Genomic DNA, 112333 nt, shown 5'->3' with positions numbered 1-112333 from the left:
CAATGTCGCCAGCGGCGAGGCGTCATGCTTGATCTGGGGAAGAATCTCGCTTGCCGCAGCGGCGAACACGACGCCGGCCGCCAGATGCTGCATGGCGCTGACGAAGGCGGGGCTCGGGCGGCGCACCACCGCCAGCCACGCCCCGATGACGACGGCGGCCAGCGGGATCAAGGTGTAGAGTATTGCCGACATTCAGGCTGCCTCCTTCGCGAGTCTCCGCTGCGCGTGCCCCGGCGAGAATAGGCGCCGGCTGCCGATGGCGATAGCCGGGCCGGCAGCTGTCGGCGGTCAGCCCTCGAAGCTCTTCTTTTCATAGACCGTGCCGATCGTCTCGCCGTCCCAGACATAGCAGAGATGACGTTCCTGCCGGCAGTTCGCGAGGACACGAGGCCGGAAGGCGGCGGCGCATTCGCCGCCTTGGTGGCGGACGCTGTGGTAGAGGATGCCATCGGACCCCGCCTCGCGCAGCTCGGCCGCGAGGCCCTGCGAATTCACATAGCTGTCGGAGGCGTAGAGATGCGCGTGCGTGTCGATGTGACCGCGGATATCGTGGAGGCCAGCGGTGAGGTCGACGGCATAGACGCGCATGTCGATCTCCTGCGCGGGCTCGTCGGTCGCGGCGAGGAATTTGACGCGGTGATGCTTGGTTTCGGCGATCGCCGTCTCGATCGTGAGCCCGGCGTAGAAGACGCCGAAGCTGCCGTCCGAAAAGCGGCTGCCCTGCGGGTTGAGATGGGTGAAGGCGGCCATGATCGGCGTCGTCCCGGGGCCAGCGATCCGGTCTTCGGGCGGCACCAGCGACAGATCGCCCGCCTCGTCGCGCAGCCGGTCGTTGGTCATTGCCTCGATCAGGAACACGGCCTCGAGATCGGCGGGGTCGGTCACCTTGTCGAACAGGCCGACCGGCGGGAAGCGGCTAGGGATGATGCGATAGCAGGGCGCCCAGGTCGTGGCGGTAACGGGAATGTCCAAGGGATCAGCCGCGCTGGCCGTCGATATATTGGCGCACGACATAGAGATCGGCGACATTGCCCGATGCCATGCGATCGATCGCGGGCCGACCACCGAAGAGGCTCGCCTTGTTGGGTTTACGCACCCACTGGTCAGCGGACTGCGGCACGAGGATCTGGAGACCCTTGTAGATGCCCATCACATAGGAAATTCGCTCAAGCGCATCCTTGCTGAGCGCGGCGACATCGCCGCGCTTCCAGTTATGGAAGGTGGAGCGGCTGTCGAGGCCGAGAAGATTCATCTGCTCGGCTTCGCTGAGATCCCATGCCTCGGCGATATTGAAGAAGGTGCGGAGCGCGGGCCCCGTCAGTTCCTTGCGGTCGATAGCTTTCGCAGCAGTAGCCATATAGCCTCCAATATCGGCTATATGTTTCTTATAGGAACATTTGTCAAGAAATGTTCAATTTATGCACAAGGGGTAGCGTATAGATAAGGCGAGATCGAAACGATCATCATGAGGCTCTCGCAAAGCTCTACGAAGACGATGGAGAGGCCTTCCGGGTTGAACGCACGCGCAGGCTGCGGGGGACCGCGCGCGGACATCTTGCGTCATAGCGGAAGCGCGGCTTGCGCTTGCAGTTGCTCGACGAAGAAGCTGTGCCGCGGGGGCTCCTCAAACAGCACCTCATTGGGGAGCGTGCCGTCGAGCCAGTGCATCACGTCGCGGCGATGGACGATGACACCGTGGCGCGACTGATAGGGAATGACGTCGGCGCCCGCCGGAATTGTCAGGATGCGATAGGAGAGCGGCCAGTCAGCGAGCGGCGGGTCCCAAATCGCCGCGAGATAGAAGAAATTGCCGCTGTCGAGTGTCACCCGGTAGCGATGATCGCCGGTGCCCATCCGGAACTCGGACGCAGGGATCAGGCAGCGGCGCTTCGGAAAGGCGCGGCCTTCCGAGCGAACAAAGCGATAGTTGATGCCGTCGGCGAAACGCGGGTCGCTGCCCCACACCGCCTCGACCATTTCGATCTCGCTTTCATTGTCGGGATTGCGTCTTATGAGCGCGCGGCGGGCATCCGGGGACTCGGGGTCGAAAGGGGTTGGCGCGGTGCCCATGGTTGGAACATAATGGGAACGAAGATGAGTCGCAAGGGTCAGGGAAAGCGCGCGCATGTGCAATGACTATCGGCTGGAAGTCGACATCGCCTCGATCGCCGAGGATTTCGACGACCTCCAGATCAAGATCAAGATGCCCGAGGGCACGCCGAACGTCCCGGCGCGCGAGGATGTCCGCATCACCGATATGGGGCCGATCGTGAAGGGCGCCGACGGCGCCGTCATGGGCGAGCTCGTCAACCGGCGCTGGAGCTGGCCGGGACAGGGCGGCAAGCCGGTCTATAATGTGCGCTCCGAAGGGCGCGACCTCGGAACGCAGCGCTGCCTTGTGATTTGCGACGGCTTCTACGAGTTCACCGACCCCGCCGACAAGGCGCAGAAGCGCCTCGATAAATGGCTCTTCACCCTGAAGGATCATCGCTGGTTCTGCATGGCCGGGATCTGGCGCGACGCCCATGTCGGCGAAGCGTTCAGCCTGCTGACCATGGACGCGGGGCCCGATATCGCACCCTATCATCATCGCCAGATCATCCCCTTGCCGCGCGAGCGCTGGGCCGACTGGCTCGATCCGCGCGTCCCGGCAAGCGAGGTGCTCGGCTGGCTTCCGCAAGGCTCGCTCGAGGTGACCCAGGTCTATGGCAAGCCTCCCGCGCAGGGCGCGCTCGCCCTGTGAGCGGCGAGCAAGGGCTCGGGCGCTTCGTCGCGGCGCAGGAGCAGGTTTATCCGCGCGCGCTCGCCGAGATCCGCCGCGGTGCCAAGCGCACCCACTGGATGTGGTTCATTTTTCCCCAGCTCGCGGGGCTCGGGCGCAGTGCGATGGCACAGCGCTATGCGCTGGCCGGGGCCGAGGAGGCGCGGGCCTATCTCGCGCACCCTTTGCTCGGCGCGCGCTATCTCGAATGCGTCGGCGCGCTCCAGGACCTCGACGACAGCGATCCGGTGGCGGTCTTCGGGGCGGTCGACGCGGTGAAGCTGCGCTCCTCGCTGACGCTCTTCGAGGCCGCCGGGGCGAATTCGCTGGTGTCGGCCGCGCTCGATCGCTGGTTTGGCGGTGATCGCGACGAGCGCACGACCGCGATATTGGAGAATTGATCAATCGAAAGCCGGCGCGATAGCGCGCGGCTGGACGGGAGGGGCTATGGGACTCGAAGTGGCATGGATCGGCTTTGGCGGCGTTGTGATCGGCGGCCTGATATCGAGTCTGACGACCTGGCTCTTGCAGCTCGGTGAGCGGCGCAAATACCGGCGCGAGCGATCCTGGGACCTTCGCCGCGAGGCCTATACGACGATCATCGGCAGCCTCGACCGGGCACGGGCGCTGCTCGCCTATATCGAGACCGGCTTTGCCGAAAATCCCGAGGGGTTCGACGACAGCGAGCATGAGCGGCGCGCGAGCAAGCAGATGATCGAACAGATGCAAGCCTCGCGCTTCGCCTATCATGCCCAGCGCCTTGTCCTGTCGCGGCCCTTCGTCGACCGCTATGACGCCTATCTCGCGGCCATGGACGATGTGGAGGCAGCGGACCTGCAACCGCCCGAAAAGGCCCAGCAGGCCTCTGCGACGATCGCCGGGGCCGTGGCCGCGCTTGAAGCGCTGGCAGCCGACGAACTCGGGTTCGATTTCGACTGAGGCCGTTGGCGTGCCGCGCCTTAGCGGCGGGGATTGCGCAGCAGCGGCAACATCCGGTGCAGCACCTCGTCCTTGTCGAGGAAATGATGCTTGAGGGCGCCGAGCACATGGAGGGCCAGCACCACATAGATGGCCTTTACCATCAGCTTGTGGATGTCGCCGAGTTCCTCGCCGAGATCGTGGCTCTGCGGAAGCGGCAGGTTCGGTGCCGGGATCGCGCCATAGAGCGGCACTTCGGGCGCGCCGCCCGCTGACGCGGCGGCCCAGCCGAGCAAGGGCGCCCCGATCATCAGGACATAGAAGATGATGTGGGTGCCGCGCGCCAGGATACGCTCCCACGCCGGCATGCCGCCCGGGAAGGCGGGCCAGAGATGGCCGACGCGCCAGCCGAGCCGGACGAGGCTGAGGAACAGGATCGTGATGCCGACCGACTTGTGGAGCTGGTAATAGCCGAGCTTCTCGGCGTCCGATGCATCCTCCATCCAGCCGCCGAAGGTCGCGTTCGCGATGATGAGCAGCGCGATCGTCCAGTGCAGGGCGATCGAGACGGTCGAATAGCGGCTATGATGTTCGCGCATGGAAGCTTCCTGGGAGGGGCAAGATATCCTCTGTCTCCAATGCCCGAGCCCCAAGGGCGTTCCGGTCCTCCGCCGCTGGCAGGTGATTCGGCCCTCGCCATCGCCCGTTAGCGCCGAGGGAGCGGCCGAAAGAGGCGGCTTTCCGGCGCTTTGGCGACGACGCTTGACGATCCGGCCGGCAAGATGGAACATAAAGGGAACATCTGAGTCGATGCCCTATGACAGTCCACCTGCCTTCTCCCGCCTCCCGGCCCTCGGCCGGAGAGATTGCCGCGCTTCGCGAAGCGGTCGCGCGCGTCGCCGCCGCGCGCGGACCGGTCCTGCCTTTCGGGATCGGCCCGCTCGACCATGCGCTCGCCGGCGGCGGTCTCGACGGCGCTGCGCTCCATGAAATCGCGGGCGCGAGCCCGAGCTGGAGCGACGATGCCGCCGCCACCCTGTTTGCTGCAGGGATCGCGGCGCGCTTCGCCTGCCAGCCGGGACTCAACATCCTCTGGACGCTGACGCGCTTCGATCTCTACGCCCCGGGCCTCGAACAGGCCGGTCTCACCCCCGACCGCATCTTCTATGCGCAAGGCAGAGACGACAAGGATGTGCTTGCGCTCGCCGAGGACGGCGTGCGCGACGGCGCGCTCGCCTGCGTTGTCGCCGAGGTGAAAACCGCCGACCAGACGGCGACGCGGCGCCTGCAACTCGCGGCCTCCGAGGGCCGGACGCCGCTGCTGCTCTATCGCCGCTATCGGCGGCAGGATCGCTCCCCGCTCGCCGAACCCTCGCTCGCCATGACACGCTGGCAGATTGGCTGCGCACCTTCGACCCCGCTCGCGGCGCCCGGAATCGGCCGCGCCCGCTGGGCGATCGAACTTGTCCGCCAGCGCGGCGGACCGCCCTTTTCCCTCGAACTGGAGGCCTGCGATGACCAGGGTCGCCTCGCTCTTCCTGCCGCAACTCGCAATCGAGCGGCTGCGGCGGGCCGAGCGGACCTATCCGTCGCGATCGGGCACGCCGCCTGAGCGCTCCCGGTCCGGCGCGCCGTCTCCGCTTCCCGTTCCGTTCGATGATAATCCCGGTTCATGCTCGGTCCCGCGTGGCGGCGGCTGGCGACCCGGCGCGCGCTGGGCGCAAGGCGCGGCCGTCGACGCACTGCCCGCGCACCAGCGTCCGACCATGCGCGAAATGGGCCGCCGCTCGGAGGCCGCGCCCGCGCCCTTCCGCCCGGCACCGCGCGAAGAGGTTCGCGCTGCGCCGTCGCCGGTGCTCCCGCCCTTTTGGGGCGTCAAGCCGCGCATCCTCATCGCGCGCGACGGCCAGCGCGATGTCGTCACCGCGGCCTGTCCGCTCGCGCTGGCGGAAGGGCTGGCCCCCGGAATGGCGGCGGCGCACGCCCGCGCACTCGTCCCCGGTCTCGACGTCGGCGACGCCGATCCCGCTGCGGACCTCGCGCTGCTTGAGCGGCTGGCTCTTCATGCCGTCCGCCACTGGACGCCAACGGCGGCGGTCTCGGGAGGGGACGGACTCTGGCTCGACCTTAGCGGAACGACGCATCTCTTCGGCGGCGAAGCGCGCTTCTGCCGCCGCCTGCTCGCCTTTCTGGCGCGTCTTGGCTTCACCGCGCATATCGGACTCGCCGGCACGCCGGGCGCGGCGTATGCGCTGGCGCGCTATGCGGCGGCGCCGGTCACGATCATCGACCCCGGGATGGAGGCGCAGGCGCTCGCCGACCTGCCGCTCGGCGCGCTGCGCCTCGCGCCGCAAGCGCTCATGGCTGCCGCACGATTCGGGATCGAGCGGATCGCCGATCTCTATCCGATGCCGCGCGGCCCGCTCGCGCGCCGGCTCGGCATCGCTGCGGTCGAGCGGCTCGACCAGGCTCGCGGCCTTGCGCCCGAGCCCATCGTCGGGCTCACGCCCTTCGAGGTGCCCGAGGTCGAGCGGCGGTTGCTCGAACCGATCGCGACCGCCGACGCGATCGCGCTGGTGATCTCGGATCTCGTCGATGACCTGATGCAGCTGCTCGAGGTCCGCGGTCTCGGACTTCGCGCCGCCGCGCTCACATGCGTCCGCGTCGATGCCGCCGAGCAGATCGTGCCGCTCGGCACGGCCCGAGCGACGCGCGATGCCAAGCATATCAAGCGCATGTTCGGCTTGCGTCTGGAGAAGATCGAGCCTGGCCTCGGGATCGAGGCGATGTGTCTCGCCGCGCCGGGCGTCGAGGCGCTGGGCGCGCTCGCCTTTGCCACCGACCTGATCGCAAGCGAACGGGCGCCCGACATCGCGCCGCTGGTCGACCAGCTCGCCGGCCGCGCGGGCGATGCATCGCTGTTCCGCCTGACCGCGATCGAGAGCGACGTGCCCGAACGCGCCGTGCGCGCGCTCGCGCCGCTCGCCGCGCCCGCCGGATGGCCGGGCTGGGCGCGGCCCGCGCGCCTTCTCAAGCGGCCCGAAAAGCTCTCCGGGGTCGTCGCGCTGCTGCCCGATCATCCGCCGCGCCGCTTCCGCTGGCGGGGCAAGGATTACCGCGTGATCGCAGGGGACGGCCCCGAGCGCATCCATGGCGAATGGTGGCGCAGCGCGCGGGAAATATGGGCGGTGCGCGACTATTTCAAAGTCGAGGCTGATACGGGCGAACGCTTCTGGCTGTTCCGCCGCGGCGACGCTGTCGTGGCGGAAACCGGCGACCTCAGCTGGTACATGCACGGCGTGTTCGGATGACGCCATGACGCCGACGTCCTATGTCGAACTCCAGGTTACGAGCCATTTTTCCTTCCTTCGCGGCGCCTCGGCACCCGAGGAATTGTTCGCTGCCGCTGCCTTGCAAGGCCATAGCGCGCTGGGCCTCGCCGACCGCGGTAGTGTCGCCGGCATGGTCCGGGGCCTCAGCGGGCAGGAGGCGACCGGAGTCCGGATGATCGCCGGGTCGCGCCTCGACCTGCGCGACGGCCGCTCGCTCCTCCTCTACCCCAGGGATCGTGCCGCCTGGTCGCGGCTCACGCGCCTGCTCAGCCTCGGCAAGGCGCGGGGCGGCAAGGGCAATTGCTGGCTCGACTGGCCCGACGTCGCTGCGCACGCCGAGGGCCAGATCGCCATCCTCCTCCCCGACCTGCCTGACGAAACCGCGCGTCTCCACCTCGCCGCGCTTCGCGAGGTCTTCGGTCCCGACGCGCATATGGCGCTGTCGCTCCGCCGCCGTCCCGGCGATGCGCAGCGCCTCCGCGCGCTCGACGAACTCGCGCGCGCGGCGCGCGTCCGCAGCGTCGCGACCGGAGATATTCTCTATCATGCCCCCGATCGTCGGCCGCTTCAGGACGTCGTCACCGCGATCCGCGAAAAGACGACGATCGATGCGCTCGGTTTCCGCCGCGAGCGCTTCATGGACCGGTGCCTCAAATCTCCCGCCGAAATGGAGCGCCGCTTCACCCTCTTTCCGGACGCCATCGCGGCGACCGCCGATATCGCTGCCGCCTGCCGCTTCGACCTCGCCGAGATCCGCTACCAATATCCCTATGAGCAGGTGATGGAGGGGCGGACCGCGCAGGAAGCCCTGGCCGCGCTGACCGAAGAGGGCGCGGCGCGCATGTTCCCGGACGGCGCGCCGCCGGCCTATCGGAAGCAGATCGATCATGAGCTGCGCCTGATCGGCGAGCTTGGCTATGCGCCCTACTTCCTGACCGTCCATTCGATCGTCGCCGAGAGCCGGCGCCGCGGCATACTGTGTCAGGGACGCGGTTCGGCCGCGAACAGCTGCGTCTGCTTTTTGCTCGGCGTCACTTCGATCGACCCGATCAAGCATGAATTGCTTTTCGAGCGCTTCGTCTCGGGCGAGCGCAAGGAGCCGCCCGATATCGACGTCGACTTCGAGCATGAGCGGCGCGAGGAAATCATCCAGTGGATCTACGAGACCTATGGCCGCCATCGCTCGGCGCTCACCGCCGTCGTCACCCGCTACCGGACCCGCGGGGCGGTCGCCGAGGTCGGCAAGGCGCTCGGCCTGCCGCGCGACCTCACCAAGATGCTCACCGGCCTCGTCTGGGGCTGGTCGGTCGACGGGATCAGCGACGAGGAAATCGAAAAGCTCGGGCTCAACGCCGAGGACCATCGCCTCCGCCTGACCCTCGACCTCGCGCGCGAGCTCATCGGCACGCCGCGGCATCTCTCGCAGCATCCCGGTGGCTTCGTCCTTACCGAGGAGCGGCTCGACGATCTTGTCCCGATCGAGCCCGCGCGGATGGACGACCGGCAGATCATCGAATGGGACAAGGACGATATCGACGTTCTGAAGTTCATGAAGGTCGATGTCCTCGGTCTCGGCATGCTCGGCTGCATGAACCGCGCCTTCAACCTGCTCCGCGAGCATAAGGGTGTCGATGTCGGCATGGCCGACCTTCAGGACGACGATCCGGCCGTCTATGGCATGATCCAGAAGGCCGATACCTTGGGCGTCTTCCAGATCGAGAGCCGCGCGCAGATGTCGATGCTGCCGCGGATCAAGCCCAAATGCTTCTACGACCTCGTGATCGAGGTCGCGATCGTGCGGCCCGGCCCGATCCAGGGCGACATGGTCCATCCCTATCTCCGTCGCCGCGAGGGCAAGGAGAAGCCCGAATATCCCAAGCCCGAGCTGCGCGCCGTGCTCGAAAAGACGCTCGGCGTTCCGCTGTTCCAGGAACAGGCGATGAAGGTCGCGATCGTCGGCGCGGGCTTCACGCCCGCCGAGGCCGACCAGCTCCGCCGCGCCATGGCGACCTTCAAGCTCACCGGCGGCGTCAGTCATTTCTACGACAAGCTGGTGAACGGCATGGTCGAGCGCGGCTATCCCAGGGATTTCGCCGAGCGCACCTTCAAGCAGATCGAGGGCTTCGGCTCCTACGGCTTCCCCGAGAGCCACGCCGCATCCTTCGCGAAGATCGCCTATGCCTCCTGCTGGATGAAGCATCATCATCCCGACGTCTTCTGCGCCGCGCTGCTGAATGCGCAGCCGATGGGCTTCTACGCGCCCGCGCAGATCGTCCGCGATGCGCGGAACCATGGCGTCGAGGTCCGGCCCGTGTCGATCAACCACAGCCATTGGGATTGCACGCTGGAGCCGGACGCCGGCCGCACGCTTGCGGTGCGTCTCGGCTTCCGGCAGGTGCGCTCGCTTGCCAATATCCACGCCGCCGCGATTGTCGCCGCGCGCGGCGGCTGTCCCTATGATTGCGTCGAGGATGTCTGGCGCCGCGCCGGGGTGCCGCGCGCCGCGATCGAGCGGCTGGCCGAGGCCGACGCCTTCCATGCTCTCGGCGAGGATCGCCGGCAGGGCCTCTGGAAAGTGCGGGGGCTCGGCGAAGCACCGCTGCCGCTATTCGCCGCAGCCGACGCGCGCGAGGCGCGCTTCTCGCCCGAGGGGCTCGAACCCGCCACGGCGCTGCGGCCGATGACCGAGGGCCGCAAGGTCGTCGAGGATTACCGCACCTTGCAGCTTTCGCTGCGCGCGCATCCGCTGAGCTTTTTGCGCGAGGCGCTCGATGCGATGGGGGTTATACGCTGCGCCGATCTCGCGTCGATCCGCGACGGGCGCAACATCGAGGTCGCCGGCGTCATTCTCGTCCGCCAGCGCCCCGGATCGGCGAAGGGGGTGCTGTTCGTCACGATCGAGGACGAGACCGGCATCGCCAACGGCATCCTCTGGCCCGATCGCTTCGAAATCTACCGTCGGCCCGTCATGTCGGCCTCGATGATCGCGATGCGCGGCCGCGTGCAGAAGGAGGGCGAGATCATCCACATTATCTGCGACCGGATCACCGATCATGATGCGATGCTGCGGCGGGTCGGGCGCCATGATCTCGCAATTGCGCCGGGACGCGGGGACGGGGCGCGGAGCGGCGGGGGGCCGGACTCGCGGGAGCCTGCGCTGCGCATCCGGAGCCACGACTTTCACTGAAGGTAGCCAAACGCTCCGGTTGCCGGACCTCTCCCTCCTTGGCTGCCTGACTGCGGGCCTCACTCGCCTCATGCCGTCAACCCCCTGCGGGGGTTCGCCCTCGCGTACCGCTCGGTGACGGCGGCTCGCGGGCCCTCCGATTGGCGCCATCGGGGACGGTCCCCGAGCAACCCAAGGAGACTGAACATGGCCACCATCGCAAATCTCACCGTCAAGGCCGACGGCAGCTACGAAGGCACGCTGACCACCCTCACCGTCACCGCGCCGATCGCGATCGTCCCGAACGCCCGCAAGACCAAGGACAACGAGCCCGATTTTCGCGTGATCGCGCGCAAAAACGGCTTCGAGGTCGGTGCCGGCTGGACGCGCACCTCGCAGAGCGGCAGCGACTATGTCTCGGTCACGCTCTCGGCCCCCGAATTCGGCCCGATCTACGCGAATATCGCGAACGCGCCGGGCGACGATCCGATGAAGAAGGTTCTCATCTGGAACCCGCCGAGCTGAACTGGCCGGGCTCCGCCGGCAGGCGGAGCCCGATGGCCTTCAGGCCTCCTCGAGCATCTTGCGCTCTTTCGCCGTCAAATGCTGGCGCATCAATGCGTCCAGCTCTTCCGCGCTGAAATATTGTGCTTGATCGGGATCCATACCGACAAACAGTCGGTACCGGATCATCTGATGCAGCGCGATAGTGTAGGCCGGGAACCGGCGTATCCCCACTCCGATTTCTTCGCCGTTGCGGACTGCGGAACAATTGGCGCCCGTCTCTATCCACTCGATTTTCGGGTCGGGGATGAAGAAAATCTCAGTTTCGTCCGGCTCTCCGGGCGTCACGCAGAAAAGGTCGTCGCCGCTCTCCACCACACTGTGCAGCGTGAAATCAAATCCCTGCACGAGCCATCCCGGGATCGCGCGCGATTCCCCGTTTGGGTCATTGCGCACATACCAGAGGCTGTTCGCGTGGCACTGATTGCGCGACATTTTCATAGCGGTGAGATCAGCCGGGTCCGCTCGAGGAATCGCATAGGCGGGAAGCGCAAGAATCTCCTCGACCAGCGTCTCCTCCCATTCGCTCGCAGGGAAGGTCCACCAGTCGGCATTCATCAGAAGCCGCTGCTTCAACTCTTCCTTCCGTTGCTTCGCCTGTCCCATCCGCCACGTCCGCTCCATCACTGTCGAAGACAGACTGCCTAGCAAAGCCAGACGTCTTGGTCTGCCGAAACTGCCTCTGCCTGCATAACCCGATCATTACGTCGGAAGGTCGCAGGCTCGCTCGCCCAAAGGAGCGGGTCCATCCCGCTCTCGATTGCCGCTGATCCCTGGGCGCGAGGCCAGGCCTCCTTCAATCAACCCGTAAAGGGTCCGCTACGCTTCGCGTGCGGCCGCAGCCTTGCTGCGGTGATTGCGGCCCGCCCCCGGCCGGCGGGGCGACTGTCGAGCGGGAATGGACCCGCTCCCGAACGACAGGAGCCACCCCATGCCACTTTCCACCGCCCAATCGCTCGGCTGGAGCCTCGCCCGCACGATGATGACGATCATCGTCCTGATATCGACCCCGAAAGGCTATGCGGTGATGCCTGCCGACGAGTTCGACGGCGACGCCGAAAATATCGTGTGCGAATATGACCCGTTCAACCGCTGACACCCGGAAACTTGCCCCACGATGGTTCCAGTTCCGGTTCCGTCGTGGGCCCGTCCCTGCTACGATGCCGGGGCAGAATGCGCTGTGGAGGTGGTGGAGAGCGCGTCCGGAAGGAGGACGCTCGTGACTTTCATGCTGCTGCTCGGGGCCGCCGCCGGCCTCTATCTCATCTGGTTGTTGTTTCGCCTCGCCGCGATCGCGCTCCCCTGCGTGGCGGGCGTCGTCGTCGCGCTCCAGCTTCTCGACCGCGGCTTCGGCCATGGCGCCGCAATCGGTGCGGGCTTTGCGGCGGGCCTCATTCTCCTTCTTGCCGGACGCCACCTCTACGCCAGCGGCGGATCGATCGTCACGCGGCTGCTGGTGGCACTTGCGTTCGCCATCCCCGCCGGCATCGCCGGCTATCATGCGATGAAGGGCGTGTCGGATCTGGCGTCGGCAGGCGGTGGCGCCTCGACCTTCCTCTCCCTTGCCGGTGCGTTCGTTGCCGCGGTAGCGGCGATCCGGAGCCTTGGTACAGGACCCGTTGGTCCGGAAAGCGATGGACCGGCACCGACCCAGCCGGCACCGCAAATCTCCCCTCTCTGAACCCGGCGCGATTCAGGCTCCAACGCCACTGATGCCTTTCGCATCCGCCGCAGGCGCGCGGCCTTCTCCTGATGCGCGATCTACCGGGAAGCCGCTTCGCTGATCCCGCTGGCCGCAACGGCGCTTCTCCGACTTTCTTCCCCCGGCGTTCCGCCGTTCCTCGCGAAACAAGAAACCCGGCTCGCTGCCGTCCTCCGCTCGCGCTCCGGGCCTTCGGCTGCGGCGCGGTCTCCTTCCCGGCCGCCGATGCGCATCGAGGCCGCGATCCTGCGGCTCGAAAGCGTAGAAAGGATATCGACGTGGCAAGAATTGGAACCTTCAAAAAGGCTTCGGGAGAGTTTCGGGGTCAGATCGCGACGCTCGCGATGAACGCCGAGGTTCGCATCGTCGCCGAGGACAACCCCAAGTCCAACGCTCCCACGCACCGCCTGTTCGCAGGCGATGCCGAAGTGGGCGCCGCCTGGGAAAAGACGAGCCAGGACGATCGCGCCTATCTCTCGGTCAAGCTCGACGACCCGAGCTTCACCGCGCCGATCTTCGCGCAGCTCTTCGAAGGCAGCGACGGCGAATATGACCTCGTCTGGACCCGGCAGAACCGCCGCGACTGACACCTGTCGCCGCCCGGCACCTGCCGGGCGGCGATACGCTCATTTTGAGGCCTTTCGCGCGCGGATTCCACGCGGCAATGCGATAGGATGATGGTTTGCATGCCGGTCACCATGTTCCAGACGGTGGCGGCATGCTGCTGAGAAGCTTCGCTTTCATCCCATCATTTTGTCGGAGGTGCGAATGAATCAGGCAGTCGATTGGCAGTCGCCATATTTTCCGAAGATATTCGAATTATATGATCGCGCCGATTTCGCGCAGGAATTCCTGCGCCGGAGCCCCACCTATCGGCGGGCGTATCGCTCCGCCCGCGCGGCCCCGACCGCACTACGCGCGGCGCGGCTCACGACGCTCGCACGACGATGGGGGTTGGTCTTTCGCCCTTGATCCCGATCATCCCGCCGCGCACGCGCCTGCGCTTTGGCAGCCCCAGGCCTGCGCCCATGTCGCGATAGCCGAGCCCGCGCCCGATGACTTCGCTGCGCTGCGGCTTGCCGATCTCATCGGCTCGGCCGAGATCGCCGCCGAAATCATCCTGCACCGCGAATGGCACCTCGTCATTCTTGCCGGCGGGCGACGCTACCGCCTCTGGCTTCGCCGCTTCCTCGGCGACGAGCCGCTCGCCTATGTGAACCCGGCCGACCCGCACCATGCCCTCAGGTCCGAGGTGAGCCTCGCGCTCCAGCGCCGGGCATCCGGCCGCCTGCCGGCGCGCCGCCTCGCCCGCGAAGCCGCGGCGGGGCCGTCCGAGCATTGGCGCCTGATCCAATGGCTTCGCCTCCTCGACGCGGCCGCCGAGGGGCGGTCCGCGCGCGACATCGCCGCCGCCCTGATCCTCGAGGACGCGCGCGCCTTCTCGGCGGCCGACTGGGATGGTTCGAGCGAACGCCGCCGCATCGCGCGTTGGCAAAGCGCCGCGCTCGCGATGCGTGACGGCGGCTACAGAAAGCTCCTCGGCGCCGCCTGATCGGGACATTCTGCGCGTCGTCACTTTGTCCGTTCCGAATCACGGGCCCGATTTCCGATTGTCGCCTCCTCGCCGCCGGAGCCCTCCATGGCCCCCGGCCCTTGTGATGGAGGCCCTTTTTGAGCGACACCCATACCGCCGTCGTCCCGCGCTACCTCAGGACCCCCGAGGCTGCGGTGCATCTCGGCCTGTCGAGCCGAACCCTCGAGAAGCATCGCTGCTTTGGCACCGGTCCCGAGTATCGGAAGCTCGGCGGACGGATCGTCTATGCGATCACCGATCTCGACGCCTGGGCCGAGATCGGTCGCAAAAAGTCGACCTCCGATCCGGGCAAGGGCACCGTCCATCCCGCGCGCCCGATCGTCGGCTGATGCGCACCGCTACCGCCTCGCTCCCGGCGTCCATTCCGCAGCCGCTCGGCCATGCGGCGAGCGGCCTCACCGACCTCGAACTCACCTGGATCGAACAGCGCCTCGAACATTGGCTGCGCTTCGGGCGCGTCGCCGCCGAGCGGATCGTCAGTCGCCGAACGCGCGTCGTCTCCTTCCGACCAGGTGCCGTCTTCGGCTTCGTTCGCTGGGGCGCGAACGACTTCGGGACGATCTTTTCCAGCATCTCGGTCATCGCCGCGGTCACACCGGGCAGCCCCTATGCAACGCATCCCTTCGTCCGGCCGGGCGGCGACATCCTCCTCCGCATCGACGGCTGGCCGAAGGTCCAGCAGGTCCTCGCGGCGATCGACGCCATCGAAGCCGCCGGCATCGATCCGTGCGAAACGGCGCCCGATCATTGGCGCCATATCGGCAGCCATCTCGGCGCCGGCCTACCGTTCCGACCCTATTGCGCCGAGCGTCATCGCGCATGGCTCCAGCGCAAGGCGATCGCGCCATGAGCCGCCGTTGGCTCCGCGCCACTGCGGCGAGCGCGACGCTCTTCGCCGGCCTGTTCGTCGCCGCGGCGGCGCTCTCGCCGTCGCCCCGCCTCATCTGGAATGCCAGCCCGAGCGTGCCGATCGGCTTCTACACCGTCGATCCCGGCCGGCGTCCCGATGTCGGCGAGCTCGCGCTCATCGCGCCGCCGCCCGATGTCGCGGCGCTGTTGGCCGCCCGAGGCTATGTTCCGCGCGGCGTGCCGCTACTCAAACGCGTCGCCGCGAAGCCGGGCACGCTCGTTTGTCGCAGCGGCGTCTTCATAACGATCGACGGCGCACCGGCGGCGCGCGCCCGCGATGCCGATCGGCTGGGGCGGCCGCTGCCGCAGTGGCTCGGATGCCGGCGCCTCCAGCCCGGCCAATTGTTCCTCCTGAATGCCGCGCCCGACAGCCTCGACGGGCGCTACTTCGGTCCGATTTCCGACACCGGACTGATCGGCACCGCGCGGCCGCTGGCCACGCGCGATGCCCTTGGCACGCCGCTGCGCTGGCGCCGGGCCCCGCTTCCTGCCTCCCCCTTCCCAACAGCAAAGGACATATCGTCATGATTATCGGAAGCTTCCAGACCGCCGCCGACGGCTACGCCGGCCAGATCCGCACCCTGCTGCTCGATGCGATGATCGCGATCGTTCCGGCGAAGCCGTCTGACGCGGAAAATGCCCCGGCCTGGCGCCTGCTGCTCGTCGAAGCCGACACGGGCGTCGAGATCGGCGCGGGATGGGAGCGGCGCAGCGAGCGCGCCGGCTCCTACATCGCTGTGCAGATCGATGATCCTGCGCTTCCCGTTCCGCTGCGCGCCAACCTCATCCGATCGTCGCAGAATGAGGATGAATATCATCTCCTCTGGTCGCGGCCCGTACCGCGCGAACAGGGCTGAGCGGCATGCGTCCGGCTCGCTCGGCGCGCGTCCGCGCCGCACGCTTCGCCATACTCCTGCTGCTCGCGCCCGGCGCGGCGCCTGCCCACGCAGCTGGCGCCGCGGCGGCCTCCGCGCCCGCCGCAGCGGCCCATCCCTATGCCGCGCATGTGACGGAGGCGTCGCAGCGCTTCGGCATCCCCGAGCTGTGGATCTGGCGCGTTATGCACGCCGAGAGCCGGGGCCGCGCCCGCGCCGTCTCATCGGCGGGTGCGATGGGCCTGATGCAAATCATGCCTGCGACCTGGGCGATGCTGACTGCGCGCCATCGTCTCGGAGCCGACCCGTTCGACGTTCGTGGCAATATCCTCGCCGGTGCGGCCTATTTGCGCGCGATGTGGGACCGCTATGGCGACGTGCGGCTCATGCTTGCTGCCTACAATGCCGGACCCGGGCGTGCCGATGCTTATGCCGCCGGACGACGCGGGCTTCCCGCCGAGACGATCGCCTATGTTGCAGCGATCGCGCCCGAGATCGGAGGGGGACGCGTTCAATCCGCGGCAGTCGATGCGCCGTCCGCCCCGTCATCGTGGCGCAGTGCTTCGCTCTTCGCGGCGCAGGCGAGCGCGACGGACGCGGACGGATCGGCAGCACCGGCACTGCAAACGCAGCGCAGCGCGCCTGCACCGTCCACGCTCCCCGTCGGTGCATCTGCAGTGCTCTTCGTCCGCCTTTCCGGAAGCGCCGAATGATGATGGTCGGAACCAGCCGGGCTACCGTGATGTCACAGGCCGTCAAATGGACAGGGAGCGGAAAGGGAAGGTCTGGGGGATTGCCGCCGTATTTGGCGAGGACTTGGCGTTGCTTCCAACCAGCGCCGCAGCTGCACCCGATGAGAAATCTTGCGTCGTTCCCGCCGGCGGCGCGACCCTCGCTCCGGTCAAACGGAAGCGAAGGAGTCGTGTGATGGAGTACTTTACCGGCCTTGATGTCTCGGTCGATGAAACCGCGATTTGTGTCGTTGGCGATGACGGCAAAGTGGCGTTCGAAACCGCCGTCGAAACCGATCCGGCTGTGATCGCGGAGGCGCTGCGACCGTACGCGGATCGCATGCGCCGCGTCGGCCACGAGGCCGGATCGCTGTCGCCGTGGCTGCACACCGAGCTGCTGGCCGAAGGCGTTCCTGCGGTCTGCCTCGAAACCCGTCATGTGCGCGCGGCGCTGTCGGCGCAGCGCAACAAGACCGACGCCAATGATGCACTCGGCATCGCACATATCATGCGCACCGGCTGGTTCCGCCAAGCGCACATCAAGACGGATGGCTGCTATCGGATCAGGCTGCTGCTCGTTCAGCGCCGCAATCTGAAGCGCAAGTTCCTCGACCTTGAAAATGCGATCCGCCACTCGCTGAAGGTGTTCGGGATCCGGCTCGGCAAAGTCGGCCGCGGCGCCATGGAGAAGTCCGTGCGCGAGGCCGTCGCGGACGACGCGATGACCGCTGGTCTGATGGACTGCATGCTTCGCGCACGCGCCGCGCTGTGGGCTGAGTATCTGACGCTGCACAAGCTCGTCGTGCAGCTCGCCATGCGCGACGAACTCTGCCGGCGCTTCATGGCGATCCCCGGCGTCGGTCCGGTGACGGCGCTGAGCTTCAGCAGTGCGATCGACGACCCGCAGCGCTTCCGTCGATCGCGCAACGTCGCGGCGTACTTCGGGTTGACGGCAAAGCGGTGGCAGTCGGGCACGTCGATCGATGTGCACGGTCGCATCAGCAAGGCGGGCGATCCCGATGTACGCCGCGCGCTCTATGAGGCGGCGTCGGCAATGCTCACCCGGTTCAAGGGTAGCGACATGATCAAGACCTGGGGCCTGAAACTTGCGAAGACGAAGTGTCACGCGAAAGCGCGTGTCGCCGTTGCCCGCAAGCTCGCCGTCGTCATGCACGCGATGTGGCGCGACGGGACCTTCTATGTCGGCGATCCGAACGCGTCGGCGGACGATATCGACAGCCGGTTGACGGCTCACGAGCTCAAGGAGGTCCGCGCAAGCGGCAGAGGAATGATACAGACCAAGGAAACGGGAAGCACGATATCTTGCCTGTGGCCGCGCACAGCGGACCACGCGCGATTGCCTGTGAAGTTGCCCCGTAAATCCGATAGCGACATGTGCCGCGACGGTTCGCGCGCCGCCCAAATGCGGATCGAACACGCCGTCGATGAGCCCGGAGGACTGCACGGCGTATCAAACCTCAACCGCTTCGCAGACGTTCAAGAGCCCACGTCGAATAGTGCCCGATTACTTGCTATGAAGGAGAGATGGAGATGGCGAAATCTTGCAGAAAACGGGAGCCAAATAGGACGGCAAGATAAAAGACCTGCCAGCTGTGCGGCAGATTGTGGTTGGTTTTCAGATAGATATGCGTATGGCACCCCCCTTGGAGTGCCAGCCGCTTCGTTGTTTTTTGTCCTTATTGCAGTAGCTTACGATATGGCAGGCGCGCTGTGAGCGGCGACGAACGCGATTTTCGCGTGCGGCCGGGACGCGGCCGCGATGCTGGCGCGGGATCGGCGCGGCGAGGCAAAAAGCTCGCGGCGCAGGTCAGGAAGGCGGCCGCCAGATCGGGCTACACTCGCTCGCGTTCTGCTCATGCGCGGCGCGGCGGCACCGGGCGGCACGGTCGCGGTCGAAGCGCGCTTGCCGCGATCCGGCGGGGACCCACGCAGCGCCGCGTGACCATGATGGCGCGTATCGTCCGGCACAAGGGCGCACAGTTTCGCGCCGCACCGCTCGCGCGCCACATCGCCTATCTGGAGCGCGAAGGCGTGACCCGTGATGGGCGCGAGGCCATGATGTTCGACGCGTCTGGCGAGGCCGCCGACCGCGATGCGTTCGCCGAGCGCTGCACCGACGACCGCCACCATTTCCGTTTCATCGTCAGCCCCGAGGACGCCGCCGAGATCGGAGACCTCCGCGGCTTCACGCGCGATCTCATGGCGACCATGGAGAAGGACCTCGACACCCGTCTCGACTGGGTCGCGGTCGATCACTGGAACACCGATAATCCCCATATCCATGTCCTGGTCCGCGGCGTCGCCGACGACGGGTCCGACCTCGTCATCGACAGCGACTATATGGCCCAAGGTGTCCGGGGCCGCGCAGCCGGGATCGCGACGCTGGAACTGGGGCCGCGCACCGAGCGCGATATCGATGCTGCCCTCGCGCGCGACGTCGATGCCGAACGCTGGACAGGACTCGATCGGCTCCTTCGCGAGCGGGCCGGCGAGCTTGGCCGCGTCGACCTCCGCCCCGATCCGCAGCAGCCAGGCGCCGATCCCCATCTGCTCGGCCGCGCGTCGAAACTGGAGACGCTGGGACTGGCGACACGTCTCGGCCCCGGCCAATATGAAATCGATCCCCGCTCCGAAGCCGTCCTGCGCGATCTGGGGCAGCGGGGCGACATCATCAAGACGATGCACCGGGCGATGCGGAGCCAGGGACTGACGTTCGATGCAGCGTCGCTCGCGATCCACGAAGAGCAGAGGAGCATGCCGATCGTCGGGCGGCTGGTCGCGCGCGGTCTCGATGACGAGCTTGCCGGCTCGGCCTATGCCGTCGTCGATGCGGTCGACGGCCGCACCCATCATATCAGGTTCGCCGACCTCGAATGGACCGGCGACGCTGCACCGGGGGCAATCGTCGAACTCAGGCATTGGGAAGGGCGCGACGGAGCCGGGCGGAAATCGCTCGCCCTGCGCTCCGACCTCCCTTTGCCCGAACAAGTGGCGGCGCGGGGAGCGACCTGGCTCGATCGCGAGCTGGTCGCCCGCGAGACTGCGACCGCGCCAGCGGGCTTCGGGCTCGACGTACAAAGGGCACTCCAGGCGAGGGCCGATTTTCTGGAGCGCGAGGGACTGGTGGTCCGCGACGGGAACCGCCGCCGCCTCGCGGCCGGGCTTCTCGAAACGCTGAAGCAGCGCGACCTCGATGCGGCCTGCGACGCGATCGCCGCCCGCACCGGGCTGCCGCATCGCCCCGCCGCGACCGGCGAGCCGCTGAGCGGCACCTATCGCGAGCGCGTATCGCTCGCTTCGGGACGCTTCGCGATGATCGACGACGGGCTCGGCTTCCAGCTCGTCCCCTGGCGCCCCGCGCTCGACCGCCATCTCGGCCGCAATGTGTCTGGCACGGTCGGCGCTGGCGGCATCGACTGGACCCTCGGTCGCGGCCGGGGAATCGGAATATGAGAAAGGAAAGTTGATGAGCGACCGCATCCTATGGGGGCAGATCTTCGCCGTGCTCCTGATCATCCTGACGGCGATCTGGACGGCGACGCAGATGACCGCTGCTTCGCTCGGATTTCAGCCTGCGCTCGGCGCACCCTGGTTTCGCCTCGGCGATTATCCCGTCTATCCGCCGCCAGCCTTCTTCTGGTGGTGGTTTGCCTTCGACGCCTATGCGCCGCCGATCTTTTATCGGGGTGCGGCGATCGCGGCGTCCGGCGGGTTCCTATCGGTCATCGTCGCTATCACCATGTCGGTGTGGCGCGCCCGCGAGCGGCGGCGCGCCGAAACCTATGGCTCGGCACGCTGGGCGAATGAGCGCGAGATCCGCAAGGCCGGCATGCTCGGGGCCGATGGCGTCATTCTCGGGCGCCTCGCCGGAACCTATCTCCGCCACGACGGAGCCGAGCATGTCCTGTGCTTCGCACCGACCCGATCGGGCAAGGGGGTGGGGCTTGTCGTTCCGACGCTGCTGACCTGGCCAGGGAGCTGCATCGTCCACGACATCAAGGGCGAGAATTGGCAACTCACCGCCGGCTTTCGTGCGCTGCATGGCCGCGTGCTGCTCTTCGATCCGACCAATCCGGCGTCGGCATCCTACAATCCGCTGCTCGAAGTCCGGCGCGGGACATGGGAAGTGCGTGACGTGCAGAATGTGGCCGACGTGCTGGTCGATCCGGAAGGGAGCCTCGAGAAAAGAAATCACTGGGAAAAAACAAGCCACGCCCTTCTCGTCGGCGCGATCCTCCATGTCCTCTACGCCGAGGAGGAAAAGAGCCTCGCCGGGGTCGCGGCCTTCCTATCGAACCCCGAACGCAAGATCGAGGCGACGCTTCACCGGATGAAAGTGACGCGCCACCTCGGCGACCGGGTCCATCCGGTCGTCGCCGCTGCGGCGCAGGAATTGCTCAACAAGAGCGAGAATGAACGGTCCGGCGTCCTGTCGACGGCGATGTCTTTTCTCGGGCTCTACCGCGATCCCGTCATCGCCAAGGTGACCGGATCGTCGCAATGGCGGATCGCCGATCTCGTCGACGCGGGGCAATCGGTGTCGCTCTATCTCGTCGTGCCGCCCGGCGACATCAGCCGGACGAAGCCGCTGATCCGCTTGATACTCAACCAGATCGGGAGGCGGCTTACCGAGGAACTCAATCCCGCCGAACGGCCCCGCCGTCTCCTGCTGATGCTCGATGAATTTCCAGCGCTCGGGCGGCTCGACTTCTTCGAAAGCGCCCTCGCGTTCATGGCAGGCTACGGGATCAAGGCCTTCCTGATTGCCCAGTCGCTGAACCAGATCGAGAAGGCTTATGGCCAGAGCAATGCGATCCTCGATAATTGCCACGTCCGCGTAAGTTTCGCCACGAATGATGAGCGAACCGCGAAACGTATCTCGGATGCGCTGGGCACCGCGACCGAGCAGCGGGCCATGAAAAATTATGCAGGCCATCGGCTGTCGCCCTGGCTGGGTCATCTCATGGTGTCGCGGACCGAAACCGCGCGGCCGCTGCTCACGCCCGGCGAGGTGATGCAGCTTCCGTCAGACGACGAGCTCGTCATGGCCGCCGGGCTTGCGCCGATCCGGGCGCAGAAGGCGCGCTATTTTCGAGACCGGCAACTTTCGCGGCGGGTGATCCCGCCCCCAAAGCCCGCATCCGCGGTGCCCGACGTGCCGCATGACTGGAACGCGCTGATTGCGCCGCCGACCGCACCTGTCGCTGGCCAAGCGGCGGAAGTCGACGGGGACGAGGCGAATGGCGGGATCAGGCAGGAGCCCGAAATACCGGTCCACGAAGATATCGCGCCGCCGCCTTCGCGCCCAGTGACTGGCGAGTTCGATTTCGGAGACGATGCGGCACAGGCCGATGCTGCGCGTCTCCGCGCCGCAGCCGATCGGCAGATGGCCCGCGGCGCCCGCGCCGCAGCACTCGATCCCGACGACGGCATTTCGCTGTGAGCCGATCGCATATCAAGCAAACCTATCGGCTCGACCTGGAGCTGACACGCAAGATCGCCGATCTTTCTCGGCAGCGCGGACTGTCGCAGACGGAGGTCGTCGAAGCGGCATTGCGCTCCTTTTTCAAGCCCGATCAGGAAGAGCGGATCGAAGCGCTCCTGAGCCGGCGGCTTGATCGGGTCGGGCGGCAGCTCGACCGGCTCGAATGGCACGGCGAGATGCTGGGCGAGGCGCTCGCGCTGTTCGTTCGGCACTGGCTCACCAGCACGCCGCCGCTGCCAGATGAGGCACTGGCGGCGGCGCAGGCGAGCGGCAAGCGGCGCTGGGAAGGCTTTGTCGATGCGCTATCGCGGCGGATGGAAGTTGGGCCTAAGTTGGCTGCGGAGTTGATGCGCGATGTTGGCGATACCGATCGCAGTGGCTGATCAGCCTACCCCCAACCAAGCCTGGCGAGAACGCCGATCGCCTCGGAAGTAACGCCGCACAAGGCCGCCGCGAGCAGTAGCGCGGCTAGCGCTAGATACTTCGCGAATGACGTCCTCGCCAGCTCAAGAAGCAACGCCGATTTGTGGCGGCCCGCTTGCAGTAGCGCCATGAACTGGGCGGTTTCGGCCTCGCGGTCGGTCATTGAGCGTCCGCTGGCGGGCGGAAGAGGGGGCATGTCGTTCATCACGGACCTCACGGATTCATCGCGAAAATGGCGCGCCGTTACAGGTGCGCGTGCGGGTTACCGTGAGGGATAAGCCCTCCGGGCTGGAGTGCCCCCCAGGCGAGTCGCTTGTCAACAGGGTGAATCGCAATTTTATACACAGTCGTGGGTGCGTCTGTTGATATCTCCGTTCATTTCCGGGATATTCGGACGAAGTTCAGCCCTCTTCGGCCAGTTGCGCGCGCTCCCGCAATCTTTCGGCGAAGCGATAACTTGCTTCCATCGAGTGATAGGTGTCCGCGTAGCGTTCGATATCACCGAGCGCGCATTCGATCTCATAGGCTACAGAATGAGGCGAGGAACCCGGACGCTTCCGACCCAGCCAGCGCTCCAGCTTGTCGAAACGGCTCTGCATTCCCTGAACATTGCAGGCGATCCGCAGATCGTCGAGGTTGCTGCTGGTCCGATCGCGGCTCCAGGCGCGGCAGGCAAATTCGAGTTCTTCGCCCCGTGTCGGAGGGCGGTCGCTGAGATCGGCCCCACCATTTTTCACGAGGGTGGGATCGGCTTGCACGCGGGATAGCCCTTCGCTCAGAGCGGCGCACAGTTCGTTATGATATTCTTCCCGGCGCGCGGCGTCCCAATCATAGGGAGCGTTGCCGACGAAAAGGGGCGGCAGGTTGAAATGGACCTGCACCGCCTTCGGCAGCATCTTCTCGATCCGGATCACGCCCCGGATGACATCCAGGAGATGCTCGGCGCCGATTCCGGCCCACGGACGCGCGAGATTCTCGATCGATGCGAGGTTCGAATTGGTGGGGGTGTCCCCCGTGTTCCAGTACCGCATGGTCAGTTTTTCCGTTTCTCTTTGGCCTTTATTCCAAGAATGGCCTTCGCCTCGGCGCTTGCGCCGTTCGCAACCTGATCGAGACGGAGTTTCAAAACCGGGTCGGCGAGGAGTTGGGCCTTCGGACCTTCACCTGCATCACACAGCACCGCGTAGAAGAGCCGGTAGAGGGTCTGTGCCCGCTTGGCTTCCTCGATTGCGGCATCGAAGTCGGCTCGCCGATAGACGAGGATCTCCTTGTCATCGAGCGGCGTGGGCCGGATGACACCGCGGCCATCGGGCAGCACTTCCACGCGCTGTCGATGGCTGACGTTGTACTTCACGATGGTCTTGGGGTGAGTCAGGAGGATCGCTTCGGTGAGTTCGGAGCAATGTCCCCAGATGCGGTGGGCAAAATGATTGCGCATATTGCGCGACGGCTCGACGACCGAGCCGATCGCCTTGAGCAGAAGCTGTTGCCATTCGGGCAGGGATTCCTTCGCGGCGGCATCCAAGGCGCCCCGCTGGGCACCTGATCCCACGAGCGACAGATACATGGCGGTGCCAACCGCGATGTCGGACTTCAACATTCGGCTGAGGATGCTCGCGATATCGCCGTCGATATGTGCCCACAGCGCGATGACATAGGCAACGTCGCCCGCGAACGGTGACTTGTGGAGAACACCGGGCGCGAAGAAGACACGCCCGTCGGGCGATTCTTCAGCCAATGTTTTGGGCATCGTCGGGAGTCTCCAGGGCGTCCGCTATGGCACACCATTATAAACGGACTTCATCTCTCCGCCTAATTTCGGTTTCTCCATCGCAACTATGTTCATTCAGACGACATCAGAGCTTTGCGCTGGATCAGGAAAGCTGCCATCCACGCGGTCGAACGCTACGGATTGCTGGCGCTTTTGGGAGACTATCATGGATGAAGACGCGCTTTTCGCGGTAGGGTCGGTATTGGCGGCGCTCGGCGGTTTACTGGAGCGAAAAGGCGTCTGCACTACCATGGAGTTCGCCGAGACAATGGGCGGCGTGGCGATGATGACGAAGGAATCCGGTGAAGAGTATCACAATCGGGCCGCCTATATCGGCAGCTGGGCGCAAATGGTCCGGGCAGCGGCCGAGCACGCCGGCGGCGCAAAGCAGCACTGACGGCGTCCCGCGAGTTCAATCGAATCCGGTTTCGAAATAGGCCCGGATGCGATGCGCTATGACGGGCTCCAATCGGATAAAGGTCCGTCGCCCGTCGATCGGGTCGGGCACACGGCGGGTGATACCCGCATCGCAAAGCTTCTGGGCAAGCCGTAACGCGCTGCTCATCGGGATGCTCGCTGTCACGCAAAGCGCGCTGACCGAAAGCCTCTTCCGTTCGCACTCGTGAATGAAGAGATCGACGAGCATCTCCCAGGCGGGGTCGCCGAACAATTCTTCGGTCCCGATCAGCTGCCGTCGCAGGATGCGGCGCCGTATCGCCCTCCGGGCGTTCGCGAGCGCGATATCTTCGCGGTCGAACTGTGATGGCCCGCCCGGGCTTCTCAAGGTGAATGCTGAAAGTGGCAACGGCGTTCCGGCCGCCGGCTCCTGCTTGATGATATGGTGGCAGTAGGTCGATGTGACGATGATGTGATCGACGATCGCGATATTGAGTGACCGACCAATCATATCCAGACGCCTTGTGGCCTCGATATCTTCCGAGCTTGGATTGGGATCACCGCTTGGGTGATTGTGCACGAGGATGAGTCCGGCCGCGTTCAGCTCAAGCGCCCTGCGAAAGATTGTCCGCGGGTATACCGCAAGCTGGGCAAGCGAACCACTTTGGAGAACCTCGTCGGCAATGAGGCGGTGGCCGCCATCAAGAAAAAGAATGCGCAGCCGTTCGTCCGACAGCGATCCCATCGACATGATCAGATATTGGCGAAGTTTTCGGTCGAAGGGGTCTATGGGCTTGCCGGTCAGCCCGCACTCCATGCTCGCAAGCGCGACATTTCGGGCTTCCAAAATTAGAGCGATGACGGGGGACTTCGCTCCGAGAGCGCGTTCAAGCGTTTCGGCCGACTGCGCCCAGATCCGGCTCAGCGAATTGAAGGCATCGAGGAGCCTGTTGGCTAGGATTTCACTGTGGGAAGGATCAACGACCGCAATGAGACGTACCAGGACCGATCGCTGCCTTGCGACGCTAGCCTCGCCTGGCGCCGCCAAGTTGCCACGATGAGGAGAGGTGGGAGAAGCCAGGAGGCAGCAACTTGCATCGTCAGATAGGCGATCGGATGGAGATCGACGTCGATCGCTCGCGTCGTGTGCGCGAGTAAGGGCAGGAATTGAAGGGCTGCCGCTACCATCGGCCAGAAACGGTATGCTGTCAGCGCCACCGCCAGCGTCGCGGCCGATGCAAGGAGGTCGATCGCCAGATGCCCGGCATCGACGGTCAGAAATTGCACAGGGATCAGAAGATGAAGTGCTTGGTCCGCCACGACCATCGCCGCCAGAATTGCAGCAACTGCCCGCTCTGGGCCGCCGCCCTTCCGCCACGCGTAGGCGATGGCCACCAGCAACAATGTCACGAAGATGGCGATCCGAAGCATCGCGATCACTGACCATGCTGATGGCCCATCGTCAATAATGCTCAGCGAACAACGGCGAGCTTCGTCGGCCCTGCGGTCGCGACCGCCGGGCATTCATGAAGGTCGAGCCCCGATGTCTCGCGGCCAATTTCAGTCAGATCGCCATGAACGCGAAGAATTTCTCCGCTCACACCGACGAGAGCCAGCTGTGCCTGCGCAAGACGATGGATGGTGGCATGGCCCTTTGCGGCCGGGACCCCGTCCGTGTCGCGGCGAGCCGTAACGACTTCGGCCATGAGGGACGAGAGAGCGATAAGAGCCCCGTCGACTTGAGCTTCGGCTGCCGGAACCGCCTGCTGAAGTCGTGCCGCGGTCGTCGTCAAATGATGAGACATAGCTTCTCCTTTCCGGAAGGACGCTTTCGCGCCTCCGGATTTCTCGATTGGAAGAAAGCGGGATCAGCCCGAAACGAGTCGCGTCAGCGTGTGACCGATCGACAAGCCTGCTATTACCATGAGTAGCGCTGCAATGAGCATTGCCACTATGATTGTCGCCCGGGTCGTTGGCCGATAATCCGGCCGCCACAAATCCCTAAACGGTGAGCTTCCGCTCCGAGGGCCCGACCTTCCTGCGACATAATCATTTATTTCGAAGACTTTGGTCGGGTCTCCGTCCGGGAAGTCGGATGGCACCAATTGCGGCTGCGGCGGTAGTATGACCGGATCACATGGCATCTGATCATAGGTTTGGCGAAGCCGGGCATAGATGATTGCTGTCTCGTCTCGGTTCGATGCGCCCAAAACATCGCGCGCCGTGGTCAGGCGGAGATCGACGGCCTGCTTGGAGATTTCGAGACGTCGCGCGATTTGCTTCGACGTCTGCCTTTCAAGCAGTAGGTCGAGGCAGGCCCGTTGTTTCTCGGTCAGACGACGCCAACGTAGTTCATCGTCGCTAGGGGGTAACCCCGAATCAGTCATGGTCTCACTCTTGTCACAATATCCCTGAGCGCAAGCTCGAACCCGAATCGAAGCGGCTACAATCAATCCGATTTGGCAACGATGCCTACGCTACCTCCTGTCTTTCTTACCCACGGTACGACGCGCGCAAATCCTTGTTGAAAGTGCGCATTTTCTGCGTCTCTTACTCATCCCCGTCGAGCCGGGTGCCGTTGCCCGGACCACCAAACGGGGTTTCCAATGGGCGCAGAACCGATCCGCCTGGCAGCGCAGGGACGTGGTGCCCGCATGCTCCGCACCGCGCTCGGCGGAGCGATCGCCGACTGGCTCGCGGACCCCGCGGTCATCGAAGTCATGCTCAATCCCGACGGACGCCTCTGGGTCGACCGGCTCGGTTCGGGCATTGCCGACAGCGGCGTCGCGCTCTCGGCGGCGGACGGCGAACGGATCATCCGGCTGGTCGCGCACCATGTCGGCGCCGAGGTCCACGCAGGATCGCCGCGCGTCTCGGCCGAGCTTCCCGAAAGCGGCGAGCGCTTCGAAGGCCTTTTGCCGCCCGTCGTCGCCGCCCCGGCCTTCGCCATCCGCAAGCCGGCCGTCGCGGTGTTCACGCTATCCGACTATGTCGAGGCGGGGATCATGCCCGGCGAAGCCGCCGAGACGCTGCGCCGGGGCGTCGCCGATCATCTCAATATCCTCGTCGCGGGCGGGACGGGCACCGGGAAGACGACGCTGACCAACGCGCTCCTCGCCGAGATCGCGGGCACCGGCGAACGCGTCGTCCTGATCGAAGACACGCGCGAGCTGCAATGCTCCGCCCCCAATCTCGTCGCCATGCGCACAAAGGATGGCGTCGCCTCGCTCTCCGACCTTGTCCGCTCCTCCCTCCGTTTGCGTCCCGATCGCATTCCGATCGGCGAGGTGCGCGGAGCCGAAGCGCTCGATCTTCTCAAGGCCTGGGGCACCGGACATCCGGGCGGCGTCGGGACGATCCATGCCGGAAGCGCGCTCGGCGCGCTCCGCCGGATGGAGCAGCTCATTCAGGAAGCCGTGGTCACCGTGCCCCGCGCCCTCCTCGCCGAAACGATCAACCTCGTGGCGGTGCTCGCCCGCGATGGCACCGGCCGCCGCCTCGTCGAGCTCGCGCGCGTCGACGGATTGGATCGCGCGACCGGCGACTATCGCCTCACCCCGCTCTTCATCCCCGAAGGAGACTGCAAATGAACCATGCACACCGGCAGGACGCGCCGCGCTTCCTCCTCGCCTCCACCGCCCTCTATGTCGCGCTCGTGACCGCGATGCCCGCCAGCGCCGGCGGTTCGTCGATGCCTTGGGAAGCGCCGCTCCAATCGATCCTCGAAAGCGTCGAGGGACCTGTCGCCAAGGTGATCTCGCTGATCATCATTATCATCACCGGGCTCACCATCTCGTTCGGCGACACCTCGGGTGGCTTCCGGCGCATGGTGCAGATCGTGTTCGGCCTGTCGATCGCGTTCGCGGCGTCGAGCTTCTTCCTCACCTTCTTCTCCTTCGGCGGCGGGGCCGTCGTCTGATGGAAGCCCCGGTCGATATCCCCGGCTTCTTCGCCCCCGTTCATCGCGCGCTCGCCGAGCCGATCCTGCTCGGTGGCGCCCCGCGCAGTCTCGCGATCGCGAACGGGACGCTCGCCGCCGGGATCGGCCTCGGTCTCCGGCTCTGGATCGCGGGGCTCGCGATTTGGGTCATCGGCCACGCGCTCTCGGTCTGGGCCGCTCGCCGCGACCCGCAGTTTGTCGACGTCGCCCGGCGTCACCTCAAATACCCGGTCTGGATGCGCCCATGATGAACCTTTCCGAATATCGCTCCAAGGCGGCGTGCCTCGCCGACTATCTGCCATGGGTGGCGCTGGTCGGCGAAGGTGTCGTGCTCAACAAGGACGGCGCGTTCCAGCGGACCGCCAGTTTCCGCGGTCCCGATCTAGACAGTGCCACCCCGGCCGAGCTGGTCGCGGTCTCCGCGCGGCTCAACAATGCGGTTCGCCGTCTCGGCTCGGGTTGGGCGCTCTTCGTCGAGGCCCAGCGCGTCCCGTCGCATGACTATCCGGACGCCAGCTTTCCCGATCCGGCATCGGCGCTGGTTGATATGGAACGCCGCGAGCAGTTCCGGGAGGAGGGGGCGCATTTCGAGAGCCGCTACTTCCTGACCCTGCTCTGGATGCCGCCGGCCGAGGACGCCTCGCGCGCCGAGGGCTGGCTTTATGAGGGTATGGCCCGGTCGGGCGTCGACCCGAAGGAACATCTCGCGAGCTTCGTCGATCGCACCAACAGGGTCCTGCATCTTCTCGAAGGCTTCATGCCCGAGGCCGAATGGCTCGCCGATGACGACACGCTCACTTATCTCCACAGCACCGTCTCGACCAAGCGCCAGCGCGTGCGCGTTCCCGAAACGCCCGTCTATCTCGACGCGCTCCTCACCGATCAGCCGCTCGTCGGCGGGCTCGAACCGCGGCTCGGCGATCAGCATTTGCGCACCCTCACGATCACCGGCTTCCCGACCGCGACATGGCCGGGGCTGCTCGACGACCTGAACCGGCTCGCCTTCGACTATCGCTGGTCGACGCGGGCGATCATGCTCGACAAGACCGATGCGACCAAGCTGCTCACGAAAATCCGGCGGCAATGGTTCGCCAAGCGCAAGTCGATCGCCGCGGTCCTGAAGGAGGTGATGACCAACGAGCAGTCTGTGCTCGTCGACAGCGACGCGTCGAACAAGGCAGGCGAAGCGGACCTCGCGCTGCAGGACCTCGGGTCGGATCATAGCGGCATCGCCTATGTGACCGCGACACTCACTGTGTGGGATGCCGACCCCGCGCTCGCGGCCGAAAAGCTCCGGCTGGTCGAGAAGGTCATTCAGGGCCGCGACTTCACCTGCACCGTCGAAGGCATGAACGCGATCGAGGCCTGGCTCGGCAGCCTTCCCGGACACGTCTACGCCAATGTCCGCCAGCCTCCGATCTCGACCATGAACCTGGCCCACATGATCCCGCTGTCTGCGGTGTGGGCAGGTGCGGAACGGGACGAGCATTTCGGTGCAGCCCCCTTGCTCTACGGCAAGACCGAAGGCTCGACCCCGTTCCGCCTGTCGCTCCATGTCGGCGACGTCGGCCACTGTCTGATCGTCGGGCCGACGGGCGCCGGCAAGTCGGTGCTGCTCGCGACGATGGCGATGCAGTTCCGCCGCTACGATCGCGCCCAGATCTTCGCCTTCGATTTCGGGGGCTCGATCCGTGCCGCGGCACTCGCGATGGGCGGCGACTGGCAAGATCTCGGCGGCGCGCTCCATGACGGCGAGGGCGGCGTCATGCTTCAGCCGCTCGCCCGGATCGACGAAGCCTCTGAACGGAGCTGGGCGGCCGAGTGGCTCGCGGCGCTGCTCGCAGGCGAGGGACTGACCATCGATCCGGCCGCCAAAGACCATCTCTGGTCCGCGCTCGGCTCGCTCGCCACCGCTCCGGTCGGTGAACGCACGCTGACGGGACTCGCGGTCCTGCTCCAGTCGCAGCCGCTCAAGCAGGCGCTCGCGCCCTATTGCATCGGTGGCCCCTGGGGACGCCTGCTCGATGCCGATGAGGAACGGCTGGGCGAGGCGCCGGTGCAGGCCTTCGAGACCGAAGGCCTCGTCGGCGCGGCCTCCGCGGGCCCGGTTCTTTCCTATCTCTTCCACCGCATCGCCGGGCGCCTCGACGGGTCGCCGACGCTCATCATCATCGACGAAGGCTGGCTCGTCCTCGACAGCCCCGCCTTCGCCGCTCAGCTTCGCGAATGGCTGAAGACGCTCCGCAAGAAGAATGCGAGCGTGATTTTCGCGACGCAGAGCCTCGCAGACATCGAGACGTCGAGCATCGCGCCCGCGATCATCGAGAGCTGCCCGACGCGCATCTTTCTGCCGAACGAGCGCGCCATGGAGCCGCAGATCGCGCGTATCTACGAGCGCTTCGGGCTTAACGACCGGCAGATCGAGATACTGAGCCGGGCGACCCCCAAACGCGACTATTATTGCCAGTCGCGGCGCGGGAACCGCCTGTTCGACCTCGGGCTCGGCGACGTCGCGCTCGCCTTTACCGCGGCGTCTTCGAAGACCGACCAGACTGAGATCGAAGCGCTTTTCGCCGCACACGGCCGCGATGGATTCGCCGCCGCCTGGCTCTCGAACCGCAAGCTCGATTGGGCGGCCGAGCTGCTCCCCACCATCGCCGCCCCCACGAAGGAGTCCCCCCGATGAAGACCTGTTTCACCCGTTCCGCCGCCGCGGTGCTGATCGCCGTGCTCGCCGCGTCCGGTCCGATAACCGCCGCGCCGGCCGCCGCACAGCTCGGTGGCATCGTCCACGATCCGCGCAACTATTCGCAGAATATCCTGACGGCGGCACGGACGCTCGAGCAGATCAACAATCAGATCAAGCAGCTCCAGAACCAGGCCACCTCGCTGATGAACGAAGCCCGGAACCTGACGGGATTGCCGATCTCGACCCTCGGCACGCTTCAGGCGCAGGTGGACCAGACCCGCCAGCTGCTCGGCGAGGCGCAGCGCATCGCCTATGACGTGACGAGCGTCCAGCAGAGCTTCGGCAACCGCTACAAGGGTTCGGCGCTTGCGGCGCCGCAGGCCGCGATGGTCGCCAATGCCGAGGCGCGCTGGAACGACAGCGTCGGCGCCTTCGAGGATGCGATGAAGGTGCAGGCGGGCATTGTCGCCAATATGGGCGGAACCCGGGCCTCGATCACGACGCTCGTCGGCGCCAGCCAGTCGGCGACCGGCGCGCTCCAGGCGGCGCAGGCGGGCAACCAGATCCTCGCCGTCCAGTCGCAGCAGCTCTCCGACCTCGCGGCCGCCATCTCGGCGCAGGGCCGGGCGCAGATGCTCGATGCCGCGCGCGCCGCCGCCGCCGAAGCCGAGGGCCGCGAACGCTTCCGCCGCTTCCGTCAGGGCAATTGAGATGGGACGGGCGGGCGGGCTGGCGATCGGGGCCGTCCTTGGGGGTCTTGCGCTGACCCTTGCCCTCGTCGCCGCGCTCGACCCGCCCGCGTCCCGTGCGCCCGCCCCCGTGATCTCCGGGGCGGGCGCACACCCCGATCAAACCGCCACATTGCTCCGCTGCCGAACGGTCACCGAGGCGGACGCCGAATGCGCCGCCGCCTGGGAGGCGAAGCGCCGCCACTTTTTCGGTTCCGGGAAGGAAAGACGATGAACGACACCGGGGTAATCGACAATTTCCTGTCGGTCTTCAGCACCTATATCGACAGCGGCTTCGGGCTGCTCGGCGGCGAGGTCGGCTTCCTGTCCTCGACCCTCATCGTCATCGACGTGACGATCGCGGCGCTCTTCTGGGCGTGGGGCACCGATGAGGATGTGTTGCAGCGCCTCGTCAAGAAGACGCTCTATATCGGCGTCTTCGCCTTCATCATCGGCAACTTCCAGTCGCTTGCCACGATCCTGCTCGAAAGCTTTGCCGGGCTCGGCCTGAAAGCGAGCGGCGGCGCCATGGCGATCGGCGACTTCATGCGGCCCGGCATGGTCGCCGCCACCGGTCTCGACGCGGCCGACCCCTTGCTCGATGCGACCGCCGATCTCGTCGGTCCGGTCGGCCTCTTCACCAACTTCATCCAGATCATGATCCTGCTGATCGCGTGGGTGATCGTCGTCCTCGCCTTCTTCATCCTCGCAGTTCAGGTCTTCGTGACGATCCTCGAATTCAAGCTCGTGACGCTCGCGGGCTTCGTCCTCCTGCCCTTCGCCTTCTTCGGCCGCACCGCCTTCATGGCCGAACGCGTCCTCGGGCACATCATATCCTCGGGCATCAAATTGCTCGTGCTCGCGGTTATCACAGGGATCGGCACGACGCTGTTCCAGCGCTTCATGGACGCCGGTCTCGGCGCCGAACCCGACATCCGGCAGGTCATGGCGATCGCGCTCGGCGCGCTCACCCTGCTGGGGCTCGGCATCTTCGGTCCGAGCGTCGCGAACGGGATCGTCGCCGGTGGACCGCAGCTTGGCGCCGGAGCCGCCGCCGGGACCGCCGTCGCGGCCGGCGCGACCATTGCCGCCGGGGCCGCCGGTGCGACGCTGGCGGCCGGCGCGGCGAGCAGCGCCGTCGGCCGGACCGCGCTCGGTGCATCGCGCGCATCGGGCAGTGCTTCCGCCTCCTACGCCCGTGGTGCGGCCGGAAAGAACGGGATGCGGGCGTTCGGGGCGGGGCTCGCGAATGTCGCGCGCGACGCGACCCGCGGCGCGGGATCGCCGCTCCGATCGGCCGCTGCGCGCATGCGCCAAAGCTATGCCGAGGGGCAGGGCGGAAGCCCGGCGCCTTCGCCTGGCGCCGCCGCCGCAGGCTCGCCCCCGACCTGGGCGGCCGCGATGAAGCGGCGGCAGGCGATGACTTCGGGCGCCACCATCGCCTCGCAGACCCTCAAGGCCGGCGACAGCCACGGCGCCGGCTCGGCTCCCGACATCAGCCAGAAGGATTGAAGCCATGTTTCGACGCCCCTCCCAACATTATGGAAAGTCCCCGGTTCCGGTGACGCCCTACCAGCGCGCCGGGCAAGTCTGGGACGATCGCATCGGCGCGGCCCGCGTGCAGGCCCGAAGCTGGCGCTTCGCCTTCTTCGGCTGCCTCCTGCTCTCGGGTGGGCTCTCGGGCGCGCTCGTATGGCAGTCGCTGCGCGGGACAATCACCCCTTGGGTGGTCGAGGTCGACAAGCTCGGCGAAGCGCGCGCCGTGTCGCCTGCCGATGCCGACTATTCGCCGACCGACCCGCAGATCGCCTTCCACCTTGCGCGCTTCATCGAACATGTCCGCTCGATCCCGGCCGATCCGGTGGTGCTGCGCAAGGATTGGCTGAGCGCCTATGACTTCACCACACCCAAGGGGGCACAGGCGCTGAACGACCATGCCCGTTCGAACGACCCCTTCGCAGAGATCGGCAAGCAGCAGGTCGCCGTCGATGTGTCGAGCGTGATCCGCGCCTCGCGCGACAGCTTCCGCATCGCCTGGACCGAGCGCCGCTATCAGGACGGCAGCCTCGTCGAAACCTCGCGCTGGTCGGCCATCCTGACGACGACGATTCAGCCTCCGCGCACCCCCGATGCCCTGCGGAAGAACCCGCTCGGCGTCTTTGTCACCGCTATCAATTGGTCGAAGGAGCTTAGCCAATGACCCGCCTCCCCCTCCTGCTCGGGCTTGCCGTGCTGTCCATGCCCGCATCCGCCGCGCCCGCCGATCCGCGCTCGCAGGTCGGGCGCGCCAACGATGCCGCGCGCGTCCAGCCCGAGCGCGCGACCTTCCTCAACGCGATCCAGAAATATGCCTGGGCCGAGGGGGCGCTGTTCCAGGTCTACACCGCGCCGGGGCAGGTCACCGATATTGCGCTCCAGGAAGGCGAGGAACTGGTCGGGCCGGGTCCCGTCGCGGCGGGCGACACGGTACGCTGGATCATCGGCGATACGGTCAGCGGGTCGGGCGCCTCGCGGCGCGTTCATATCCTCGTGAAGCCAACGCGGCCCGACATCACCACGAATATCGTCATCAACACGGACAGGCGGACCTACCACATCGAGCTCCGCGCGACGCCCACCACCTATATGGCCGCGGTGTCCTGGTCCTATCCGCAGGACGAACTGATCGCGCTGCGCGCCGCCGAGGCCGAGCGCGCCCGCGTCGCGCCGGTCGCGCGCGGGATCGATTTCGCCGCGCTGAGCTTCGCCTATCGCATCTCGGGCGACCGGGTGCCGTGGCGGCCGCTCCGCGTCTTCGACGACGGGCGCCAGCTCTTCATCGAGTTCGGGTCCGGGGTTGGGAGCTCGGACATGCCGCCGCTCTTCATCCTCGGCCCCAAGGGCGCGGCCGAGCTCGTCAACTACCGGGTCGACGGACGCTTCATGATCGTCGACCGCCTCTTCGACCGCGGCGAACTGCGCCTCGGCAGCGGGCGTAGGGCCAAGGCGGTCCGGATCGATCGCGACGCGGATCGCCGCCGGGGACGCTCGTGACGGCGCCCGGCACCCCGGCAGCCGAGCCCGAAACGCCCGAGGCCATCGCTCCCGCCAGCCCCGAGGCGTTCCGGCTCGAAGGCGAGAGGCCGCGCGTCATGCGCCTCTCGCGCAAGACCATTGCCGTCGCCGGCGGGGTCGCCGGGCTCGCGATCGCGGCGTCACTGCTATGGGCCCTCCGCACGCCATCGGCCAGCGACCCGAAAGAACTTTACGAGACCGCCAGCACCGCGCGCCCCGATGCCGTGACCGGCGCGCCCGCCGACTATGGCGCCGTCCCGAAGCTCGGGCCGCCGCTCCCCGGCGACCTCGGCCGCCCGATCGTCTCGGCGCAGGCGGGCGGCGAGGCCGTCCCGGTGCCGCCGATCGGAGCGCCGCCGGGCGGCCAGCCAGACCCGGTGCAAACCGCCGCCGAGCAAGCGCGGCAGCGCGCGGCGCAGGAGCGTGACAGCGCCCGGGCGAGCCGCCTCTTTCTCGGTAGCGAAGGCGCCGCCCGGGAGGACGTGGCTCCTGCCGCTCTTCCCGCCGAACGCGCCGCCGAGCAAGCCGGGGCGCCGCCCGATAGCCGGCGGCAATTTCTCGCCGGAGGAGTGAGGCGGCCGATCGAGAGCAGCGAGCGCATCACATCGCCGAGCTCGCCTTACATCTTGCAGGCCGGGACGCTCATCCCCGCGGCGCTAGTCACCGGCATCCGCTCGGACCTTCCGGGACAGATCAGCGCGCAGGTCACGCAGAATGTCTATGACAGCCCTACCGGGCGCATCCTGCTCATTCCCCAAGGCGCCCGGCTGGTCGGGGAATATGACAGCGAAATCGCGGCCGGTCAGAGCCGCGTCCTGCTCGCCTGGGACCGGCTCATCCTGCCCGGCGGCCGCTCGATCCGGCTCGATCGCCAGCCCGGTGCCGACGTCTCGGGCATGGCCGGGCTGGAGGACCGGGTGAACAATCACTGGGGCCGCATGCTCCGCGCGGCTCTTGTTTCGACACTGCTCGGGGTCGGGAGCGAGCTTAGCGTAGGCGGCGAGGATGATCTTGCCCGCGCGCTTCGCTTAGGCATGCAGGACACCGCCGGGCAGGCAGGCCGCCGCGTGGTTGAACGCGAACTGGCGGTTCGCCCGACCCTTACTATCCGGCCCGGGTTCGCGTTCCGCGTGATCGTGGCGCGCGACCTGATTCTCGAACCCCAGGAGGCGCTGCGATGAGCAAGCTTCGGCTCGGACCGATCGTCGAGGAAAAGCCGGTGAAAGCGACCATCGAACTTTCGGGAAAGCTTGCGCGCGATCTCGCCGACTATGCTGCGGCGCATGCGAAGGAGAATGGCCTGACGGAGGCGCTTTCGATCGAGCGCCTCATTCCGCCGATGCTCGAACGCTTCATCATGACCGACCGGGGTTTCGCGAAGGCCCGCCGTTAAGGCGGTAAAGAGTCTTTTGTCTGCGGGTGGATCGTCGATTATGATCCGCCCGTGGACCAGCACTTCGCCCCCGAAACGCCGGCACCCCCTCCGCGGCCCTGCGTACCGAAACCCGATCCCTCGGGTCTGCGCGTGCCCTTTGCAGCATGCGGCGACGGCGTCGTCCGTCATGTCGAACAGATCACGTCGCCAAGGCAGGGGCCGTTCATCTGCCTGGGCTGTGAGGAGCGGCTGACGCTCCGGTTGCCGAAGGTCAACCGGCGGCACTTCGCACATCGATCCGACAGCCGCTGTTCGGGTGAGACAGCGCTGCATCTTTACGCGAAGCTGCTTCTGCTGGCTGTTCGGCGGGTCACCCTGCCAGCACTCATTCTTCGCGATGGAGGTCTTCAGGAGGTCGTGTTCGAAGGCGGGGAATTCGCTCTCGACAGCGTAAAGCTCGAACAATCCGAGGGCACCTTCCAGCCCGACGCCATGGTGACGACCGGGGCGGATCGGCGCGCGGTCGAGTTCAAGGTCGCGCACGCGGTCGATACGGACAAGCAGACAAAGGTAGCGCATGCCGACTGCCCGATGATCGAGATCGACCTTTCGGGGGTGCGGTGGCGCAAGCTCGACCAGGCCGAGCTCGACGACCAAATCCTGCATCTCGCGCCGCGGCACTGGGTCTACCATCCGGATCGCGAGCGCGCCGAGCTGCTTCTGTCCGAGCGGGTCAACAGGGAGAAGAAGGCAAAGGGCGAACGGCTCCGCTGGCATATCGCCGAAAGACCCCAAAAGCCCTTCATCGATAGCGAGTGGGTCTCGCAGGTCATGACCGACCTACAGGATGCCGAGCTCGACTATCTCGTCGGCGCCAAGACCACGCTTGGCCATTGGTTCACCGTCCGGCCCCAGCTTTGGCAGGCTGGGCTGGTTCACGCCCTCATCTACAAGCCTAGCATTGGTTTTTCAGCGGGCGGAGATATCCGCATCAGGGGAGAATGGCCGAACGAGCGCCATCTGGAGAGCGTGCTGCCCACCTGGATGCTCCGCACCGATCTCAGTAATTACACGCCCAAGGCGCTCGCCGCTGCGGGCTATTCGCGCGAAACCTTCGGGTCGGCGAGCCAAGCCGTCGTTGAATATCTTTTCCATCTTTTCACCGATCGGCAGGCCGTGATCTGGGCGAAGGATGAGCAGCGCTTCTATGTCGATCCCGATCTTCATCACCGACTCCATCATCGCCATGAGCTGCAATGGAAGGTCCGCTCGATCGCCGAGGATGCAAGGCATCCCGATCCAGACGGCATCAGCCGGCGCTGGATGCGACGCTATAATGTCGATGGGCGGAACCCATGGGCGGTGGCAGGCGAGGGCGGAAACCACTATCGCGCCCTCCTCGAGCGGGTCGACGCCATTCGCGACATGACCCGCGCATTTCGCGAAGTTCCGATCGTCGACGACCTTTGCGGCCTGCCGTTTCAGGAGTGGCGCGATGGGCTCCGCCGGAAGCGCGAGGAGAAGGAGGCCGCCGAGCAAAAGCGGATCGAGGATGAGAAGGCGAAGCGGCTCCGCAACTTTGGCATTGCCGCGACCAACGGACTGAAGGACGACGCCGATGCTTGGCTCGCCTCGAAGATGATCGACGGCGTCCCGATCGCCGAATGGGCAAGTGTGAGCGACGATCGCTATTGGAAGGCATTCGACCATATCGAACGCGCGGAGACTGATCGAAGGCGCCGCGTTCAGGCCGCGGAAGCGGCTGAAGATTTGCGGAAGCGGCTGACTACGGAGGCGAAGAAGGCCTTCCGCGATCCCGACCGTGCGAATCTTTTCCTCAACAGCGCGCACCCGAAGCTCGCAGGGCGCCGGCCTATCGAGGCATGTGAGACTGAAGGCGACCTGAAGGTTGTGCTGGCCCTCCTGCCAAAGGCTTAGTCTCTGCGCGGTCCGTTCGCCCGGTTGAGGGCGAAGCCTCTCAAGCTGCGATCTTCTCCGTGAGATCAGCGTCCGCGCGATGGCGAGCGATGAAGTCGGACAGGGCAGCTTTTCTGGCGGCCCTGTCCAGCGCGTAGGCACGATGCTGGAAGATGGTGCCCTCGAGCAGGGCGGAAATATATCCTGCCACCGTATCGGCCGCCATTATCAGTGTCGCGTCGAGGACGTGGATATATTTGCTAGTGACCGAACCCTTGGCGTGGCCCATCAGCGCCGCGATCGTAACCTCGGTGAAGTGAAGATCGTTCGCGATGCTGGCGAAGCTATGGCGGAGGACATGCGGCGTAACGCCTTCGAGTGGGGAGCCGGCGAATATCTCTACCCAATGGTTGTAGAAGCCGCCGAACGGATTATTGTCTCCCTGGCCCTGGAAGACATAGGTCCCGGGTGCCGTTGGCTGACGCTCTTCAAGCGATTCGACGACCGGGAGGCCCATGGGCCGAACCGATTTGCCTTCCTTAGTTTCTTTCAGCCGGAGCGCGCTACCGTCCAAGTCGACATCGCTCCACTTCAGATTGATGATCTCTCCGCGGCGACACCCGGTCAGGGCGATCTGTCGAATAATTTCGGCCGTGACCTCGAACTTTTCGATCTGGCGCGCCTGTCTGATCATTTCTCCGAGAACGCGATATTCCTGATCGCTCAGGCGCCGGTCACGGACATTGTCTTTCGGCTTCTTCACTCCATGTACGGGGTTAGCCTCGATCAGCCCGAGGTCTAGGGCATAGGTCAGCATACCGCCCAGGAGGCCCACGGTGCGTGTAGCGGTGCCCGGTCCGCCTCGAACAATGCTCCGGCCGCGCAGTTTCTTTGTTTTTTCGTTCAGTTTCGTCTTACCCGCCATGATATTTCGCATGAACTTCGTCACGATGGGCTTGGACAGATCCCGAACATGCCTCGTCCCGAGCAACGGTATGATATGGCGATTGATACGCCCGATGTCTGTGTCGATCGTGGACTGTTTCTTCGGGCGCCCCCCTTTGCCAAGGATCAGCCCATCGTTCAGATCGCGGATGTAGAGCTCACAGAATTCCTTTACGGACATTGCCTTGTGAAGCTCGGATCGCTCTTCGGCTGGATCTTCGCCCGCCGCTACACGTCCGAGCAGAGTCCTAGCTTCCCGCCTCGCGGTCTCGGGCGTCCAAACGCCGTGAAGGCCGATTGTGTATCTACGGGTTCTGTTGACCGCGCGATATTGGATCAGGTAGCTTCGCTTGCCGGTCGGAAAGACCCTCAATCCGAACCCGGGCAGCTCGTCATCCCACACGAAATAGTCTCGATCGGTCGCGGCGGAAGCATCGACGACGCGTTTTGTCAGTTTGGGCACGGATTTCTCCCGTTTATGCCTTCTTTTCACGGAAGCACCACGGAAGCAGTGGAACGGAAAAGGGGGCGTGCGCTAGGGTACGGCAGGCCACATTCAAACTTCAATAAAAATGCTATATTATAGTGGGTTAGCGTATAAATACAGGCGATCTCGTAGAATAGCGTGACATGGCGTAAACGGCCTAGTACGCTCTCCGAAGGCAGAGGTCACAGGTTCGAATCCTGTCGGGTGCGCCATTCCCGAACAAAAGAGAGAACTGCGGGCGTGGTTTTGGCCACGCCCCCGGCGGCACTCCGCGCCAACACAGCTTTAGAGCCGCTGATGCGGATTTCCCGATCGTTCACGCGCACCTCGCTGAGCAGCAGCCGGGCATACCTGCCGCGATCCGGTCGCTCCTGTCGGCGCTCGAACCTCTCGGCGTCTATCCCGATCTCAAGGCCAGTCTGAACCTGAAGCTCGATCTGGCTGATCAGGAGAAGCCGATCAACTTGGGGTACCTCATGAAGAACGGCACCTTCTGGCCGAACCCCGCATCCTGGACTCTGCCGGAAGCGATCTGGCGGCCGTATTTCGAGGCGTTGGCCAAGATGGTTGGCGGAACCGTGATCGACGAGCCGAACAACAAATATGTCGCCGTCAACGGGCGCTCCGGCCCGAGGATCGAGCAGTTCTTGCCACAGCATCAGGACAGATGGGTTGCCGCGATCGAGCGGGTCATTGCTGCCGTCGGCCGTTTTGAGAGTGGGGAGATTGGGGGAGAAGTATGTTGAAGAAGGTTGCGCTGTTCTTCGTGCTATTGGTGATCATCCTGATCATTATCGGGTCGCGGGCTGATTCCGGGACCGAGAAGGCGTCACGTCCACTTGCTGCCGGTGAAATGACAACACCGATAAATACCAATGTTGCTGGGTTGGAGCCGCTGACCGGTGAAGCCCTGGCCGAAGAACAGCGGCTACATGAGCAGTTTGCTCGCGAGGCCGCTGAAGAGGCCGCACGCGTGCGCGAGCGTAAAGTCGCCGCTGAGGAAGCGTTGGCAAACTCCCGTGCCAAAGACTGGAGAGGGGTAAATCCCCTTCCCGTGAGTGTGGCCAGAAACCGGGTCACAGCAAAAAACCAAGCGATCGTTTGTCCGCAACTCCTTGATCTTGAGAGAGCCATGAATCTTCATAATGCCCGACGGTCTGACCGGGCTTTGGCTATGGGGTGCCGCTATGTTCGGGAAGGCGAGCAAGGTGTCCGAATCCAGCAGGTCGGCAACCTGCAAGAAATCCTGTTCGACACGGCCAACGGTAGCCGCTCCTACTGGGGCTAGCCGGTTGTGCGAGCCCTCGCTCTCGAAGGGCTTGCGGCACCGGAGGCAAGGCCGGGTCTCGGTCGGCATGGGCTCGCCATGCACGTCCCGGCGCTTGCGCCCCATGTGTGTCAGGCCCGCGACCTCGAGCATCACCAGCATCGTCCCGTAGGCCCGGCGCTGGCCCGCGTTCATCGTGTCGCGGACGAGGTGCTGGTTGTCGGGCGAGCGGAACACGTCCAAGTTGTCGCCGCCTGCCAATCGCAGGATGCGGTCGATGTTCCACGTGTTCTCGATCTGCATAGCCGCCGTGTCGTGGGCTGGGCAGTCAGCGATCGGATGAAGAAGGATCTGGCGATCCGGGCGCTGGACATGGCGGGGCTCCTTCGCAATCCGCCGCCAGGCTGCCTTTTCCACTCGGGCCGTGGCAGCCAGTATTGCTCCTATGCCTACCAGAAGAAGTTGCAAGCCTATGGCTTGCGACCCTCGATGAGCGGCAAGGGCAATTGCTATGACAACTCCGCCGTCGAGACGTTCTTCAAATCGCTGAAGGCGGAACTGATCTGGCGTCAGAGCTGGCCACCAAGGCGTCATGCTGAGGCTGCCATCTTTCGGCACATCAACGGGTTTTACAATACCCGTCGGCGTCATTCATATCTGGGCGGCATCAGCCTCCTCGCGTTCGAAGCCAAGGTGGCATAGTAAAATAGGGGACCGGCGCAAAATCGTACAAGTCCACATTGCGGTTGACGAAGATAATGCCGCTCAAAACCCGCCGGTCATCGACACGCTTGCGGCCATGGCTCTTCGGAAAATAGGGCTGAAGCCGAGCCATCTGCTCGTCCGACAGCCAGGTTTCGTGGACAAATGGTATCCATAGTTTGACTGAGGCGAGTGCGACGAAGCCGAGGTAAGATTCCTTGGTTTTGTCGTAGCGGGTGGCGACACGCCGCCAGTTCTTGAGCTTGTTGAACAGGCGCTCGATCAGGTTGCGCCATTTGTATTTCGCGCGATCGTGCGGGGCGGGATTGCGCCGGTTGACCTTGGCCGGGATTACCGCCTCTACACCGGCTGCCTCGATCTCCTTGCGGATGGCGTCGGCATCGTAGCCCCGATCAGCCAGGAAGGCCTCGATCCGATCGCTAATCATGCGGAACAGCGGAGCAAAGCCCTGCACATCGTGCGCCTGTCCCGGTGTCAGCACGAAGCCGAGCGGGAGACCTCTGGCGTCGCATCTGGCGTGGAGCTTGGTGGAGAAGCCGCCTCGCGATCGGCCAAGCGCCTCGGTTTGCTGAGTCCCCTTTTTATGCCGACAGCACAATGATGTGCCCGGACCACCGTGCTATCGATCATGTCGGCGGATGTATTGCGCCCCGCCAACTCGCTCAACGTCTCGAGCATGGCATCGAACACGCCGGTCGTGACCCAGCGTCGATAGCGCCGGAACACGCTGTTCCACTTGCCGTACTCATCGGGCAGATGCCGCCACTGCGCGCCGGTCCGGGCGATCCACATCATGCCTTCGAAATAGGGGCGGTTATCCTGTGCGGGGCGGCATCCACGACCATGTTCAGGCGGCAGAAGCGCCCCGATCACTTCCCATTCTTCGTCTGTAACGCCGATCCGCTCGCCCAAGGTTGCCTCCAAAAGCCAGCCTTGAATCAGCGACCGAGTCCACAGTCAAGCTTTGTCCACGAAACCTAGAATAAATCGCTCAAGTTCAGGTTCCTTCATCATCGCCTGAATCACAGCTATCTCCGCAAATCAATGGGTCCTGACCTTAGCGCCAGCAACTGGCACCACCTTACCCTTACACTAAAGCGTCCCTTCACGCATCCCCCGATGCCTCCCCTGCAGCCGCACCTGACCGATCGCGCAGATGCCATGTCATGGCAGTCCGCTGCATGGCATGGCGCGGCGCCCGGTGCCAGCTTAGTTCCGGTTTGCCAATGATATCGGCCCCGCGCCGTCAGCGAATGAGGATGTTTCGACCATGACCACCACGCACCGCATCGGCCGCAGCCCGACCGTTTTTGCCTCAATCGCGCTCGCCGCCGTGCCGCTCGTTGCGACGCTCGCGATACCGGCCCCCGCCCTTGCCCAGCGCACCGATGCCGTGCCCAAGCTCGGCACCTGCCCATTTAACTGGCGCGAAGGCGGCACGGGCCCCAACCGCGTCCGGGGCATACCCGGCAATTGCTATCCGATCAGCGCGGACTCGCCCAGGATCATCGTGCGCGCCAGCAGCAGTGAGGTCTGCCCGACCGGTTACTTCCCGGAGGGCAGCCGTTACTGCACCACGCGCAAAAGCATCGACTTCTCCGCCGAAACCCGGTCGTCTCCGGATGCCCGTCTGGCCAAACCCGTCCCCAACGCACGCTGCCCGCTTGGCTGGGCATCGACCCGCGATCTCACCGCCTGCTACACCACGTTCGAAAAGCCGACCTTGGCCCGGCTAAGCAACGGCAAGGCCTGCAAGCCAGGCGAGCTCGCCGAATGGGGCATCTGGTGCACCAGCAACTATGAGGGCATCGACCGGACCCGCGCCGACAATGCCGGGGCAAAGGACTTCAACGAAGTCTACGCCTGGACGCTGCGGAATCGTGGCGACACAAAAACTGTTGGGGATACCTTTTCCCCGGCGGCGGAAGCCTATTATGATAGCCTCAGCGGTGGCAGCGCGCCAGCGCCCTTGAGCAAGGCCGCGGCCGCACCGAATGGCGCAACCAGCGCACAGACCGAAGCCGAACGCTGCACATCATCGACAGGTGCGGCGGCGGGCGCGGCGGTCGGGGGAGCGGTCGGCGGCAGCCAGGGCGCCCGCATTGGTGGGGTGCTCGGGGGCCTCGCCAAGGGCAAGAAGAAGCCACAAGGCTGCTGAGCCTCTCTCAATTGATCGGGCGGCCATGCACGCGGACTGCGCGCTACCCGCCTGATCCCTGCATCGGAAGCAGTATCATGCGCCCTATTTTCGGGCCTCTCGCAACCACCGCCGCCATCGCCGCCGCTTTACCCGCCGCTGCCCAAACCGACGTCCGGCTGGTCGCCTCGCACCCGCGCAACGATGCGGAGGTTACCGCCCCTGGCAAATACTATGTGCACTATGGCGCTTCCGTGACGGCGGGGAAAACTATCTCCGCCGTCGCCGGCTCCATCACCTTTACCGTGACGGATCCGAACGCGCCGGCTGATGACGGCGCTACCGGAACATCCGACTGAGAAACCTCGAGTGATCGCATACACGGAAGAACATTCGATCCAGGCCACTCATCGATCTCAGGCGTTTCGTGACGGTCTGAATAGCCACGAAGTAAATTTATGATCTTGGCCCGGTTGCCTCGCAGTCTAGTCCAGTGGACCGCGCAATGAGCGTCAGATTCCAGCGAAGGGCCTGCCGTCAACTCCATTGTCCGAGAACGGCGGGAACGTCCTAAATCCGACCGATCAATTAGAACGTTATCAAAGTTGGCTTTCGGGCATTCGCCGGCTTGTTCGGAATGACCGGGCTCGGGCGCGTTTCGGACATTAACGATTTGGCGAGACCGAAATTTCCCAATGATTTGAGTGCCCATCATATTCATGTCGGGCGTGTCACTTCAGACCTCTGAAATGTGCTGTGATCAAATGGCATGCGCCCGCTTGGGCTTACGGGTTGGTTCGCCGGTATAGCGTTGGCGGTCGCCGCCGGGCCGGTCAGTTTCTCAGCTTCTACGCCGTGGAACGGCAGCTCTGAAGCTCATGTTTCATATCTGACGTCCAGTACATCGCAGATATCCTGGAGTTGCCCTTCGAAAAACGGGCCTACATCGTCCAGCGCGAATTCCAGTTGATGCAGAACCTCCATGCTGAGCACGCCGTAAAGGCGCGTCCAGGCATTCAGAAAAATGTAGATCCCGCCGGCGGGAAGGCGGTTGCCTATTCGCTTTGAATAGGCCTCCATCTGATCGGCAAGACCGGGAGGAAGCGTGGCGAGGGCGCGCACCGGAAAGGGGCTGTGGTTCCAGATGCTTGCCAATTCTTCTAGAAAGGCATCGCCGAATGCGGTTCCCGCTTCGGCTGCATCGTCGAGCGTGGCCAAGGAGCGGTTGGTAAACAGAAAGCAGAATTCGACCGGGAAATGAAGGGCCCAGGCGCGCATGGCGCGGCACATTGCGAGCAGCGGGCCGGCCGGGTTCGCCGTCGGGGCAGTCGCCCGTGCCGCCGCGACCTTGTCCGTGAGTTCCTGATAGAGGCGTGTGGTGAGCGCGCCGACGAGTTGCTGGTGATTGGTATAATATCGATAGAGGGCAGGCGTCGTCATTCCCATGGCGCGGGCGATCGCGGTGTTCGAAACCGCTTCGGGGCCACCATCCGCCAGCAATTGCCGGGCCACGGTCAATATCTCGTTGACCGTATTCTCGCGGACCCTTTGTCGCCGGTTTCCTGTCTGTTCGTTCATTGTCGCATATATCCACTGGATAAGAGGGGCGCTGCTGTCGTTGTTCGATGATCGCGCGCCATGGCCGAGCGACGAGCGTCGCGGCGATCGGGCGAAGATCAAAGCTATTTAATGCAGGCCACGCTTGCCGGGCGCCCAAAAGGGTTTAACCAAAATCTGCGAGCGGTCCCATCCTCTTCGGGCGAGAAGGTGATCCCGAATCAACTGGCATGTCTTCGCTTCGCCAGCGACATAGGCCATTGTCGCGCCGTCGGGCAGATCGGTGTCCGTCAGTGCGTTCAGCAAGGCCCGCGATGCAACCGGGCTCTGCCCTTCCCGGTATAGCCAGCGAGTGGCGGCGGTGGTCGGGAGTGAAAGCCGGTCGTCCGCACATTCGACCTCGATCAGCGCCATCGCCAAATTGTCGTGTGGCAGATCGCGCATCATGGGGCCAAAGGCGGCCATTGCGGTCTCGTCGCCGACGAATATGTGGGAGCGCGCGGCGCGGTTGACGCGAAAATCGCCCTGCGGCCCCCAGAAGCGCAATCTGTCGCCGCTTCGGACGCGGTGTGCCCAATTCAGGCCGATCCCGTCGCACTCGTGAAGAAAGACACGTAGCTCAAAGCTGTGGTTGTCTTCGTCCCAATCCCAGATCGTATAAGTGCGCATCGTTTCGATCGGACGCAGAAGGCCGTAAACCGAAAAGGGGGCGCGCAGTTCGATCCGGACATGCTGGCCCGCGACATAGCGCAGCCGCGGCATGTCGGGACAATGGAGGCGAATGGCGCGCCATCGTGGGCCAAGGCTCTCGCTCGACAAGATGCGAGCTTCCGAAAAATGCTTGGCGAACAGATAGGGCAACGGATTCCAGGGCGAATGCGGCGATGGCGCGCCGGGGCTTGCGTTCATGGGAGGCCTATAAGTTAAATATAATATCTTAAGTTAAGATATTTAACTTTTCTTGGCAAGTGTCAATCGCTGCCGGGCTTAGGGGGCAGCGCCATGCGGGTCGTGGGCCTTCGCAGCCCGCAACCGCGCGACGGCTGGGCGGTCCGTTGGTGGCGTCAAATGAGGCTTTCTCGGACTGCTATTCTGTTTTTCCCTTCTCTTTGGCGATTTGGGTGATAATTTCCCACAGAGGGGGAGCGAGTGTGGAGAAAATTGATCAGATCGATCGGCTGATCTTGCGGCAGTTGCAGCGCGATTGCAGCTTGTCGCTTGAAAAGCTGGCCGAAAAACTTGGCCTTTCGACCAATGCTTGCTGGCGCCGGGTCAAGCGCCTGAATGACGCTGGAATCATCGAGCGCCGCGTCGCGCTGGTTGTGCCCGAAAGCGTGGGTTGGGGCGTGACGGTGTTCGTGGCGATCAAAACCAATGATCATAGCGAGGCCTGGCTCACGAAATTTGCGGCCGCAGCGTCCCAGATTGAGGAGGTGGTCGAATTCTACCGGATCGCCGGCGATGTCGACTATCTCTTGAAGCTCCTTGTGCGCGATGTCACCGATTATGACCGTGTTTACAAGAAGCTGGCCAGCGCAGTTTCGATGAGCGACGTATCCGCCAGCTTTGCGATGGAACGCATCAAATATGAAACGGCGGTTCCGATCTAGCGGCGCCTTGGCGCGCGCCGCGCCGATCGCCGGGCTTGGCATGGGTTGCGAGCAGTGCGCCGGGGCGCGATTGGCGGGTGCGGTGATCTTTTTCGCCTGCTAGGCGGTGACGGCTGGGGCTCTGCGGCGCCGTGTAGTGACGCCCATATTCTTATCCATTTTCATCTGAAGTACGGATAAATTGGGCTGATCTGACGATGCCGCCTTGCTTAGGCATATCGGCTCATTTCCTTGACTGTGCGTGCGAACAAATTTCAGATTTCACCCTCCTATGAAAAAAATTTGCTGACAATGGTTCAGAAATCCTATTTTTATGAGATGATTTCTCGACGCCTGATGGTATCATTTGCAACCAGAAAAAATGACCAGCCATAGGGGGAGTGGGGCGGATGGGGCGCCTGTCAGGAATTTCGAGAGTCGATCTTTTGCGGGCAAGCTCTTTGGAGGCTTGAGCCGTTCACCTGCGTGACCGTTTTCCAGACGGCGCAGACTTTCCAACCGGCAATCGAACCAAGGGACGCTGCCCCACGCAGGGTGCGGCGTGAGGGTAATACAACTATATGAAGGGGATAATCGTGACGAACTCCAGAAAAGCCGCGCTGTTGCTCGGCGTTTCGACCTGTTTCCTGGCCGGGCAGGCCTATGCTCAACAGAGTGACGAAAGCGTGATCGCGCGCGACGCGTCCGAGCTTGCGAACCAGAATGAAGCCAACGACGGTGGTGATATCATCGTTACGGGAACGCGTTTTCAAAACCCGAATCTGACGGCGGTGAATCCTGTCACGACGGTCGACGCCGATGCGTTGCGTCGCACCGGCCGCATGCGCCTGGAAGAGGCGCTGGAGCGCGTCCCCGCACTCAGCCAGACTGAGCAGCGCGATCGTTTCAGCCTCGGCGCGACCAGTCTCAATCTGCGTGGCCTGGGCGCCGAACGCACACTGACCCTCGTCAACGGACGGCGCTTTGTGCCCGGCGGCAGCGGCTCATCGTCGATCGACGTCAACGCGATCCCGCAGGCGCTCATCGAACGTGTCGATGTTCTGACAGGCGGCGCCTCGGCCGTTTACGGCGCCGACGCGGTCACCGGGGTCGTCAACTTCATCCTGAAGGATGATTTCGACGGCGTTTCGGTGACGGCGCGCTATGGCGCGGCGGTCGATAAATGGGACGCGCAGCAGGCGCGCGTGTCGGTGCTTGTCGGCAATAACTTCGCAGACGGACGCGGCAATTTCACGCTCAGCTATACCTATGCGAACAGCCAGATGCTGCGCGGCGAGGATCGCTCGTTCACCAGCGATGGGGCCTATTTTCTGACCAACAATCCTGCCGGTGCGGGTGCGACGCCGCGGCGCATCTATCTGCGCGGTGGGACAGACGGCTCGGTCAACGGTGCCATCGTCGATGGGAATCGCGTCTATACCCCCTTCGGCATGAACGGCGACGGGACGCTCTTCGACCCCAGCGACCCGAACCAGGCGCAGCCGCTATGGCAGCGTTTCTATCGCGCGCTGACGCCGAAGACCAACTCGCACAGCATGTCGGCCTCCGCACGTTATGAAATCAGCTCGGCCTTCGAACCTTTCGTCAATCTCTATTACAGCTGGAATACCGGCGCGAGCGAAGGGATTGCGTCGGAAACCATCCGCCGGACGCTGGCGCGCGACAATGCCTTCATTACCCCGGCGTTGCGGGCCGCCTACAGCGCGGTGGCAGGAAATGCGTCGCTCAATTACAACCGGGTGGAAAATGACCGGCCGCACTACCGGGACCGGTCGGCGCACACTTTTCAGGGCATTTTGGGGGTAAAGGGCGATTTGTCGCCGAGCCTGCGCTATGAACTGTCGGCGAACATCGGGCGCAACAACATCCGCACGCACATCACGCAAATTGCGGGCGATCGTTATCGCGCCGCGATTGATGCCGTGTTCGACGGTGGGAAGATCGTTTGCCGGTCGAACCTCAATCCCGCTGCGGCGCGCGGGGTGAGCTTCACCCCGGGGCCGAACAGCGGTTGTGTGCCGTTCAATCCCTTCACCCGCGATCCGGCGGTGAACGGCGCGGCGCTCGACTGGATCTATCAACCCGGCATCGCGCATACCCAGGTGAAGCAGACGGTCCTGAACGGCTTCGTCGAAGGCAGCCTGGCGCCGCTTGGCCTGACCCTTCCCGGCGGCGAGATCGAATTCGTGCTGGGCGGCGAATATCGCAAGGAATCGCTCGGCACCCGCGTCAACATGTTCGCGGACGAAGCGCTGCGTATCGGCCATCGCACCATCGGCTATAACACCTATCAGGACCCGCTTTCGATTTCCGCATCGGAAGTGTTCGGCGAAGTCGCTTTGCCGATTCTGGCCGATGCCGGCCCGCTGATGCACGAACTGACCCTGTCAGGGGCCTTCCGATATTCCGATTATAATCCGACGGGCGGCAACTGGACGTACAATGCCGGAGCCGCATGGGCGCCGTTCCCGGACCTCAAATTCCGGGGCAGCTATGCCCGCGCGGTCCGTTCGCCAACTCTGGGTGAACTCTTTTCGCCGCAGTCGGGCGGAAACTTCCCCATCGTTGCGGACCCCTGTTCGGCCAGCCAGCGCGATCTGGGCAGCAGCACGCGCGCCGCGAACTGCACGGCGCTGTTGACGGCGGCGGGTGTCGCCAATCCGGGGGCGTTCGAACCGGGGCTCTATTTCCCCGACCGCACCTTTGGCGGTAATCCGGACCTTGACCCGGAAGTCGGCGATACGTTCACCGTCGGACTGGTTGCAACGCCGAGCTTCATTCCGAGGCTGACCCTGACGGTCGACTATTACAATATCAAGCTGAGCAACACGATCGGTGCGGTCTCGCCCGAGTTCGTCATGCAGGAATGCGTCGATCTTTCCGATACCGACAACCGCTGGTGCGCCCTTGCTCCGCGCGGCCCCAGTGGCGAAGTGACGGCGGTCACAACGCTCGACATGAATGTCGGGACGATGCGGACGTCGGGCTATGAACTGGCGCTCAACTATGCCTTCCCCGCCGCTTCGTGGGGCACTTTGTCCGCCAATATCCGGGCGAACTATCTCGACAAGCTGGACATCCAAACGACCACTCGCGCCGATTCGATCAGCGATGAAGCCGGGCTGGCCGGTTCCGACTTTTCGTTCATCAAGGGCGCGACGTCGCGCTGGAGTGTGAATGCGGAACTGTTGCTGACCGGCGATCGCTTCTCGACGGGTCTTGGCCTCAATTATCGCAGCCGGACGCTCCGCCTTCAGGGCGGCAATGCGCTGCGCGACCGGGCTGCCGAGCTGGAAGAGGCGCCCTATCTCGGCGAAGCGTGGAATGTCACCTGGTCGGCAAGCTACAATGTCACGGATCGGGCGCGCCTATTCATGGGCATGGACAATCTGTTGAACAAGAAGCCCGATATCGGCGAATCCTTCCGGCCCTACTCGCCGGTCGGCCGCTCGGTCTATTTCGGCTTCGATTTCTCGCTCTGACCCAAAAGCCGGTTTCGGCAGGCGCGGCCGCTCCGCGTCTGCCGAAACCGGCGATGCCCGTTCTGTCAGGCATCCTTTCCCTGTCGCCGCCGCCGTGTCCGACAGTCCATATCGATCCTTAGGAATATCATGATGCGTCAATCCGTTCTCGCCGCCGCGCTCCTGTCCTGCGCCGTCATCGCTGTGCCTGGCACGTCCCGGGCGAACACGCAGCCGATCGACCTGGAAGCCATCGACAACTGGCGCGAATTCAGCCTGGTCGCGGCAAGCGGGAATATGGATTGGGTCGCCGAACTGTCGGCACCGTCGAAAGCGATCGTCGATACGCTGAAGAGCGACAAGGATGCGATTCATACGCTTTATCCGGCGATCAAGGCAGATGCGGACGGCCAGTATCGCCTGAATATCTCGCGGCGCTCGGCGCCCAATGCAAAGCCGTTTGAAATTCTTTCTGCCGCGGCCTTTGATCAGATGGAATTCTCTCCCGATGGCCAATGGTTCGCGGTCGTACGTGCGGCTTCGGATGGCAAGGACAGCAAGAAAAAGACCAAGGAACTGGTCCTTCTCGATCTTCGTACGGGCAAGCAGAGCGTTTTCGCCAATGTCGAGAAGATCGGATTCTCATCGACGCACATTTTCATGAAGAAGGGCGGCGATGCCTCTGATCTCGTCGCGCGCGATCTGCAGAGCGGCGGCTTTGTCCAGATGGGCGCCGTGCAGGATTTTGCCGTCAACAAATCGCGTGGCTTCATCGCCTGGACCGTTTCGGCCGACAAGGGCTTCGACAACGGCCTCTATCTTTCGTCGACCGACCGGATCGCGCCGCAACAATTGTTCGCGGGCGAAGCGCGCTTTGGTGAGCTTGTCTGGGCCGATCGGGGCGATGCCTTTACGGCGGTAAAGACCCCGCTGGCCAAAGAGGCCAAAAGCGAGAAGGGCGAAAAGGACGGCAAGAAGGATGCGCGCGCCAAGCCGGTCCCCGCGGACCCGCTCAAGGCGTCGCCGACCATTCTGGCCGTTTCCGGCGTCGGAAGCGCCGCCTTGCGGACGCACGAAATCGGCCCGGCGACAAACGGCTATCCGGTCGGCATGTATGTGCAGACCAAGCGCACGCCTTATGATCCCCCCATCGCGAGCTGGAGTGACGATCGCAGCGCGGTGCTGTTGAACCTGACCGATATCCTGCGCGATGACGACACGGCGGCCAAGCCAGCCGAGGATGGTAAGGAATCCGCAAAGAAGGACGATGCAAAGCGGGTTCCCAACCTGGCCCTGTGGCACTGGAACCAGGTCGAAATTCCCAACCAGGAAGGGCAGGCGAAGGAGGTTCCGAACGACCGGCGCTATCCCGCGATCTTCTGGAAGGACAGCGGGACGCTCGTTCCGCTGGTGACGAAGGCTGATCCTCGCGAACTGGTAGTCGCCGATTTCACGCCATCGGGAATTTCCGCCCGTTTTGCGACGGTCGTTGCGACGCAAAAGGATCGCGAACTCGATCGCGAGAATCGAGCAGAACTGGAAGACGGACCGATCGATGTCTTTCTGATCGACAGCCGTACCGGGGCAAAGGCGAAGATTCTGGACCAGGTTCTGCGCAGCAACGGGAAACTGTCGCCTGATGGGCGCTTCTTCACATATTTCCAGGCCGATCATCACCATCTTTACGACATTGCCGGGCGCACGACGGTCAATCTGACCGACGGATTGTCCGCATCCTTCATCACCGATCGCGATGATATTCCCGATCGCGGTCCGGTTGATCATGCGGCTTGGCTCGAATCGGGCGGCCTGATCCTGCGCGACAATTGGGACCTGTGGTACCTCCCCAATCCTGCGGCGAACGCCGATCGCAAGCCTCGCCGCCTGACGTCGAACGGTGCCGAAACGCGGACAAGCTATTCGCCGGCGTCGTTGATGCGGATCGATCATGCCGCCGAACTGGAAACCGGACGGGGGCGGACGGCGAACAGGCCCTATCTCGATGACCAGCTGCTGGTTCATGCTCTTGAACGGCCGACGCGCCGGTCGGGGCTGGTCCGCATCGATGTCGCCAGCGGTGGTGAAAACTGGGTGCGCCCGCTGGCGCTCAAGCGCCTTAACGGCAGCGGGCGCCGCAACGCGATCCAGTATCTGGAAAGCCAGGGTGGTCCCCGCTATCTGGTGCTCGAAGAGGATATGCGGAGCAAGTCGGTCGTGCTGACGGGCGATACCGGACGGCCCGATTCGCTGTTCAGCGACGATTGGGACCGTACGCCGTTCCGTCGGAAATATGCGCGTCCCGCCGGCATGCAGATCATCAACTACAGCTGCGACTGGGGCGCGAAAATGGAAGGAGCAATGATCCTTCCTTCCAATTATCGGGCGGGGCAACGTTATCCGACCGTTGTCACCATGTATGAATCGGGCCCTGGCGGAACGGCAAAGGAAGCCCTCTATTACATGTCGCCCTCGCTCGAAGCGAGCGGGGCTATGGAATTGGCAAGCCGCGGCTATGCGGTCCTGTTGGCCGATGTCGGTTTTCAGTGGGGCAATCCGGGCCCGTCCAGCCTGCAATGTCTGATGCCCGCCGTCGATGCGGCTGTGGCGGCTGGGGTTGCCGATCCCAAGCGACTGGGGCTGCACGGCCATTCGTGGGGCGGTTATCAGACGCTGTTCCACACGACGCAGACCAACCGCTTCGCCGGGGCCATCGCGGGAGCGGGCTTGTCCGATCTGGTGAGTATGTTCGGCGGCGTTTACTGGGGCGGCAGCCGCTCGCAATATCCGATCATCGAGAAGGGGCAGGGGCGCATGATGCAGCCGATCTGGGACGATTGGCAGCGTTACCTCGACAATTCGCCACTCTATCATGCGCAGAAGTTGTCCACGCCGCTGCTGATGATGCACAATGACAAGGACTGGGCGGTCGGATTCTATCAGGGGGTGCAATATTTCCTTGCGCTGCGCCGGCTCGGCAAACCGGTAGCGATGCTGGAATATCGCGGCGACGGTCACGGGGTCGAGGGGCGCTATAACCAGCTCGACTATCGCATGCGTCACCTTGAATTCTGGGATCATTTTCTGAAGGGAACAGCGGCACCGAGCTGGTGGAAGGACGGCATCATGCCCTATGACATGAAAGACCATCTGAAGGGCCGGTTCCCGGGGGGCGAAGCCACATCCGCCGACAAGGCGGCGATCAAACCGGCTGGAAAAGAGAAATAGGGCGCGTGGGCGGGGCCGCATTTGCGGTCCCGCCCACGCGACATAATCGTTCGTCACCCGGAAATTTCACTGTCCCTTGGCTGTGCCGATGCGTCTATAGGCTTGTGCCTATAGTTTGCAGGACAGGTTGAGCGACGATGCAGCCCGCGAAAGACCGGCTCGATCTTGGCCGCCGTTGGCGGCCCGCCTTGCTGTCCTATTTTCTTCGTCGAGTGCGCGATCATGCCGAAGCAGAGGATCTGACGCAGGAGCTGATCGCCAAGCTCCTGAAGCATGAGAGCCCCGACTTTGTGGCGCCCGAAGCCTATATCTTCCAAATGGCGTCGAACCTGCTCGCCGATCGGGCGCGGCGGATAAAGGTACGCGCCCAATATCGCGACATGGTGGGCCGGACGGAAGACGCGGGCGTGGATCCGCTTGATCCCTTTCGCGTGGCGGCGGGGCGCGCCGAGCTCTCGTCGCTGGCAAAGGCGGTGGCGGCGTTGCCCGAGCGAACGCGGGCCATCTTCATTCTCTATCGCCTGGAAAATCTGGGGCAGGACAAGATTGCGGAAACTTTTGGTATTTCGGTCAGTGCGGTCAAAAAACATGTTGCGCGCGCCATGGCGGGTGTGATGCGGGAAATGAGGAATCCGCAATGAGCCGCGATATGACGATGATCCCGCAGGATGAAGCGGCGGAAACGGCGGCCTTGTGGTGCATTCGCCTGTCCGAGGGCGAGCTCGCCGAGAATGAGTGGGCCGTGTTCGAGGCCTGGCTGGCGGAACCGGGGCATGCCGAATTGTTTCAGGAGGCTGCGACCGTCTGGCGATCGTCAGGCGAAGTCGGCGACTGGCCGCAGCTCATCGCCTTGCGAACCGAAGCGCTGACGACCTTTCGTCGGTTGGGTCAACGTCGCTGGTTCGTCGGAAAGCCCCGGCGCGTGCAATGGATCGCGGCGGCCGCGACGGTGCTGTTGACGCTCGCCGTCAGCCTGGGCTGGTACCTCAATCGGCCGCGCGAATATGAAACCCATGTCGGAGAGCGGCAGGTTGCCGTGCTCGACGATGGCTCGCGTGCGTCACTCGACGCGGTGACGGCCATGAATGTCCGGATGCAGGCCGACGGCCGCCAGGTGGAGTTGCTCCATGGCCGCGCCAAATTCGATGTGGCCAAGGACCCGCTTCGTCCTTTCACTGTTGTCGCGGGCGACAAGCTGATCGTGGCAGTGGGCACGTCGTTCAGCGTCGAGCTGATCGACAGAGAGGTTCGCGTCATCCTGTATGAAGGGCAGGTCGAGGTGCGCGATCGCAACGATCGGGCGCCGTCGGACGCGTCGGCGTCGGCGGCGGTTCCGGGGCGCCATCTCCTGACCCCCGGTGCCGAACTGGTCGAAGCGATGGGCAGCGCGGTACCGGCACGGATCACGCGCCCTGATCTCACCCAATCGCTAAGCTGGGAATCGGGACTGCTCAACTTTGACGATGAGCCGCTGGCGAGCGCCGTCGAGCGTATGAACCGTTACTCGGCGCGAAAAATTCGCCTTGTCGATCCCTCCTTGGGCGACATTCGCGTCGACGGAATCTTTCAGGCCGGAGACCTTGACGCCTTTGCCGAGGGGCTTGCCGTACTCCATCCGGTGAAGGAGCGTGTGGTGGCGGATGGGCTCGTGATCGAGCGGCGTTGAGCGGCGCGCCAACTTTTTTCTGACGGGGCAAGTGTCCGTGGGTGGCGGCCGTGCGTCTTTAGCTTGACCAGAGACCGGGATCGCCCGGCTGTAGCAGGGGGATTCACGATGAACTTGTTCCGATTCGCGCTCCGGGGATCGATCGCCACAGGCGCAATGGTCGCGGCGGCGATGGCGGTTCCGGCCATTGCGCAGGAACGCACCTATCAATTTTCCATCCCGGCCCAGGACATGCCGTCGAGTCTGCGGGCTTTCGCCCGCACATCCGGGCAGCAGGTCACGTTCGACAAGGGCGCGGTCAAGGGACGGCGCGCACCCGCGCTGAAGGGCAGCTTTACCGTTCGCGAAGGCATGGATCGCCTGCTCGCCGGATCGGGTCTTGATGCCACCTGGGGGCGTTCGGGGGTGATCGTCGTGCGCCCGGTTCCGCTGCGCGCCACGCAGGCTCGTGCGAATGCGGAGCCCGTTGAAACCATCGCTGCCCCGGCGGCGGAGCCTGAGCGGCACGATATCGTCGTCACCGGTTCGCGCATCGTGCGCAGTGTCGTCACCGATTCGCCGGTGCCGATCATCGGAATTAGCGAAGACGACCTGCAGGCGTCGGGTGCGACCGAATTGTCCGAAGTTCTGACCGACTATCCGGCGGTCACGCCCAGCCTCAACCTTGCAAACTCAACGAACCAGATCAACGCGTCGGGCGTGTCGTCGGTCAATCTTCGCAGCCTGGGGTCGAACCGCACGCTGACATTGATTGACGGACGGCGAACCGTTTCGAACGTATTGACCTCCAACTCGGTCAGCTTGAGCTCGATCCCGCAATTGTTCGTCAGCCGGGTGGAGATCATTACGGGTGGCGCATCGGCCGTCTATGGTGCTGACGCAGTTGCCGGTGTGGTCAATATCATCACGCGCGACCGATACAGCGGCGTGCGCATCGGCGGCCGAGTCGGTCTGTCGTCGCAGGGCGATTCCTTTCGCGGCAACCTGGATTTTCTGGCGGGTGAGAAGTTTCTCGACGATCGCGTTTCGGTCATGATCGGCGCCAGCTATGAAAAGGAAGCCGGCGTGATGGCGAGCCAGCGCCGCCGGTCGCTCGAATCCATCTCCTATTCGCTGGCGGCGGATGCCGATCCTCTCAACCAGGGTGATCGCGGGATCAATCGCCCGTCGTTCAGCAGCACGCCACCGGGCGGGCGCTTCCACTCCAGCAGCACCGCCGGGGGCGGCTATTTCTATTATGACGCCGATGGGCAGCTTGCGCGTAGCAACGACATCACCGTCTATGGTTGGGAAACGCGCCCTGATCTGCAGTTCAGTACGCCGCGCACCTCCTATATCGCGGCGGGCAAGATCGGCATCGAGCTTGCGGATAATGTCGAATTCTTCGGTCATGTCCAATATTCGAAGGTCGAGACCGAAACCGAGCGCGGGGGGGCGGAAACTGCCACGAGCAGCGATACCTATGGTGTCCTTGGCGAATTCACCGTTGGCCGCATTCCGCGGGCCAATCCCTTCATTCCGGCCGCGATGCGTGCCGTTACCGGGTCTTCGGGCATTCCATGGCGCCGCCGCTTTCTTGAGCTCGGCACCTATACCATCGCCAACGACCGTCAGACCTGGCGCGGTTGGGCGGGTTTCAAGGGCGAGGTCGCGGACAATTGGAAGTGGGAGGTCAGCTATGGCTATGGCCGCTTTCATCAAGACCAGATCCGGACCAACCTGCTCAACTATGACAATCTGCGCCTGGCATTGAATGCGGAGTTTGACCCGGCGGCACCCGGCGATCTGTCCCGCGTGCGCTGTGTCGATGCGGCGGCGCGCGCGGCGGGCTGCGTGCCGATCAATATCTTTGGTCCGGGGTCGATCACGCCCCAGGCGGCGGAATATGTCCGCGCCGGGATGAAGCTCGATGCCCTGATCACGCAAAATGTGCTTCAGGGCTATGTCAGCGGCAATCTGTTCGAACTGCCGGCCGGGCCCGTCGCCTTGGCGTTCGGCGGGGAATATCGGCGTGACTGGCAGCGATCGATCACCGACGAAGTGACGCGGCTCGGTTTTGGCTCCGCTTCGTTCATCGCCGAGTATGAAGGCAATATCAAAGCCAAGGAAGTCTTCGTCGAAACGAGCATTCCGATCCTAGCGGATACGCCCTTTTTTCACCGTTTGACTCTCGACCTTGCGGCGCGTTACGGCAGCTATAACATCCGCAATGTCGGCAAGATGTTCAGCTATCGTGTCGGCGGCGAATGGGCGCCGGTAGAAGATATACGCTTTCGGGGCCAATATGCCCGGGCGCAGCGCGCGCCGACGGTCACCAACCTCTATTCGCCGCAGCGTGACGACGCCGACACGGTCGTTGACGTGTGCGATGGCGTGACCGCTGCGACGACGGGGACGATCGCCACCAATTGCCGTTCGGTGCAAGGCATTGCCGACACTATCGCTACCGATGGAATCTTCCGTCAGCTGTCGACCACGATCGAAGGGCCGTCGGCGGGCAACCCCGGCCTGAAGGAGGAAACCGCGGACACGTTGACGCTCGGCACCGTGCTGACGCCGACCTTCCTGCCCGGACTGTCGATGACCGTGGACTATTTCAAGATCAAGATTCGCGATGCGATCGGTTCGCTCGACGGTGATGAACTGCTGCGCGAATGCTATGGCAACCCCGAAGGGATCACGGACAATTTCTTCTGCAACGAAATTACCCGCGATCCTGATGGCCAGCTGCGCCGGGTCGTCAACCGGGACCTCAATCTCAGCAAAATCGTCCGTTCGGGCTTCGATGTTGCGGTCAACTATCGCTTTGCAGCGCCGCAATGGCTGTCGTCGGATGGTCGCTTTGATCTTCGGCTGCTCTATTCGCGGCTTCTCGATTTCAAGACCATCTTTGATGGCGTGAACGGCGTGTCGGTCAGCGATGAAAAAGGACAGATCGGATCGTGGCGCAACCAGGGCCAGGTTCAACTGGGATATCGCGAAGGCGGGCTGCAGCTGCGCTGGAAAGCGCGCTATACAGGCAAGGCGGTCGACAGCAACGAGCGGCTGGCGATCGCGCGCGAATCCGGTTCGAATCCGCCCTTCCTGTATGTTGGCGATCGCTGGCGTCATGATTTCTATGCCAGCGTCGAAGTGCCCTCCGGCAAGCGTGAGCTGCGCCTTTATGCTGGCGTGAACAATGCCTTCAACAGCACAAGTCCCTTCCTGCCGTCGGGCACGGTATCGGGAAGCTCGCAGAATATCGCGGGGGAATATGACGTGATCGGTCGTTATTTCTATACCGGGTTCGAAGCCAAATTCTGACCCCCTCCCGCTGCCTCCGCCAGTGTCCCTTACTGGCGGAGGCGCCTTTCCGACGTGATCGGGAGCTTGTGATGCGCCATTTCCTTGCGGCTTTGATGCTACTTTATGGCGCATCCTCCGATCCAACCGTCGCGCTGGCCCAATCGCTCGAGGGAGTGAAACGACCCGAAGGCGAAGCGAAGCCGGTAGGTTATCTGACCAAGGGGCGTATCGATCACCGGCTATTCATCGGTCCGCCGCCTGCGCCCGACACGCTTCTCGATCGTCTCGACATGCTGGCTTCACGCAGATTTCAGGCCGAGATACCCGCGATAGCCGATGAGCGCTGGCAGACGGCCGAACGCGATCATGAAATGGTCTATCCGCGTTTCGCGGAGGCTTTCGGGCGGCCGATCGATCGGCAGACGAGCCCGCACCTTGTCCGCTTGCTCAACCGGGTGATGCGTGATGTTTCCGATCCCGTGTTTCGCGCGAAAGAGGCGTTTCAGCGCCCGCGCCCCTATCAGCGCTATCAGCTTTCCCGTCGGTGTGGCGGAAAACCGATTCCCACCCCAGACAAGGAAGCGCGTGGCGGTTCCTCCTATCCTTCAGGTCATACCGCCTATGGTTGGGCGACGGCACTCGTGTTGGCCGATATCGCTCCCGATCGCGCGCCCCTGATCCTCGAGCGTGGACGCGATTACGCCCTCAGCCGCGTTATCTGCGGATATCATTTTCCGTCCGACACCGAGGCCGCCCGCGCTGTTGTCGCCGCAGTCGTCATGAAGTTGCATGACAATGCGGATTATTCCGCCGATCTTGCCGCGGCGCGGACCGAGTATGAAGGATTGCTGCTGACTGCTCCGCCCCCGGCCAACTAATCCGCGGCCTCGATCCTCACCAGCAGGGCTTCGACCTGCACCTGCGTGCCCGTTGCGGCGTTGAGCTCGGCCACTGTGCCGTCGAAGGGCGCGGTCAAGCTGTGCTCCATTTTCATTGCTTCGAGGGTCAGCAGCTTTTGCCCCTTGGTCACCTTGTCGCCCGCAGCGACATCGACTGCGATGATCTTGCCGGGCATCGGCGACAGGATTGCGCCGTCGCTTGCGCGCGCCCCTGTGCCGCCCGCCGCTCGCCAGGGCGTTAGCTGCCAGACCGCGCCCCCCTCTGCGACGAGCATCGCGGGCGCCGGGTCCTCGGCCCCCGGGCCGTGCAGCGTCACATCGATGCGCTTGCCGTCGAGCAGGAATGGAGCGGTGCGCACATCGGGTGCGTTCAGACGGAAGCCTGATTGCAAGGCGCGCGGCACCATTGCCATCGCGGCATTGGTCAGGGCCTGGCTCGTCGGCAGCGGTTCGGCGGCCATGCTGTCGCCGTCGCGGCCGATCAGGCCGGTGTCGACGGTGCCCGCGACGAAATCGGGATGATCAAGCGCAGCGATCAGAAAGGCCGAGTTGGTCTTGACCGGCCAGATGGCTGTGTCCTCCAGCATTTCCGACAGCATTTCGCGCGCTTCGTCCCGGTCGTCGCCATAAGCGATAACCTTCGCGATCATGGGATCATAGAATGGCGACACTTCGGCGCCTTCATAGACGCCGGTATCGATGCGGCCGAGATGCTCGGGAAGCTGGAAGAGCTCGAGCGTGCCGATCGAAGGAAGGAAACCCTTGGCGGGATCCTCGGCATAGAGCCGAGCTTCCATCGCCCAGCCGTTGATGGCGAGTTGATCCTGCGTCAGAGGGATCGGTTCACCAGCCGCAACGCGGAGCTGCCATTCGACCAGGTCGACGCCGGTGATTTCTTCGGTCACCGGATGCTCGACCTGCAGTCGTGTGTTCATTTCCATGAACCAAATGCGGTCGGCGCGCAGCCCTTCGCTCGCGTCGGCGATAAACTCGATCGTGCCCGCGCCGACATAATCGACCGCCTTTGCCGCGCGGACAGCGGCGGCGCACAGCTCGTCGCGCGTTGCTTCATCCATGCCGGGGGCGGGGGCCTCTTCGATCACTTTCTGGTGGCGGCGCTGCAGCGAACAGTCGCGCTCGAACAGGTGAACGACATTGCCTTGAGTGTCGCCGAATATCTGCACCTCAATATGGCGCGGGGTCAGAATATATTTCTCGATCAGTACATGGTCGTTGCCGAACGACGCCGCCGCCTCGCGCTGGCACGAGGCGAGCGCGTCGATGAAATCGGCCGGGTTATCCACCTTGCGCATCCCTTTGCCGCCGCCGCCCGCGACCGCCTTGATCAGTACGGGATAACCGATCTCGTCGGCTCGTTCGGCGAGGAAGGTAGGGTCCTGATTCTCGCCCATATACCCCGGCGTCACCGGTACTCCGGCGTCGGCCATCAGCTTTTTCGCCGCGTCCTTCAGCCCCATCGCGGTAATCGACGACGGCTTGGGCCCGACCCAGACGAGCCCGGCATCGGCGACCGCCTGCGCGAACTCGGCATTTTCGGAGAGGAAGCCATAGCCTGGATGGATCGCCCCGGCCCCCGTCGCCTTCGCCGCGGTGATGATCTTCTCGCCGACCAGATAGCTTTCCCGCGCCGGCGACGGCCCGATATGCACGGCCTCGTCGGCCTCGCGCACATGCAGCGCCTTTGCGTCGGCGTCCGAATAGACGGCAATGGTGCGAATACCCATCTCGCGCGCGGTGCGGATGATACGACAGGCGATTTCGCCGCGATTGGCAATGAGGAGGGATTTGATCATGATTGGGCCTCTGGAAAGCCATGGTGGATATGGCGTGCGTGAAGCAGGCGGTCGAAATCTCCGACGAAGCGGATGTCGTTATGCTTGCGATCGGTCATTGAGCAATCTTTCGGTAGGCGGCCGTCGCCGGCAGAAAAGACCGAGCGTATCATTTGGATTTCAGGGGCGAAGGTCAATCAGGCATGCATCGCCCGGTGCTGGCGCGTTCATCATCGGTCGCCCCTACGGCATAGCAGTAAATGGCCTCTTCCATCTCAGCATCACTGGGGGTGTGGATCGCTCCGTTCCGATGATAATGATACTCAAGGAAAATCAGGGGCTGTGGCGGAGCGTCATCGAACTCTGCTGGATAAAGACCAAGGGCGTTGGAATCGCTGGCGTTGCGCAGGATGATGGACGGCGCGTCGGCCAAGTCGTTCCCCGACACAAAGTGCCCCGATGCACAGGCGTTCTCATACGCTTGCTTGAAACTCGCCACGACTTTTCGAAATCCGTCAGCCTTGATGAAGGCGCCGAACCAGGGCGCCTGTTGCATTTTGGCATCGAACTGAAATTGTGGATAGGGTGTGCAACGGGCCTGGTCGGCGGGCTTTGGCGTTCGATCGGCATGGGCGACGGAGGTTTCGGCGGCATCGGTGCGCGGAATGGTGACGTCGGCTTGGGCGGTAGCCACAGGTGCTGCGACCGATAACAGTATAGACAACAGGATCGGCATGGGGTGTTGGCTCCGTGTAAATTACAAACCGGCCGCGCGGCCGTGCTCGGATATGTCTTGAAGGTGAGTGCGGTGGTGCGATGACATCATCGCACCAGCCCCAACAAGATGAACAGCGCTGTCGCTCCACCCAGCCAACTCGCCGGAAAGCGATAGGCAGGGATATGTGCCTTGAACGTCGTCAAAACGCTCCACACCGATATCCAGCAGAACACCGCCGCGATCGGGATGGCCGCATCGATATGAATTCGCCCGGTCGCGACGGTCGCCAGGGCGAGCGCGAGAATGAGTAACAGCCCCGAAACAATGTGCCAGCACAAATAGTTGAGCCAGATCGTTGCTTTGGGAAGCGTTGCTTCCGCCGCGATCAGCGCCGGGACGGCATAGCGCGAACCCACGAATGTATGCACGACGAAGGTCGTGAGCCCTAGTGCAGCGGCAATCCAGAGGAACGTCATGCACCGCTCCTCACATCCGGAATACGCCGAAGCCGCGGTCCTCGACAGGGGCGTTCAGCGTTGCGGAAAAGGCCAGCCCCAGCACGTCGCGCGTCTGCGCGGGGTCGATGATGCCATCGTCCCACAGCCGAGCGGTCGCGTGATAGGGATTGCCTTCATCCTCATATTTCTGGCGGATCGGCGCCTTGAAGGATTCTGCCTCTTCGGGCGTCCATTTGTCGGCGTCGCGGTGGACGGTCGCGAGCACGCTCGCGGCCTGTTCGCCGCCCATCACGCTGATCCGCGCATTGGGCCAGGTAAAAAGGAAGCGTGGGCTATAGGCGCGTCCACACATGCCGTAGTTTCCTGCGCCAAAACTGCCGCCGATCAATACGGTGATCTTCGGCACCGTTGCCGTGGCAACCGCCGTTACCAGCTTGGCGCCATGCTTGGCGATGCCTTCGGCTTCATATTTGCCGCCGACCATGAAGCCGCTGATGTTCTGAAGGAAGAGCAGGGGGACACGCCGCTGCTGCGCCAGTTCGATGAAATGTGCGCCTTTCTGGGCGCTTTCGCTGAACAACACGCCATTGTTGGCGAGGATGGCCACCGGGATACCCCAGATGTGCGCGAAGCCGCAGACGAGCGTGCTGCCGTATTGCGCCTTGAATTCGTGAAACTCGCTGCCGTCGACGATCCGCGCGATCACTTCATGCACGTCATAGGGCGCGCGGACATCGTCGGGGATAATGCCGTAAAGATCTGCTGCGTCATATTTGGGCGGTCGCGGTGTACGAACGTCAACCTTGAAGCCATCGTCCGCGCCAAGGTGGCTCACAATGTCGCGTACGATCGTCAGTGCATGTTCGTCATTATCGGCGAGATGGTCGACCACCCCCGATTTCCTTGCGTGCAAGTCGCCGCCGCCCAGATCTTCGGCGCTGATCTCTTCGCCCGTTGCCGCTTTGACCAGCGGCGGTCCGGCGAGAAAGATCGTGCCCTGCTCCCGCACGATCACCGTCTCGTCGCTCATCGCCGGGACATAGGCGCCGCCTGCGGTGCAACTGCCCATCACACAGGCGATCTGCGGGATGCGTTTCGCCGACATATTCGCCTGATTGAAGAAGATGCGCCCGAAATGGTCGCGGTCGGGAAAAACCTCGGCCTGATGCGGCAGGTTCGCGCCGCCCGAGTCGACGAGATAGATGCAGGGCAGACGGTTCGCCTCGGCGATCTCCTGTGCGCGCAGATGCTTTTTCACCGTCATCGGATAATAGGTGCCGCCCTTGACCGTCGCATCGTTGCACACGATCATCGTGTCACGGCCCGACACGCGGCCAATGCCCGCGATCATCCCGGCACCGGGGATTTCTCCGCCATACATGTCACACGCGGCCAATTGCCCAATTTCGAGAAAGGGTGATCCGGGATCAAGCAGCCGTTCGACCCGCTCACGCGGCAGCAGCTTGCCGCGCGCCGTGTGCCGCTCGCGCGACTTCTCATTGCCTCCCAGCGCCGCCTGGCCGACACGTGCGCGCAATTCTTCGGCGAGTGCGCGATTGTGCGCGGCACGGGACCGTGTCTGCGGATCGTCCGGATTATACTGGGTCGGCAGGACGGGCGCGCTCACGCGCCCGCTCCGATCAACTCGCGGCCGATCAGCATCCGACGAATCTCGTTGGTGCCCGCGCCGATGTCGAGCAGCTTGGCGTCGCGCCAATAGCGTTCGACCGGCCAGTCCTTGGTATAGCCCGCGCCGCCCAGTGCCTGGATTGCCTCGCCTGCGACCTTTACAGCGCTTTCGCTCGCGAGCAGGATCGCCCCCGCCGCGTCGAAGCGCGTCGTCTGACCAGCGTCGCACGCCTTGGCGACATTATATACATAGGATCGCGCCGACTGGAGCATGACATACATGTCGGCGACCTTCGCCTGCATCAGCTGGAACGACCCGATCGGCTTGCCGAACTGCTTGCGTTCGCGGACATAGGGAATGACCGTGTCGAGGCATGCCTGCATGATGCCCAGCTGGAGCCCGGCCAGCACGACGCGCTCATAGTCGAGCCCCGACATCAGCACCCCGACGCCGCCATTTTCGGGGCCCATGACCTGTGCGTCGCTGATTTCGCAATCGGTGAAAACCAGCTCGGCGGTGGGCGAACCGCGCATCCCGACCTTGTCGATCTTTTGCCCGATCGCAAAGCCCGGCATGTCCTTTTCGATCAGGAAGGCGGTGATGCCGCGCGACCCTGCTTCGGGCGCGGTCTTGGCATAAACCACCAGGGTGTCGGCGCAGGTCGCGTTGGTGATCCAGAACTTCGTGCCATTAAGGACATAGCCGCCCTGCACCCGCTCGGCCTTCAGCTTCATCGACACGACGTCGCTGCCCGCCCCGGCTTCGGACATCGCCAGGCTGCCGACATGCTCGCCGCTGATCAGCTTGGGCAGATATTTGGCCTTCTGATCGGCATTGCCCCAGCGGCGAATCTGGTTGACGCAAAGATTCGAATGGGCGCCATAGGACAGGCCGATCGCGCCGCTCGCTCGGCTGACTTCCTCGACCGCGATGACATGCTCGAGATAGCCGAGGCCGAGGCCACCCCACTCTTCCTCGACGGTAATGCCGTGAAGGCCCAGCGCGCCCATCTGCGCCCATAGCTCGTCGCGGGGGAACCAGTCCTCGGCGTCGGCGCGCGCAGCGAGCGGGGCGATCTGCTCGTCGGCAAAGCGGGCGGTGGTTTCGCGGATCATGTCGGCGGTCTCGCCGAGCGCAAAGTCGAAGTCGGGGGTTGCGCGCATCGAACACCTGTTTCTGACGTGGATGGAAAGGATGGTGCCCTGTGTGCCAGATTCGAAGAGCCGATCAAAATTGAAATGCCGCACCTCTTCATATAGGTTTTTTCAATGATAAAGCGCTCGCACATTCGTCAGTTTCTTGCCGTGGTCGATGCTGGGAGCTTTACCCAGGCCGCCATGCGGGTGCGTGTCACTCAGCCGACCTTGTCCACTGGCATTGCCGAGCTCGAACGGCTGGTGGGTGGCGCCCTGTTCATTCGTAGCCGCCGCCAGGTGCGGCTGACCGAGGCTGGTGGACGCTTTCTTCCCATCGCGCGCGAGCTTGAGCGCGGATTTCGCCTAGCCGATGGCTTCGGCCGGGTCGGCAATGACGACTGGCCCAGCCTGAAGCTCGGCGCGATTCGTTCGGTGTCGGGTGTTTTCCTGCAGTCGTTGGTCGCTGCACTGACGCCGAATTATGGGGTTGAGCTGGTCGAGGGGAGCGATTCCGAATTACGCGCCGCCCTTGGCAGCGGCCGTGTGCACGCGGCGTTGACGTTGCTGCGGCCCGACGAGGCGGGGGCGCATGTGGTGCCTTTGATCAGCGAACCCTATGTGATGCTGGTTGGGGCCGGGCATCATCTGGCCAGAAAGGGCGAAGTGGAGCCCGAAGAGCTGGCGGCGGAGATCATGATCGCCCGCCGGTCGTGCGAGCTGCTCGACACGACCAGTCGTTTCTTTTCGCAGCGTGGGGTGCGACCGCGCTTTGCGCTGCGCAGCGACAGCGACGATCGATGCGTACGGATGGTCGCAGCGGGTATGGGGATCACGACCGCACCTTCGTCGCTCGCCATCGAGGGGACGGTGCCCGTTCGCGTTGTGGGTTATGACTTTGTCCGACGTGTCGGGTTATTGATCGATCCGGCCTGGATGGTGCCGGACGATGCGCGGCGGCGTCTCTGCGACATATCGGCGGCGATGACATAGCGGGATTCGACGATGGCAGACCGGATGAGGGTGATTCTTTCGGAAGAAGGGCGCGGCCAGGTAAGAACTTGACATTGATGAAAATGACAAATTTACCGCCGGTTTGTCGGCTTTCTTAACCGTCGCGCCTCGCAAAAGCTGCCATTTTCTATGGTGTTAACGATTCATGTTACCGTGTGACACCTTCGATTAACCTCTCTCATCAACTTGATTTCGAGCCCCGATGCTCTATGCGAATGGCTGTGCAAGGCGACCCAGACAATTACCTCAGTCTCCTTTCTGCCGCGCAAATTGAAACGCTGCGGCATGTTTTCGAGCACAAAAATTCCAAGCAAATTGCGCGTATCATGGATGTATCACCTCATACAGTCGATGAGCGGGTCCGACGCGCCCTTAAAAAACTCAATGTTTCCAATAGGGTGGATGCTGCGCGAATTCTTGCGGTTAACGGTGTCTTTGAAAATGTTACTCCCTATCAGTCTTTGACATATCAACCATCTGCCCTAGGCGACGAGGGCTCTCCGGACGATGCCGATCCGGGGCGCAGTTCGTTGCGGCGGATTTTCGATATAGGTTCGCCATTTCCTACCGCGTCCCAGCCGGCCAACCGGCACGGATTGATGGAAAGGATAATCTGGCCAATTCTGATCGCCTTTGCGACCATATTGGCTTTTTCTGCCCTCTACTCGATCCTTGTCGGTCTCGGTCGCGTGCTGACCTGATGTCCGAGCCGAATGCTGCGGGGGGGCCGCTTGCATTCTCTAATCGAGGGATATGGCAATGCTGAACGAACGAGTTTCCGCGGCGAAGAAGATCGCCACCGAACTGCACGACGCCGAAGATGCGATTGACGAAACCATGATCCGCATCGCCCGGCTGGCGGCGACGCTACCGATGGCGCGCCGCGACACGAACATGTCGGCGATTGTCGGCCAGGACGCGATGGCCAAGGTGGCCCATGCGCTGGCCGCCGCCGGTGACGTGCGCCAATTACTGACCGATGCACATCTTGCTCTGACGGCGACGCAAAAGCAGGTCGGTCTCGGCGCGCGCATGTTTGGCGCCGGGGTTAAGCCGCCAGCTGCCGCGCTGGCCGATGAAGGCAGCAATGACCATGGGACGGCCAGCGTCCCGTTCGCCAAGGCATCGTAATAGCGGGCAGGGGCGACGACCCAAATGTGGACCGTGGCAATCTATTATGCCGTTCTGTTGATTACGGTAGCCGTCGCGATGGCTCGCGGCGGCGCCCTGGAACGGTGGGCGGCCTACACCGCCCTGTTCGCCTCGCTCCTCACCACGGCGGTCGCCCCGGCGCCTGACTGGACGCGTGTCGAGATCAACATTTTTGTCATCGACGCGATCGCCCTGCTGAGTTTCTGGTTTATCGCTTTGAAAACTCATCGGTTCTGGCCGTACTGGATTACCGGATGGCAACTGATCGCAATTTTCGGCCACGTCCAGAAGCTGATGTTTTCGGAGATACTGGCGCGCCCCTACGCGCTTTTGTCGATGTACATCTCTTATCCCATTCTTTTCGTCATTCTTTACGCCGCCGGTTCAAGCCGTCGCGGCCGGGAACTTGAGGCGTAGCGCAAGCGGCGTCCGAGGGGTCACAAAATGCAGCAGTTTTCGAACCAAGAAATGGCAGAGTTGAAATCGCGGATCGACCAGATCCACGAGTTACTGGCCAGCCGTGAGGGCGATGCCTCGCCCGGAAAGACCGTGGTTGCCCCGGTTCCCGAACGTGATGCGGTGATGATGGATCAGCTGGCGTTCAGCATCCGGATGCGCCGTGTGCGCCGAATGCACTTTGGTGGGGCGCTTCTGACGGGTCCGATCTGGGACATGATGCTCGACCTGACGCTTGCCGGTTCCAACGGCCGCGAACTGAGCGCGAGCGATCTGGCCACCGGTGCCGGGGTGCCTTTGTCGTCGGGGCTGCGGATGATCGCGTCGCTCGAGGAACTGGGGCTTGCCAAGCGGGCGATCGACGTGCGCGACCGTCGTCGGTCGATCGTCAGCCTGACCGAATATGGGGCCGAGCGTATGGCCAGCTATTTCGAGCGTATCGGTTCCGAACGCGAGAAAAGCGCGCTTTTCGTCGCCTAAATATGGAGGCAGCGGATCGACGGTCCGGGCAGCACCGCTACTCGACCTCCGTCATTTCCCGTATCATCCGATCGATCTTCGCCATCGCATCGCGCTTGATCTGGCAGACGCGGGCCGCGCTGACATCCAGCGTCAGGCCGATTTCCTGAAGGTTCAATTCTTCGAAGAAATAGAGTTGTAGGACCATCTGTTCGCGTTCCGACAAGCGGCCGATACAGATACGCAGTGCATCCTGCAGCCCTTCGCGCTCCATGGCTTCGCCGGCATCGTCGGCCTCATCCATCATCAAAAAGGTCCCGCTGTCGATCAGCTCGTCGAGCGAGGTCGACCGGCCATGCGTCGCGCTGCGTTCGAGTGCGAAATACTCCTCTGCGGACATGGAAAGCGCCTCGGCCATCTCTGCGCCGGTTGGCGTCCGCATCAAAGACTGTTCCAGGCCTCGCCGCGTCTGGTCGATACGTTTCTTTGCGATCATGGCCGAACGCCCGACGTCTGCTTCCCGGCGGAGATGATCGATCATGGCGCCGCGAATCCGGGTTGTTGCATAGGTGGCAAAGGCAAAGCCGCGCTCCTCATAATGGCGGCTTGCCTCGATCAGCGCGATCAGTCCGGTCTGGATCAGATCGTCGAGATCGCCGGTTCGCGACACGCGGGAAAAGACCTGCCAGGCTATCTTGCGAACCAGCGGCGCATGTTCCTCGACCAGCATGTCGACGCTGTCGGCATAACCATGCAGGCGCGGCATGCGGCTAGCTCCGGCGAACTGCTCGGCGGGCTCAATTCTCATGCGGTTGGTCCTCCATATGGGCGTCGGCCCCATGCGCGAGCCGCGGCACCTCGGCGCCGATCGTCGCGACAATTTCGGTCTGCTTGTTTGCTGGAATTTCGAGGTAGGAGATGACGGCGACATCCGGGAAAGTCGCCCGCACCAGCCGTGACAAGGCCGAACGGCAGATGGGGGAAGCAACGAGCGCGAAGCTGCGCGTCGATAAAAGCAGCGGCTCGACGGCCTGACCGATCTGTTCGACGATCTTCATCGCCATGCTATGTTCGAACGGCCATTCGGCACCGGGATTGGCGCGCACGGCCTGGTTGAGCAATACCTCGACATCGGGGCTGAAGGTGACGACGGGCAGCGGCATGCGGCTAGGCACGATCGTTTGCACGATCAGTGCGCCGATGCGCTGGCGTACTGCTTCGATCAGTTCATTGTCGCCGATCTGCTGTCCGACCAGCGCCACCATCGCCTCGGCGATCTTGCGAAAGTCGCGCAGCGGCACCCGCTCGACGAGCAACGCCTTGCACAACGCCGCCACGCGCGGCAGCGCATAGCCCTGCGGGCTCAGATTCTGGGCGAGCTGCGGATAATGGCTCTTCAGATTGTCGATCAGCGCCTGGGCATCGTCGATGCCGAACAGTTCCGACGCTGAAGCGATGATGCTGTTGTTAAGATGCGTCGCTACCACCGTGGCGGGATCGACCACGGTATAGCCGGCTGCGATCGCATCATTCTGCGAGGCTTTCGGAATCCACAGCGCGTCGAGGCCGAAGGTCGGGTCCTTGCAGGGGCGTCCCGAAACCTGCGTCACCAGATCGCCCGAATCGAGCGCCAGCATTTCGTGGGGGAAGACTTCGTCCTCTCCGACCACGACCCCGGCGATTGATATGCGATAGCTGTTGCCGGGCAGCGACAGGTCGTCAGCCACCTTCACGGCCGGAATGACGAAGCCCAGTTCCTTGGACAGCTGGCGACGAATGCCGGTGATCCGCGTCATCAGCGGGGCACCCTTGCGTTCGTCGACCATGGCGACCAGTGCATAACCGATCTCGAGCTGGCAAGCGCTGGTGCCGCTGATGTCCGACCACTCGATATGGTGCGGGTCGTGCGGCTCTGCCTCGGGCTCGGGTAGCGCTTGAGCGTCCATTTCCGCGCGGCGCATCTGCCAGCCGACGGCCATGCTGATGGCCGCCGCGGGCAGGATCAGCATCTGGGGCATCGCCGGGACCAGGCCGAGGACAAAGAGGATGCCGCCGACAGCGAACCAGATATGCGGCGCAGCAAATTGGCTACCGATCTGGCCCGACAGGTCGAAAGGCGACGCAACGCGGGTGACGATGGCGGCCGCAGCGATGGAAAGGAGTAGCGCGGGGATTTGGGCGACGAGCGCGTCACCGATCGCGAGCGTTACATAGGTGGCGCCAGCTTCCGAAAAGCTGAGACCATGGCTTGCCATCCCGAGGATGAGTCCACCGACGATATTCACAAACAGGATCAACAGTCCGGCGATCGCATCGCCCTTCACGAACTTGGAGGCACCGTCCATCGAGCCATAGAAATCGGCTTCGGTCGCCACTTCCTGACGCCGCGCCTTGGCTTCGTCGGGGGTGAGCAGCCCGGCGTTGAGGTCGGCGTCGATCGCCATCTGCTTGCCGGGCAGGGCGTCGAGGGTGAAGCGTGCCGACACTTCGGACACGCGGCCCGCGCCCTTGGTGATCACGACCAGATTGATGATCATCAGCACGACAAAGACGAACAGGCCGACAACATAGTCGCCGCCGATCAGCACCTGGCCAAAGGCCTCGATGACATGGCCTGCTGCGTGGGTGCCCTCGTGCCCGCTGACCAGCACCACGCGGGTCGAAGCGACATTGAGCGCCAGCCGGAATAGCGTGGCGAGCAGGAGGACGGTTGGAAAGGCCGAAAAATCGAGTGGCTTCGATGCCTGGAGGGCGACCATCAGGATCAGCAAGCTGATCATGATGTTGCCGACAAAGCTGATGTCCAGGATCAGCGGCGATACCGGCACCACCATCAGGCCGACGACAATCAGCATTGCCAGCGGCAAGGCCGAAGCACCCGCTATGCGCGCGATGCCGCGCACGTCAAAGCCGTTGGCCATCATGCGGCGCCTCCCGACAGCGAGGCGAGCCGCCGATAGGCATCGGCGGCAAAACCCATCGACAATTTCTTGGGCATCGGCTTGATTTCCATCATCTGAAGCGGTGGGCGACCACTGCCGGATCCTCCGGCGGCGTCATTCCGGCTGCTGGCGGACATTTGCCAACCCGCAGGAAGGGCGAATTTCATATTCTCGGCCTTGCCGCCCTCTTCGAGCTTGACGCGAAAGCGCTCCCTGATGTCCGAAAGGCTGCGCATGCTGCCGTCGGGGGCATAAAAGACGGAGCGGTTGGCACTGGCGGCCTCGGGCATCATCGTGGCGCCGGGCTGGTCGGGGTCGGCGGAAAGTGCCGACAGGAATTTGACGGCACCGCCGCTGCCGAGAAAATGGGCGAGATAAAGGTCGACGGGTTCGGCGCGGCGGCCGATCCGGCTTTCCAGATATTCGCGATTGTCGGCGGTCAGCGCGGCGGCCATCGTCGACGAGGCCGCCGGATCGTCGCGGAGATCCAAAATCTGCTGGCGCAGCGCGGGGTCGGTAACGCTTAGCCGCCCGGACGCATCGCGGCCAATCGCGTCCGATGCCCAGGCCAGTCCATGGCTGGCGCCGTGACGTTCGAGCGTGGCCAGCCAGGTCTGGCGGGTGAACTGGAACAGGCCGCGCGCTGACGATGTCGACGCTTGCGCACGCGGATTATATCCGCTCTCGACCCGCGCGACATCGAACAGATAGTTGAAGTCGATACCCGTACGCGCGGCAGCCGTCTGCACCGCGTTCATTACGGGCGCGGCGATGCCGGGCGTTGTGGCAGGGGTGTTGATTGGGTTCATTGCCTTTGATCCGCTTGTTCAGCGAAGCAAAAGCAACCATCGTGCCATTTTCACAAAATGGCAGAAGATAAGGGCTTGTCAGTATGTCAAAGCCGCACCGCGCGGCTGGGTTCCGCGCAGCTGGTGGTTTCTGTCAATCCTCTGACGCGTCCAGTCCTTCAATATGTTGACGCGGATTGCGGCGGCTTCGAGTTGCGACAGGGTGTGGCCAATCAGCACGCGCGCCTGGGCTTCGTTGCCTGCGGGAACGGGGGCGCCGCGGAACAGGATGACAGCGGTGGCCAGCTCTTCGGTCGCAGCGACGATCGCTCCTGCATCGTGACCGTCGAGCGCGCTGACCAGCGTGTCGAGCCGTTGCTGAACATTGTCCATTTGCGCGTGCATCAATTGGCGCCTTCGTGGAAACGGATCATCGCGCTGGCAATCTTGTCGGGATCGGCGGCATAATGGCCGCCCGCGATGGCGCTGCGCAACGCGGCGACGCGCGATACGTCAATGGGAGGCCCCTTGTCGGCGAGCTCGCTGGCCATGCCGATCAGGCGCGAAACAGGGACCGCTTCGGCCATGGCTTTCACTGGAGCGGCGGACGGCATGGGGGCAGTTCCTTCGCTGCCGACCTTGCGCGGGGCGGCCGTGCGGACAACGCTGCCGACGGCCTGAAGCCCGATCCGATTGTCTGTCGACATAAGTGCCTCCGTGCGGATGTCGTCGGAAAAGTGACGACATGGTTCGAAGCCATTAACGGACGGGGGTGGGCGGAATTAAGGGGTGGATATGCAAAAAAAGAAAAAAGAAAACCCGGCGGCGTCGGAAAGCCGACAGCCGCCGGGTTCGCCCGCGACCGGAGGAGGGCCGATCGCAGGCGGGTTCAGTCAGAAAGTTGGGCGCGTCCCGGGCCGGTGACGGTTGCGGACAGCAAATTCTTTGCATCGTTGCCTCGCAGCGCGATTGTGTCGCCGATGCGGCCATCCTGAGTGGCGATCGCCGAGTAGCTGATCGAAAAACTCTCCGTATCGATCGTCACGCGCACATTGTCGCCGCGGCGTATGACCGGGGAGGCCTTGGCTGCGGCTGGCTGTGTGAAGCCGGCCGGTATGGCTGCGGCGCTGGAAGGCGCGGTCATCGGGACGCGCAGTCGCCAGCCGAGAGAAGGGCAACGAACCGCGAGCGTATGCGCATCGATCGCGGTGATTGATGCCTGTTCGGGGCAGCGCGCCAGCTTGATCCGCCTGTCGATCGGCGTCGCGCTGCGTCCCATAGCATTGGCGACCATCTGGGTCAGCGTGTCGATCGTCTGCCAATCTTCGGTTGTTTGTTGTGCATGGACCGCGGCGGGCAGGGCGATCGCGACCGACATCGCGGCCAGCATGGCGGTTTGGGTACGAAACATGATCCATCTCCTTGGGTCCAAATGGTCGCGAACCATTCTGCAGGAAGCGTGCCAGTCGCGGCTTCGTGCGGCTTTGCGCACCGCACTGGCTCGATGATCGGAAGGGGGCGTCGGTTTTTTGACGAGTGATTTTCTCGGGTGCTGCGCGAGAACGGAGGACTGCGCCTATCTTATTGAAAAAGATTAGCTATTCCATTTTGGCACACTGATTGCATTGATCCTTGGTGTTTCCGTACGTCCGCGCCGGGTTGCCCTGGTGGACCGCGAAAGAAGGAATGTGATGATGGCATCCGAAAAGCTATTTGGCATGCACGCAGCCGCATTGCAGCTGCGCAGTCAGCGTATGATGATGCTTGCGTCGAACATCGCCAATGCCGCGACGCCGAATTACAAGGCGCGCGACATCGATTTTGCCAAGGCGCTCGACCTAGCGAAGCAGGGGGCATCGACCGAGGGCGCGGTTCGCTATCGCGTACCGGTTCAGTCGTCGCTTGATGGCAATACGGTCGAAATGGCGACCGAGCAGACGGCCTTTGCTGAAAATGCGCTCGCCTATCGGTCGAGCCTCGCCTTCCTCTCCGGGCGCGTCAACACGCTGACCCGCGCGATCAAGGGCGAATGACGATGAACGGCAGTTTCTCGGTCTTCGATATCAGCGGCCGCGCCATGTCGGCGCAGCTCGTCCGCTTGAACACCACGGCATCGAACCTTGCCAACGCAGGCACGGTAGCCGGCAGCGAAGGCGAGGCCTTTCGCTCGCTGAAGCCGGTCTTTCGGACCGTCATGGACGATTTCGGTCGTGCGACGGTGCAGGTCGATCAGGTGACCGCGTCGAAAATGAGCCCGACCAAGCGGCACGACCCGGACAATCCGCTCGCCGATGCGGACGGAAATGTCTGGGACGCCGCGGTCGATAGCGCCGCCGAACTGGTGGAGATGGTCGAGACCGCCCGCCAGTATCAGAACAATGTCCAGGTCCTCGAAACCGCGAAAGGCCTGATCAACGAAACCTTGAGGATGGGACAGTAAGATGGCCGTGAATCCCGTAAATGGCGCTAGTGTGCCGATCGTACCGAAGAATAGCGGCATGCAGCTGGGACAGAGCGACTTTCTGCGCCTGATGACTGCGCAGCTGTCGCAGCAGGACCCGTTCAATCCGGTCGATAACACCCAGATGGTGGCGCAGATGGCGCAGTTTTCGAGCCTCGCCGGAGTCAGCGAGAGCAACACCGTTCTCAAGCAAATTTCGGAGCAGCTGAAGGCTCACACCGAGTTGCTCAAGGATATCAAGGCGTCGTCGGCGAAGCCCGCCACGACGCATGAAATCACCACCCAGGAAGGATAAGAGTCATGTCATTCTATACGTCGCTTTCAGGCCTGAAGGGCGCCCAGACCGACATGTCGGTCATTTCCAACAATATCGCGAACGCTGGATCCACGGGCTTCAAGCGCAGCCGCGCCCAGTTCGGTGATCTTTTTGCTTCGTCGCCGACCCAGTCGACGCGCATGGTCGCCGGCCAAGGACAGCGCCTCAACGGCGTGATCCAGCAGTTCACGCAGGGAACGCTGGAAGGTAGCGAAAAGACGCTTGATCTCGGCATCGCCGGAGAAGGCATGTTCATCGTCAAGGGTGAGCCGCCGCGCGAGGCGATCACCTATACCCGCAACGGCGCCTTCACCCCGCTGCCCGATGGCCGTGTCGTCGACACGACCGGGGCTACGCTGCAGCTACTTCCGGTCGATGCCAACGGCGAAGTGACCGACCGCACGCTCGCCGGCGCGTTCGATTTCGTTCTGCCGACCGCATCGCCGACCGATCCGACGGCATCGCTCATCAACGTGTCGATCGGGCTCGACGGGCTCGTGACGGCGACTTTCTCCGATGGGTCGGATCAGAAGGTCGGCAAGGTTGCCATGGCGACCTTCCCCGCGACCGAAGGGCTCCGTCCGATCGGTGATGCCCACTGGCAGTCGACGGGCGACAGTGGCCCGCCGACCATCGACGCGGCGACCAACGGCCCGATGGGGGCGATCCGTTCGGGGGCCTTGGAGCGTTCGAACGTCGATATCACCGAAGAGCTGGTGTTGCTGATGGCTGCCCAGCGTAACTTCCAGGCCAATGCCAAGGCGATCGAGGGCGCGTCGAGCCTGACGCAGACGATCATCGGCATGCGCTGACGCGCTGCTGACCGCCGCCATATCGGAGCCGAGCGATGGACCGCCTTATCTATACCAGCCTTGCCGGAATGCGTGGCAGCATGTCGCGCCAGACGGCGATCGCCAACAATCTGGCCAATGCACAGACGCCAGGCTTTCGTGGCGATCTGGCGGAGGCGCAATCGCTCTGGCTCAATGGCGGCGGCGCCCACGGGACGCGAGCCATGTCGTCGGAAGAGGTGATCGGTGCCGACATGCGCGCTGGCTCCGTCACTGCGACAGGCCGCGACCTCGATATCGCGATGGAGGCCGATGCCCTGCTGGTCGTGCAGGCACCCGATGGAGAGGAGGCCTATACACGGCGGGGCGATCTCCAGCTTTCGGCGAGTGGATTGCTGACCACGGGCGATGGGCATCCGGTACAGGGTGCCCAGGGACCCGTGACCATTCCGGCAGCGGATTCGGTCCGCATCGACGCCGAAGGGCGCGTGTGGTTCGTGCCGGCCGGGGGTGATCCTGAAAATCCGCAAGAGGCCGATCGGCTTCGTCTCGCAACTCCGGCGGGCTCCGACATCGTTAAGGGCCTCGACAATCTGTTCCGCGTGAAGGACGGCGGCATCCTGCCCGACGATCCCGAGGCGCGTGTCATTACCCGTTCGATCGAAGGGTCGAATGTTTCCGCGACCACCGCGCTCGTCGACATGATCGAAGCGAGCAAGAGCTGGGACAACCAACTTCGCCTGGTCAGCAGCGCGCGCGACATGGACAACGCGACCGCCAATCTGATGCAGCTTCCCCGATAGGAGATAGAAAATGAGCTATGGCGCCCTCCACGTCGCACGTACCGGTCTGGATGCCCAGGGCTTCCGCATGCAGGTCATCGCGAACAATCTGGCGAACGTGAACACTACGGGGTTCAAGCGCGACCGCGCGAATTTCGAAACGCTGGGCTATCAGCTGATGACCGCGCCGGGCGCTCCTTCTTCGGCCGAAAATCGCTATGCCACGGGGCTCAATCTGGGCACGGGCGTCGCGTTGGCGGGGACGGCCCGCATCGATACGCAGGGCGGCTTCTCGCAAACCGGAAATTCGCTTGATATGGCGATCGACGGCGCGGGCTATTTCCAGGTTCAGATGCCGGACGGACGCATCGGTTATACCCGCGCGGGCAATTTCGAACGCTCTGCCGACGGAACCATCGTGACGGCCGACGGCAAGCCGGTCCAGCCGCAGATTCAGGTGCCCGAAGACGCCAGCGGCATTTCGATCGCATCGGACGGCACCGTTACCGCCACGCTGCCCGGTCAGGGCGAGCCGACGGAACTCGGACGGATCGAGATCGCGCGCTTTGCCAACCCGGGCGGGCTTCAGGCGATTGGCGACAATATGCTTCTCGCCACGGCCGCTTCGGGTCAGCCGATCGTCGGTGGCCCGGGCGAGGAAGGCCGCGGGACGCTGCGCGGCGGCATGCTCGAGGGGTCGAACGTCAATGTCGTCGAGGAACTCGTCGACATGATCGAGACGCAGCGCGCCTATGAGGTCAATTCGAAGATGATCCAGGCCACCGACGAGATGATGAAAAATGCAACGCAGACGCTCTGACCTGACGGGCGCTTCTGCGCTCATCTTGGCTCTGGCGCTGCTGCCGTTCGCGGCTGCGGCAAAGGAAAAGCCCGCACCCGACGCCTTTGCCGCGTCGATGCCGGCTCCGCCACCGCCGCCGCCCGCCAACGGTTCGATCTTTCAGGGAGCTTACACGCCGCTCACCTCGGGTGGCCGTGCAGGTCAGGTCGGCGATATCATCACGATCCAGCTCGTCGAACGAACCATGGCGTCGAAAAGCAACGCTGCCGGAACGCAGCGCGGCGGCAGCGTGGGCCTGACCCCGCCCGCCAGCGGCCCGCTGTCGCTGTTCAAGCCGAGCGACATCGGCATGGGCGGCGATCAGCAGTTTCAGGGCAAGGGTCAGGCGTCGCAGTCGAACCAACTTGCGGGCGAGATCAGCGTGACCGTTGCGGCCATCTATCCCAACGGAACGATGTTCGTGCGCGGCGAAAAACTGCTGACGCTCAACCGCGGTGATGAACGGGTGCAGATTTCGGGCATCGTCCGCGCAATCGACGTCACCCCCGACAATCGCATTTTGTCGACCCGCGTGGCCGACGCCCAGATCCGCTACGTCGGAAAAGGGGAAATCGCGCGCGCCAGCAAGCAAGGCTGGCTGCAGCGCTTCTTCTCCATCATCAGCCCATTCTAAAGGACAAAGGATAGTCCCGTGGCCAAGCGCTCTACCCTGTTCGCCTTCATCGCCCTGCTGATCATGGGCCTTGGTTTTGCCAGTCCAGCTTCGGCCGAACGGATCAAGGACATGGGCCAGTTCCAGGGGCTGCGCGCTAACCAGCTCACCGGCTATGGCATTGTCGTGGGGCTCGCCGGGACGGGCGACGACAGCCTCGACTATTCGACACTGGGCATGAAGGGTGCGGTATCGCGCTTTGGCCTGACGCTGCCGCCGGGTGTCAATCCCGCGCTCAAAAATGCTGCTGCGGTGATGATTACCACCGAATTGCCGCCCTTTGCCAAGCCGGGCCAGCGGCTCGACATCACTGTGTCGGCGATCGGCAAGGCCAAGTCGCTACGCGGCGGAACGCTGGTCCTCGCACCGCTTTATGGTGCGGATGGACAGATATATGCGATGGCGCAGGGCAATCTGGTGATCGGGGGCCTCGGCGTCGATGCCGCCGACGGATCGAAACTGACGGTCAATGTCCCGTCGAGCGGTCGGATCGCCAACGGTGCGACGGTCGAGCGGGCGGTCGACACCGGCTTTACGACCAATGATTGGCTGACCTTCAACCTTCACCAGTTCGATGCGACCAACGCCAAGCGCGTGACCGACGCGATCAACGCAGCCATCCCCGGCAGTGCCTCGATCATCGACGGCGCGAGCATCGCGATCCGCGTCAGCGGCAATGGCGACGATCGGATGCGGTTGATGTCGCGGGTCGAGAATCTGGACGTCCGCCGTTCGGCTCCGTCGGCTAAGGTGATCGTCAACGCACGCACGGGGACGGTGGTCATCAACGGCGCGGTGCGCGTCGGTACCGCCGCGGTGACGCACGGTAAGTTGACCGTGTCGATCAAGGAATCGCCGATGGTGGTTCAGCCCGCGCCGTTCAGTCGTGGCCAGACCGCCATCGAACCGTCGAGCGAGATCGAGGTCAGCGAGGATGCGCGCCCGGTCTTTCTGATGGAACCCAATGCCTCGCTTTCCGAACTGGTCGATTCGATCAACCGGCTGGGCGTGTCCCCCGGCGACCTTGTCGCCATCCTCGAGGCGCTGAGCCAAGCCGGCGCGCTCACAGCGGAACTGGTGATCATATGATGGCTCCCATTTCTTCGGTCCCCTCGGCGGCGCCTGCCGCAGCGGGCGGCGGCGGCGACGGACTGCGCAAGGCGGCCGAAGCCTTCGAAGCGGTTATCCTGCGTCAGCTCATGGCGTCTATGCGTCAGGCGAAGCTCGGCGACGATATCTTCGGGTCCAGCGCAACCGACAATTTCCGCGAAATGGCTGACGCCAAGACGGCGGATTCGCTGGCCGCCATGCGCCAGTTCGGAATCGCCGACATGGTTGAACGCCAGTTCCGTGGTCTGGGTGGAGGCGTACAGTGAGCGACCTTCTCGGCATCGGCGCCAGCGGACTGCGTGCCTATTCGCGCGCCCTGTCCACGATCGGCGACAATATCGCCAACGCGCAGACGCCGGGTTACGCACGGCGTACGCTGGAGCTTCAGGAAAACCAGGCGGCCAGCAACATGCCGCTCTATCGCAGTTCGATCAAACCCGGCGGGGTTCAGATCACTGGCATCACCCGTTCGGTTGATGCCTGGTTGATTGCCGATGCCCGCGTGTCGTCGGGCGATGCCGAACGGTCGGGCATCCGACTGGACTGGCTGGAGAGGGTTGAAGGGGCACTGAGCGACAAGAGCAACGGCATATCGACCGCATTGACCAAACTCTTTACCACCGCGGACCAATTGTCGGCGGATCCATCGAATCAAGCATTGCGGGCACAATTTCTGCAGTCTGTGGACGACGTCGCATCGGGTTTTCGCACGGCGGCCAAGCAACTCGAAGGCATGGCCGACGGCGTGGCGGGGGCGGCCGATGCCGCAGTCGACCAGTTCAATACCAATCTTTCCGCGCTCGAGGAAATCAACGTCGGCCTGCGCAAGGCGCGGCCGGGTTCGACCAATCAGGCGAGCTTGCTGGACGAACGTGACCGCCTGCTCGACAAATTATCGGCCCAAGCCGGCGTCACGGCGACGTTCGATCAGCATGGTGCGGTTACGCTGCGGGCCACCGCGTCGGGAGACACGCTGGTTTCCGGCGGCGTCGTAACGCCGATTGCGGTGACGGCCGGCGCCGATGGCCGATTGTCCTATTCGATCGGTGGAACCCCTATGCCGATCGCGACGGGGACGCTGGCCGGCTATGCCGAAGCGGCTAATCATATCGCCGATCAGCGCGCGGGTCTCGACACGATGGCGATGCAGTTTGCCAATGAATTGAACAATGCGCATCAGGCCGGTGTCGATGACGGCGGCAACCCGGGTGCGCCGCTGTTCTCCGGGACCAGTGCGGCGAATCTGACCTCAACAGGGCTGAATCCGTCGCAACTGGCGGTCGGCAATGCGACGAGCGGTAATGGCAATATGCTGGCGATCGGCGGGATGCGCGGAGCCGGGAACCCTGAATCGCAATGGGCCGGCCATCTGGCCAGCCAGGCGCAGGCCACCGCTTCGGCACGCGCCCATGATGCGGCCGCCGCGACCCGCGCCGACGCGGCATCGGCCGCGCGCAGCTCGGTCAGCGAAATAGACATCGACCGCGAAGCGGCCGACCTCCTCCGTTTCCAGCAGGCCTATTCGGCCGCGGCGCGTACCATCCAGGTCGCCCGCGAGACGATGCAGGCGCTGCTCGCCGCGATCTAGAAAGGCGCCGGAAATGATCAACGCTATCGGTAATCGCATGACGCGCGAAATTTCGCGCCAGCAGAAGCTCGCTTCCGAACTCGAACGGACCCAGATCCAGATTTCGAGCGGCAAGCGCCTGCAGCGCATGTCCGACGACGCCATCGCCGCGCGGCGTATCGCGACGATCGGAAAGACGCAGGCCAGCATGGATGCCTGGTCGCTGAACAACAGTGCCGCCAAGGCACAGGTCGCTCAGGCCGACGGTGTGCTCAAATCGGTGAGCACCCTTCTTGGCCGCGCGCGTGAACTGACGCTGTCGGCGGCCAACGGATCGACCAATCCCGCCGATCGCGCGACGATCGCAGCGGAACTGAGCGCGATCGCCGATGAACTCGACGGATTGGCCGCAACCCGCGATTCCAAGGGCGAACCGCTGTTCGCGACGGGCGATGCCCGTATCATGCGTTTCGATTCCGACGTCAGCTTCGCGCCGGTGGCTTCGGCCGCCGATGTGTTCGTGGTCGGAGGGAACAGCATTTCGACCAGCCTGCGCGATGCGGCGACGGCGGTTGCAGCGGGGGACAAGGCGGGCATCGACGCCGCGCTTGGTACCGTGACCGATGCGGTTGGCCATATTGCGGATCACCACGCTGCTCTCGGTTTGTCTGCTGGGCGGCTCGAGCGGATTGGCGATGCGTTAAAGGCGCGTGGCATCGAGATTGAGGATGAGCGATCGACGCTGGAAGATACCGATCTGTCGGTGGCCATTGCCCAGCTCAATGCCCAGGAACTGACGCTCAGCGCGGCGCAGGCGGCCTTTGCGCGGATCAACCGGCAGACCCTGTTCGATATTTTGGGTTGATCGCCTCAATTTCCTGGCGGCGCTGCCGTTAATCAAAAAAGACGCCCCGCCTTTGCCCGGACCAAGGGTCCGAATGGAGTTGATCCTGCATGTTTCCCGTTATCGGCATCGTTGTCCTTCTGGCGCTGGTTTTCGGGGGCTTTGCGCTGACCGGAGGCAATCTCGGCCCCGTCATGCACGCCTTGCCGCACGAAATGCTGATCATCGGCGGCGCGGCGGTCGGGTCGCTGATCATCGGCAACTCGGGCAAGGATCTGAAGGCACTGGGCGGCGGGCTCGCAAAGGTTTTCAAGGGACCTCAATATCAGAAGCAGGACTATCTCGACGTCATCCTGCTCGTTTCCACCTTGATGAAGATGATGCGCACCGAGGGGCCGGTTGCGGTCGAGCCGCATATCGAAGACCCGTCCAATTCGACACTGTTCCAGCAATATCCGAAATTGCTGAAGGATGACACGCTGGTCCATCTGATCTGCGATACGCTGCGCCTTGTCGTTGTGTCTTCGGGCACACTCGACCCGCACGCGGTCGAGGAAGTGATGGACAATGCGGTGAAGAGCCATCACCATCATGCAATCAAACCCGCCGAAGGCTTGCAGAGCCTTGCCGATGCCTTGCCTGCGCTCGGCATTGTCGCGGCGGTGCTTGGCGTGGTGAAGACAATGGGGTCGATCGACAAGCCGCCAGAGGTTCTGGGGGGCATGATCGGTTCGGCGCTCGTCGGCACCTTCCTCGGCGTTCTTCTGGCCTATGGCCTGGTTGGCCCCTTCGCGACGCGCGCGAAGACTGTGATCGAAAGCGACGGCGCTATCTATCACACCGTGAAGCAGCTGATCATCGCCTCGCTCCATGGGCACCCACAGCCGCTGGTGATCGAGGCGGCGCGGTCGGGTGTCGAGCATGCGAACCAGCCGAGCTTTGCCGAAGTCTTTGATGGCATGCGGGGCCGCTGATGGCTGCGCGTCCCAACACGCCGCCACGTCCGATCATCGTCAAAAAGGTGATCGAGGATGGCCATGGCGGCCATCACGGCGGTGCATGGAAAGTGGCTTATGCCGACTTCGTGACCGCGATGATGGCTTTCTTCCTGCTGATGTGGCTGCTCGGCGCGACCACGGAAAAGCAGCGCAAGGCGCTTGCTGACTATTTCGCTCCGACAATCGTGCAGGTGAAGCAGGATTCGGCGGGTTCAAAGGGATTGTTTGGCGGCGACTCCTTGGTTTCTGTCGACAAATATCCGCATCGTCAGGGGCAGACCGGAACGCGCACCATGACCATCCCGCGCGATGCTACCGGGGGACCGCGCGAGGCGTCGGGACGTGAGCGCGAGAATGAACGTCGACGCTTTCAGCTGCTCGCCCAGACAATGAATGAACATGTCCGGGCAAAGGCCGAACTGCGCCGCCTGGCGCGCAATCTGCGCTTTACCGAGACGATGGAGGGGCTGCGCATCGATGTCGTCGATGATGCCGATTTTTCCATGTTCGTGATGGGGACCAGTCAATTGACGCCTGCGGGTGCCAAACTCTTCAGTGAAATCGCGCCGCCAATTGCGGCGGTGTCGAACCAGGTGATGATCCGTGGCCATACCGATTCGGCGCCCTGGTCGGCCAAGGCTGGCACCAACAATTGGCGCTTGTCGGTCGACCGAGCGGAAGTGGCGCGCAACTTTCTGGAGTATCGCGGCATCACCGGCGACCGCTTTCAACGGATCGAGGGCGTTGCCGATCGAGAGCCCTATGTGGCGTCGGATCGATTCGACCCCCGCAACCGCCGCATCTCGATCACATTGGGCTGGCGCCTCGCGACCGACAATTAACACCAATATGGCAGTAGTTTTGGCGATTATTCACGCAATTCCGCCCCGGAAGCTGCCAAGTTGGCAATAACTCTTTATTTTGAAGGGCTTAGCCTCGCCTGGATAATCCTTTGTTTACCAATTTCTTCAATCTCTTGCCTCAACAGATGGGGCGCCGTTTCGGGGGGCGCGGTGGAGATGAACATGACGGTGGGGCACGACAAGAACGAACAGCCGCTCGATGCGCTGATCATTGGTAACAGCCCGGCAGCGAACCAGCTGCGCGAGATGATCCGCCGCGTGGCGCGGTCCAACGCTTCGGTCATGCTCTGCGGTCCGTCTGGATCGGGCAAGGAACTGGTGGCTCGCGCCATTCATGATCTTGGTACACGCGGTGACAAGGCCTTTGCGGCCATCAACTGCGGCGCCATTCCCGGCGAACTCATCGAATCCGAACTGTTCGGGCATGAAAAAGGTTCGTTCACCGGCGCGACTGCGCGCCGTATCGGCCATTTCGAGGCGACCGAAGGCGGCACGTTGTTTCTCGACGAAATCGGTGACATGCGCTTCGATATGCAGGTGAAACTGCTCCGTGTGCTCGAAGAGCGGACGATCGTTCGTGTCGGCAGCAGCGAGGTTCGGTCGGTGGACGTCCGCGTCATTTCGGCCACGCACCAGGATTTGGGCGCTGCAATCGCCGACGGCCGTTTTCGCGAAGACTTGTTCTTTCGCCTTGGTGTCGTCGTGCTGCAGGTGCCGAGCCTGGCGAGCCGCGTCGAAGATATCCCGGCGTTGATCCGCCATTTCCAGCGCAAGATGCCAGCTGACGCCAAATGCCGCTTCGACGATGGTGCGATGACGCTGCTGATGCGGCACCGCTGGCCCGGCAATGTACGCGAACTGCGAAATTTTGTGGAGCGCGCCAGCGTGTTGCACGGTGGTGAAACCCTCGGGATCGAGGAAGTCGCCATGCTTTTGAACCCCACCGCAGCGCTTGCGCCGCGGCTCACCGTCCCCAGCGGTGCCGCCGCGGTGCAGGACAGCGCGGCAGATGTGGCGGCCCTGGCTGCCGCGCTTCCCAAGACGCCTGCGCCAGGACGTCCGATCGATCTTAAGCGCGAAATCGAAACGATTGAGCTGGAGCAGATCCATGTGGCGCTCGACCTTGCCGACGGCATCATTTCCGAAGCGGCGCGCCTGCTGACACTGAAGCGTACGACGCTGATTGAAAAGATGCGCAAATACGGCGTGCAGCAACAGCAGGCCGCCTGATCGGTCAGCGATTGTCGATTTTCCAGCCTATGGCTGGGAAGAGGGGCTCTGGTCCGCCCCTTTTCAAGCCCGGTCGCCCAACCCCACCTGGGCGGCCGGGCACCCTTTCACCTTATTTCCTGTGCAGACGTGAAAAGCCCTATCGGGCTATTGGCGTATCTTGCGCCACGCCGCGCTGACCGTCAGCACGCCGTCCAGAAGTTCGGTCAGCATGTCTTCGCTGTTCGCTGCGACCGCTTCATCGAGCTTGCGGCGCATGCTGCGATAGACGCGCGACAACGATACGGCCACGTCGCCGCCCGCATCATGGTCTAGTCCGGCGTCGAGTCCGATCAGGATCGACCGCGCGCGGTGCGCAGGCTCCGTTGCCGACACCCGCTGGCCCTGGCGTACCATCGCACCAAGCACGCCGATGGCGATTTCCAGTTCGTCGTAAAGCATCGTTACCAGTTCGATCGGATCGGCGGCGGCCGCCCGACTTTCCTGCTGCAATCGGCGATAGAGTCCGGTCGCCCGGACGGTGGATGCGGTAGCGGCCACGATCGACACCCTTAACCCTTATACTGGTTGTTCCACATCTGGATTTGCTGCTCCAGATAGGATTGGGTGGCCTTGAACGCTGCAAGTTTGGCTTCGAGCCCGCCATATTGACGTTCCAAGCGCGCCCGATAGGCGTCTTCGCGCGCCTCGACGGCATCAAGTTCCTTTGCGATCGCCTGTTGGCGCTTGTCGAGCGCTTCGGTCACGCGGTCGAATACGCCATCATCCTCGACCGCGGCGTCGCGCAGGCGGTCAAGCGCGACCGCGATGCCCGGGTCGGATGTTTCGTTGTGCGTCGCATCGCGACGCGGGTTGAACATCGCTTCAATCGCACCAGGATCGACGGCCAGCACTTTGTCGAACTTGGCCCGGTCGAGCGTCATCAGCCCTTCCTTGTTCGTCGAAATGCCAATGTGGGCGAGCGTGTTGATGCTGTCGTGGCTGGTCAGAACCTGCCCCATCAGCCCCGCCAGTTCCTTTTCCAGTGGGCGAAGCGACATCGTCGATCCGGGCATGCTCGCGGCGGTCGATACGCTTTTCTTGAGCTGATTGTAAACGTCGACAAAGTCGCCGACGGTTTGGCGGATCATTTCGAGCGGCCGGCTGGCTCCCAGATCCACGCCTTGACCGGGCGCCGCCTTTTTAAGGGTCAGCGACATGCCCGGCACCACATCATCGATGATGTTCGAAGAGCGGCTGAATGCGATGCCGTCGACGGTGAATTCGGCATTGGCGGCGCTTTGTCCCTGGGTCAGTCCCCCGCTGGTGGTAAAGGCCGACAGTTCCGGGGCAGCGCCGGCGTCTGCGGTCAGGGTAAAGGCGTTTTCAGCACCGTTCGCACCCTTCAGGATCAGGCGGTGCCCACCCTGGTCCGCGATGATCGATGCGGTGACGCCGCTGTCGCTGGCATTGATTGCCGCAGCCAGGCCGTCGAGACTGTCGTTGCTGGAATCAATGGTAATCGTGTGATCGGCCCCGCCCACGTTCAACGTCATTGTTCCTTGTCCGATCGCGGCCGTGCGGTCGGCTACGACGGCAGAATAGCTCGTCTGGGCCCGTGCAAGCTGCGATACGACAATCGTCGCCGAAAAGCTGTCGGCGGACAGGCCCGCGCGCGTGGTGGCCGTCAGGACGCTTTCGTCCGACACGGTGGGCGTGCTGCGCAAGGTCCCATCGCTGATCATCTGGGCCAGTGAATCGGCAAAGCCGACCAGATTGGACTTGGCCTGTGCAACGGCACTGATCCGCGCCTGATTCTGCTGCGCCAGCGCATTGATCCGGGCAACCTTGGGCTGACGCGAGGCGGCGGAAAGGTCCGAAACCAGTTTGGGGATGTCGATCCCCGATCCGAAGCCGAGGCTGTTGGCGATTGAACTGACCATGGCAAATATCCTTCGAACCTCTTAACGGCAGGGTTCGAGGAAGTTTAAGCCTGTCCCGGCACTTTCCGGCGCCCATCGGGATCGAAATGGTGCGTTTCGGGTACATCGACGACCGGCTGGGTGATCCCGTCGGCCATCGCGCGCTCAAGCTGAAAGACAAAAGCCAGCACGGTCGCGACGGCGACGAACAATTCTTCGGGAATGACCCGCCCAGCACGTGCGGTGAAATAGATGGCTCGGGTCAGCTGGGGATATTCGAGAATGGGGACATTGGCCCCGCGCGCGAGTTCGCGGATCGACAGGGCAACGTCGCCGCGTCCGCGGGCGACGACGACCGGCGCGGCATCAACCCCGGGGCGATAGCGTAGGGCGACCGAGAAGTGCGACGGGTTGGTCAGCACCACGGTCGCTTCGGTCACGGCCTTGCGCGCCGATCCGCTCATGATCTCGTGCTGACGCTGGCGCTGTGCCTGTTTGAGTTCGGGCGCGCCATCGGCCTGGCGCATTTCTTCTTTGACCTGTTCCTTGGTCATCATCAGCCGTTTGTTGCGCTGGAACCATTGTGCGGGAACGTCGATCAGCGCGATGACGACAAGGCCGGCGGACAGCGCGAGCAGCGAATGGCCGATTGCCTTGCCCGCGAGGCCGATGGCGCCGATCAGGTCGGCGGCGGCCAGATTCATGATCGCAGGCAGACTCTGGACCACCAACCAATATCCGATCAGGCCGAGCAGCAGGACCTTGGCAAGCGCCTTGCCGAGTTCGACGACACCCTGAACCCCAAAGATACGCTTTATCCCGCTCAGCGGGTTGATCCGGCCGCCCTTGAAGGCGAGCGCCTTGCCGCGCCAGCCGAGCGAGCCGAGCAGGGCGGGGCCTGCGACCGCGGCGCCGAGCGCCAGCGCAAACAGGCTGACGAGCGGCAACAATATGTCGACACCGTTGCGCAGCAGCGCCTGTGCCGGATCGAAATCGGCAACGTCAGCCGAGGTCAGCGTCAGTCCTCGGCGAACCAGATTGCTTGCCGACTGGACGAACCAGCCACCTGCCGCGATTACCCATCCGGCGGCGGCCAGCATCATCAGTGCCGTCGCCAGTTCGCGCGACATCAGCACATCGCCCTCACGCGCCGCCTCGGCGCGCCGCTTCGGCGTCGCCTGTTCGGTTTGTTGGTCCTTGTCGGGGGCGCTCGACATGCTGTGTCAGCCCGCCGCCAGCGTTCGCGCCGCATCGAGCGCATCGGACAGGATGTGCGCGATGGCTTCGGCCATCACCGGTGTGCCGATCGCGAGCAAGATGACGCCCGCCAGAAGCGTCGCTGGAATGCCGACCGCGAACAGGTTGAGCGCGGGTGCGGAACGGCCGATGACGCCCATGATGATCTGTACCAGGATCAACACAAAACCGACTGGCAAGGCGATCGTCAGGCCAGCGGCGAACATCAGGCTGGCGAAACTGAGCAGTCCGCCGATGGCCTTGAAGGAAGGGAAGGCCGCGCCGGGCGGAAGGGCGGAATAGCTATCGACGATAATTTCGATCAGCAACAGATGTCCGTCGGCGGCAAGAAACAGGGCCGTGGCAAGCATCGAAAGAAAACGGCCGACCGCCGTATTCATCTGTCCGCTCATCGGATCGACCATGGCCGCAAAGCCTAGGCCCATCGCGTTGCTTATCGCCTCGCCACCAATCAGCGCGGCGGCCATCCCCATCTGAAGCACGAAACCAATGGCCAGACCGATCATCACCTCTCCGGTCACGAACAGAAAGCCCGGAACGGAAACGATGCCCTCCGGAGGCAGCGTCATGCCCGACGAAGCGACGGCGGGCACGCCAACCGCCAGTGCGATGACCAGGCGCAGTTGTACTGGCACATTGGTCGCCCCGAATACCGGTGCGGCGAGAAAGGCCGCGCCCGGGCGGATCATCCCCAGCATCCAAAGCTGGAGCATCGCCTCTATGTTCGGGATGTCGGCGGGGTTCATGCGGCAGCGATGATCAGCGCACGAGGGCTGGAATCTGTGCGAAGATATCGCGGGTAAAATCGGTCAGCAGGACGAGGATGCTGCCGCCGAAGATCGCAAGGCACACCGCCGCGACGATCAGCTTTGGGATGAAGGTCAGCGTCTGTTCGTTGATTGACGTCGCGGCCTGAACCATGCCCAGCAGGACGCCGATCACCAGAACCGGAAGCAGCAAGGGCGCCGACGCAAGCGCCAGCACCCACAACGATTGCTGGGCAACCCCGATGAAATAGTCGGCTTCCATCGGCTAGGTCCCCACAAAGGACGAAGCGAGCGATCCCATCGTCAGGGCCCACCCATCGACGAGGATGAACAGCAAGAGCTTGAAGGGCATCGATATGATCGTCGGAGACAGCATCATCATACCCAGCGACATCAATGCGGATGCGACAATCAGGTCGATGACCAAAAAGGGCAGAAAGATCAGAAAGCCGATCTGGAAGGCGGTCTTCAGTTCGCTGGTGACAAAGGCGGGCAGCAAAATCGAGAAAGGGACATCCTTGGGGCTTGCATAGGTCGGTGCCTTTGCGATCTTGGCAAACATCATGAGGTCGGTCTTGCGCGTCTGCGCGAGCATGAAGCCGTGTAGCGCATCGCCCGATCGCACTACGGCTTCGCCGATATCGATCTGTTCCTGACCATAGGGTTCGATGGCGACGCGGTTTACCTCGCTGATCACCGGCTGCATCACGAACAGCGACAGAAACAGGCTGAGTCCGACGAGCACCTGATTTGGCGGCGTTTGCTGCAATCCCAGCGCGTGACGGAGGATAGACAGAACGATGATGATGCGGGTGAAGCTGGTCATCATGAGGAGCAGCGACGGCAAAACCGTCAACAGGCTCATCAGGACAAGGATCTGGAGCGACAGGCTCAGCGGCCGGCCGTTGCCGCCGATTTCGGCGACCGCGCGATCGAGCCCATCGGCGGCCTGCGCGTGCGCGGCGGGGGCCACGACGAACAGCGCGACGCCGCCCGCCAGCGCTGCGGTACGGATCAGTGTCCGGCGATCAATCCGCATGGAAATCGCCATGGCTGTCGTCGGCGATCCGGGTGATGCCGTTGCGCGAAACGGCAACCAGAATGCGTTGCCCGGCAAATTCGACGACCGCCAGCTTCGATCCGGGACCGAGCGGCAGGACACCGACCATCTGCACCGGTTGATCTGGTCGCTGTCCGGTGAGGGGGACGCCCATCTGGACACGTTTCCACAGCCACAGGCTGCCCCACGCCATGCCACCGACGATCGGCAACAGGATCAGGAGGCGCAGGATATATTCGAGCATCAGGCCCTCCGTTCGAAACCGGCGATGCCGCGATCGGGCGCGACGACTTCAGCAACCTGAATGCCATAGCGACCGTCGACGCTGACAATCTCGCCCTTCGCGATCAATGTGCCATTGGCATAGATGTCGAGAAGGTCGGTTGCGGCGCGATCCAGCTCGATCACGCTGCCTTCCGAAAGGGTCAGCAGTTCGGCGAGGGTCATCGAGGTCGATCCGACCTCGACCGATACGCGCAGCGACACGCCTGCAAGCAGGTCGAAATTGGGAGCAGCGGCGATATCCTTGTTGCCGCGGCGCTCGCGTTGCGGCGGCACGGCGGCTTCGCTGATGTCAGTCATGGTCCGGTCCTTCTTCGAGTTGTTCGATCATGATGGCGGCATTGCCGTTGGCTTCGCCGATGCTGCCAAAGGCAAAGCTGCGTCCCGCGACGGTTACGGGCACGTGCCGCGGCATCGCGATCGGGATAATGTCGCCGACTTCAAGCGACATCAGCTTCACCAGGCTGATTTCGGGGCGCGCCAGTACCGAACGGACCGGTAGGCGCACATTTTTGACGGCCTTGTTGAGTGCGGCGGTCCAGGCGGGGTCGATGTGGCTGTCGGCTGCTTCGGTCATGGGCTCCGCGCCGGTGATGCCGCGCAGCGACGCCAGCGGATAGGCGCAGGAAAGGGTGCGGCCGTCGAGCGGCGCTCCCCGCAGCGTGAAGTGCTGAACCAGCAATTCATCATCGGCGCGCAGCGCGGCGAGCTTCGCCGGGTCGCTGGTGACGCAATCGAGTTCGGGTTCCATCAACATTTTGTCACGCCAGGCGGCGGCAAGCTGCAAACCCATGTCGCGGCCGAGCCGGGCCGCGAAGCGTTCCTCGGCGTCGGTCAATTCCTCGCGCTCGGCGGCGATCTTTCCCTTGCCGCCATAAAAAATGTCGACGAGTTGCAGCACCAGCATCCGCGATCCGGCGAGCAGCACGGGACCTTTCATCGGCGGCGCGTGATAGCGCCAGAAGGTCGCAGGTGCGTTCGCCTTGACCCACTCGGCCATGGTCGTCTGTTCAGTACCGGCGCGCTCGATCTGGATTGCGGGCACGCCCAGTGCCCGCACCAGATCGCGCAGCGACCGGGTGAACTGATTGCCCGCCGCGTCGAGCGCCGGAAAGGCGTAGCTGCCTTCGGCACGGCGAAGCAGCAACGACGCCTTGACGTCATCGCTGTCCGCAACAGGGGGCTGAGCCTTGACGGGCCTGGGAGGTTTGGTTTCCAGCGTCACTGGATCACCATGCTCGTGAAATAGACATTATCGATACCACCAAAACCCTCCTTCTCGCGCAGCACGTCGTTGATCGCGGCCGTAAGCTGACGCTGCAACCTTTGTTTGCCCTGCGATGTCGAAAGCAACGCCGGATCCTGTTCGGCCAGCACCATAAGCACGACCGAGCGGATCGGGACAGTCTGGCGTTTGATATTGCTGATCACCTGGCCGTCATAAAAGGTCGAAAGACTGATCCCCACCTGCAGGAAACCGGACCCGTCGGCAAGGTTCGTCGTGAAGGCTTCGGGGATCGGGTAATAGGTGATTTCATATTTGCGCGGATCGACCTTGAAACGATCATTGGGGACGGACACGGTTCCGACCTTCGGCGGAGCCTCTTTGCCGTCGCCTTCTTCTGCGGCGGCCGCAGCTTCCTTGTTCCGTACGACCAGCTTGGGATAATGATCTTCCGGCTTGGCTTCATGCGCTGCGAGGCCGCCGAAATAGATGCCAACCCCCGCGCCCGCGCCGATCAGCACCAGCGCGCCGAGGATCAGCATGATGATTTTCTTGCCCTTGCCCTTCTTCTGGGGTTCGGCGTCGGGTTTGTCTTTGCTCATTTCTCTACTCCTCGTCAGGCAAAGCGGCCGCGCCGTTCGGCGCCGCCTTCGTCGCGGCGCTTGTCTTCGTTCGCGCGCTCGGGGGCGGTTTCGATGAGGTGGGCCGGGTCATGGGCGTGCCCACGTCCTTGCCCCTGTTGCGATTGGCGTCCGCTGTCGCCCGGCGTATGGGTGACTTCGGCTCCTGCAACGCGCACGCCCTGCTGGCGCAAATCTTCAACGAGCTTTCCTTGGGCGGCCTGTACGATCGTTGCGGTTGTTTCATGCTGGGTGTCGAACTTCAGCGATACGCCTTCCTCGCCTTGCGTCATTGCGACGTCAAGGCGGCCAAGGTGGCGCGGCATCAACCGAAAGCTGATGTCGCCGGTTTCCGACTTCGTCGCCGCGATGTCTCGCGCCAACTGATCGATCCACATGTCGTCGCTGCTCATGTCGAGCAGACGGTCGGCAACAGGAGCCGGCGACCCGCTTTCGTGGGTGGCATGGGGCGCGGCGGCCGAGGTCGCGTTCTGGGTGAACAGCACGGTCATCGACGCGCTGTTGTCAATGGCGGGGCGGGCGACTTGCGGTTCGGCAACGATGCGTGGCTGAGCCGAGGCTTGACCGCCAGCGATGTTGGGCCGGGGTGTGGCTGGTTGCGCTGCGAGAGGCGTTTCGGGATCGCTGCTCTCGATAGCCGTCGGGGACGCCGCTGCCACTTTTCCGGGCTTGTCGGCCTTTTCGGGGTGAACGGTATTGTCCGGAGCCGCTGGCGTCGCTGGTGTCGCAGGTGTGACGGGAGCCTCTGCCTGTCCGCGCATGGCCTGTTTGCTCGCCGCCTGAGCGGCGGCGACGGGCGGAGCGATCGGTGCCGCGACAGGTGGCGGCGTGATGGCAGCGGTACCCTCCAGTGGGCGCGGCGTGACCCCAAGCGAAGCATCAATGACCGGCGAAGCGGGCGTTTGAGGGACAGGTTTGCCGTCAGCCGAAGCCGCACCGGAATCAGAACGAGCGTCCTCCGCTGTTTCGCCGTCCGGTGCCGCGACCGGCGCTTTCGCCGCGCCATTGTCTTTGGCCATGGCGGCGGCGGGCGGCAGCACAGCCTTGCCGCCGTAAAGCGCATTCAGAAGATCAGCTGCCGCCGCCGCTGCCTGGTCGGGCGCGGTGGCTTCCTTGGCTTCGTCGGCGGGCAGAGGCTCGGTGGGAACGGGTGCGCTCAAAGCAATGTCACCATTGGTGGGCGGGGCCGCTTCGGTGAGTGTGGCGCTGCTGATCGTCGCGCGGAATGTGGCTGGTGCGCCGCCCTTGGGCAGAAAGGGGGCGAGCGCAGCGGCGGGCGTTCCGGGGGCAGAATTGCCGTCGACCGAAGCGGCGCCCGGCGTCGCCGCGAGCAATTTCTCGAAGCTGGCTGCGCCGCCTTCTTCGCCCAGTGTATGGCCGAACGTCGCGAGGAAGGCCGCAAAGCCCGGAGGTGCTGCCTTTTGCGGCATTTGGGGCAGAGCGCTCATCATGCCGCGCCGCCTTCGATCAGGCGCAAGCGCATGCCTTGCGTGCGGTGAGAGCGATTGGCGTCACGGCGGCGTTCCTGCTCGACCTCGGCCGTCCGGCGGCTGCGTTCATACAGGCGAACCGCCGATTCCTCCTTGATCATCGCGCTCTGCGCCAACGCGCCCATGTGGTCACGGCGGGCACTGGCATTGCTGAGCGGGGCAACCAGATTTTCCTGCGCGAGGTCGAGCCGCATGCCCAGTTCGCCGACCGAGTTGAGAGCACGACCGGCGACTGCGCCGCGGGCGACAGCCAGATCGGCGCGCAGCGTTTCAAGCCGCTTTGCCAGTTCGACCAGATTGGCGAGTTCGCCGTTGGCACGGGCCAGATTGGCTTCGGCCATTTGATGTTCGACGGTGCGCACGCGGATGATACGTTTGCGGCGTGCGGTACGGGCGTTCATGCGGTATATCCTTCGATCAGGGTTTGGCGGGATGTTTCGAAATCGACCTGCGCCCCGGCGGCTTGCGAAACGAAGGCAAGCTGATCGGAACGGCGGGAAATGGCTTCGTCGAGCACCGGGTCGTTGCCCGCGACATAGGCGCCCATCAGCATCAGGTCGCGATTCTCTTCATAAGCGGACCAGAGCTGGCGAAAGCGGGCGGCAGCGGCAGCGTGTTGGGGGTCGACCGAATCGGCCATGGTGCGTGACAGCGACCGGGCGACGTCGATCGCCGGATAGACCCCTTGCTCGGCCATCTGGCGCGACAGAATGATGTGGCCGTCGACGATCGCGCGGGCGCTGTCGACGACCGGGTCCTCGATGTCGCCGCCGTCTGCGAGCACGGTGTAAAGCGCCGTGACCGATCCACCGGTCTGGCGATCGATCCCAGCCCGTTCGCACAGCGACGGGATCAGGGCAAAGACCGACGGGGGATATCCCTTCATCGTCGGCGGTTCGCCCAGCGTCAGTCCTATTTCACGTTGCGCGTGGGCGACGCGGGTCAGGCTGTCGATCAGCAACAATACTTTCTTGCCTTCGTCGCGGAAGGCTTCGGCGATGGCGGTCGCGCGCATCGCGGCGCGCAGGCGCAGCAGCGGCGGGTGATCGGCGGGCACTGCGACGACCACGGATTTCTTGCGCACGGCGGGCGGCAGCTTGGTTTCGACGAAATCGCTGACTTCGCGGCTGCGCTCGCCGATCAGCCCGACCACGATGACGTCGCATTCGGTGCCGGCGATCATCTGACCCATCAGTACCGATTTTCCGACACCCGAGCCTGCGATGATCGCGACACGCTGGCCTTCGCCGACGGTCAGCAGGCCGTTGATGGCCCGGACGCCCATGTTGAGCGGTTTGGTCACGCGGCCGCGGCGCAGCGGATTGACCTTGCGGCCGGCCAGCGGCCACTGGAACTGTGATTTGACCGGCGGGCGCCCGTCGAGCGGATTGCCCTGAGCGTCGATGATGCGGCCGAGCAGCGCCTTGCCGCAAGGCACCATGCTGCTTGCGCCGTGGGGCTCGACCGGTGCGCCGGTGACGAGCGGCTGGTTGGTGTCAAACGGCAGGACCAGGCTGCGGTGGCCGCGAAAGCCCACGACTTCGCCGTTCACATATTCGCCCGTCGCCGATCTGATGCGGACGTTGCTGCCCAGCGGCTGCGGAAAACCCGACACTTCGAGCATGATGCCCTCGTGTGCGACGAGCGTGCCGACACGGCGCGGCGAGGCGTTCGTCAGGTCGACGGGGTCGAGCAACTGGCGCGCGGTCATGGCGAGTCGGCGCGTCATGTCGTGGCCCCTTGACCGCCAAGCGCGGCGCAAAGTTCGTCGAGATAGACGGCCCGCCCATGTTCGATCCAGCCAGCGGATGTCTCGATACGGATGGTCCCGCGCGGCATTGCCGGATCGGCTTCGACCGGCAGCTTCAGCGGGCAGTCGACCAGCAACGCGGCGTCGGCGGGGTTGACCCACAGCGTGCGTGCCTTGTCCGCTTCGGCTACCATCGCGGCGGCGGCTTCGGCTTGTCCCTGAAGCCATTCGGCATCGATGGGGGCGGCTTCGACAATCTGCCGCACCAGTCGTTCGACCGTCGCAGCGATCAACTGTGCCAGTTCCTCGCTGGGTTCGTCCTGCAACGCCTCCGATGCGGCGATCAATGCCAGCAGCTGGTGGCGTTCCGGACCATAGGCTGCCTCGGCAAGCCGCTGTCCTTCGGCAAGGCCGCGCGCATAAGGGTCGTCGACCAACTCGGGTTCGATGACCATAGCGACCGTCTCGGTGACGGGAGCCGGCGTTGCCGGGGCAAAGGACAGCGGTTTGAACCCGCTGTTCCGGGCCATCGCCTGCGCGAGAGAGACCGGCGAGAAAGCTGTTTCGGTCGCGCGGTCAGACATAATCGTCGCCCGCGCCCGCGATCATGATTTCGCCCGATGCGGCCATCTGGCGCACGATCATCATGATTGCCTTTTGTGCTTCGTCGACGTCGACGCGCTTGACCATCGTCATCTCGGCCATCTCGTCGCGGATCGTTTCCGATGCGCGCTTCGACATGGTCGACAGGCACAGGTCCACCATGTCTTCGTCGGTGCCCTTGAGGGCGATCGCAAGTTGGGCGGCATCGACGCTGCGCAACACCGTGCCGAGGCTCTTCTTGTCGAGGTCACGCAGGTTTTCGAAGATGAACATTTCTTCCTCGATCGTCTGGGCGAGCAGCTTGTCATGCTTCTTCAGCGCGCGGATCGTGCGTTCCGACAGCTGCTTGGGCATCTGTTTCATGATCTTTGCGACGTCGCTCGGTCCACCGATCGCCTGCTTGACGACGCGTTGGCCGTCAGCGTTGGCGCTGGTCAGCACCGCCTCGAGATCCTCGATGGCCGCCGCGGGCACCGAACTCAGCTGGGCGGCGCGCAGCACGAGATCAGCCTGTAGCAATTCGTCGAGCGTTTCGATCGCGCGGGCCGCGATGTCTGGAACAAGGACGGAAAGGATCAGCGCGCCAACCTGCGGATGCTCGCTGGCAAGCAAGCCGCTGATGGCGTCGACATCCATCCAGCGCAGCATTTCGAGCGAAGCGGCGCTGCGCTGCGGCGCGACGGCCGCCAGAATATTGTCGGCGCGGACATTGCCCACCGCCTGATTGATAACGGTGCGGATGCGTGTGTCGGCGCCAATGGCCAGCGCACTGACGCTGCGGCTTTGCAAGACGAACTGTTCGAGCGCGAGTTCGATCTGCACCTCGCTGGCGTTCGCCGAATCGAACATGGCCTTAGCGAGTTCACGCACCTCGTCGGGGTCGAGGTGCTTCAGGATCGTCGCGGCCTCGCTTTCGTCGAGCAGCATGAGCAGGATGGCCGCGGCGGCAGATCCTTCGACCGCTGGCTTGGCTGCGGGAGCCGCTTCGTCGAGGGGGATTTCGGCGGCGTCAGGCACGGGCGCCCTCCTGCATCAACTGGCGGACGACCAGCGCGGCGCGAGCCGAATCCTGGCGGACGAAGGCGCGGACGAGATTGGCCCGATCTTCATAGCTCGGCGCGGCTTCGATCATTTCCAGCGTGATTTCATGGTTGCGTTCGCTGCCACCGCTGCCGCCTCCGCTGGTCAGCGCCGGGCGCGCTTCGGTGGCGGCCAGCAGCGATTCCTCGAGGGCATTGTTGCGTTCGGCGCGCGCTGCGGCGCGTTCCTTGGCCGCACGGATCAGCGGGCGCCCGATGAACAGGAAGGCAAGCAACGCGGCCAGCACGGCGCCGACCTGTTTGATCAGCGGTAGGAACCAGGTCTGTTCGTAGAAGGCGGGCGGCGTATCCTCGATCTGGACAAAGGGGCGCTGACTGATCGCAACGGTATCGCCGCGCGCGGCATCGAAACCGACCGCGCCCTTCACCAATCCGTCGATCTTGGTGAGGTCGGCCTGAGTCAGCGCCTTTTTGCCCTGGTTCAGCGCGACCGCAACCGACAGGCGGCGCAACCGTCCCTGCGGCTGGTGCGTCACCGAAATTTCGCGGCCGACTTCATAGGCGCGCGAGGCATTTTCGTTGCTCTGCGTTTCCGGCGCGCCGGGCGGGGTCGGTGCCGGGGCTTCGTTGGTCACGGTGGTCGCCTGTGGCGGCTGGTTCGACAGCGCGCCGGGAATACCGACGGCGGGGGGCGTGCCCTGTCCGGACACCGAACGGGTGATCTGTTCGCTGGTCAGCGCCCGATCATTTTCGGGGAAGCTTTCGCGCGTCGCCTGGCTTTCCGACATGTCGACATCGGCGTGGACCTCGACCGAGAAATTGCCGGCGCCGAGCATCGGACCGAGAAGGGTTTCAAGCGCGCGGCGGAAACGGTCTTCCATCTGCGTTTGCAGTTGAAAGGCCTTCATGTCGCTGCTGGTTGCCGAATCCGACAACAACGCGCCGCGCTGGTCGATGACCGACACCTGTTCGGCGTTCATTCCGGGGATCGACGACGCGACGAGGAAGCGAATGGCCTGCACCTGGCCGTCGGACAACGAGCGGCCGTTCTGCAAGGTCAGCATCACCGATGCCGTCGCGGGCTTGTCTTCGCGCACGAAAAGGCTGGGTTCGGCCGCAGCAATGTGAACGCGGGCGCTCTTGACTGCGTCGACCGCTTCGATCGTGCGGGCGAGATCGGCTTCGCGCGCACCGCGCAGCGTTTCACCCTCGATCGCACGGCTCGATCCCATCGGCAGGGCGGCGATCATGCTATCGCCGCTCGGCTGGGCGCGGGGCAGCCCCTGGCCGGCCAACGCGATGCGCGCCTGGTGCACCTTGTCGGCGTCGACGGTCAGCGCCCCGGTGGTCGGGTCGATGCTGTGCGTGATGCCCGACGATTGCAGTGCCTCGGCCACCGCCGCCTTGTCAGCGTCGCCGAGCCCGGCGAACAATTGCGTCTGCGGCGCGGTCTGCGTCATGAAATAGGCGAGCGCCGCGATGCCGATCGCGGTCGTTGTCGCAATGGCGGGAAGAGCGCGCTGCACAGCGGGCTGCTGCGTGAACTGGCGCAGCGGCGCAAAGCGACCGCCCAGTGAAGACGCGGGCAGCCGCGCGGCGGCAGGAGTGTCGATGGGAGCAAGAGCTTGAGCGTCGGCCATGGATTACACCGGCATGTTCATGATGTCGCGATAGGCGGAGAGCAGCTTGTTGCGCACCTGCAGCGTGGTTTCGAAGCCAAGCGAGGCTTTCTGCCGCTCGATCATCACGCTGACGATGTCGTGCGTGTCGCCACGTTCATAGGCCTCGGTCAGCGCGCCGGCCTTGGCCTGCTGCGCATTCACCTGTTGCAGCGCGGCCGAAATGGCGGCGCCAAAATCGGGCGTTCCTTCGGCGCTGTCGGCCCCGGCGATCCCGCCGCGCCCTGCTGCGCGCTGAAGCGCCTGGTTCTGATTGAGGATCGAACTGCGCATCTGCAGCAGTCGGCTCTGATCAATCGTGCTCATTGGCTTTCATCCGTCCTGATGCGCGGCCGTGCGCCGCACGCCAAGAACAATGCAAAGCACGTGCCAATTTTAATTATTACATATTTTCAGTGGCTTGATTGGGTGTCGTGTGGGCAGTCAGGTCACTTCGGCATTTTTTTGACGCGACAGGCTTAATCCTGTCCGACGGGCGCCGTTACTGCTTTCGTGACCGCTCGCCGAGCCCTCACACCACGGGAATGGCCATTGAGCCGGAAAGGAATATCATGACCGTCATCAACACCAATGTGAGCGCGCTTCGCGCCCAGAACAGCTCGCGTGTTGCGGGCCAGATGCAGTCGCAGGCGATGGAACGCCTGTCGAGCGGCAAGCGGATCAACAGCGCGAAGGACGACGCCGCCGGGCTCGCCATCGCCACACGTATGGACGCTGCAGCACGCGGCCTGACCCAGGCGATCCGCAACGCCAACGACGGCATCTCGCTGGCGCAGACCGCCGACAGCGCCGCCGGCAACATCTCGAACATCTTGGTTCGCATGCGTGATCTGGCCATGCAGGCCTCCAATGGCACGCTCGGCGATGACGACCGCAGCGCGATCCAGACCGAAGTCGATGCGCTGATCAGCCAGATCGGCGACGTTGCGACCCGTACCACCTTTAACGGCAACACCCTGCTCAACGGCAGCGTCAGCGCCGGCTTCGACATCCAGACGGGTCTTGACGACGGCCAGGTCGTGAACATCACCATCGCCGACCTGCAGGCTTCGGCTCTTGGCGTCGCTTCGCTCGACTTCTCGACCGCAACGGGTGCCTCGGGTGCGCTGTCGACCCTCGACACGGCGATCCAGACGGTGGCGACTGAACGCGCCAACCTCGGTGCGCAGCAGAACCGCCTGTCGTCGGCTGTCGATAATTTGACGTCGACTGTCACCAATTTGTCGGAATCGAAATCGCGCATCGAAGATACCGACTTCTCGGCGGAATCGACGAAGCTTGCCGCGGCAGGCATTCTGGCCCAGGCGTCGACCGCGATGCTGGCCCAGGCGAACCAGAGCCAGCAGGGCGTGATGAACCTGCTCCGCTAATCGCTGACTACCAAATTCAGGCTGTATTTGGTTGGTCCCTTTGACAGCCTGAACCGATGCCCCGGCTCCCCACAGCCGGGGCATCTTCTTTATGGGCTTGGGGTGTGCGGGGTCGCGGAATAAAATTCCGAAGGCAGCGGAGGCAATGCCACGTCCCGCCATATTTTCCTTGCTCGCCGATGCCGTGTGCCCGCGCCGATCGCCCTAGTGAAAGTCACGCGATTTCGGCAGAATGCGTACATTGCGTGGGTGGCCATGCCCGCGCGCGGCGGCGGAGCCGTGGCCGCGCGGATATTGTGGGTGTTTTACCTCGTCAGCGCGGGCGAGTTCGGGTTCGAGTGGCCGGTCGCCGAGTGCGTCGAGCATCGCGGTACGATCTACGATGCGGCTTGCCATCAGATGGACGACGCCTTCCTTGCTGCGCTGTACCTCGCCTTCGACCAGCATCAGCCGCGATGCCATGACGGCGCGGCGATAGCGTTCGAAATGGCGTGCCCACAGCAATATGTTGACGATCCCGCCTTCGTCTTCGATCGTGATGAAGATCGCATTGCCCTTGCCCGGCCGCTGACGGATCAGCACGACGCCCGCACTGCGCACGACTGCCCCATTTTTCGCCGCCGTGGTTTCCAGGCAGCTGAGCACGCCTTCGCTGGCAAAGGCCGAGCGCAAAAACGCCATCGGATGGCCTTTCAGCGACAGGCGCGTCGTCTGGTAATCGGTCAGCACCTGTTCGACGCGCGGGGTCGGCGGCAGCTGGGCATCGGCTTCGGCGCCCAGTTCATCCGCCCCGGCGGCAGCGAACAGCGGCAGCACCCCCTGCCGCACCCGTCGCGCTTCCCACAGCGCCGGGCGGCGCTCGAGCCCCATCGACCGGCAGGCATCGGCCTCTGCCAGCAGGCGCAGCGCGCGCGATGGCAGGTTGGCCCGGCGCGCCAGTTCTTCGATTGAGGCAAAAGGGGTGGTGCGTGCAGCGGCGATCTGGTTCGCCCATTCCTCGCGAAATCCGTCGACCTGGCGAAAACCGATTCGCAGCGCGAGGGCGCCGTCGGCGCGCCGTTCGAGGCTGTTGTCCCACCCGCTGGCGTTGACGTCGGCGGCGCGCACCTCAACGCCATGCTCGCGGGCGTCGCGGACGAGCTGCGCGGGGGCATAGAAACCCATCGGTTGCGCGTTGAGCAGACCGCACGTGAAGACGGCGGGGTGATGGCATTTCAGCCAGGAGGAAACATAGACCAGCTTGGCAAAGGATTGGGCGTGGCTTTCGGGAAAGCCATAGCTGCCGAACCCCTTGATCTGATTATAGCAACGCTCGGCGAAATCGCGCTGATAACCGCGGCGCACCATGCCGCCGACCATTTTGCCCTGATATTCGTGGATCGTCCCGAGGTTGCGAAAGGTCGCCATCGCGCGGCGCAATCCATTGGCCTCGTCGGGGGTGAAACCGGCGGCGGTGATCGCGAGCTTCATCGCCTGTTCCTGGAACAGCGGCACGCCGCAGGTGCGGTGGAGAATGTGCCGCAATTCGTCGGGATCGTGCGGCGGCGCGGGGGAAGGGAAATCGACCGCTTCTTCGCCGTTGCGGCGTTTCAGATAGGGATGAACCATATCGCCTTCGATCGGTCCCGGTCGCACGATCGCGACCTGGATCACCAGATCGTAGAATTCGCGGGGGCGAAGGCGCGGCAGCATGTTGATCTGGGCGCGGCTTTCGACCTGAAAGGTGCCGATGCTGTCGCCCCGACACAGCATGTCATAGACCGCAGGATCCTCGTCGGGCAGGCTTTTAAGGTCATGGTCGCCCAGGTCATGGAGCCGCATCAGGTCGAAACATTTGCGGATGCAGGTCAGCATGCCGAGCGCGAGGACATCGACCTTCATCAAATTGAGCGCGTCGATATCGTCCTTGTCCCATTCGATGAAAGTGCGATCGTCCATCGCGGCATTGTGGATCGGCACCATTTCGTCGAGCCGGTCCTCGGTCAGCACATAGCCGCCGACATGCTGCGACAAATGGCGCGGAAAGCTCAGCAGCTCGCCGACGAAGCGGTGCAGCCGCTCCACCTCGCCATTCAGGGGGTCGAGTCCGGCCTCGACCATCCGTTCGACCGGCACTTCGTCGCCCCAGCTACCCCAGCTCGTATCGGCGAGCCGCGCGGTGACATCTTCACTGAACCCTAGCGCCTTGCCGACCTCGCGGATCGCGCTGCGCGGGCGATAGTGGATTACCGTCGCGGCGATGCCGGCGCGTCGCCGCGTATAGCGGCGATAGACATATTGCATCACCTCCTCGCGCCGCTCATGCTCGAAATCGACATCGATATCGGGGGGCTCGCCGCGCTGTTCGGATAGAAAGCGGCTGAAAAGCAGATTGTTCGCGATCGGATCAATCGAGGTGATTTCGAGCAGATAGCAGACGAGCGAATTGGCCGCCGATCCGCGCCCCTGGCATAATATCGGGGGCTCGCGCGTCCGCGCAAAATTCACGATGTCGTGAACCGTCAAGAAATAGCAGGCGTAATTTCGGCTGCGGATGAGGGTCAGTTCCTCGTCGAGAACGGCGCGCCAGCGCGGCGGCAGCCCGCCGGGATGGAGCCTTGTCGCGGCGCTCTCGACCATATGTTCGAGCCAGCCCTGCGGGCTCCATCCCGCGGGCACCGGTTCATGCGGATATTCATAGGCAAGATCGTCGAGCGAAAAATCTATGCGGGCCAGGATCGCCTGGCTTTCGTCCACCGCCTCGGTACAGCTGCGGAACAGGCGCCGCATTTCATCGGGCGATTTCAGATGGCGTTCACCATTGGCGCGAAGCAGGCAGCCGGCCTTGTGGATGGTGGTGCCTTCGCGGATGCAGGCGAGGACATCGTGGAGCGGGCGCTGGTCGCGGGTGGCGTAGAGCGCATCATTGGTCGCGAGCAGCGGGATGCCGACGCGGTGGGCAAGGGCGCAGAGTCGGGCGAGATTGCGATGATCGCTGCCGCCGTGCGGCATCGCCGCGCCGAGCCACAAGGCACCCGGCGCGGCGCGGGCAAGGCGGCGGAGCACGGGTTCGTCCTTGGAGCGCGCCATCGCGATCAGCAGCAGATCTTCGCTATGGACCAGCAGATTTGGGAACGTCATCACGCAATCGCCCTTGTGGGTGCGGCGGTTGCCGAGGGTCAGCATCCGCGTCAGCCGTCCCCAGCCGCGGCGCGTCGTCGGATAGGCGATGATGTCGGGGGTTCCGTCGGCAAAAACCAGCCGCGCGCCGACCACCAGCTTGAAGGGCAGCAGCTCCCCCCCTTCCTCTGCGGCCTTGGCGCGCCGCTTGCGCAGCGCGATCAAGGCGCGGACCACCCCCGCGACGCTGTTGCGGTCAGCGATGCCGATGCCCGCCATGCCAAGCGCCATCGCTTCATCGACCATGTCAGCGGGGTGCGAGGCGCCGCGCAGGAAGCTGTAATTGGTCGCGGCGACCAGCTCGGCAAAGGCAGGGCTGGGCGATGGTTGGGGGGGCGGGGCGTTCATGCGAACAGCCCGTGGATATACCAGCGCGGCCCCGGTTTTTCGTCATACAGCCCGTGGCGGAACAGCCAGTAACGGCGCCCCTGGACATCCTCGACCCGGTAATAATCGCGGGTCAGCCCCTGATTGTCGCGGCGGCGCCACCATTCGGCGGCGATCCGTTCGGGCCCTTCGTACAGGCGCACCGCATGCAGCACGCGGCGCCAGCGAAAGCGGTGCGGCGGGCCGTCGGGCACTTCGGCGATCACCTCGATCGGTTGTGGCGGGTCGAACAGGTAAAAGGGCCGGAGTGGCGGCTCTCCCGCTTCGACGTTGGGCCAGGGGGCGGCGGGCGGTGCGTCGGCGGCGGGCAGCTCGAGCTGTGCCTGTTCGGGGATATGGGTGTCGGCGGGGCGATATTGGCGCACCCGTCCGCGCCCCAGCCGCGTCGTCAGGCGGTCGGCGAGTTCGCCAGCCGCCGCCTGGTGCACCGCCCCGCCCTCCAGCTTGAGCTGGCTCGCACCGAGCGCCTCGAGCCGTGGTACGGCCAGGCGGATCATGTCATAGCCAAAGCCGGGATCGATCGGGTCGCGCAGGCCGTCGATGCGCTCGGCGAACAGGCGCATGACCAGCGCGGCGTCGCGGGTCGGCTGGCCGGTTTCGATCGCGATTCCCCGCGCTAGCCCGTCGCTGCGGAAAAAGGTCGCGCGAAAGGCGCGCCCGCCCTTGCCGCGTTCGGCCATGGCGACGGCCGCCTCCTCAGCCAGTTCGGCGAGCACCGCCATCGCATGCGTGCTGCTCGCCAGCGGTTCGGCGAAGCGGCGCTCGGCGGTGACTGGCGGCGGGCGGGTGCGCGGGGCAAGCGGGCTCGGTTCATCGCCGAGGATGCGGCGCAGGGCGCGGGCGGCATCGGCGCCGAAGCGAGCAGCGATGCCGGCCATCGGCCGGCTCGCAAGATCGCCGACCGTCCGCAGCCCGGCGCGGAGCAGCGCGCGTGTCGCCTCTGCCTCCAGCTCCAGCGCCGCGACGGGCAGGCGGCGGATCGCGGCGGCTTCGTCGGGGGCGGGCGGCGCCGGATAACGCGCCAGCGCGCGCGCCGCATCGGCGGTCGGGCCGATCGCGTGCCGCACCGTCATGCCGATGCGGTCGAAACGCATCGCGGCGTCGATGGCCAGCTCCGCTTCGCCGCCCTGAAGATGCGCGGCGCCGGCGATGTCGAGGATCAGTCCGTCGGGGGTATCGAGCGCGACAAGCGGCGTATAGCGGCCGCAACCCAGTGCCAGCTGGTCGAGCCAGGCCGCGTCGGCGGCCGGATCGTGCGACACCACCGTCAGCGCGGGAATGCGCGCGCGCGCATCGGCGAGCGGCATGCCAGGGACGAGCCCCAGCGCCGCGGCGTCGGGGGCAACGGCGGCGATGCGCAGCGCGCCGCGGACCTTTTCGGTAAAGACCAGCGGCGCGTCAGGCGGCCGCGGCGCCGTGCGGTTCCAGCGCTCGGCGGGCAACCAGGGGAAGAAAAGCGCCAGATAGCGCCGGTTCGCGGAAGGCTTGTTCGTCACGGTTCCACTCCAGCCGCCAGCGCGCCCCCGCGGGGCCGGCGCGCCAGCGCAGCAATTCCAGGTCAAAGGCGGGAGCGCCTGGCGCCCGCGCCTCCAGTTCGCGCGATGGCGCTGCCGTCACCTGCCAGCGCGTCTCGGCGGCGCTGGGCTCGGGGGCGGCGGCGATCCGTAGCAACAGCAAGATCGTCCCGGCATCGCGGGCGCCGAGCGCGAGACGCCGGCCCGCCGTCAGGTCGAGTGCGGGAAGGCGGCCCCGGCTTTCGACCACGACCGCCGCCGATCCGGCGCAGCGTACCGCATCATTGGCGGCGGCGAGCAGCGCCTTGGCATCGTCCGTTTCGACAAGCAGCAGCCGGTTCGGATCGCCGCCCAATTCGGCAAGCCCGGGGGCATAAAGCTGTCCCTCGCGCTGCGCGCTGTCGGCGGTGCGCAGCCACAACAGCGGCGCCGCGCCGCCGCAGCGCAGCGCGAGCAGAGCGGCAAAGCCGGCGGCGCTTGCAGCGTCGAGCGGGTCGGCGGCGAAAAATTCATGGCACCGCCCGACCATCAGCCCGCCGCCGAGCGCGGCGTCGAATCCGGCATGGCCGCTCGTCAGCCAACCCCCGGCACGGCTGTCCGCAGGCGCACCCGAAGCGGCGATCCGGGCGACGGTGCGGCGCAGCCCGGCGAGAGAGGAAGACGACTCGCACATATTTGTTCCTTATATGTTCCATTAGCGCGCGTGCCGGGGTGAATGTCAAGGAGAGTCCGCATGGCTCACCTTCCCGAGCCATCAGGATTGTCATTCCGGGTTTCCAGGCCGGTCGGATGCAGCCGATCTGGAAGGGGGGTCAGGGGGTGAGAGACGTCCCCGCGGCGCTGTCGCCGCCGAGCGCGCGGAACAGCGCGATGCGTGTCTGGATCAGCAAAAGGCGGGTCGCGGTTTCGCCCCGCCGCGCGGTATGAAGGCTGCGCTGCGCATCGAGGCTGGCCAGAAAGCTGTCGATCCCGCCCTTATAGCGCGCTTCGGTCAATCGTGCGGTGTCGGCGGCGGCATCGCTGTTCGCCGCCGCGGCGCGCAGCCGTTCGGCGATCGTGCCCTGCACCGCCAGCGCATCGGCGACTTCGCGAAAGGCGGTCTGGATCGCACCTTCATACCCCGCAAGGGCCGCGTCACGCTGTGCCTTCGTCACCGCAACACCTGCCCGGCGTCCGCCGAAATCGAAGATCGAGGCGTTCGCTGTGCTGTTCGCCGACCAGACGAACGAGCTGCCCGCAAACAGGCCCGATAGCGCATCGCTCGCCAAACCGAGCAGGCCGGTCAGCGAAATCGACGGGAACAATCGTGCCCGTGCCGCGCCGATGTCGGCATCGGCGGCGCGCAGGCGATATTCGGCTTCGATCACGTCGGGGCGGCGTAACAGGATGTCGGAGCGGACCCCTGCGGGAAGGGCCGCAATCGCGCCTGCCACCTCGTCCAGGCTGGCGGGCAGCAGGGCGCGGTCGACATCGCCGCCGACCAGCAGGCGAAGCAGATTTTCATCCTGCGCCAACGCGCTCTTCTGCTGTGCGATCGCATCCTCGGCAGTCGCCAATATTTGTTCGGCCTGTCGCAAGTCGGTGCGCGGGGCGATTCCACCGTCGAGCCGGGCGCGGGTCAGGCGCACGCTTTCGCGAGCGTTGACGGCGCTGTTTTCGGCAATGGCCAGCAAGTCGCGATCGGCACCATAGCTGGCCCACGCTGCGGCTAGTTCGGCGATCAGGGCCACGCGGACGGTGCGTGCCGCCGCCCCGGTTGCGAGCGCATTGTTGCGGTCGGCCTCTGCCACATTGGAAAGGCGCCCGAACAGGTCGAGTTCGAAGGCGGTGACACCGCCGCGCAGTGCGAAATCGGCACTGTTTCCGCCCGCATTGTCCGAATAACCCGCCGCCGTGCTGGCGCCTAGCGCCGGGAAACGCGCGGCGCGCGATACCCGTGCCTGTGCCTGCGCTGCCGCGACATTGGCAAAGGCGCGGCGCAGGTCGCGATTGTCCGCCAGCGCCCGTTCGATCAGCACCTGGAGCCGCGTGTCGGTAAAGATGCTGTGATAAGATAGGGTGGGAAGCGCCGCCTCGTTCTGCAGCAGATAAGCATCGCCGACTGGCCAGCTTTGCGGCACCGGTGGTTTGGGCAGCACTGTCTTGGGAGCAAGCGAACACCCGGCAAGAAGCAGCGGGGCAGCGGCGAGGGGAAGGATGGCGGCGCGGATCATGCGGTCGCCTCCTGCCCGTCCGATTTGCGCCCGAAGCGCGCACGGAGCGCCGCGAGCCCGTCGCGAACTCCGCGCCTGACGAGGACGAAGAACAGCGGGATGAAAAAGATGGCGAGCAGGGTCGCGGTCAACATGCCGCCGATCACCGACGTCCCGATCGCGACGCGGCTATTCGCGCCGGCGCCGGTCGCAAGCGCCAGCGGCAACACGCCAAAGATGAAAGCAAAGCTGGTCATCAGGATCGGACGCAGGCGGATGCGTGCTGCGGCGATTGCGGCCTCGATCACCCGCTTGCCCTTCTTTTCCTCCTGCTCGGCGAATTCGATCATCAGGATCGCATTTTTCGATGCGAGCCCCATCGTCGTTAAAAGCCCGATCTGAAGATAGACGTCATTTTCCAACCCGCGCAGTGTCACTGCGAATACCGCGCCGACAAGGCCCAGCGGAATGACGAGCAGCACCGCGACCGGGATCGACCAGCTTTCGTAAAGCGCGGCGAGGCACAGGAACACGACGAGCAGTGACAGCGCATAGAGTAGCGGGGCCTGCCCCGAGGACAGCCGTTCCTGATAGGATGAACCCGACCAGGCAACGCTGGTTCCAGGAATGTCGGCTGCCATCCGCTCCATTTCGACCATCGCTTCGCCCGAACTGGTGCCTGCTGCCGGCTGGCCCGAAATTTCGAAAGCGGGAACGCCCTGAAAGCGCGAGGTGGTCGAGGGCGTGGTCGACCAGCCGATCGAGGCAAAGGCCGAAAAAGGCGACATGTCCCCATCGGCCGATCGGACATACCATTGGCCCAGATCTTCGGGCTTGGCACGATAGGGGGCGTCGCCCTGCACATAGACGCGCTTGACGCGGCCATCGTCGATGAAGTCGTTGACATAGCGGCCGCCCCACGCGGTCGACAGCGTCGTATTGACGTCGCTGTTGCTGAGACCATAGGCGGTCAGGCGCTGCGTATCGACATCGACTTTCAGCGTGGCGACGTCGGGCAGGTCGCTAAGGCGGACGGATGTAAGGCGGGGGTTGGCGTTCGCCATGTCGAGCAGACGATCGCGGGCGGCAGCAAATTCCTCGCGGGTCAGGCCGCTACGATTCTGGAATTGCATCGTGAAGCCCGATGTGTCGCCAAGCCCGCGCACCGCACCGGGTACCAGCGCGAAAATCTGAGCGTCGCGAATGCCCGATAGAGCCTTGCGTGTCCGGTCGGCGATGGCATCGGCGCTGTTTTCCTGTCCCGGTCGCTCATCCCAATGCACCAGGTTCATGAATCCTTGACCGGTATTCTGCCCCGACGCGCCGCCCCCGCCGCCGCCTGCGACCAGAAACAGCGATTCGATATTCGCCTTTTCACGGGCGAGCAAATGGTCCTCGATCGCGTCGCGGACTTCCAGCGTCCGGGCCTGGGTGGCCCCTGCGGGCAGCCGGAACTGGACCTGGACCCGCCCCTGGTCCTCGCGGGGCAGGAACCCGCCCGGCAGACGGAAAAACAGCACAGCGAGCAGCGCGAGGATCAGCATATAGATGCCAAGGAAGCGCCATTTGCGGTCGACGACCGTGCTGACGCTTCCGACATAGCTGTTGGTGGCGCGGTCGAACCGGTCATTGAACCAGTGCTTCGCCTTTTGCAGTCCGGCGTCGATACGGGGAAAGCGGCCCGGCGGTTGTTCGCCATGGGCCTTGGGCTTGAGCAGAGTCGAGGTCAGGGCCGGGCTGAGGATCAGCGCGACGAATACCGAAAGCGCCATCGCCGATACGATGGTGATCGAGAACTGGCGATAGATCACGCCCGTTGATCCGCCGAAAAAGGCCATGGGCAGGAAAACGGCGGACAGCACCAGGCCGATGGCGACCAACGCGACCTGCAGTTCCTTCATCGACCGGAAGGTTGCTTCACGCGCCGACATGCCGGGATTTTCTTCCATCAGCCGCTCGACATTTTCGACCACCACGATTGCGTCGTCGACAAGCAAACCGATCGCGAGGACAAGGCCGAACAGCGTCAACGTATTGATGCTGAAGCCCGCGAAATGAAAAATGGCAAAGGTACCGAGGAGCACGACCGGCACCGCGATCGCCGGGATCAGCGTCGCCCGCCAGCTTTGCAGAAAGACGAACATGACGATGATGACGAGCAGGATCGCCTCGAACAGCGCCTTTTGCACCTCGCTGACCGACAATTTGATGAAGGTCGTTGTGTCGTTGACATAGGTGTAATCCAGCCCGTCAGGCATATTCTGAGCGAGCTGGTGCATACGCTCCTTCACCCGTTCGACGGTGGCGAGCGCGTCGGCGCCTGGCGACAGCGAGATTGCGATGCCCGAACTGGGGTTACGGTTGAGGCGTCCGACCGAGCTGTAGCTTTCGGCGCCGATCTCGACCCGCGCGACGTCCTTGATACGAACTGCAGCGCCGTCGGGCAGCGTCTTCAGCACAATATTTTCGAACTGTTCGGGGGTTTGGAGCCGTGACTGGGCGGTGACGGTTGCGGTCAGTAATTGTCCTTGCGGTGCGGGCAGGCCGCCGACCTCGCCCGCCGCGACCTCGCTGTTCTGCGCGCTGATCGCCGACACCACATCGCCAGGCATTAGCGACATTGCAGCGAGTCGCTGGGGGTTGAGCCAGATCCGCATCGCGTGCGGCGAGCCAAAGACATTGACGTCGCCGACCCCTTCGACCCGCGATAGCGGATCTTGAACGCTGGTCGTCAGATAGTCGGACACGTCATAGTTCGACCGGCTGCGCGTGGTGTCGAACACGCTGACGATCAGCAATATATCCGAATTGGACTTGCTGACCCGCACCCCTTGCGCCTGGACCTGCTGCGGCAGGCGCGAGATGGCCGACTCGATCTTGTTCTGGACCTGTACCTGCGCGATGTCGGGATCGGTGCCCTTGTTGAATATCGCGGTGATGCTCGCCTGGCCACGCGAACTGGACTGCGAGCTGAAATAGAGCAGACCGTCGATTCCGGTCAGTTGCTGTTCTAGCACCTGAGTGACGCTGTTTTCGATCGTTTCGGCCGATGCCCCGGGATAGGAGGCGCGGATGTTGACCTGAACCGGGGCGATGTCGGGATATTGCTCGATCGGCAGCGCGCGCAGTGCCCCGATCCCCGCCAGCATGACGATGATTGCCAGCACCCAGGCAAATATCGGGCGGTTGATGAATATCTGCGACATGGCGGGCTATTTGTCCTTCGCCTGGCCCTTTGCCGCGGGCGCGCCGATCCGTTGCGGGCTGCTCGCCGGGACGGGACGGATGCTCGCTCCCTGGCGCAGATTGCCGAGCCCCTGAGTGATGACCCGTTCGCCCGGTTCCAGCCCGTCGGTAACGACCCAACTGGTGCCGGAGGTGCGGGCTGCGACGACCTTGCGCCTTTCCGCCTTATTGTCTGCACCGACCAGATAGACAAAGGCCGATCCGTCGAAATCGCGTTGCAATGCGGGCTGTGGGACCAGCATCGCACTGGGATCGGTAGCCTGGTCGAACAATGCGGTCACGAACATGCCGGGCAGCAGCAGTCCCTTGGGGTTGGGAAAGCGCGCGCGCAGCGTGACGGTGCCTGTCGCCTCGTTGACTGTCATTTCGGAAAATTCGACCGTGCCAGCAAAGCCGTAATCGCTGCCATCCTCCAGCCGCAATCGTACCGATGTGCCGCCGGGACGGGCGCTGCCATTATCGAGCGCCAGTCGCAGCCGGGTGAGCTCGGCGCTCGACTGCTGCATATCGACATAGATGGGATCGATGCGCTGGATCAGCGCGAGCGGATCGGCCTGACCGGCGCTGACCAGCGCCCCTGGGGTCGCAAGGCTGCGCCCGATACGGCCGCTGATCGGCGCCGCGATGGTGGCATAGCGCAGGTTGATCCGCGCGGTTTCCAGCGCGGCGGCATTTTGCGCGACCGATGCGCGCGCGACGCGCGCCTGGGCCCGCGCATCGGTAAAATCCTGTTCGGCGACCGCCTGCATCCTGGCGAGCGGTTCCAGGCGCCGGGCTTTTTCCTCGGCGGCCGCGGCGCTTGCTTGCGCGCTTGCCACATTGGCGGAGGCCTGATCAACCGCGGCTTTAAAAAGGCTGGCATCGATCTGATAGAGCGGCTGCCCGGCGCGCACGAAACCGCCTTCGACAAACAGGCGGCGGCGAATGATGCCTCCAACCTGGGGACGGACTTCGCTTGATTCAAAGGCGACAGTACGCCCGCCGAGTTCGGTCGCGACGGCCACGGCTTCGGTCTTCACGGTGATGAAACCGACCTCCGGCGTGCCGCGCCCTCGGCCGCCATCCTGATCCTTTTCGGCGCAGGCCCCGAGCGACAGGGCGGCGGCGCACAACACCCCCGCAAGGAGCAGCGGCCTCTTGTCCAGCATAAGCGAATTATCTCGTCACAGGCCGCAGAATGCGGCGATCCGTCGGCTATTCAACCGATCATCATAGGGCTTGCAAGCGCTTTAAGGGTTTTGCGACAAACTGCGACAATTTCACCGAAAAAGAAGGGGGCGGGGTGTTCGGTCCGCAAAGGCGCGTTGTGCGCGCGTCATTCGGGAAGGAGCAGTGTCCGTCCCTTGTGCACTTCGGCGTCCAGCCAATCGATGAAGGCGCGAATGCGCGGCTGGCGTGCGACGTCGCGGTGCAGCGCCAGCCAGAAACTGCGGCTGATCGCCTGGTCGGGGCGCAACCGGACCAGCGCGGGATCGCCCGCAGCGAGGAAACAGGGCAGGACGCCGATCCCGGCGCCGCCCGCGATCATTCGTCGCTGCGCCAAAATGCTCGACGATCGCACCCCGGCACGCAGGCCGGGTTCGATTTCGCCGAGATAGTCGAGTTCGGGGGCATAGAGAATGTCGGGAACATAGCCGACGATCGGGATGCTCGTGCGCGACAGGGGCGTTGCCGCGGCCGCGGCGTGCCAGTCGTGCCGGTCGGCGGGGGCGTAAAGGCCGAGGCTGTAGTCGGCGAGCTTGCGGGTGATCAGTGGTCCTTTGCGCGGGCGCGCGAGCAGCACGGCCATATCCGCCTCGCGCCGCGAGGGGTTTAGAAAGCCTGATGAGGCGACGAGGTCGATTTGCAATTCGGGATGCGCCGTGACGAAGGTCGCGATCCTGGGGGCGATAAAGCTGTTGCCGAACCCTTCGGACACGCTGACGCGCAACTGCCCCGACAGGGCGCTGCCGCCTTCGTTCGCCGAATGAATACGCGCTGCCGCGGCCGCCATCGCCTCGGCGTGGGGGACGAGTGCGCGGCCTGCGGCCGTCAGGGCGAAGCCTGATGGCGCGCGTTCGAACAGCGTCTGCCCCAGCTTTTCTTCCAATGCGCTGACCTGGCGACTGACCGTTGTTGCATCGACGTGCAGCGCCTGG

Annotated in this window: 116 protein-coding genes and 4 pseudogenes (2 of these 120 cut by a window edge); 66 read left to right on the top strand and 54 right to left on the bottom strand. The window is 64.1% G+C overall.

Annotated features, from left to right (window positions below; translation table 11 throughout):
• The 4 genes from U0S50_RS08995 to U0S50_RS08980 form a co-directional block, all read right to left on the bottom strand.
• A protein-coding gene (locus U0S50_RS08995; RefSeq protein ID WP_322308440.1) for a transporter crosses the window boundary here: on the bottom strand, positions 1–192 show its start. The gene continues 495 nt to the left of window position 1, outside the view; only the first 192 of its 687 coding nucleotides appear in the window; its start codon is at positions 190–192; the stop codon falls past the left edge of the window.
• Between the two features lie 96 nt (positions 193–288).
• On the bottom strand, positions 289–972 hold the full coding sequence (locus U0S50_RS08990) for an RES family NAD+ phosphorylase (protein WP_322308714.1): 684 nt from the start codon (positions 970–972) through the stop codon (positions 289–291).
• Between the two features lie 4 nt (positions 973–976).
• Positions 977–1357: an MbcA/ParS/Xre antitoxin family protein gene (locus U0S50_RS08985; protein WP_322308439.1), complete on the bottom strand. Its 381-nt coding sequence runs from the start codon at positions 1355–1357 to the stop codon at positions 977–979.
• A gap of 203 nt (positions 1358–1560) precedes the next feature.
• The gene (locus U0S50_RS08980) at positions 1561–2127 is read right to left on the bottom strand and encodes an SOS response-associated peptidase family protein (RefSeq protein WP_322308438.1); all 567 of its coding nucleotides are present in this window, start codon (positions 2125–2127) and stop codon (positions 1561–1563) included.
• Here U0S50_RS08980 and U0S50_RS08975 point away from each other — a divergent pair.
• From U0S50_RS08975 to U0S50_RS08965, 3 genes are read left to right on the top strand one after another with little or no spacing between them, the layout of a single operon-like run.
• Positions 2126–2743 carry an SOS response-associated peptidase gene (locus U0S50_RS08975; RefSeq protein WP_322308437.1) on the top strand — a complete coding sequence of 206 codons (618 nt, stop codon included), beginning with the start codon at positions 2126–2128 and terminating at the stop codon, positions 2741–2743. The genes U0S50_RS08980 and U0S50_RS08975 overlap by 2 nt on opposite strands.
• A complete protein-coding gene (locus U0S50_RS08970; RefSeq protein WP_322308436.1) occupies positions 2740–3162 on the top strand; it encodes a DUF1810 domain-containing protein in 423 nt (140 codons plus the stop codon). The genes U0S50_RS08975 and U0S50_RS08970 overlap by 4 nt, the downstream gene beginning before the upstream one ends.
• 46 nt (positions 3163–3208) lie before the next feature.
• A complete protein-coding gene (locus tag U0S50_RS08965; protein WP_322308435.1) occupies positions 3209–3700 on the top strand; it encodes a hypothetical protein in 492 nt (163 codons plus the stop codon).
• A 20-nt stretch (positions 3701–3720) separates the two neighbouring features.
• On the opposite strand, the gene U0S50_RS08960 is transcribed toward U0S50_RS08965, so the two are convergent.
• A complete protein-coding gene (locus U0S50_RS08960; RefSeq protein ID WP_322308434.1) occupies positions 3721–4278 on the bottom strand; it encodes a cytochrome b in 558 nt (185 codons plus the stop codon).
• Positions 4279–4496: 218 nt separating this feature from the next.
• Here U0S50_RS08960 and U0S50_RS08955 point away from each other — a divergent pair, with 218 nt between their 5' ends.
• From U0S50_RS08955 to U0S50_RS08940, 4 genes are all read left to right on the top strand, one after another.
• Positions 4497–5291, top strand: coding sequence for a protein ImuA (locus U0S50_RS08955; protein ID WP_322308433.1), 795 nt, complete (start codon positions 4497–4499; stop codon positions 5289–5291).
• Positions 5194–6990 carry a DUF6504 family protein gene (locus tag U0S50_RS08950; RefSeq protein WP_322308432.1) on the top strand — a complete coding sequence of 599 codons (1797 nt, stop codon included), beginning with the start codon at positions 5194–5196 and terminating at the stop codon, positions 6988–6990. Before U0S50_RS08955 ends, U0S50_RS08950 begins: the two co-directional genes overlap by 98 nt.
• Positions 6991–6994: 4 nt before the next feature.
• A complete protein-coding gene (locus U0S50_RS08945) occupies positions 6995–10198 on the top strand; it encodes an error-prone DNA polymerase (protein WP_322308431.1) in 3204 nt (1067 codons plus the stop codon).
• Between the two features lie 186 nt (positions 10199–10384).
• Entirely contained in the window at positions 10385–10702 is a 318-nt protein-coding gene (locus U0S50_RS08940; RefSeq protein WP_322308430.1) for a DUF736 domain-containing protein, read from the top strand.
• A gap of 39 nt (positions 10703–10741) precedes the next feature.
• Here U0S50_RS08940 and U0S50_RS08935 read toward each other — a convergent pair whose 3' ends face one another.
• Positions 10742–11347, bottom strand: a complete 606-nt coding sequence (locus tag U0S50_RS08935; RefSeq protein WP_322308429.1) for a hypothetical protein — start codon at positions 11345–11347, stop codon at positions 10742–10744.
• Positions 11348–11672: 325 nt separating this feature from the next.
• On the opposite strand from U0S50_RS08935, the gene U0S50_RS08930 reads away from it, so the two are divergent.
• The 4 genes from U0S50_RS08930 (at position 11673) to U0S50_RS08915 (ending at position 13415) form a co-directional block, all read left to right on the top strand.
• On the top strand, positions 11673–11837 hold the full coding sequence (locus U0S50_RS08930; protein WP_322308428.1) for a hypothetical protein: 165 nt from the start codon (positions 11673–11675) through the stop codon (positions 11835–11837).
• A gap of 123 nt (positions 11838–11960) precedes the next feature.
• A complete protein-coding gene (locus U0S50_RS08925) occupies positions 11961–12422 on the top strand; it encodes a hypothetical protein (protein ID WP_322308427.1) in 462 nt (153 codons plus the stop codon).
• A 299-nt stretch (positions 12423–12721) separates the two neighbouring features.
• Positions 12722–13030, top strand: a complete 309-nt coding sequence (locus U0S50_RS08920; protein ID WP_322308426.1) for a DUF736 domain-containing protein — start codon at positions 12722–12724, stop codon at positions 13028–13030.
• 181 nt (positions 13031–13211) lie between these two features.
• Positions 13212–13415 (top strand): transcriptional regulator domain-containing protein, encoded by a 204-nt coding sequence (locus U0S50_RS08915; protein WP_322308425.1) that lies wholly within the window; start codon positions 13212–13214, stop codon positions 13413–13415.
• On the opposite strand, the gene U0S50_RS08910 is transcribed toward U0S50_RS08915, so the two are convergent.
• Positions 13372–13680, bottom strand: a complete 309-nt coding sequence (locus U0S50_RS08910; RefSeq protein WP_322308424.1) for a hypothetical protein — start codon at positions 13678–13680, stop codon at positions 13372–13374. The genes U0S50_RS08915 and U0S50_RS08910 overlap by 44 nt on opposite strands.
• On the opposite strand from U0S50_RS08910, the gene U0S50_RS08905 reads away from it, so the two are divergent.
• The 10 genes and pseudogenes from U0S50_RS08905 to U0S50_RS08860 all read left to right on the top strand — a co-directional run bounded on the left by U0S50_RS08905 (position 13657) and on the right by U0S50_RS08860 (position 22441).
• On the top strand, positions 13657–13995 hold the full coding sequence (locus tag U0S50_RS08905) for a DUF2285 domain-containing protein (protein WP_322308423.1): 339 nt from the start codon (positions 13657–13659) through the stop codon (positions 13993–13995). The two genes, U0S50_RS08910 and U0S50_RS08905, sit on opposite strands and share 24 nt — an antisense overlap.
• A gap of 119 nt (positions 13996–14114) precedes the next feature.
• Positions 14115–14366, top strand: a complete 252-nt coding sequence (locus U0S50_RS08900; RefSeq protein ID WP_322308422.1) for a helix-turn-helix domain-containing protein — start codon at positions 14115–14117, stop codon at positions 14364–14366.
• Entirely contained in the window at positions 14366–14887 is a 522-nt protein-coding gene (locus U0S50_RS08895) for a DUF2840 domain-containing protein (RefSeq protein WP_322308421.1), read from the top strand. The genes U0S50_RS08900 and U0S50_RS08895 overlap by 1 nt, the downstream gene beginning before the upstream one ends.
• Positions 14884–15474 carry a S26 family signal peptidase gene (locus U0S50_RS08890; protein WP_322308420.1) on the top strand — a complete coding sequence of 197 codons (591 nt, stop codon included), beginning with the start codon at positions 14884–14886 and terminating at the stop codon, positions 15472–15474. Before U0S50_RS08895 ends, U0S50_RS08890 begins: the two co-directional genes overlap by 4 nt.
• A complete protein-coding gene (locus U0S50_RS08885) occupies positions 15471–15803 on the top strand; it encodes a DUF736 domain-containing protein (RefSeq protein ID WP_322308419.1) in 333 nt (110 codons plus the stop codon). Before U0S50_RS08890 ends, U0S50_RS08885 begins: the two co-directional genes overlap by 4 nt.
• A 5-nt stretch (positions 15804–15808) precedes the next feature.
• Positions 15809–16534 carry a lytic transglycosylase domain-containing protein gene (locus tag U0S50_RS08880; RefSeq protein WP_322308418.1) on the top strand — a complete coding sequence of 242 codons (726 nt, stop codon included), beginning with the start codon at positions 15809–15811 and terminating at the stop codon, positions 16532–16534.
• A gap of 214 nt (positions 16535–16748) precedes the next feature.
• Positions 16749–17828 (top strand): annotated as a pseudogene (locus U0S50_RS08875) (IS110 family transposase); the annotation flags it as partial.
• A gap of 455 nt (positions 17829–18283) precedes the next feature.
• Positions 18284–20026: a relaxase/mobilization nuclease domain-containing protein gene (locus U0S50_RS08870; RefSeq protein ID WP_322308417.1), complete on the top strand. Its 1743-nt coding sequence runs from the start codon at positions 18284–18286 to the stop codon at positions 20024–20026.
• Between the two features lie 10 nt (positions 20027–20036).
• A complete protein-coding gene (locus tag U0S50_RS08865) occupies positions 20037–22016 on the top strand; it encodes a conjugal transfer protein TraG (protein WP_322308416.1) in 1980 nt (659 codons plus the stop codon).
• Complete coding sequence (locus U0S50_RS08860) at positions 22013–22441, top strand: CopG family transcriptional regulator (protein WP_322308415.1); 429 nt, start codon at positions 22013–22015, stop codon at positions 22439–22441. The genes U0S50_RS08865 and U0S50_RS08860 overlap by 4 nt, the downstream gene beginning before the upstream one ends.
• A 5-nt stretch (positions 22442–22446) precedes the next feature.
• On the opposite strand, the gene U0S50_RS08855 is transcribed toward U0S50_RS08860, so the two are convergent.
• From U0S50_RS08855 to U0S50_RS08845, 3 genes are all read right to left on the bottom strand, one after another.
• Positions 22447–22686 carry a hypothetical protein gene (locus tag U0S50_RS08855; RefSeq protein ID WP_322308414.1) on the bottom strand — a complete coding sequence of 80 codons (240 nt, stop codon included), beginning with the start codon at positions 22684–22686 and terminating at the stop codon, positions 22447–22449.
• Positions 22687–22882: 196 nt separating this feature from the next.
• Positions 22883–23512, bottom strand: coding sequence for a hypothetical protein (locus U0S50_RS08850; RefSeq protein ID WP_322308413.1), 630 nt, complete (start codon positions 23510–23512; stop codon positions 22883–22885).
• Between the two features lie 2 nt (positions 23513–23514).
• Positions 23515–24231 (bottom strand): hypothetical protein, encoded by a 717-nt coding sequence (locus U0S50_RS08845; protein WP_322308412.1) that lies wholly within the window; start codon positions 24229–24231, stop codon positions 23515–23517.
• A gap of 187 nt (positions 24232–24418) precedes the next feature.
• Here U0S50_RS08845 and U0S50_RS08840 point away from each other — a divergent pair, with 187 nt between their 5' ends.
• Complete coding sequence (locus U0S50_RS08840) at positions 24419–24649, top strand: hypothetical protein (protein WP_322308411.1); 231 nt, start codon at positions 24419–24421, stop codon at positions 24647–24649.
• Between the two features lie 15 nt (positions 24650–24664).
• Here U0S50_RS08840 and U0S50_RS08835 read toward each other — a convergent pair whose 3' ends face one another.
• From U0S50_RS08835 to U0S50_RS08820, 4 genes are all read right to left on the bottom strand, one after another.
• Positions 24665–25465: a JAB domain-containing protein gene (locus U0S50_RS08835; protein WP_322308410.1), complete on the bottom strand. Its 801-nt coding sequence runs from the start codon at positions 25463–25465 to the stop codon at positions 24665–24667.
• A 137-nt stretch (positions 25466–25602) separates the two neighbouring features.
• Complete coding sequence (locus U0S50_RS08830; RefSeq protein ID WP_322308409.1) at positions 25603–26088, bottom strand: hypothetical protein; 486 nt, start codon at positions 26086–26088, stop codon at positions 25603–25605.
• 32 nt (positions 26089–26120) lie between these two features.
• Positions 26121–26453: a hypothetical protein gene (locus U0S50_RS08825; RefSeq protein ID WP_322308408.1), complete on the bottom strand. Its 333-nt coding sequence runs from the start codon at positions 26451–26453 to the stop codon at positions 26121–26123.
• Positions 26454–26516: 63 nt separating this feature from the next.
• A complete protein-coding gene (locus tag U0S50_RS08820) occupies positions 26517–27035 on the bottom strand; it encodes a LuxR C-terminal-related transcriptional regulator (RefSeq protein WP_322308407.1) in 519 nt (172 codons plus the stop codon).
• Between the two features lie 219 nt (positions 27036–27254).
• Here U0S50_RS08820 and trbB point away from each other — a divergent pair, with 219 nt between their 5' ends.
• From trbB to U0S50_RS08765, 12 genes are all read left to right on the top strand, one after another.
• A complete protein-coding gene (gene trbB / locus U0S50_RS08815; RefSeq protein ID WP_322308406.1) occupies positions 27255–28238 on the top strand; it encodes a P-type conjugative transfer ATPase TrbB in 984 nt (327 codons plus the stop codon).
• Positions 28235–28567 (top strand): TrbC/VirB2 family protein, encoded by a 333-nt coding sequence (locus U0S50_RS08810; protein ID WP_416194976.1) that lies wholly within the window; start codon positions 28235–28237, stop codon positions 28565–28567. Before trbB ends, U0S50_RS08810 begins: the two co-directional genes overlap by 4 nt.
• Positions 28567–28836, top strand: a complete 270-nt coding sequence (locus U0S50_RS08805) for a VirB3 family type IV secretion system protein (RefSeq protein ID WP_322308405.1) — start codon at positions 28567–28569, stop codon at positions 28834–28836. The genes U0S50_RS08810 and U0S50_RS08805 overlap by 1 nt, the downstream gene beginning before the upstream one ends.
• Positions 28833–31274 carry a conjugal transfer protein TrbE gene (trbE, locus tag U0S50_RS08800; protein WP_322308404.1) on the top strand — a complete coding sequence of 814 codons (2442 nt, stop codon included), beginning with the start codon at positions 28833–28835 and terminating at the stop codon, positions 31272–31274. The genes U0S50_RS08805 and trbE overlap by 4 nt, the downstream gene beginning before the upstream one ends.
• Positions 31271–31987 (top strand): P-type conjugative transfer protein TrbJ, encoded by a 717-nt coding sequence (gene trbJ, locus U0S50_RS08795; RefSeq protein WP_322308403.1) that lies wholly within the window; start codon positions 31271–31273, stop codon positions 31985–31987. The genes trbE and trbJ overlap by 4 nt, the downstream gene beginning before the upstream one ends.
• Complete coding sequence (trbK-alt, locus tag U0S50_RS18525; RefSeq protein ID WP_416194975.1) at positions 31917–32240, top strand: putative entry exclusion protein TrbK-alt; 324 nt, start codon at positions 31917–31919, stop codon at positions 32238–32240. Before trbJ ends, trbK-alt begins: the two co-directional genes overlap by 71 nt.
• Positions 32237–33517: a P-type conjugative transfer protein TrbL gene (trbL, locus tag U0S50_RS08790; RefSeq protein WP_322308402.1), complete on the top strand. Its 1281-nt coding sequence runs from the start codon at positions 32237–32239 to the stop codon at positions 33515–33517. Before trbK-alt ends, trbL begins: the two co-directional genes overlap by 4 nt.
• A gap of 4 nt (positions 33518–33521) precedes the next feature.
• Complete coding sequence (trbF, locus tag U0S50_RS08785) at positions 33522–34205, top strand: conjugal transfer protein TrbF (protein WP_322308401.1); 684 nt, start codon at positions 33522–33524, stop codon at positions 34203–34205.
• Positions 34202–35038 carry a P-type conjugative transfer protein TrbG gene (gene trbG / locus U0S50_RS08780; protein WP_322308400.1) on the top strand — a complete coding sequence of 279 codons (837 nt, stop codon included), beginning with the start codon at positions 34202–34204 and terminating at the stop codon, positions 35036–35038. The genes trbF and trbG overlap by 4 nt, the downstream gene beginning before the upstream one ends.
• Positions 35035–36240 carry a TrbI/VirB10 family protein gene (locus U0S50_RS08775; protein WP_322308399.1) on the top strand — a complete coding sequence of 402 codons (1206 nt, stop codon included), beginning with the start codon at positions 35035–35037 and terminating at the stop codon, positions 36238–36240. Before trbG ends, U0S50_RS08775 begins: the two co-directional genes overlap by 4 nt.
• Positions 36237–36452, top strand: coding sequence for a DUF2274 domain-containing protein (locus U0S50_RS08770; protein ID WP_322308398.1), 216 nt, complete (start codon positions 36237–36239; stop codon positions 36450–36452). Before U0S50_RS08775 ends, U0S50_RS08770 begins: the two co-directional genes overlap by 4 nt.
• A gap of 132 nt (positions 36453–36584) precedes the next feature.
• The gene (locus U0S50_RS08765) at positions 36585–38372 is read left to right on the top strand and encodes an MbcA/ParS/Xre antitoxin family protein (RefSeq protein WP_322308397.1); all 1788 of its coding nucleotides are present in this window, start codon (positions 36585–36587) and stop codon (positions 38370–38372) included.
• 40 nt (positions 38373–38412) lie between these two features.
• Here U0S50_RS08765 and U0S50_RS08760 read toward each other — a convergent pair whose 3' ends face one another.
• The gene (locus U0S50_RS08760; RefSeq protein WP_322308396.1) at positions 38413–39759 is read right to left on the bottom strand and encodes a site-specific integrase; all 1347 of its coding nucleotides are present in this window, start codon (positions 39757–39759) and stop codon (positions 38413–38415) included.
• A gap of 500 nt (positions 39760–40259) precedes the next feature.
• Here U0S50_RS08760 and U0S50_RS08755 point away from each other — a divergent pair, with 500 nt between their 5' ends.
• The 3 genes and pseudogenes from U0S50_RS08755 to U0S50_RS08745 all read left to right on the top strand — a co-directional run.
• Positions 40260–40529 carry a hypothetical protein gene (locus U0S50_RS08755; protein ID WP_322308395.1) on the top strand — a complete coding sequence of 90 codons (270 nt, stop codon included), beginning with the start codon at positions 40260–40262 and terminating at the stop codon, positions 40527–40529.
• Positions 40523–41071 carry a hypothetical protein gene (locus U0S50_RS08750; protein ID WP_322308394.1) on the top strand — a complete coding sequence of 183 codons (549 nt, stop codon included), beginning with the start codon at positions 40523–40525 and terminating at the stop codon, positions 41069–41071. The genes U0S50_RS08755 and U0S50_RS08750 overlap by 7 nt, the downstream gene beginning before the upstream one ends.
• 267 nt (positions 41072–41338) lie before the next feature.
• Positions 41339–41752, top strand: a pseudogene (locus U0S50_RS08745) (DDE-type integrase/transposase/recombinase); the annotation flags it as partial.
• Positions 41753–41756: 4 nt separating this feature from the next.
• Here the strand turns inward: U0S50_RS08745 and U0S50_RS08740 are convergent.
• Both U0S50_RS08740 and U0S50_RS08735 read right to left on the bottom strand, forming a co-directional pair.
• Positions 41757–41885, bottom strand: a pseudogene (locus U0S50_RS08740) (IS5/IS1182 family transposase); the annotation flags it as partial.
• A 99-nt stretch (positions 41886–41984) separates the two neighbouring features.
• Positions 41985–42646: pseudogene (locus U0S50_RS08735) on the bottom strand (IS5 family transposase); the annotation flags it as partial.
• 397 nt (positions 42647–43043) lie between these two features.
• Between U0S50_RS08735 and U0S50_RS08730 the strand changes: the two are divergent.
• Both U0S50_RS08730 and U0S50_RS08725 read left to right on the top strand, forming a co-directional pair.
• Complete coding sequence (locus tag U0S50_RS08730; RefSeq protein ID WP_322308393.1) at positions 43044–43931, top strand: hypothetical protein; 888 nt, start codon at positions 43044–43046, stop codon at positions 43929–43931.
• 77 nt (positions 43932–44008) lie between these two features.
• Positions 44009–44269 (top strand): hypothetical protein, encoded by a 261-nt coding sequence (locus U0S50_RS08725; protein WP_322308392.1) that lies wholly within the window; start codon positions 44009–44011, stop codon positions 44267–44269.
• A gap of 517 nt (positions 44270–44786) precedes the next feature.
• Here the strand turns inward: U0S50_RS08725 and U0S50_RS08720 are convergent.
• Together U0S50_RS08720 and U0S50_RS08715 are read right to left on the bottom strand one after the other, a co-directional pair.
• Positions 44787–45488: a TetR/AcrR family transcriptional regulator gene (locus U0S50_RS08720; RefSeq protein ID WP_322308391.1), complete on the bottom strand. Its 702-nt coding sequence runs from the start codon at positions 45486–45488 to the stop codon at positions 44787–44789.
• A gap of 108 nt (positions 45489–45596) precedes the next feature.
• On the bottom strand, positions 45597–46376 hold the full coding sequence (locus U0S50_RS08715; protein ID WP_322308390.1) for a siderophore-interacting protein: 780 nt from the start codon (positions 46374–46376) through the stop codon (positions 45597–45599).
• A 242-nt stretch (positions 46377–46618) separates the two neighbouring features.
• Between U0S50_RS08715 and U0S50_RS08710 the strand changes: the two genes are divergently transcribed.
• The 7 genes from U0S50_RS08710 (at position 46619) to U0S50_RS08680 (ending at position 59592) form a co-directional block, all read left to right on the top strand.
• Positions 46619–47077 (top strand): Lrp/AsnC family transcriptional regulator, encoded by a 459-nt coding sequence (locus tag U0S50_RS08710; RefSeq protein WP_322308389.1) that lies wholly within the window; start codon positions 46619–46621, stop codon positions 47075–47077.
• A 575-nt stretch (positions 47078–47652) separates the two neighbouring features.
• Positions 47653–50559, top strand: a complete 2907-nt coding sequence (locus tag U0S50_RS08705; protein WP_322308388.1) for a TonB-dependent receptor domain-containing protein — start codon at positions 47653–47655, stop codon at positions 50557–50559.
• A gap of 129 nt (positions 50560–50688) precedes the next feature.
• Positions 50689–53763, top strand: a complete 3075-nt coding sequence (locus U0S50_RS08700) for an alpha/beta hydrolase family protein (protein WP_322308387.1) — start codon at positions 50689–50691, stop codon at positions 53761–53763.
• A gap of 137 nt (positions 53764–53900) precedes the next feature.
• Entirely contained in the window at positions 53901–54404 is a 504-nt protein-coding gene (locus U0S50_RS08695; RefSeq protein ID WP_322308386.1) for an RNA polymerase sigma factor, read from the top strand.
• Entirely contained in the window at positions 54401–55429 is a 1029-nt protein-coding gene (locus tag U0S50_RS08690; RefSeq protein WP_322308385.1) for a FecR family protein, read from the top strand. The genes U0S50_RS08695 and U0S50_RS08690 overlap by 4 nt, the downstream gene beginning before the upstream one ends.
• Before the next feature lie 108 nt (positions 55430–55537).
• Complete coding sequence (locus U0S50_RS08685) at positions 55538–58732, top strand: TonB-dependent receptor (protein ID WP_322308384.1); 3195 nt, start codon at positions 55538–55540, stop codon at positions 58730–58732.
• A 71-nt stretch (positions 58733–58803) separates the two neighbouring features.
• Positions 58804–59592, top strand: a complete 789-nt coding sequence (locus U0S50_RS08680) for a phosphatase PAP2 family protein (RefSeq protein WP_322308383.1) — start codon at positions 58804–58806, stop codon at positions 59590–59592.
• On the opposite strand, the gene U0S50_RS08675 is transcribed toward U0S50_RS08680, so the two are convergent.
• From U0S50_RS08675 to U0S50_RS08655, 5 genes are all read right to left on the bottom strand, one after another.
• On the bottom strand, positions 59589–61427 hold the full coding sequence (locus U0S50_RS08675; protein WP_322308382.1) for an acetyl/propionyl/methylcrotonyl-CoA carboxylase subunit alpha: 1839 nt from the start codon (positions 61425–61427) through the stop codon (positions 59589–59591). The genes U0S50_RS08680 and U0S50_RS08675 overlap by 4 nt on opposite strands.
• Positions 61428–61599: 172 nt before the next feature.
• Entirely contained in the window at positions 61600–62142 is a 543-nt protein-coding gene (locus tag U0S50_RS08670; RefSeq protein WP_322308381.1) for a hypothetical protein, read from the bottom strand.
• 86 nt (positions 62143–62228) lie between these two features.
• Positions 62229–62600 carry a hypothetical protein gene (locus U0S50_RS08665; RefSeq protein WP_322308380.1) on the bottom strand — a complete coding sequence of 124 codons (372 nt, stop codon included), beginning with the start codon at positions 62598–62600 and terminating at the stop codon, positions 62229–62231.
• 10 nt (positions 62601–62610) lie between these two features.
• Complete coding sequence (locus U0S50_RS08660) at positions 62611–64209, bottom strand: carboxyl transferase domain-containing protein (protein ID WP_322308379.1); 1599 nt, start codon at positions 64207–64209, stop codon at positions 62611–62613.
• Positions 64206–65375 carry an isovaleryl-CoA dehydrogenase gene (locus U0S50_RS08655; RefSeq protein ID WP_322308378.1) on the bottom strand — a complete coding sequence of 390 codons (1170 nt, stop codon included), beginning with the start codon at positions 65373–65375 and terminating at the stop codon, positions 64206–64208. The genes U0S50_RS08660 and U0S50_RS08655 overlap by 4 nt, the downstream gene beginning before the upstream one ends.
• 105 nt (positions 65376–65480) lie before the next feature.
• Here U0S50_RS08655 and U0S50_RS08650 point away from each other — a divergent pair, with 105 nt between their 5' ends.
• From U0S50_RS08650 to U0S50_RS08630, 5 genes are all read left to right on the top strand, one after another.
• Entirely contained in the window at positions 65481–66338 is an 858-nt protein-coding gene (locus U0S50_RS08650; RefSeq protein ID WP_322308377.1) for a LysR family transcriptional regulator, read from the top strand.
• A gap of 236 nt (positions 66339–66574) precedes the next feature.
• Positions 66575–67060 carry a helix-turn-helix transcriptional regulator gene (locus U0S50_RS08645; protein WP_322308376.1) on the top strand — a complete coding sequence of 162 codons (486 nt, stop codon included), beginning with the start codon at positions 66575–66577 and terminating at the stop codon, positions 67058–67060.
• Positions 67061–67118: 58 nt separating this feature from the next.
• Positions 67119–67490 carry a hypothetical protein gene (locus U0S50_RS08640; RefSeq protein WP_322308375.1) on the top strand — a complete coding sequence of 124 codons (372 nt, stop codon included), beginning with the start codon at positions 67119–67121 and terminating at the stop codon, positions 67488–67490.
• A 24-nt stretch (positions 67491–67514) separates the two neighbouring features.
• Positions 67515–67928: a hypothetical protein gene (locus U0S50_RS08635; protein WP_322308374.1), complete on the top strand. Its 414-nt coding sequence runs from the start codon at positions 67515–67517 to the stop codon at positions 67926–67928.
• Between the two features lie 27 nt (positions 67929–67955).
• On the top strand, positions 67956–68447 hold the full coding sequence (locus U0S50_RS08630; protein WP_322308373.1) for a MarR family winged helix-turn-helix transcriptional regulator: 492 nt from the start codon (positions 67956–67958) through the stop codon (positions 68445–68447).
• A 37-nt stretch (positions 68448–68484) separates the two neighbouring features.
• On the opposite strand, the gene U0S50_RS08625 is transcribed toward U0S50_RS08630, so the two are convergent.
• The 6 genes from U0S50_RS08625 to U0S50_RS08600 all read right to left on the bottom strand — a co-directional run bounded on the left by U0S50_RS08625 (position 68485) and on the right by U0S50_RS08600 (position 73567).
• Positions 68485–69234, bottom strand: coding sequence for a FliA/WhiG family RNA polymerase sigma factor (locus U0S50_RS08625; protein WP_322308372.1), 750 nt, complete (start codon positions 69232–69234; stop codon positions 68485–68487).
• Positions 69224–71347, bottom strand: a complete 2124-nt coding sequence (gene flhA / locus U0S50_RS08620; protein WP_322308712.1) for a flagellar biosynthesis protein FlhA — start codon at positions 71345–71347, stop codon at positions 69224–69226. Before flhA ends, U0S50_RS08625 begins: the two co-directional genes overlap by 11 nt.
• Entirely contained in the window at positions 71347–72177 is an 831-nt protein-coding gene (locus tag U0S50_RS08615; RefSeq protein WP_322308371.1) for a transglycosylase SLT domain-containing protein, read from the bottom strand. Before U0S50_RS08615 ends, flhA begins: the two co-directional genes overlap by 1 nt.
• Positions 72178–72255: 78 nt before the next feature.
• Positions 72256–72561 carry a hypothetical protein gene (locus U0S50_RS08610; protein ID WP_322308370.1) on the bottom strand — a complete coding sequence of 102 codons (306 nt, stop codon included), beginning with the start codon at positions 72559–72561 and terminating at the stop codon, positions 72256–72258.
• Positions 72561–72863: a flagellar biosynthesis anti-sigma factor FlgM gene (gene flgM, locus U0S50_RS08605; protein WP_322308369.1), complete on the bottom strand. Its 303-nt coding sequence runs from the start codon at positions 72861–72863 to the stop codon at positions 72561–72563. The genes U0S50_RS08610 and flgM overlap by 1 nt, the downstream gene beginning before the upstream one ends.
• A gap of 182 nt (positions 72864–73045) precedes the next feature.
• Positions 73046–73567 carry a flagella basal body P-ring formation protein FlgA gene (locus U0S50_RS08600; RefSeq protein WP_322308368.1) on the bottom strand — a complete coding sequence of 174 codons (522 nt, stop codon included), beginning with the start codon at positions 73565–73567 and terminating at the stop codon, positions 73046–73048.
• 280 nt (positions 73568–73847) lie between these two features.
• Between U0S50_RS08600 and U0S50_RS08595 the strand changes: the two genes are divergently transcribed.
• The 14 genes from U0S50_RS08595 (at position 73848) to U0S50_RS08530 (ending at position 84632) form a co-directional block, all read left to right on the top strand.
• Positions 73848–74189 (top strand): flagellar basal body rod protein FlgB, encoded by a 342-nt coding sequence (locus U0S50_RS08595; RefSeq protein ID WP_322308367.1) that lies wholly within the window; start codon positions 73848–73850, stop codon positions 74187–74189.
• Positions 74186–74596 carry a flagellar basal body rod protein FlgC gene (gene flgC, locus U0S50_RS08590; protein ID WP_322308366.1) on the top strand — a complete coding sequence of 137 codons (411 nt, stop codon included), beginning with the start codon at positions 74186–74188 and terminating at the stop codon, positions 74594–74596. The genes U0S50_RS08595 and flgC overlap by 4 nt, the downstream gene beginning before the upstream one ends.
• 1 nt (position 74597) lies before the next feature.
• Positions 74598–74912, top strand: coding sequence for a flagellar hook assembly protein FlgD (locus tag U0S50_RS08585; RefSeq protein ID WP_322308365.1), 315 nt, complete (start codon positions 74598–74600; stop codon positions 74910–74912).
• A gap of 5 nt (positions 74913–74917) precedes the next feature.
• Entirely contained in the window at positions 74918–75745 is an 828-nt protein-coding gene (locus U0S50_RS08580; protein WP_322308364.1) for a flagellar hook-basal body complex protein, read from the top strand.
• Positions 75746–75780: 35 nt separating this feature from the next.
• Positions 75781–76527, top strand: coding sequence for a flagellar basal body rod protein FlgF (locus tag U0S50_RS08575; RefSeq protein ID WP_322308363.1), 747 nt, complete (start codon positions 75781–75783; stop codon positions 76525–76527).
• A 10-nt stretch (positions 76528–76537) separates the two neighbouring features.
• Positions 76538–77326, top strand: coding sequence for a flagellar basal-body rod protein FlgG (flgG, locus tag U0S50_RS08570; protein ID WP_322308362.1), 789 nt, complete (start codon positions 76538–76540; stop codon positions 77324–77326).
• A complete protein-coding gene (locus U0S50_RS08565; RefSeq protein ID WP_322308361.1) occupies positions 77307–77981 on the top strand; it encodes a flagellar basal body L-ring protein FlgH in 675 nt (224 codons plus the stop codon). Before flgG ends, U0S50_RS08565 begins: the two co-directional genes overlap by 20 nt.
• A gap of 63 nt (positions 77982–78044) precedes the next feature.
• On the top strand, positions 78045–79109 hold the full coding sequence (locus U0S50_RS08560; protein ID WP_322308711.1) for a flagellar basal body P-ring protein FlgI: 1065 nt from the start codon (positions 78045–78047) through the stop codon (positions 79107–79109).
• The gene (locus tag U0S50_RS08555) at positions 79106–79396 is read left to right on the top strand and encodes a rod-binding protein (RefSeq protein ID WP_322308360.1); all 291 of its coding nucleotides are present in this window, start codon (positions 79106–79108) and stop codon (positions 79394–79396) included. Before U0S50_RS08560 ends, U0S50_RS08555 begins: the two co-directional genes overlap by 4 nt.
• Complete coding sequence (gene flgK / locus U0S50_RS08550) at positions 79393–80718, top strand: flagellar hook-associated protein FlgK (protein ID WP_322308359.1); 1326 nt, start codon at positions 79393–79395, stop codon at positions 80716–80718. The genes U0S50_RS08555 and flgK overlap by 4 nt, the downstream gene beginning before the upstream one ends.
• Positions 80719–80731: 13 nt before the next feature.
• Positions 80732–81562 (top strand): flagellin, encoded by an 831-nt coding sequence (locus U0S50_RS08545; protein WP_322308358.1) that lies wholly within the window; start codon positions 80732–80734, stop codon positions 81560–81562.
• An 89-nt stretch (positions 81563–81651) separates the two neighbouring features.
• Positions 81652–82515 (top strand): flagellar motor stator protein MotA, encoded by an 864-nt coding sequence (motA, locus tag U0S50_RS08540; protein WP_322308357.1) that lies wholly within the window; start codon positions 81652–81654, stop codon positions 82513–82515.
• Positions 82515–83381: a flagellar motor protein MotB gene (locus tag U0S50_RS08535; protein WP_322308356.1), complete on the top strand. Its 867-nt coding sequence runs from the start codon at positions 82515–82517 to the stop codon at positions 83379–83381. Before motA ends, U0S50_RS08535 begins: the two co-directional genes overlap by 1 nt.
• Before the next feature lie 177 nt (positions 83382–83558).
• Entirely contained in the window at positions 83559–84632 is a 1074-nt protein-coding gene (locus tag U0S50_RS08530; protein ID WP_322308355.1) for a sigma-54 dependent transcriptional regulator, read from the top strand.
• Between the two features lie 147 nt (positions 84633–84779).
• Here U0S50_RS08530 and fliS read toward each other — a convergent pair whose 3' ends face one another.
• From fliS to fliE, 17 genes are read right to left on the bottom strand one after another with little or no spacing between them, the layout of a single operon-like run.
• Positions 84780–85172: a flagellar protein FliS gene (gene fliS / locus U0S50_RS08525; RefSeq protein WP_322308354.1), complete on the bottom strand. Its 393-nt coding sequence runs from the start codon at positions 85170–85172 to the stop codon at positions 84780–84782.
• Positions 85173–85183: 11 nt separating this feature from the next.
• Complete coding sequence (gene fliD, locus U0S50_RS08520; protein WP_322308353.1) at positions 85184–86554, bottom strand: flagellar filament capping protein FliD; 1371 nt, start codon at positions 86552–86554, stop codon at positions 85184–85186.
• A gap of 44 nt (positions 86555–86598) precedes the next feature.
• Entirely contained in the window at positions 86599–87750 is a 1152-nt protein-coding gene (locus tag U0S50_RS08515; protein ID WP_322308352.1) for a flagellar type III secretion system protein FlhB, read from the bottom strand.
• A gap of 6 nt (positions 87751–87756) precedes the next feature.
• Complete coding sequence (gene fliR / locus U0S50_RS08510; RefSeq protein WP_322308351.1) at positions 87757–88536, bottom strand: flagellar biosynthetic protein FliR; 780 nt, start codon at positions 88534–88536, stop codon at positions 87757–87759.
• 13 nt (positions 88537–88549) lie between these two features.
• Positions 88550–88819: a flagellar biosynthetic protein FliQ gene (locus U0S50_RS08505; RefSeq protein ID WP_322308350.1), complete on the bottom strand. Its 270-nt coding sequence runs from the start codon at positions 88817–88819 to the stop codon at positions 88550–88552.
• A gap of 3 nt (positions 88820–88822) precedes the next feature.
• Positions 88823–89596 carry a flagellar type III secretion system pore protein FliP gene (gene fliP, locus U0S50_RS08500; RefSeq protein ID WP_322308349.1) on the bottom strand — a complete coding sequence of 258 codons (774 nt, stop codon included), beginning with the start codon at positions 89594–89596 and terminating at the stop codon, positions 88823–88825.
• Entirely contained in the window at positions 89586–89861 is a 276-nt protein-coding gene (locus tag U0S50_RS08495) for a flagellar biosynthetic protein FliO (protein ID WP_322308348.1), read from the bottom strand. Before U0S50_RS08495 ends, fliP begins: the two co-directional genes overlap by 11 nt.
• Complete coding sequence (gene fliN / locus U0S50_RS08490) at positions 89861–90199, bottom strand: flagellar motor switch protein FliN (RefSeq protein WP_322308347.1); 339 nt, start codon at positions 90197–90199, stop codon at positions 89861–89863. Before fliN ends, U0S50_RS08495 begins: the two co-directional genes overlap by 1 nt.
• Complete coding sequence (locus tag U0S50_RS08485; RefSeq protein ID WP_322308346.1) at positions 90192–91124, bottom strand: FliM/FliN family flagellar motor switch protein; 933 nt, start codon at positions 91122–91124, stop codon at positions 90192–90194. The genes fliN and U0S50_RS08485 overlap by 8 nt, the downstream gene beginning before the upstream one ends.
• Positions 91121–91726, bottom strand: coding sequence for a flagellar basal body-associated FliL family protein (locus tag U0S50_RS08480; protein WP_322308345.1), 606 nt, complete (start codon positions 91724–91726; stop codon positions 91121–91123). Before U0S50_RS08480 ends, U0S50_RS08485 begins: the two co-directional genes overlap by 4 nt.
• A gap of 14 nt (positions 91727–91740) precedes the next feature.
• Positions 91741–93216 carry a flagellar hook-length control protein FliK gene (locus tag U0S50_RS08475; RefSeq protein ID WP_322308344.1) on the bottom strand — a complete coding sequence of 492 codons (1476 nt, stop codon included), beginning with the start codon at positions 93214–93216 and terminating at the stop codon, positions 91741–91743.
• Complete coding sequence (locus tag U0S50_RS08470; RefSeq protein ID WP_322308343.1) at positions 93213–93656, bottom strand: hypothetical protein; 444 nt, start codon at positions 93654–93656, stop codon at positions 93213–93215. The genes U0S50_RS08475 and U0S50_RS08470 overlap by 4 nt, the downstream gene beginning before the upstream one ends.
• On the bottom strand, positions 93653–94984 hold the full coding sequence (locus tag U0S50_RS08465; protein ID WP_322308342.1) for a FliI/YscN family ATPase: 1332 nt from the start codon (positions 94982–94984) through the stop codon (positions 93653–93655). Before U0S50_RS08465 ends, U0S50_RS08470 begins: the two co-directional genes overlap by 4 nt.
• The gene (locus U0S50_RS08460) at positions 94981–95589 is read right to left on the bottom strand and encodes a FliH/SctL family protein (RefSeq protein WP_322308341.1); all 609 of its coding nucleotides are present in this window, start codon (positions 95587–95589) and stop codon (positions 94981–94983) included. Before U0S50_RS08460 ends, U0S50_RS08465 begins: the two co-directional genes overlap by 4 nt.
• Positions 95582–96625, bottom strand: a complete 1044-nt coding sequence (locus U0S50_RS08455; protein WP_322308340.1) for a flagellar motor switch protein FliG — start codon at positions 96623–96625, stop codon at positions 95582–95584. The genes U0S50_RS08460 and U0S50_RS08455 overlap by 8 nt, the downstream gene beginning before the upstream one ends.
• Positions 96618–98288 (bottom strand): flagellar basal-body MS-ring/collar protein FliF, encoded by a 1671-nt coding sequence (gene fliF / locus U0S50_RS08450; RefSeq protein WP_322308339.1) that lies wholly within the window; start codon positions 98286–98288, stop codon positions 96618–96620. Before fliF ends, U0S50_RS08455 begins: the two co-directional genes overlap by 8 nt.
• 3 nt (positions 98289–98291) lie before the next feature.
• Positions 98292–98633, bottom strand: coding sequence for a flagellar hook-basal body complex protein FliE (fliE, locus tag U0S50_RS08445; RefSeq protein ID WP_322308338.1), 342 nt, complete (start codon positions 98631–98633; stop codon positions 98292–98294).
• A gap of 245 nt (positions 98634–98878) precedes the next feature.
• Here fliE and U0S50_RS08440 point away from each other — a divergent pair, with 245 nt between their 5' ends.
• Positions 98879–99697, top strand: a complete 819-nt coding sequence (locus U0S50_RS08440; RefSeq protein ID WP_322308337.1) for a flagellin — start codon at positions 98879–98881, stop codon at positions 99695–99697.
• A gap of 204 nt (positions 99698–99901) precedes the next feature.
• On the opposite strand, the gene U0S50_RS08435 is transcribed toward U0S50_RS08440, so the two are convergent.
• From U0S50_RS08435 to U0S50_RS08405, 7 genes are all read right to left on the bottom strand, one after another.
• Entirely contained in the window at positions 99902–103204 is a 3303-nt protein-coding gene (locus U0S50_RS08435) for an error-prone DNA polymerase (RefSeq protein ID WP_322308336.1), read from the bottom strand.
• Positions 103201–104739 (bottom strand): DNA polymerase Y family protein, encoded by a 1539-nt coding sequence (locus U0S50_RS08430; RefSeq protein ID WP_322308335.1) that lies wholly within the window; start codon positions 104737–104739, stop codon positions 103201–103203. Before U0S50_RS08430 ends, U0S50_RS08435 begins: the two co-directional genes overlap by 4 nt.
• Positions 104642–105430 (bottom strand): hypothetical protein, encoded by a 789-nt coding sequence (locus U0S50_RS08425; protein WP_322308334.1) that lies wholly within the window; start codon positions 105428–105430, stop codon positions 104642–104644. The genes U0S50_RS08430 and U0S50_RS08425 overlap by 98 nt, the downstream gene beginning before the upstream one ends.
• A gap of 139 nt (positions 105431–105569) precedes the next feature.
• Entirely contained in the window at positions 105570–106970 is a 1401-nt protein-coding gene (locus tag U0S50_RS08420) for an efflux transporter outer membrane subunit (protein ID WP_322308333.1), read from the bottom strand.
• Positions 106967–110155: an efflux RND transporter permease subunit gene (locus U0S50_RS08415; RefSeq protein ID WP_322308332.1), complete on the bottom strand. Its 3189-nt coding sequence runs from the start codon at positions 110153–110155 to the stop codon at positions 106967–106969. The genes U0S50_RS08420 and U0S50_RS08415 overlap by 4 nt, the downstream gene beginning before the upstream one ends.
• Positions 110156–110161: 6 nt before the next feature.
• Positions 110162–111343, bottom strand: coding sequence for an efflux RND transporter periplasmic adaptor subunit (locus U0S50_RS08410; protein WP_322308331.1), 1182 nt, complete (start codon positions 111341–111343; stop codon positions 110162–110164).
• 167 nt (positions 111344–111510) lie between these two features.
• Positions 111511–112333, bottom strand: partial view of a LysR family transcriptional regulator gene (locus U0S50_RS08405; RefSeq protein ID WP_322308330.1) — the 3' portion only. The gene runs 65 nt beyond the window's last position; the window shows 823 of its 888 coding nt (coding positions 66–888); its start codon lies off the right edge, out of view — the gene reads right to left on this strand; it ends in the stop codon at positions 111511–111513.

It is taken from the genome of Sphingopyxis sp. (assembly GCF_034380315.1).
Classification (GTDB): domain Bacteria; phylum Pseudomonadota; class Alphaproteobacteria; order Sphingomonadales; family Sphingomonadaceae; genus Sphingopyxis.
Note: the sequence above shows the minus strand (reverse complement) of the source record. Positions and strands in the feature narration are given on the sequence as shown.

Coding starts and splice junctions, on each gene's coding strand:
- U0S50_RS08985 (WP_322308439.1), bottom strand. CDS start 1,357: ATGGCTACTGCTGCGAAAGCTATCGACCGCAAGGAACTGACGGGGCCC.
- U0S50_RS08975 (WP_322308437.1), top strand. CDS start 2,126: ATGTGCAATGACTATCGGCTGGAAGTCGACATCGCCTCGATCGCCGAG.
- U0S50_RS08980 (WP_322308438.1), bottom strand. CDS start 2,127: ATGCGCGCGCTTTCCCTGACCCTTGCGACTCATCTTCGTTCCCATTAT.
- U0S50_RS08965 (WP_322308435.1), top strand. CDS start 3,209: ATGGGACTCGAAGTGGCATGGATCGGCTTTGGCGGCGTTGTGATCGGC.
- U0S50_RS08960 (WP_322308434.1), bottom strand. CDS start 4,278: ATGCGCGAACATCATAGCCGCTATTCGACCGTCTCGATCGCCCTGCAC.
- U0S50_RS08955 (WP_322308433.1), top strand. CDS start 4,497: ATGACAGTCCACCTGCCTTCTCCCGCCTCCCGGCCCTCGGCCGGAGAG.
- U0S50_RS08950 (WP_322308432.1), top strand. CDS start 5,194: ATGACCAGGGTCGCCTCGCTCTTCCTGCCGCAACTCGCAATCGAGCGG.
- U0S50_RS08945 (WP_322308431.1), top strand. CDS start 6,995: ATGACGCCGACGTCCTATGTCGAACTCCAGGTTACGAGCCATTTTTCC.
- U0S50_RS08940 (WP_322308430.1), top strand. CDS start 10,385: ATGGCCACCATCGCAAATCTCACCGTCAAGGCCGACGGCAGCTACGAA.
- U0S50_RS08935 (WP_322308429.1), bottom strand. CDS start 11,347: ATGGGACAGGCGAAGCAACGGAAGGAAGAGTTGAAGCAGCGGCTTCTG.
- U0S50_RS08930 (WP_322308428.1), top strand. CDS start 11,673: ATGCCACTTTCCACCGCCCAATCGCTCGGCTGGAGCCTCGCCCGCACG.
- U0S50_RS08915 (WP_322308425.1), top strand. CDS start 13,212: ATGAATCAGGCAGTCGATTGGCAGTCGCCATATTTTCCGAAGATATTC.
- U0S50_RS08910 (WP_322308424.1), bottom strand. CDS start 13,680: ATGGTGCGGGTCGGCCGGGTTCACATAGGCGAGCGGCTCGTCGCCGAG.
- U0S50_RS08895 (WP_322308421.1), top strand. CDS start 14,366: ATGCGCACCGCTACCGCCTCGCTCCCGGCGTCCATTCCGCAGCCGCTC.
- U0S50_RS08890 (WP_322308420.1), top strand. CDS start 14,884: ATGAGCCGCCGTTGGCTCCGCGCCACTGCGGCGAGCGCGACGCTCTTC.
- U0S50_RS08885 (WP_322308419.1), top strand. CDS start 15,471: ATGATTATCGGAAGCTTCCAGACCGCCGCCGACGGCTACGCCGGCCAG.
- U0S50_RS08880 (WP_322308418.1), top strand. CDS start 15,809: ATGCGTCCGGCTCGCTCGGCGCGCGTCCGCGCCGCACGCTTCGCCATA.
- U0S50_RS08855 (WP_322308414.1), bottom strand. CDS start 22,686: ATGAACGACATGCCCCCTCTTCCGCCCGCCAGCGGACGCTCAATGACC.
- U0S50_RS08850 (WP_322308413.1), bottom strand. CDS start 23,512: ATGCGGTACTGGAACACGGGGGACACCCCCACCAATTCGAACCTCGCA.
- U0S50_RS08845 (WP_322308412.1), bottom strand. CDS start 24,231: ATGCCCAAAACATTGGCTGAAGAATCGCCCGACGGGCGTGTCTTCTTC.
- U0S50_RS08840 (WP_322308411.1), top strand. CDS start 24,419: ATGGATGAAGACGCGCTTTTCGCGGTAGGGTCGGTATTGGCGGCGCTC.
- U0S50_RS08835 (WP_322308410.1), bottom strand. CDS start 25,465: ATGGAGTGCGGGCTGACCGGCAAGCCCATAGACCCCTTCGACCGAAAA.
- U0S50_RS08825 (WP_322308408.1), bottom strand. CDS start 26,453: ATGTCTCATCATTTGACGACGACCGCGGCACGACTTCAGCAGGCGGTT.
- U0S50_RS08820 (WP_322308407.1), bottom strand. CDS start 27,035: ATGACTGATTCGGGGTTACCCCCTAGCGACGATGAACTACGTTGGCGT.
- trbB (WP_322308406.1), top strand. CDS start 27,255: ATGGGCGCAGAACCGATCCGCCTGGCAGCGCAGGGACGTGGTGCCCGC.
- U0S50_RS08810 (WP_416194976.1), top strand. CDS start 28,235: ATGAACCATGCACACCGGCAGGACGCGCCGCGCTTCCTCCTCGCCTCC.
- U0S50_RS08805 (WP_322308405.1), top strand. CDS start 28,567: ATGGAAGCCCCGGTCGATATCCCCGGCTTCTTCGCCCCCGTTCATCGC.
- trbE (WP_322308404.1), top strand. CDS start 28,833: ATGATGAACCTTTCCGAATATCGCTCCAAGGCGGCGTGCCTCGCCGAC.
- trbJ (WP_322308403.1), top strand. CDS start 31,271: ATGAAGACCTGTTTCACCCGTTCCGCCGCCGCGGTGCTGATCGCCGTG.
- trbK-alt (WP_416194975.1), top strand. CDS start 31,917: ATGCCGCGCGCGCCGCCGCCGCCGAAGCCGAGGGCCGCGAACGCTTCC.
- trbL (WP_322308402.1), top strand. CDS start 32,237: ATGAACGACACCGGGGTAATCGACAATTTCCTGTCGGTCTTCAGCACC.
- trbF (WP_322308401.1), top strand. CDS start 33,522: ATGTTTCGACGCCCCTCCCAACATTATGGAAAGTCCCCGGTTCCGGTG.
- trbG (WP_322308400.1), top strand. CDS start 34,202: ATGACCCGCCTCCCCCTCCTGCTCGGGCTTGCCGTGCTGTCCATGCCC.
- U0S50_RS08770 (WP_322308398.1), top strand. CDS start 36,237: ATGAGCAAGCTTCGGCTCGGACCGATCGTCGAGGAAAAGCCGGTGAAA.
- U0S50_RS08755 (WP_322308395.1), top strand. CDS start 40,260: ATGAAGAACGGCACCTTCTGGCCGAACCCCGCATCCTGGACTCTGCCG.
- U0S50_RS08750 (WP_322308394.1), top strand. CDS start 40,523: ATGTTGAAGAAGGTTGCGCTGTTCTTCGTGCTATTGGTGATCATCCTG.
- U0S50_RS08730 (WP_322308393.1), top strand. CDS start 43,044: ATGACCACCACGCACCGCATCGGCCGCAGCCCGACCGTTTTTGCCTCA.
- U0S50_RS08725 (WP_322308392.1), top strand. CDS start 44,009: ATGCGCCCTATTTTCGGGCCTCTCGCAACCACCGCCGCCATCGCCGCC.
- U0S50_RS08720 (WP_322308391.1), bottom strand. CDS start 45,488: ATGAACGAACAGACAGGAAACCGGCGACAAAGGGTCCGCGAGAATACG.
- U0S50_RS08715 (WP_322308390.1), bottom strand. CDS start 46,376: ATGAACGCAAGCCCCGGCGCGCCATCGCCGCATTCGCCCTGGAATCCG.
- U0S50_RS08700 (WP_322308387.1), top strand. CDS start 50,689: ATGATGCGTCAATCCGTTCTCGCCGCCGCGCTCCTGTCCTGCGCCGTC.
- U0S50_RS08695 (WP_322308386.1), top strand. CDS start 53,901: ATGCAGCCCGCGAAAGACCGGCTCGATCTTGGCCGCCGTTGGCGGCCC.
- U0S50_RS08690 (WP_322308385.1), top strand. CDS start 54,401: ATGAGCCGCGATATGACGATGATCCCGCAGGATGAAGCGGCGGAAACG.
- U0S50_RS08685 (WP_322308384.1), top strand. CDS start 55,538: ATGAACTTGTTCCGATTCGCGCTCCGGGGATCGATCGCCACAGGCGCA.
- U0S50_RS08680 (WP_322308383.1), top strand. CDS start 58,804: ATGCGCCATTTCCTTGCGGCTTTGATGCTACTTTATGGCGCATCCTCC.
- U0S50_RS08675 (WP_322308382.1), bottom strand. CDS start 61,427: ATGATCAAATCCCTCCTCATTGCCAATCGCGGCGAAATCGCCTGTCGT.
- U0S50_RS08670 (WP_322308381.1), bottom strand. CDS start 62,142: ATGCCGATCCTGTTGTCTATACTGTTATCGGTCGCAGCACCTGTGGCT.
- U0S50_RS08665 (WP_322308380.1), bottom strand. CDS start 62,600: ATGACGTTCCTCTGGATTGCCGCTGCACTAGGGCTCACGACCTTCGTC.
- U0S50_RS08655 (WP_322308378.1), bottom strand. CDS start 65,375: ATGCGCGCAACCCCCGACTTCGACTTTGCGCTCGGCGAGACCGCCGAC.
- U0S50_RS08650 (WP_322308377.1), top strand. CDS start 65,481: ATGATAAAGCGCTCGCACATTCGTCAGTTTCTTGCCGTGGTCGATGCT.
- U0S50_RS08645 (WP_322308376.1), top strand. CDS start 66,575: ATGGCTGTGCAAGGCGACCCAGACAATTACCTCAGTCTCCTTTCTGCC.
- U0S50_RS08640 (WP_322308375.1), top strand. CDS start 67,119: ATGCTGAACGAACGAGTTTCCGCGGCGAAGAAGATCGCCACCGAACTG.
- U0S50_RS08635 (WP_322308374.1), top strand. CDS start 67,515: ATGTGGACCGTGGCAATCTATTATGCCGTTCTGTTGATTACGGTAGCC.
- U0S50_RS08630 (WP_322308373.1), top strand. CDS start 67,956: ATGCAGCAGTTTTCGAACCAAGAAATGGCAGAGTTGAAATCGCGGATC.
- U0S50_RS08625 (WP_322308372.1), bottom strand. CDS start 69,234: ATGAGAATTGAGCCCGCCGAGCAGTTCGCCGGAGCTAGCCGCATGCCG.
- flhA (WP_322308712.1), bottom strand. CDS start 71,347: ATGGCCAACGGCTTTGACGTGCGCGGCATCGCGCGCATAGCGGGTGCT.
- U0S50_RS08615 (WP_322308371.1), bottom strand. CDS start 72,177: ATGAACCCAATCAACACCCCTGCCACAACGCCCGGCATCGCCGCGCCC.
- U0S50_RS08610 (WP_322308370.1), bottom strand. CDS start 72,561: ATGCACGCGCAAATGGACAATGTTCAGCAACGGCTCGACACGCTGGTC.
- flgM (WP_322308369.1), bottom strand. CDS start 72,863: ATGTCGACAGACAATCGGATCGGGCTTCAGGCCGTCGGCAGCGTTGTC.
- U0S50_RS08600 (WP_322308368.1), bottom strand. CDS start 73,567: ATGTTTCGTACCCAAACCGCCATGCTGGCCGCGATGTCGGTCGCGATC.
- U0S50_RS08595 (WP_322308367.1), top strand. CDS start 73,848: ATGATGGCATCCGAAAAGCTATTTGGCATGCACGCAGCCGCATTGCAG.
- flgC (WP_322308366.1), top strand. CDS start 74,186: ATGACGATGAACGGCAGTTTCTCGGTCTTCGATATCAGCGGCCGCGCC.
- U0S50_RS08585 (WP_322308365.1), top strand. CDS start 74,598: ATGGCCGTGAATCCCGTAAATGGCGCTAGTGTGCCGATCGTACCGAAG.
- U0S50_RS08580 (WP_322308364.1), top strand. CDS start 74,918: ATGTCATTCTATACGTCGCTTTCAGGCCTGAAGGGCGCCCAGACCGAC.
- U0S50_RS08575 (WP_322308363.1), top strand. CDS start 75,781: ATGGACCGCCTTATCTATACCAGCCTTGCCGGAATGCGTGGCAGCATG.
- flgG (WP_322308362.1), top strand. CDS start 76,538: ATGAGCTATGGCGCCCTCCACGTCGCACGTACCGGTCTGGATGCCCAG.
- U0S50_RS08565 (WP_322308361.1), top strand. CDS start 77,307: ATGCAACGCAGACGCTCTGACCTGACGGGCGCTTCTGCGCTCATCTTG.
- U0S50_RS08560 (WP_322308711.1), top strand. CDS start 78,045: ATGGGCCTTGGTTTTGCCAGTCCAGCTTCGGCCGAACGGATCAAGGAC.
- U0S50_RS08555 (WP_322308360.1), top strand. CDS start 79,106: ATGATGGCTCCCATTTCTTCGGTCCCCTCGGCGGCGCCTGCCGCAGCG.
- U0S50_RS08545 (WP_322308358.1), top strand. CDS start 80,732: ATGATCAACGCTATCGGTAATCGCATGACGCGCGAAATTTCGCGCCAG.
- motA (WP_322308357.1), top strand. CDS start 81,652: ATGTTTCCCGTTATCGGCATCGTTGTCCTTCTGGCGCTGGTTTTCGGG.
- U0S50_RS08535 (WP_322308356.1), top strand. CDS start 82,515: ATGGCTGCGCGTCCCAACACGCCGCCACGTCCGATCATCGTCAAAAAG.
- U0S50_RS08530 (WP_322308355.1), top strand. CDS start 83,559: ATGAACATGACGGTGGGGCACGACAAGAACGAACAGCCGCTCGATGCG.
- fliD (WP_322308353.1), bottom strand. CDS start 86,554: ATGGTCAGTTCAATCGCCAACAGCCTCGGCTTCGGATCGGGGATCGAC.
- U0S50_RS08515 (WP_322308352.1), bottom strand. CDS start 87,750: ATGTCGAGCGCCCCCGACAAGGACCAACAAACCGAACAGGCGACGCCG.
- fliR (WP_322308351.1), bottom strand. CDS start 88,536: ATGAACCCCGCCGACATCCCGAACATAGAGGCGATGCTCCAGCTTTGG.
- U0S50_RS08505 (WP_322308350.1), bottom strand. CDS start 88,819: ATGGAAGCCGACTATTTCATCGGGGTTGCCCAGCAATCGTTGTGGGTG.
- fliP (WP_322308349.1), bottom strand. CDS start 89,596: ATGCGGATTGATCGCCGGACACTGATCCGTACCGCAGCGCTGGCGGGC.
- U0S50_RS08495 (WP_322308348.1), bottom strand. CDS start 89,861: ATGCTCGAATATATCCTGCGCCTCCTGATCCTGTTGCCGATCGTCGGT.
- fliN (WP_322308347.1), bottom strand. CDS start 90,199: ATGACTGACATCAGCGAAGCCGCCGTGCCGCCGCAACGCGAGCGCCGC.
- U0S50_RS08480 (WP_322308345.1), bottom strand. CDS start 91,726: ATGAGCAAAGACAAACCCGACGCCGAACCCCAGAAGAAGGGCAAGGGC.
- U0S50_RS08475 (WP_322308344.1), bottom strand. CDS start 93,216: ATGATGAGCGCTCTGCCCCAAATGCCGCAAAAGGCAGCACCTCCGGGC.
- U0S50_RS08470 (WP_322308343.1), bottom strand. CDS start 93,656: ATGAACGCCCGTACCGCACGCCGCAAACGTATCATCCGCGTGCGCACC.
- U0S50_RS08465 (WP_322308342.1), bottom strand. CDS start 94,984: ATGACGCGCCGACTCGCCATGACCGCGCGCCAGTTGCTCGACCCCGTC.
- U0S50_RS08460 (WP_322308341.1), bottom strand. CDS start 95,589: ATGTCTGACCGCGCGACCGAAACAGCTTTCTCGCCGGTCTCTCTCGCG.
- fliF (WP_322308339.1), bottom strand. CDS start 98,288: ATGGCCGACGCTCAAGCTCTTGCTCCCATCGACACTCCTGCCGCCGCG.
- fliE (WP_322308338.1), bottom strand. CDS start 98,633: ATGAGCACGATTGATCAGAGCCGACTGCTGCAGATGCGCAGTTCGATC.
- U0S50_RS08440 (WP_322308337.1), top strand. CDS start 98,879: ATGACCGTCATCAACACCAATGTGAGCGCGCTTCGCGCCCAGAACAGC.
- U0S50_RS08435 (WP_322308336.1), bottom strand. CDS start 103,204: ATGAACGCCCCGCCCCCCCAACCATCGCCCAGCCCTGCCTTTGCCGAG.
- U0S50_RS08425 (WP_322308334.1), bottom strand. CDS start 105,430: ATGTGCGAGTCGTCTTCCTCTCTCGCCGGGCTGCGCCGCACCGTCGCC.
- U0S50_RS08420 (WP_322308333.1), bottom strand. CDS start 106,970: ATGATCCGCGCCGCCATCCTTCCCCTCGCCGCTGCCCCGCTGCTTCTT.
- U0S50_RS08415 (WP_322308332.1), bottom strand. CDS start 110,155: ATGTCGCAGATATTCATCAACCGCCCGATATTTGCCTGGGTGCTGGCA.
- U0S50_RS08410 (WP_322308331.1), bottom strand. CDS start 111,343: ATGCTGGACAAGAGGCCGCTGCTCCTTGCGGGGGTGTTGTGCGCCGCC.